The sequence below is a fragment of the Streptococcus sp. HMSC072G04 genome (genome assembly GCF_001813295.1).
Lineage (GTDB): Bacteria > Bacillota > Bacilli > Lactobacillales > Streptococcaceae > Streptococcus.
Genome location: NZ_KV812016.1, coordinates 148,661 through 236,368, shown reverse-complemented (window position 1 = coordinate 236,368; position 87,708 = coordinate 148,661). Strand labels below are relative to the sequence as shown.

75 protein-coding genes and 2 pseudogenes are annotated in these 87,708 nt (G+C 42.1%); 11 read left to right on the top strand and 66 right to left on the bottom strand.

Going from position 1 to position 87,708, the window contains the following annotated elements; translation table 11 throughout:
• The 24 genes and pseudogenes from HMPREF2904_RS03785 to HMPREF2904_RS03670 form a co-directional block, all read right to left on the bottom strand.
• Nucleotides 1-236: pseudogene (locus tag HMPREF2904_RS03785) on the bottom strand (MFS transporter); the annotation flags it as partial.
• 109 nt (nucleotides 237-345) lie between these two features.
• Nucleotides 346-1,524, bottom strand: a complete 1,179-nt coding sequence (locus HMPREF2904_RS03780; protein WP_070660203.1) for an MFS transporter — start codon at nucleotides 1,522-1,524, stop codon at nucleotides 346-348.
• 21 nt (nucleotides 1,525-1,545) lie between these two features.
• A complete protein-coding gene (locus HMPREF2904_RS03775) occupies nucleotides 1,546-2,421 on the bottom strand; it encodes an XRE/MutR family transcriptional regulator (protein WP_070660200.1) in 876 nt (291 codons plus the stop codon).
• Nucleotides 2,422-4,329, bottom strand: a complete 1,908-nt coding sequence (locus HMPREF2904_RS03770) for an ABC-F family ATP-binding cassette domain-containing protein (protein WP_070660196.1) — start codon at nucleotides 4,327-4,329, stop codon at nucleotides 2,422-2,424.
• Between the two features lie 103 nt (nucleotides 4,330-4,432).
• Complete coding sequence (locus HMPREF2904_RS03765; RefSeq protein ID WP_070660193.1) at nucleotides 4,433-5,155, bottom strand: M57 family metalloprotease; 723 nt, start codon at nucleotides 5,153-5,155, stop codon at nucleotides 4,433-4,435.
• A gap of 81 nt (nucleotides 5,156-5,236) precedes the next feature.
• Complete coding sequence (locus tag HMPREF2904_RS03760) at nucleotides 5,237-6,076, bottom strand: DNA/RNA non-specific endonuclease (RefSeq protein WP_070660190.1); 840 nt, start codon at nucleotides 6,074-6,076, stop codon at nucleotides 5,237-5,239.
• 83 nt (nucleotides 6,077-6,159) lie between these two features.
• Nucleotides 6,160-6,348 (bottom strand): DNA-directed RNA polymerase subunit beta, encoded by a 189-nt coding sequence (locus tag HMPREF2904_RS03755; protein ID WP_003006464.1) that lies wholly within the window; start codon nucleotides 6,346-6,348, stop codon nucleotides 6,160-6,162.
• A complete protein-coding gene (gene murA / locus HMPREF2904_RS03750) occupies nucleotides 6,338-7,621 on the bottom strand; it encodes a UDP-N-acetylglucosamine 1-carboxyvinyltransferase (protein ID WP_049474821.1) in 1,284 nt (427 codons plus the stop codon). Before murA ends, HMPREF2904_RS03755 begins: the two co-directional genes overlap by 11 nt.
• A 66-nt stretch (nucleotides 7,622-7,687) precedes the next feature.
• On the bottom strand, nucleotides 7,688-7,918 hold the full coding sequence (locus HMPREF2904_RS03745) for a DUF1146 family protein (protein WP_009732557.1): 231 nt from the start codon (nucleotides 7,916-7,918) through the stop codon (nucleotides 7,688-7,690).
• A 96-nt stretch (nucleotides 7,919-8,014) separates the two neighbouring features.
• Nucleotides 8,015-8,434 (bottom strand): F0F1 ATP synthase subunit epsilon, encoded by a 420-nt coding sequence (locus HMPREF2904_RS03740; protein WP_003002471.1) that lies wholly within the window; start codon nucleotides 8,432-8,434, stop codon nucleotides 8,015-8,017.
• Nucleotides 8,435-8,447: 13 nt separating this feature from the next.
• Complete coding sequence (gene atpD / locus HMPREF2904_RS03735) at nucleotides 8,448-9,854, bottom strand: F0F1 ATP synthase subunit beta (RefSeq protein ID WP_003011794.1); 1,407 nt, start codon at nucleotides 9,852-9,854, stop codon at nucleotides 8,448-8,450.
• A gap of 85 nt (nucleotides 9,855-9,939) precedes the next feature.
• Nucleotides 9,940-10,821: a F0F1 ATP synthase subunit gamma gene (locus HMPREF2904_RS03730; protein ID WP_009732556.1), complete on the bottom strand. Its 882-nt coding sequence runs from the start codon at nucleotides 10,819-10,821 to the stop codon at nucleotides 9,940-9,942.
• Nucleotides 10,822-10,836: 15 nt separating this feature from the next.
• Entirely contained in the window at nucleotides 10,837-12,342 is a 1,506-nt protein-coding gene (atpA, locus tag HMPREF2904_RS03725; RefSeq protein ID WP_009732555.1) for a F0F1 ATP synthase subunit alpha, read from the bottom strand.
• A gap of 15 nt (nucleotides 12,343-12,357) precedes the next feature.
• Nucleotides 12,358-12,894 (bottom strand): F0F1 ATP synthase subunit delta, encoded by a 537-nt coding sequence (locus HMPREF2904_RS03720; RefSeq protein ID WP_024055549.1) that lies wholly within the window; start codon nucleotides 12,892-12,894, stop codon nucleotides 12,358-12,360.
• Nucleotides 12,894-13,388, bottom strand: a complete 495-nt coding sequence (atpF, locus tag HMPREF2904_RS03715; protein ID WP_070660188.1) for a F0F1 ATP synthase subunit B — start codon at nucleotides 13,386-13,388, stop codon at nucleotides 12,894-12,896. Before atpF ends, HMPREF2904_RS03720 begins: the two co-directional genes overlap by 1 nt.
• Nucleotides 13,389-13,407: 19 nt before the next feature.
• Entirely contained in the window at nucleotides 13,408-14,121 is a 714-nt protein-coding gene (gene atpB / locus HMPREF2904_RS03710; RefSeq protein ID WP_024055550.1) for a F0F1 ATP synthase subunit A, read from the bottom strand.
• A 33-nt stretch (nucleotides 14,122-14,154) separates the two neighbouring features.
• Nucleotides 14,155-14,355 carry a F0F1 ATP synthase subunit C gene (locus HMPREF2904_RS03705; RefSeq protein ID WP_003006433.1) on the bottom strand — a complete coding sequence of 67 codons (201 nt, stop codon included), beginning with the start codon at nucleotides 14,353-14,355 and terminating at the stop codon, nucleotides 14,155-14,157.
• 228 nt (nucleotides 14,356-14,583) lie between these two features.
• Nucleotides 14,584-20,538 carry a ZmpA/ZmpB/ZmpC family metallo-endopeptidase gene (locus HMPREF2904_RS03700; protein ID WP_070660186.1) on the bottom strand — a complete coding sequence of 1,985 codons (5,955 nt, stop codon included), beginning with the start codon at nucleotides 20,536-20,538 and terminating at the stop codon, nucleotides 14,584-14,586.
• A 233-nt stretch (nucleotides 20,539-20,771) separates the two neighbouring features.
• Nucleotides 20,772-22,199, bottom strand: coding sequence for a glycogen synthase GlgA (glgA, locus tag HMPREF2904_RS03695; RefSeq protein ID WP_049472154.1), 1,428 nt, complete (start codon nucleotides 22,197-22,199; stop codon nucleotides 20,772-20,774).
• A complete protein-coding gene (glgD, locus tag HMPREF2904_RS03690; RefSeq protein WP_049472153.1) occupies nucleotides 22,199-23,335 on the bottom strand; it encodes a glucose-1-phosphate adenylyltransferase subunit GlgD in 1,137 nt (378 codons plus the stop codon). Before glgD ends, glgA begins: the two co-directional genes overlap by 1 nt.
• On the bottom strand, nucleotides 23,325-24,467 hold the full coding sequence (locus tag HMPREF2904_RS03685) for a glucose-1-phosphate adenylyltransferase (protein WP_003002477.1): 1,143 nt from the start codon (nucleotides 24,465-24,467) through the stop codon (nucleotides 23,325-23,327). Before HMPREF2904_RS03685 ends, glgD begins: the two co-directional genes overlap by 11 nt.
• A gap of 50 nt (nucleotides 24,468-24,517) precedes the next feature.
• Complete coding sequence (gene glgB, locus HMPREF2904_RS03680) at nucleotides 24,518-26,425, bottom strand: 1,4-alpha-glucan branching protein GlgB (protein WP_070660183.1); 1,908 nt, start codon at nucleotides 26,423-26,425, stop codon at nucleotides 24,518-24,520.
• A 328-nt stretch (nucleotides 26,426-26,753) separates the two neighbouring features.
• Nucleotides 26,754-28,487: a phosphoenolpyruvate--protein phosphotransferase gene (ptsP, locus tag HMPREF2904_RS03675; RefSeq protein ID WP_003006414.1), complete on the bottom strand. Its 1,734-nt coding sequence runs from the start codon at nucleotides 28,485-28,487 to the stop codon at nucleotides 26,754-26,756.
• A gap of 3 nt (nucleotides 28,488-28,490) precedes the next feature.
• A complete protein-coding gene (locus HMPREF2904_RS03670) occupies nucleotides 28,491-28,754 on the bottom strand; it encodes a phosphocarrier protein HPr (protein WP_003006411.1) in 264 nt (87 codons plus the stop codon).
• Nucleotides 28,755-29,229: 475 nt separating this feature from the next.
• Here HMPREF2904_RS03670 and nrdH point away from each other — a divergent pair, with 475 nt between their 5' ends.
• The 3 genes from nrdH (at nucleotide 29,230) to nrdF (ending at nucleotide 32,795) form a co-directional block, all read left to right on the top strand.
• Nucleotides 29,230-29,448 (top strand): glutaredoxin-like protein NrdH, encoded by a 219-nt coding sequence (gene nrdH, locus HMPREF2904_RS03665; RefSeq protein ID WP_003006408.1) that lies wholly within the window; start codon nucleotides 29,230-29,232, stop codon nucleotides 29,446-29,448.
• Between the two features lie 114 nt (nucleotides 29,449-29,562).
• On the top strand, nucleotides 29,563-31,722 hold the full coding sequence (gene nrdE, locus HMPREF2904_RS03660; RefSeq protein WP_049472150.1) for a class 1b ribonucleoside-diphosphate reductase subunit alpha: 2,160 nt from the start codon (nucleotides 29,563-29,565) through the stop codon (nucleotides 31,720-31,722).
• Between the two features lie 113 nt (nucleotides 31,723-31,835).
• Complete coding sequence (gene nrdF, locus HMPREF2904_RS03655) at nucleotides 31,836-32,795, top strand: class 1b ribonucleoside-diphosphate reductase subunit beta (protein ID WP_003011591.1); 960 nt, start codon at nucleotides 31,836-31,838, stop codon at nucleotides 32,793-32,795.
• A 373-nt stretch (nucleotides 32,796-33,168) separates the two neighbouring features.
• Here the strand turns inward: nrdF and alaS are convergent, their stop codons facing one another.
• From alaS to HMPREF2904_RS03600, 11 genes are all read right to left on the bottom strand, one after another.
• Nucleotides 33,169-35,787 carry an alanine--tRNA ligase gene (alaS, locus tag HMPREF2904_RS03645; RefSeq protein WP_070660177.1) on the bottom strand — a complete coding sequence of 873 codons (2,619 nt, stop codon included), beginning with the start codon at nucleotides 35,785-35,787 and terminating at the stop codon, nucleotides 33,169-33,171.
• 24 nt (nucleotides 35,788-35,811) lie between these two features.
• Nucleotides 35,812-36,297: an LURP-one-related/scramblase family protein gene (locus tag HMPREF2904_RS03640; RefSeq protein WP_003012021.1), complete on the bottom strand. Its 486-nt coding sequence runs from the start codon at nucleotides 36,295-36,297 to the stop codon at nucleotides 35,812-35,814.
• Between the two features lie 253 nt (nucleotides 36,298-36,550).
• Nucleotides 36,551-37,495 (bottom strand): peptidylprolyl isomerase PrsA, encoded by a 945-nt coding sequence (prsA, locus tag HMPREF2904_RS03635; RefSeq protein ID WP_070660173.1) that lies wholly within the window; start codon nucleotides 37,493-37,495, stop codon nucleotides 36,551-36,553.
• Nucleotides 37,496-37,567: 72 nt separating this feature from the next.
• The gene (locus HMPREF2904_RS03630) at nucleotides 37,568-38,287 is read right to left on the bottom strand and encodes an O-methyltransferase (RefSeq protein WP_070660170.1); all 720 of its coding nucleotides are present in this window, start codon (nucleotides 38,285-38,287) and stop codon (nucleotides 37,568-37,570) included.
• A gap of 1 nt (nucleotide 38,288) precedes the next feature.
• A complete protein-coding gene (gene pepF, locus HMPREF2904_RS03625) occupies nucleotides 38,289-40,091 on the bottom strand; it encodes an oligoendopeptidase F (protein WP_070660167.1) in 1,803 nt (600 codons plus the stop codon).
• A gap of 72 nt (nucleotides 40,092-40,163) precedes the next feature.
• Nucleotides 40,164-41,114 (bottom strand): competence protein CoiA family protein, encoded by a 951-nt coding sequence (locus HMPREF2904_RS03620; RefSeq protein ID WP_070660164.1) that lies wholly within the window; start codon nucleotides 41,112-41,114, stop codon nucleotides 40,164-40,166.
• A gap of 74 nt (nucleotides 41,115-41,188) precedes the next feature.
• On the bottom strand, nucleotides 41,189-41,527 hold the full coding sequence (locus HMPREF2904_RS11890) for a hypothetical protein (protein ID WP_256263229.1): 339 nt from the start codon (nucleotides 41,525-41,527) through the stop codon (nucleotides 41,189-41,191).
• A gap of 93 nt (nucleotides 41,528-41,620) precedes the next feature.
• Entirely contained in the window at nucleotides 41,621-41,770 is a 150-nt protein-coding gene (locus tag HMPREF2904_RS11885) for a hypothetical protein (RefSeq protein ID WP_256263228.1), read from the bottom strand.
• A gap of 167 nt (nucleotides 41,771-41,937) precedes the next feature.
• Nucleotides 41,938-43,110, bottom strand: a complete 1,173-nt coding sequence (locus HMPREF2904_RS03610) for an MFS transporter (protein WP_070660161.1) — start codon at nucleotides 43,108-43,110, stop codon at nucleotides 41,938-41,940.
• A 70-nt stretch (nucleotides 43,111-43,180) separates the two neighbouring features.
• On the bottom strand, nucleotides 43,181-44,527 hold the full coding sequence (locus tag HMPREF2904_RS03605; RefSeq protein ID WP_049472142.1) for a DUF1958 domain-containing protein: 1,347 nt from the start codon (nucleotides 44,525-44,527) through the stop codon (nucleotides 43,181-43,183).
• A 188-nt stretch (nucleotides 44,528-44,715) separates the two neighbouring features.
• Entirely contained in the window at nucleotides 44,716-45,423 is a 708-nt protein-coding gene (locus HMPREF2904_RS03600; RefSeq protein WP_070660158.1) for a glucosamine-6-phosphate deaminase, read from the bottom strand.
• Nucleotides 45,424-45,730: 307 nt separating this feature from the next.
• Between HMPREF2904_RS03600 and queA the strand changes: the two genes are divergently transcribed.
• Together queA and HMPREF2904_RS03585 are read left to right on the top strand one after the other, a co-directional pair.
• On the top strand, nucleotides 45,731-46,759 hold the full coding sequence (gene queA, locus HMPREF2904_RS03590; RefSeq protein WP_031573475.1) for a tRNA preQ1(34) S-adenosylmethionine ribosyltransferase-isomerase QueA: 1,029 nt from the start codon (nucleotides 45,731-45,733) through the stop codon (nucleotides 46,757-46,759).
• An 11-nt stretch (nucleotides 46,760-46,770) separates the two neighbouring features.
• Complete coding sequence (locus HMPREF2904_RS03585; RefSeq protein WP_003006364.1) at nucleotides 46,771-47,241, top strand: arginine repressor; 471 nt, start codon at nucleotides 46,771-46,773, stop codon at nucleotides 47,239-47,241.
• Nucleotides 47,242-47,270: 29 nt separating this feature from the next.
• Here the strand turns inward: HMPREF2904_RS03585 and HMPREF2904_RS03580 are convergent, their stop codons facing one another.
• From HMPREF2904_RS03580 to HMPREF2904_RS03515, 14 genes are all read right to left on the bottom strand, one after another.
• A complete protein-coding gene (locus tag HMPREF2904_RS03580) occupies nucleotides 47,271-48,605 on the bottom strand; it encodes a dipeptidase (RefSeq protein WP_070660151.1) in 1,335 nt (444 codons plus the stop codon).
• Nucleotides 48,606-48,622: 17 nt separating this feature from the next.
• Complete coding sequence (locus HMPREF2904_RS03575; RefSeq protein ID WP_070660148.1) at nucleotides 48,623-50,134, bottom strand: YfcC family protein; 1,512 nt, start codon at nucleotides 50,132-50,134, stop codon at nucleotides 48,623-48,625.
• A gap of 124 nt (nucleotides 50,135-50,258) precedes the next feature.
• The gene (gene arcC, locus HMPREF2904_RS03570) at nucleotides 50,259-51,203 is read right to left on the bottom strand and encodes a carbamate kinase (protein ID WP_070595140.1); all 945 of its coding nucleotides are present in this window, start codon (nucleotides 51,201-51,203) and stop codon (nucleotides 50,259-50,261) included.
• An 84-nt stretch (nucleotides 51,204-51,287) separates the two neighbouring features.
• On the bottom strand, nucleotides 51,288-52,304 hold the full coding sequence (gene argF / locus HMPREF2904_RS03565; protein ID WP_070660144.1) for an ornithine carbamoyltransferase: 1,017 nt from the start codon (nucleotides 52,302-52,304) through the stop codon (nucleotides 51,288-51,290).
• Between the two features lie 84 nt (nucleotides 52,305-52,388).
• Entirely contained in the window at nucleotides 52,389-53,618 is a 1,230-nt protein-coding gene (gene arcA, locus HMPREF2904_RS03560; protein ID WP_003002445.1) for an arginine deiminase, read from the bottom strand.
• A 236-nt stretch (nucleotides 53,619-53,854) separates the two neighbouring features.
• A complete protein-coding gene (locus tag HMPREF2904_RS03555) occupies nucleotides 53,855-54,544 on the bottom strand; it encodes a Crp/Fnr family transcriptional regulator (protein ID WP_070660142.1) in 690 nt (229 codons plus the stop codon).
• 159 nt (nucleotides 54,545-54,703) lie between these two features.
• Entirely contained in the window at nucleotides 54,704-55,771 is a 1,068-nt protein-coding gene (locus HMPREF2904_RS03550) for a serine hydrolase (RefSeq protein WP_070660139.1), read from the bottom strand.
• Between the two features lie 98 nt (nucleotides 55,772-55,869).
• Nucleotides 55,870-57,342, bottom strand: a complete 1,473-nt coding sequence (locus HMPREF2904_RS03545; protein ID WP_070660135.1) for a helicase HerA-like domain-containing protein — start codon at nucleotides 57,340-57,342, stop codon at nucleotides 55,870-55,872.
• Between the two features lie 210 nt (nucleotides 57,343-57,552).
• Nucleotides 57,553-58,158: a superoxide dismutase SodA gene (gene sodA / locus HMPREF2904_RS03540; RefSeq protein WP_003006336.1), complete on the bottom strand. Its 606-nt coding sequence runs from the start codon at nucleotides 58,156-58,158 to the stop codon at nucleotides 57,553-57,555.
• A gap of 88 nt (nucleotides 58,159-58,246) precedes the next feature.
• Nucleotides 58,247-59,281: a DNA polymerase III subunit delta gene (holA, locus tag HMPREF2904_RS03535; RefSeq protein WP_070660132.1), complete on the bottom strand. Its 1,035-nt coding sequence runs from the start codon at nucleotides 59,279-59,281 to the stop codon at nucleotides 58,247-58,249.
• 23 nt (nucleotides 59,282-59,304) lie between these two features.
• Nucleotides 59,305-59,907, bottom strand: coding sequence for a DUF805 domain-containing protein (locus HMPREF2904_RS03530; RefSeq protein ID WP_070660129.1), 603 nt, complete (start codon nucleotides 59,905-59,907; stop codon nucleotides 59,305-59,307).
• A gap of 75 nt (nucleotides 59,908-59,982) precedes the next feature.
• Nucleotides 59,983-62,229: a DNA internalization-related competence protein ComEC/Rec2 gene (locus tag HMPREF2904_RS03525; protein ID WP_070660126.1), complete on the bottom strand. Its 2,247-nt coding sequence runs from the start codon at nucleotides 62,227-62,229 to the stop codon at nucleotides 59,983-59,985.
• Nucleotides 62,210-62,878, bottom strand: a complete 669-nt coding sequence (locus HMPREF2904_RS03520) for a helix-hairpin-helix domain-containing protein (RefSeq protein WP_070660123.1) — start codon at nucleotides 62,876-62,878, stop codon at nucleotides 62,210-62,212. Before HMPREF2904_RS03520 ends, HMPREF2904_RS03525 begins: the two co-directional genes overlap by 20 nt.
• A 65-nt stretch (nucleotides 62,879-62,943) precedes the next feature.
• Entirely contained in the window at nucleotides 62,944-63,690 is a 747-nt protein-coding gene (locus HMPREF2904_RS03515) for a lysophospholipid acyltransferase family protein (RefSeq protein WP_070660119.1), read from the bottom strand.
• Between the two features lie 173 nt (nucleotides 63,691-63,863).
• Here HMPREF2904_RS03515 and HMPREF2904_RS03510 point away from each other — a divergent pair, with 173 nt between their 5' ends.
• From HMPREF2904_RS03510 to HMPREF2904_RS03500, 3 genes are all read left to right on the top strand, one after another.
• Complete coding sequence (locus HMPREF2904_RS03510; RefSeq protein WP_070660117.1) at nucleotides 63,864-66,203, top strand: cation-translocating P-type ATPase; 2,340 nt, start codon at nucleotides 63,864-63,866, stop codon at nucleotides 66,201-66,203.
• 80 nt (nucleotides 66,204-66,283) lie between these two features.
• Entirely contained in the window at nucleotides 66,284-67,030 is a 747-nt protein-coding gene (locus HMPREF2904_RS03505; protein ID WP_021152863.1) for a tRNA1(Val) (adenine(37)-N6)-methyltransferase, read from the top strand.
• Nucleotides 67,020-67,283 carry a GIY-YIG nuclease family protein gene (locus tag HMPREF2904_RS03500; RefSeq protein WP_004219743.1) on the top strand — a complete coding sequence of 88 codons (264 nt, stop codon included), beginning with the start codon at nucleotides 67,020-67,022 and terminating at the stop codon, nucleotides 67,281-67,283. The genes HMPREF2904_RS03505 and HMPREF2904_RS03500 overlap by 11 nt, the downstream gene beginning before the upstream one ends.
• Before the next feature lie 16 nt (nucleotides 67,284-67,299).
• Here HMPREF2904_RS03500 and HMPREF2904_RS03495 read toward each other — a convergent pair whose 3' ends face one another.
• The 16 genes from HMPREF2904_RS03495 to HMPREF2904_RS03420 all read right to left on the bottom strand — a co-directional run bounded on the left by HMPREF2904_RS03495 (nucleotide 67,300) and on the right by HMPREF2904_RS03420 (nucleotide 85,366).
• Nucleotides 67,300-68,193, bottom strand: a complete 894-nt coding sequence (locus HMPREF2904_RS03495; protein WP_004219944.1) for an aldose 1-epimerase family protein — start codon at nucleotides 68,191-68,193, stop codon at nucleotides 67,300-67,302.
• 351 nt (nucleotides 68,194-68,544) lie between these two features.
• Nucleotides 68,545-70,116 (bottom strand): degradosome RNA helicase CshA, encoded by a 1,572-nt coding sequence (locus HMPREF2904_RS03490; RefSeq protein ID WP_031577125.1) that lies wholly within the window; start codon nucleotides 70,114-70,116, stop codon nucleotides 68,545-68,547.
• A gap of 794 nt (nucleotides 70,117-70,910) precedes the next feature.
• Complete coding sequence (locus HMPREF2904_RS03485) at nucleotides 70,911-71,819, bottom strand: magnesium transporter CorA family protein (RefSeq protein WP_003006305.1); 909 nt, start codon at nucleotides 71,817-71,819, stop codon at nucleotides 70,911-70,913.
• Nucleotides 71,820-71,860: 41 nt separating this feature from the next.
• Entirely contained in the window at nucleotides 71,861-72,241 is a 381-nt protein-coding gene (locus tag HMPREF2904_RS03480; protein WP_004219989.1) for a PH domain-containing protein, read from the bottom strand.
• Nucleotides 72,242-72,318: 77 nt separating this feature from the next.
• Nucleotides 72,319-73,866 (bottom strand): peptide chain release factor 3, encoded by a 1,548-nt coding sequence (locus HMPREF2904_RS03475; protein ID WP_023917622.1) that lies wholly within the window; start codon nucleotides 73,864-73,866, stop codon nucleotides 72,319-72,321.
• Between the two features lie 185 nt (nucleotides 73,867-74,051).
• Nucleotides 74,052-75,977 carry a DUF2207 domain-containing protein gene (locus HMPREF2904_RS03470; RefSeq protein ID WP_070660114.1) on the bottom strand — a complete coding sequence of 642 codons (1,926 nt, stop codon included), beginning with the start codon at nucleotides 75,975-75,977 and terminating at the stop codon, nucleotides 74,052-74,054.
• 58 nt (nucleotides 75,978-76,035) lie between these two features.
• On the bottom strand, nucleotides 76,036-76,716 hold the full coding sequence (locus tag HMPREF2904_RS03465; protein ID WP_003006294.1) for a YwaF family protein: 681 nt from the start codon (nucleotides 76,714-76,716) through the stop codon (nucleotides 76,036-76,038).
• Nucleotides 76,717-76,729: 13 nt separating this feature from the next.
• Complete coding sequence (locus tag HMPREF2904_RS03460) at nucleotides 76,730-77,416, bottom strand: YwaF family protein (protein ID WP_070660111.1); 687 nt, start codon at nucleotides 77,414-77,416, stop codon at nucleotides 76,730-76,732.
• A 28-nt stretch (nucleotides 77,417-77,444) separates the two neighbouring features.
• Complete coding sequence (locus HMPREF2904_RS03455; RefSeq protein WP_049497233.1) at nucleotides 77,445-78,140, bottom strand: YwaF family protein; 696 nt, start codon at nucleotides 78,138-78,140, stop codon at nucleotides 77,445-77,447.
• Nucleotides 78,141-78,170: 30 nt separating this feature from the next.
• Nucleotides 78,171-78,782, bottom strand: a complete 612-nt coding sequence (locus HMPREF2904_RS03450) for an NUDIX hydrolase (RefSeq protein WP_049483657.1) — start codon at nucleotides 78,780-78,782, stop codon at nucleotides 78,171-78,173.
• The gene (gene murF / locus HMPREF2904_RS03445) at nucleotides 78,772-80,142 is read right to left on the bottom strand and encodes a UDP-N-acetylmuramoyl-tripeptide--D-alanyl-D-alanine ligase (protein ID WP_070660109.1); all 1,371 of its coding nucleotides are present in this window, start codon (nucleotides 80,140-80,142) and stop codon (nucleotides 78,772-78,774) included. Before murF ends, HMPREF2904_RS03450 begins: the two co-directional genes overlap by 11 nt.
• Nucleotides 80,143-80,416: 274 nt before the next feature.
• Entirely contained in the window at nucleotides 80,417-81,463 is a 1,047-nt protein-coding gene (locus HMPREF2904_RS03440; RefSeq protein WP_070660107.1) for a D-alanine--D-alanine ligase, read from the bottom strand.
• Between the two features lie 76 nt (nucleotides 81,464-81,539).
• Nucleotides 81,540-82,136, bottom strand: coding sequence for a recombination mediator RecR (gene recR / locus HMPREF2904_RS03435; protein WP_003006276.1), 597 nt, complete (start codon nucleotides 82,134-82,136; stop codon nucleotides 81,540-81,542).
• Nucleotides 82,137-82,146: 10 nt separating this feature from the next.
• On the bottom strand, nucleotides 82,147-84,198 hold the full coding sequence (gene pbp2b, locus HMPREF2904_RS03430) for a penicillin-binding protein PBP2B (protein ID WP_070660104.1): 2,052 nt from the start codon (nucleotides 84,196-84,198) through the stop codon (nucleotides 82,147-82,149).
• 140 nt (nucleotides 84,199-84,338) lie between these two features.
• Nucleotides 84,339-84,971 (bottom strand): DUF421 domain-containing protein, encoded by a 633-nt coding sequence (locus tag HMPREF2904_RS03425; protein WP_023917601.1) that lies wholly within the window; start codon nucleotides 84,969-84,971, stop codon nucleotides 84,339-84,341.
• Nucleotides 84,968-85,366 carry a DUF3290 family protein gene (locus HMPREF2904_RS03420; protein WP_256263227.1) on the bottom strand — a complete coding sequence of 133 codons (399 nt, stop codon included), beginning with the start codon at nucleotides 85,364-85,366 and terminating at the stop codon, nucleotides 84,968-84,970. Before HMPREF2904_RS03420 ends, HMPREF2904_RS03425 begins: the two co-directional genes overlap by 4 nt.
• A 189-nt stretch (nucleotides 85,367-85,555) precedes the next feature.
• Here HMPREF2904_RS03420 and HMPREF2904_RS03415 point away from each other — a divergent pair, with 189 nt between their 5' ends.
• Both HMPREF2904_RS03415 and HMPREF2904_RS03410 read left to right on the top strand, forming a co-directional pair.
• Nucleotides 85,556-86,383: an exodeoxyribonuclease III gene (locus HMPREF2904_RS03415; protein ID WP_045759219.1), complete on the top strand. Its 828-nt coding sequence runs from the start codon at nucleotides 85,556-85,558 to the stop codon at nucleotides 86,381-86,383.
• Between the two features lie 11 nt (nucleotides 86,384-86,394).
• On the top strand, nucleotides 86,395-86,781 hold the full coding sequence (locus tag HMPREF2904_RS03410; protein ID WP_021152848.1) for a bleomycin resistance protein: 387 nt from the start codon (nucleotides 86,395-86,397) through the stop codon (nucleotides 86,779-86,781).
• An 84-nt stretch (nucleotides 86,782-86,865) separates the two neighbouring features.
• On the opposite strand, the gene HMPREF2904_RS03405 is transcribed toward HMPREF2904_RS03410, so the two are convergent.
• Nucleotides 86,866-87,519, bottom strand: coding sequence for a hypothetical protein (locus HMPREF2904_RS03405; RefSeq protein WP_049491623.1), 654 nt, complete (start codon nucleotides 87,517-87,519; stop codon nucleotides 86,866-86,868).
• A gap of 100 nt (nucleotides 87,520-87,619) precedes the next feature.
• Here HMPREF2904_RS03405 and HMPREF2904_RS11035 point away from each other — a divergent pair.
• Nucleotides 87,620-87,708 (top strand): annotated as a pseudogene (locus HMPREF2904_RS11035) (VOC family protein); the annotation flags it as partial.

Sequence of the window (87,708 nt, the reverse complement as noted above, 5' to 3'; positions counted from 1 at the left end):
CAAACCAAGTCGGTCGTCATCAAAATCTTGCGTCGGGAAAAACGGTCTGAGATCACGCCACCAAATGGATTGACTAGAATGGAGGTGACAAGTTCAGAAATTTGATAAATCCCCAACACTGTCTTTCCTACCGTCCCCATCGAGGCCAGCCAGACACTGTTCCCATAGTCATAGAGCATATTTCCCATTCTATTGATCGCCCCGCGAGCAATTAATTGGACTGCATGTCGATTCATAAAAAAACCTCCTTCATTTTCTGAAACTATTGTATCAGTTCATGAAAGAGGTTTTCATTTTGTCCCCTATTTGGGAAAATTAATATTTTGAAAATTTATCAAAGGATCCCTACTGTTCTTTTGATTGAAGCTGCTTAGCTACTAGCTGAGCCAAGAGTGAAAAGAGAATAACTCCAGCTCCAATCAAGAGAAATGATTCCATGCGGACACTTGGCAACCAAGTCATCAACCCTTTGGCGATGGGCATAAAGAGAACAGCCAAAGTATAAATTGTGCTCAAGACTCTACCTAGATAATCATCTTCAACCTTGGTTTGTACTTCGGTAAAAACGTGGATGTCGAAAATGGTCACAAAAAATTCACAGACCAGATTACCCGAAAAAGAAAGATAAGGTGGAAGAGGCAAACCCATCATAAACACTCCTATCCCTGCCATGATCAGTAAAAACAGGAGAATTTTCATACTTGATTTCATTTTATTGGCAACAAGCGCTCCTAGAATAGATCCAATAGCTCCCAGCGTTAAAATGGTCGCATAAGCTCCTTTAACCCCGTATAGACGATTCGAGAAGGGAAGTAAAAACTCAAAAGCTGCAAAAAAGAAATTGACGCTAGAAGCCACCAACAAGAGAAAGAAAATCTCTTTCTGATGCCAGATATAGTCTAACCCATCCTTGATATCAGAAAAAATATCTTTCCCGGTAAACTCTTTCCTTTCTTGAACCTTAGCTTCTTCTTTCGGAAGGAAAGCCACTAGGACGAAAGCAATGAAAAAGGTCAGTGCATCTAATAAGAGGGTCATATGAAGACTGGCAAATTGTAGAACTAGGAAAGAAAAAACAGGTGAACAGACACTAACAACCTGTAAGACTAACTCCAAGTGAGCGTTATAGGTCACAATCTCTTCTTTCTCTACCACCTCGGTAATAATGGCCTTATTGGCAGGTCGAGAAAAACCAAAAGCAATGGCCTGAACAATATTGGCAAAAATAAGAGCCGCAATCATCAAGCTATCATTTGTGATAAAAGAAATCGCCAAACAAAGGAGCCCACAAACCAAGTCGGTCGTCATCAAAATCTTGCGACGAGAAAAACGGTCTGAAACCACTCCTCCAAAAGGATTCACGAGAATCCCTGTCACTAACTCAGAAATCTGATAGATCCCTAATACCGTCTTTCCTATAGTCCCCATCGAGGCCAGCCAGACACTATTCCCATAATCATAGAGCATATTTCCAATTTTGTTAATAGCTCCACGACTAATTAATTGGACCGCATGTCGGTTCATAAAATCTCCTTTATCACTGTCCTATTTAGAACATTCATTTTTTACAAATTTATCAAAGTGTTCTTGATAATAGGCCACCTGCTCTGGCAGTCCCAGTACATCAAAAATATGCATGGCTTCCTGCATTTGCTGCCGCCCTTTTTCTGTTTGCCCCTTCTGATAGAGGGCAAATCCCTTGAGATAATGAAAGACATTGCGTTCGTAGAGCTTGATACCCTTGCCGATAATCTTTTCTACATAAGCTTCAAAATAGCTAGCATTTTCAAAAGAACGGTGTTCTAAACAATGCTGGTAGCAATTCAGAGCCAGAATCAAGACCAGTTTGCGATGGCGACCAATTTCTTTGTAGAAATCTTCACGCTCCATCACTTCTCTACCAAGCCGTGTGACATAGTCCACCTCATAAAAGCTGTAGAGATTGCCAAAGAGGATCAACTCATACATGGTCCACTCTTCCGTTTGAAAGAGATAATCCGCCACCTTATCCAGATCACGCTGCTTCATCGTGAAGCTGGCATCTCTCTGGCAAATCAGGCCTTGTAGCAGGATCCAGTTCAGCTCAAAATAGAGGGGATTGGTCGAACTCTTTGCTTTTTCAAGTTCCTCTTCTTGAAGCTTTTGAAAACCTGCAATATCATTTGAATAGTAAAGTGGAATAATCTGAGCCATTAAGGCGACATGCTCATGGTGTTGAAAATTCCTGGCCTTATCCATAAAATTCTCAATTGTCACATGGATATTGTCCAAAATGTCAAAGAAGCGCGAAGCAGCCAGATCCGACTCCCCCAATTCAAAACGGGATAACTGGGAGGTCGAGCAAGCTTCTCCTGCAGCTTCTTTCAATGAATAATTTTTACTAATTCGAAATTCACGAAAAACTTTTCCAAGATCTTCCATCTATTCCACCTGCTCTGACAGTTCTGCCCACTCTTCCATGACCGCTTCCTGCTGGACAGTTAGTTGATCCAGCTCGCTTTGGAGTTGAACCAAGTCAGCTGCATCGTTGGTGCTATGCATAGTTTCGGTGATGTCTTGGATTTTTTGATCCAGCTCTTCCATCTCTGCTTCCAATTGCTCAATGCGACGGGTGATTTTACGGAGTTCCTTCTGGTTTTGTTTCTGCAAGTGATAATCATTGCTGGTGCCTTCTTCGGTCGAAGAAACAGGCACAGCTTCTGCTTGTGCTGCAGCAAGGGCCTCTAACTCTGCTTTCTTCTCCAGATAATAATCGTAGTCTCCCAGATAAAGAGTTGAGCCCTCTTCTGAGAGTTCCAAGACTTGTGTAGCCACCCGATTGATAAAGTAACGGTCGTGGCTGACAAAGAGCAGGGTCCCGTCAAAGTCAATCAAGGCATTTTCTAGCACTTCCTTGCTATCGATATCCAAGTGGTTGGTCGGCTCGTCGAGAATCAAAAAATTGTTATTTTCCATGGACAGCTTGGCTAGAAGCAAGCGGGCCCGCTCTCCACCCGACAGCATGCCGACGGTTTTCTTGACATCATCCCCAGAGAAAAGAAAGGCTCCTAGGCGATTGCGAATTTCTACTTCTGGCGTCAGTTTAAAGTCATTCCAGAGCTCATCCAAGACACTGTTGTGAGGCGTTAGTTTACTTTGGGTCTGGTCATAGTAGCCCACCTCGACATTTGCCCCAAAACGGGCTTCACCCTTGATAAAAGGAATTTGTCCGACAATAGACTTGATTAAGGTCGATTTCCCGATCCCATTTGGTCCCACAATAGCGACTGCATTCATCTTGCGGATATCCAAATTAATAGGCTCTGAGAGGATTTGATCGTCATAGCCGACGGCTGCCTCTTCTACTGTCAGGACGACATTTCCCGAAGTCTTATCAGCATGGAAGGTCATATGGGCAGACTTGGTCCCAGCTTCAGGCTTGTCTAGGCGCTCCATTTTTTCCAACTGCTTGCGCCGAGACTGAGCCCGCTTGGTAGTCGAAGCCCGCACCAAATTGCGATTAACAAAGTCTTCCAGCGCCGCGATTTCTTTTTGTTGCTTCTCGTAGTTCTTGGCTTCGGTCAGCAGTTTTTGCTCCTTTTGCTCCACAAAACTCGAGTAATTACCGACATAGCGGTCCAAGGAATGCTTGGTCAAATCCAAGGTAATGGTTGCGACCTTATCTAGGAAATACCGGTCGTGGCTGACAATAAGAAGGGCTCCACTATAGTTGACCAGATAGTTTTCCAACCAGGCGATGGTCTCAATATCCAAGTGGTTGGTCGGCTCGTCCAGTACCAAGAGATTTGGTTTTTCCAAGAGCATCTTGGCCAGAGCTAGACGGGTATTTTGCCCTCCTGATAACTCTTCAATCTTCATCTGCCACATGGACTCATCGAACTTAAAGCCGTTGAGAATCGCGCGGATATCTGCTTCATAGGTGAAGCCACCTGCCTGACGGAATTCTTCCGAGAGACGGTCATAGTCCTGCATGAGTTTTTCTAAGTCAGCCCCAGTTTTTTCCCCCATCTCAAGCTCCATCTGCCGCAAAGTTTTCTCCGTTTTACGGAGGTCGTCAAAGACATGGAGCATCTCATCGTAGATGGTATTGGACGACTCAAAGCGGCTATCCTGGGCCAGATAGGAGAGGGAAAGGTCGCGCTTTTTATTGATTTCCCCAGAAGTTGGTTCTTCTTCTCCCACCAAGATTTTTAAGAGCGTAGACTTGCCGGCTCCGTTCTTTCCAACCAGGGCAATCCGGTCTCGTTCATCCACTTGCAGGCTGATATTATCAAAAAGAACCTCCCCTGCAAAAGAGCGTTCAATTTTGTTGGCTTGTAAAATAATCATGTCCCTATTTTACTATCTTTTTACGGATTAAACAAGGAAAGACGAGCCATCAAAAAATCCTGAGCCCCTTGAGGCTCAGAACTTTTAGAAAGTATTTTAAAACTTATTCTTCCTTGTATAATTGTCGGACTGCTTCCACATCTGTATCCTGAATACTGTAGAAGGAGCCAGCTGGTTGCATGACCGATTCTCCATCAGTGTGGTCCAGCCCAATGGCATGGCCTAGCTCATGCTCAGCTGTATTGACAATCCGATCATAACTATAGTTATAGACATAATTTAAAAGATAATGGCGATTGAGACGCACTGTGATGTGGGTGAAGCGGTTGGTTAATAGGTTGGTCTGAGAGGCAGTCTCTCCTGCTGCAGAAACCGATGCGTTATCCATTTCCGTCAAGACCACATTAGCCTCTTTTTCATTTGTAACCAGCTTGAAGGTAAAGGTGCCTGTTTGGTTCCAAGCCTCAATAGCATCCCGATAAGCTTTTACAAAAGTTTGACTGATATTAGGATCCAGGTAGACCGTGGCCTCCGCTTTTTCCCAGCGAGCACCGCTATGCTCATGATTGTCCGTCTGCGTGGTCTGTGAGCTAGACGTCATCCCAAAGCGCGATGCAAAACCCTGATCTCCAAATAAATTGCCGACTTGATAGACAACCTTTTGGGCAGCTCGTCCAAACCCATCCATACCAGAACTAGGAGAATCTGTGAAATAGATGATCCCCACTAGGACGAGAAAACTGATGGCAATGGTCCAGAAAAATCCCCAAAAGAGACTCCAAGCCATGCGAAGGATTCCTCTGAAAAATCGAAAGATGGTTCTCATACATTCTCCTTTCTCTTAAAGAAGGTATGCAATTGTAACACCCCATTCTTAAAAATAACTTAAATAGCCATGCTTTCCAGCTTATTGATGAACGGTTACTTTGCCTGTCCGATAATCCAGGCTAATCCCACTTTGAACATTAGGAACAAAAACATTGAACTCAAGGGTCCCATCACTTGATTTGGCTTCGATCTGAGAACCTAATGGAATCAAATCTTTCGGCTGGTTGTAGATCAAGGTCACCCGATAGCGGATCCGCTTGTTCTTATCCAGTGCTTTTCGAACCAGGGTCTCGTAGTAGTTTTGACCGGTGGAATGAGGGTCATTGGCTTGATTGGACCAAGCCGTTTGCACAGCGATATTTTTGGGATTGCTCGTCGAAGCATCAAAACCTTTGAGATTACCGATCAAGGCGTAGCCCAATAGGTGGCCCCGATCCACAGCATGGTCATACTCACCGGATAGATTGTGGACCTGATTCCAACCTGCTGGTTTCCAATCGGTTAGGCCACTACCTGTTGCATCTCGATCTCTGTACTGGCGAGTCGCTTTGGTCATGATGGCATTGGCAACCGTAGGCACAGTCTTTCCATTGACTTCTTTTGTCTTGTTATCCGCATAGGGTTGACTAGCCACACTGGCATCCAGATCTGTTCGATTTCCCTTAACTACAAAGGCTCCAGCACCATTCCATTCCAAGTCATTTCCTAATTGTGAACGAGCAGATTTCGTTAGTACAGAGCTAGCTAACTCTTTACTAGGTGTTTCTTGTTGGCTACTAGTCACCACCGAAACAACCTGATCTGTCGCTTCTTTTACCGTCGGTTGATTGAAATAATAGCCCCCAATAGCTAGGGCCGTTGCCACCACAAAACCTGCTAGGGTTTGTTTGGTTCGTTTGCTTACTGTTTGTTTTGCCATACATCTCTCCAAAAAAGAGCAGCGCTAGATGGGTCACTGACTCGATTCGCTGCTCTCCTTTTTACTCAATTTTAGTTAAAAGCTTATTTGCCTGTTAGTTTTCCAATGATCTCTGACCAAGTGTCCGGAGAGAGAATGGACCATGGATTTTTTCCATCTCCAATCACTCCATAACCAATGACCAAACCAACTGCAAAAATGATGATTCCAATCACAGCCAACAGGAGGACAATTCCTAGCTGTTTTCCAACATAGCGAAGATTAGTTTTCATCGTCTTCTTCCTCTACACGTTTCACGTCTGCACCTAGTGCCACCAATTTCTCATGGAATTGATAATAACCACGATCTAAGTGACTTAATTTGCTGACTTTCGTCTCTCCTTCTGCTACCAAGCCCATCAAGACCAAGGTTGCACTTGCTCGTAAATCTGTCGACATGACCTCTGCACCTTGGAAGCTTTCCCCTCCAACGATACGAGCTGTATCCCGCATAATATCCGAGTGAACGCCCATCCGACGCATTTCTTCCAAATGCTGGAAGCGATTCTCAAAGACCGTTTCAATCATGGTAGACTCACCTTTAGCCATGGCCATCAAGGCTGTGAATTGAGCCTGCATATCGGTTGGGAATCCTGGGTAGGGAAGAGTTTTAACGGTCACTGGACGGAGCTTACTGATATCCGACTGAATCCGAATGCCATTTTCTTCTTCGGTTACCGTTACACCCATCTCCTGCATCTTAGATAGAAGCGGACGGTTGTGTTCCCAAATGGCATCTTCGATCAAGACATCTCCACCAGTCATGGCTGCCCCAATCATAAAGGTTCCGGCCTCGATGCGGTCTTGCACAACATTGTGGTTTGCCCCATGCAAGCTCTCCACACCAACAATGGTCAAGGTCTCAGTTCCTGCCCCCTTAACATTAGCCCCCATTTTATTCAGCAAGAGTGCTAGGTCAACAATTTCAGGTTCCCGAGCTGCATTTTCAATCACAGTAACTCCATCTGCCAAGGTTGCCGCCATCATAATATTTTGTGTCGCCCCTACTGATGGAAAGTCCATATAGATGTGTGCTCCCTTGAGACGATCTGCTTTTGCTTCAATATAGCCGGCTGTTTGGGTAATTTCAGCTCCCATAGCTTCCAGACCTTTCAGGTGGAGGTCAATCGGACGACTACCGATCGTACAGCCTCCAGGCATGGAAACTTTGGCATGGCCATTGCGTGCCAAGACAGGACCTAGGACAACGATAGAAGCACGCATCTTGCTCACATACTTATAAGGTGCTTCCTCTGATAATTTTGCTTGCGCATCTACGACAACCGTATTGTCTTCTTCATTGAAGGTTACTTGTGCATTCAACCCACGAACAACATTGTTCATTGTAAAGACATCTGATAAAACAGGTACATTTTTCAAGGTTGTCACGCCCTCGCTTGCTAGAACGGTTGCAGCAAGAAGAGGAAGGACAGCATTTTTTGCTCCTTCGATTTTGACGGTTCCAACCAGTCGATTATGACCACCATTAACGATTATTTTTTCCATACGGGATTGTTCTCCAATTTCTTAAAGTCACGCTTTCTATCATACCATATTTTTTATAAAATGTGGCTAGAATTGGCCAATAAAAATCTGCCGACTCATCTCATAGACACTGATAAAAAATGAGCTGGCTAGATAGCCTATTCCGACGCTGATCATCAAGATCAAAAAACGGATTTTAACCGCATTTTCAGCACTTACTTTTAAAAACTTTTCCCATTGAACCAGGTTCAACAATAGGTAATAGGCAAAAAAGATAAACAATAGATGGCTTGAAAGATTAAAAATCATTTGAATCATACAGCTATTATACCATATTTGTTCCTTACTTTCTTCTTTTGCTTCTCGCCCAACAAAAATAAGGTGAGGACAAAACCTCCACCTTATTTGAATATCTTATAAACGATTTCCGACATTAATCCGGTTAATGGCGCGTTGAAGAGCAATTTTAGCACGACGTTCCATATCAACCGAATGCTGATCTTTGGCTTCTTCAATCGCTTTTTCAGCTCGCAGTTTGGCACGTTCTGCACGACTAATGTCGATATCTCGAGCACGTTCGGCAGAATCGGCAACAATGGTAATGACATTATCAGCTACTTCGATAATCCCACCATTGACTGCAATCCAATCAATATGTTTGTCATCGTCGACACGACGAACCTTTACTTGGTCTACAGCCAAAACCGCAATGGTATTGATATGATGAGGTAAAATCCCTAATTCACCATCAATTGTCTTGACAGATACAAATGCGGCATGATGATCATAAACCAGTCCATCCGGTGTAACGATTTGGACGTTCATTTGACTCATCTTTCACCTCTTCTTAGAATCCCATTTTTTCAGCTTTGGCGATCACATCTTCGATCGATCCAACACCACGGAAGGCATCTTCAGGAAGATGGTCATATTTCCCATCCAAAATTTCTTTAAAGCCACGAACAGTTTCTCCAACTGGGACATAAGAACCAGGTTGACCTGTAAATTGTTCCGCAACGTTGAAGTTTTGTGACAAGAAGAATTGGATCCGGCGAGCACGAGCAACCAAGGTCTTTTCTTCGTCAGACAATTCATCCATCCCCAAGATAGCAATGATATCTTGCAATTCATGGTAACGTTGAAGGACGCGTTTGACTTCAGAAGCGACTGCATAGTGTTCTTCTCCTACAATTTCTGGAGAAAGGGCACGTGAGCTTGATGCCAATGGATCCACCGCAGGGTAGATCCCCAATTGTACCAATTTACGTTCCAAGTTGGTGGTTGAATCCAAGTGAGCAAAAGCGGTTGCTGGCGCTGGGTCTGTATAGTCATCGGCTGGCACATAGATGGCTTGGATGGATGTAACAGAACCTTTCTTCGTTGACGTAATCCGTTCTTGCAATTGACCCATTTCAGTTGCCAAAGTAGGTTGGTAACCAACGGCTGATGGCATCCGTCCCAAAAGGGCTGATACTTCAGATCCGGCTTGGGTGAAACGGAAGATATTGTCGATAAACAAGAGAACGTCCTGACCTTCGACATCACGGAAGTATTCCGCAATGGTTAAACCAGTCAAGGCAACACGCATCCGTGCTCCAGGTGGCTCATTCATTTGTCCAAAGACCATGGCTGTTTTTTCAATAACGCCAGATTCTTTCATTTCCCAGTAAAGGTCATTCCCTTCACGTGTCCGTTCCCCAACACCGGTAAATACAGAAATACCACCGTGTTCTTGGGCAATATTATGGATTAATTCTTGAATCAAGACGGTCTTCCCAACTCCGGCACCACCGAAGAGTCCGACCTTCCCACCTTTCAAATAAGGGGCTAAGAGGTCAATAACCTTGATCCCTGTTTCAAGAATTTCTTCTGAAGTAGAGAGCTCGTCAAAGGATGGAGCTTTTTTGTGGATGGAGTCACGAGGAGCATCCTCAGGAAAAGGTTGATCCAAGTCAATGGTATCTCCAAGAACATTGAAGACACGTCCCAAGGTTTCTTTTCCGACAGGAACAGAGATTGGACGACCAGTGTCCAAGACTTCCATTCCACGTGTTAAACCATCAGTTGATTCCATGGCAATGGTCCGTACGACCCCATCACCAAGTTCCAAAGCTACTTCAAGAACGACTTTTGATTTTTGTTGGTCATTTTTATAGACTACAAGCGCATTATTGATCTCAGGAAGTTTATCTCCAACGGAAAAGGCAACGTCTACGACGGGACCTACGACCTGAGAAATTTTGCCTAAACTCATGTCATTCTCCTATTCTAAGTAATTTCTACTGCTCAAAAGTTCTCTTTCGAGCATCTGTTTTTGTATATAAAATTGTATCCGACAACTATTCAAGGGCGCTAGCACCAGCAACGATTTCAGTAATTTCTTGTGTAATCGCTGCTTGACGAGCACGGTTGTATTGAATCGTTAATTCATCAATGACTTTCTTGGCATTGTCTGTTGCAGTTTGCATGGCCATCATCCCAGCAGCATTTTCAGCTGTTTTAGCATCAATAATGGCACCATAGATCATGCTTTCAGCAAATTGAGGAAGCAATTGATCCAAAATGGCATCTCGACTAGATTCCAATTCTAGATTCAATACATAGTCCTCATCCGCTTCATTTGGGTCCAAATCAATAATTGGAAGCATTTGTTCCACCCGCATTTGACTCGTCAAACTGTTGACGTGGTGGTTGTAACAGACGTACAACTCATCAAACAAGCCTTCCTGATACATTTGGACTGTTTTCGAAATGATCTTGCGAACTTCCTTAAAGCTAGGATGATCAGGCAAACCACGCAATTCATAAACCGGCTGAATCCCACGGGCACGGAAGAAATCCGCACCGACGCTTCCAATACAGATCACTTCAAAGTCATCTCCAGTTGGATGGTATTCTGCCTTCATTTCCATCATGGTTTTAAGGATGGAGGCATTGTAACCTCCAACCAAACCACGATCGGATGTAATCACGATATAAGCTGTCTTTTTTACCGGGCGACTCACCAACATCGGATGGGACTTGGTATTTTCTGTTTCATGTCCATGGAGCAAGTCTGTTAAGAGCTTACGAACCTTAGCAGCATAAACCTGAAAATCCTTGGCTGCCTGCTCAGATTTACCAAGTTTGGCAGCGGACACCATCTGCATGGCATTGGTGATTTGACTGGTGTTTTTTGTGGATGCAATTTTATTTTTAATATCATTTAATGAAACTGCCATCTTCCACTCCTATTTCTATTTGAAATTTGACTGGTTGACAAATTCAGTAAGGGCTGCATCCAGTTCTTCTTCTGCTGGAAGATCATGTGTCGAACGAATCGTCTCAAAGATTTGATGATAATGTGCTTCAAAGTAATCAAACAACTCTTCTTGGAAACGAAGAATGTCGTCTACTGGAACACTATCTAAGAAACCATGAGTCAAGGCATACAAGATCACGACTTGTTTTTCAACTGTCAATGGTTCATGAACAGGTTGTTTCAAGACTTCCACTGTCCGACGACCACGGTTCAATTTCGCTTGAGTGGCCGCATCCAAATCACTACCAAATTTCGTGAAGGCTTCCAACTCACGGTAGGAAGCGAGGTCGATACGAAGGGTACCAGCAACCTTCTTCATAGCCTTGATTTGAGCAGATCCACCAACCCGGGAAACAGAAGATCCGGCATCAATGGCTGGACGAATACCGGCATTAAACAAACTATCTTGCAAGAAGATTTGTCCGTCTGTGATCGAAATCACATTGGTTGCGATATAAGCGGAGATGTCCCCTGCTTGGGTTTCAATGATTGGAAGAGCTGTAATAGAACCCCCACCCAATTCATCCGAAACTTTCGCAGAACGTTCCAACAAACGGCTGTGGAGATAGAAGACATCCCCTGGGAAGGCTTCACGTCCTGGTGGACGACGAAGAAGAAGGGACAATTCACGGTAAGCTACGGCTTGTTTTGACAAATCATCATAGACGATCAAAACATGTTTACCGTTATACATGAACTCTTCTGCCATGGCAACCCCAGCATAAGGTGCCAAATAAAGCAATGGAGACGGTTGAGAAGCCGAAGCGGTTACCACAATCGTATAATCCATAGCTCCGTATTTACGGAGAGTTTCTACTTGCGTACGAACTGTTGATTCTTTTTGACCAATCGCCACATAGATACAGATCATGTCTTGACCCTTTTGGTTCAAAATGGTATCGATGGCAATCGAAGTTTTCCCTGTTTGACGGTCCCCGATAATCAATTCCCGTTGACCACGTCCGATTGGAACAAGGGCATCAATGGCTTTCAAACCAGTTTGTAGGGGTTCTGAGACAGATTTCCGTTGCATAACACCAGGAGCTGGTGTTTCGACTGGACGGAATTTATCTGTCACAATCTCACCCAAACCATCTACTGGTTGGCCAAGTGGGTTGACAACCCGACCAATCAAGGCATCCCCTGCAGGGACTTCCATGATTTTACCTGTACGACGGACAGAGTCTCCTTCACGAATATCCGTAAAATCACCCAAGATGATGATCCCGACATCCGTTGTCTCTAAGTTTTGGGCCATCCCGTATGAGCCATTTTCAAAGATCAACAACTCACCACTCATGGCATTTTCAAGACCATGAGCACGGGCAATCCCGTCACCAATGTAGGTTACAACACCTGTCTCAGTGACGTCAAAGTTTGGCTTGAAATTTTCAATTTGTTGCTTAATTAAAGCGCTGATTTCTTGTGCGTTAATCGCCAAAATTCACACCACTTTCTATTTCAATTTAGATTTTATAACTTGCAATTGGTGTTTGAGACTGGTATCCAACGTTTTATGATTGGCTGTCACGACAAAGCCACCAATTAAATCTGGATCGATCTTTTGTTGGATCGAGCGAACTTGAATCCCAAATTTTCTTTCGATAATGGGGATTAGCTTTTGCTCTTGAACAGGATCCAAACCAGCAACCGTCGTAACAGTGACGACAAAAGCGTTGCTCAACAGTTGAATCTGATCCAAACAAATCGTTACAATGTCATAAAATAAGGCTTCACGATGATTGAGAATAACCACTTCAATCAAATGGTCGAGTAATTGTGAATCCGAGGGTTGAAAAAGTCTGAGACTTTTTGCTTTCTCTTCATCCTCTACACCGATATGAGCTAAGAAGTTAGCAAGTCCAGTCTCTTCAAAAATACCCTTGATTTGGGTCAATTTTTCAAAGACTAGGTCTTGTTCTCCTTTTTCAAAGACCAATTGAACAAAAGGCTGGGTATATTTCTCAATCACCATCAGTTGCTTTTTGTCCATTAGGCTTCTCCTAATTCATCAAGATAGCGATCGATCAGTTGGCGTTGACCTTCAGCATCCAGCTGTTGGCTCAACAATTTGCTGGCAAGATTGACAGTGAGATCTGCCACATCACCTTTGATACTGTTCAATGCTTCTTCTTTGTTATGCGCAATTTCTTGTTGCACTTTTTCTTTCAAACGTACTGCTTCTTGAGTGGCTTCTGAAAGGATCTGAGATTTATTCTTTTCTGCAGTTTCCTTTGCATTTTCGACGATAGACGCAGCTTCTTTGCGGCTACCTGCCAACTCTTCTTCACGTTTACTTGCTAGTTCCTCAGCTTTTTGACGAGCTGATTCTGCTCCATCAATATCATCTGTAATCTTTTTGGCACGCGCTTCTAAAATTCCATTGATATTGTTCCATGCAAATTTCTTTATTAAAAAGATTAATAATAGGAAGGAACCAGCAATGAGAATAAAGTTACCAATAATTTCACTCATTGATACATGCATTCTTCTACTCCTCCTCTACTTACTCTTCACCATTAATTTTCTTACCAATATAAATTGATGACAACATGGTAAACACATAGGCTTGGATACATGAAATGAAAATCGAAAACGCTGTCCACGCCATGCTTCCAATAAAGGCAAATGGATACCAATAAACAGCTTGATGCGACAAAGTCACAAGCAAGCTTGCTAGTACCTCACCCGCAAAGATATTTCCGAAGATCCGAAGTGCCAAGGAGGCAAAGTTCGTTAATTCTTCCAAAATATTCATGGGGGTCATAAATCCGGGTGTCACAAAAGCCTTTAAATATTCCTTCACACCACGTCTGCGAATTCCTTCTACATGGGCGATTAAGGTGATCAAAAATGAAAAGGCAAAGTCATAACCCAGGTTAGCGGTTGGTGATGTCCACAAATTGTAACCATTGGTCGTTTCGATTTTAGCCATCAATCCAATGTTATTGGCTACTAAAAGAAAGAGGAAAAGAACAAACAAGAACAAGGAATAGTCCTTTATGTAATGTTCCCCAATATTTCCTTTTGTAAAGCCTACGACAAAGTCATATGCGTATTCCAGCACATTTTGTTTGCCTTTTGGTCGGATCGACATTTTTCGACTGGCCCAATAAATGAAGCCAAAAACGGCGAAAACAGAAATCAGGGTCATAGCAAGTAGGGTCAAATTAAAAGATACAGGTCCAAGAGTAATCGTTGGATTGATACTTTCTTCCAAGGTTTGACACCTCCTTTTCTAAAATAGAAGCGTCTATTTGATAATAAAGGCCATAACCAAGGTTACGAAGAAAGTACCTTCGACAAAGGCAACACCAAGAATCAAGAGGCTACGCAATTGACCGATAATTTCTGGTTGACGAGACGCAGATTTCAATAAGCTACTCATCATCAAACCTTCTGCCAGTGATACACCAAAACAGGCTAAACAAAGACCTAAAAATGTTAAATTCATGATGAATTCTCCTTTTATAAATTTTACCTCCTTAGTTTACTCCTAAAAGATATAATAGTCAAATATTTCCTATAAAAGTAAGCGTTTTAGTGAAATTACGTTATTTTTTTAATATGATAATTTTTCCTATCTACGATTGATTTCTTTTAATTTTTAGACGCTTTGTCCACCTCTATTCATTTTTTCTTCTAAAAAACTCTCACCTGCTCAGCAGATGAGAGAATTCGATTATTTAAAGATAGACGTTTTGAAACTGTCTGTTTGTTGCAGTAATTTCTTAAAGATTTTTTCTTTCAAGGCAAGGGTATTGTCAAATTTGACAGAACCATTCTTCAAACTGGCCTGATCTTTTTCAACCGCAGTTGCAAAGGCTTGTTTTAAGTCCTCATAAGAGCTATAAGTAGTCCCATCCACTTCAATAGCCTGAAGTCCATTTTTGGCACTGGTTACCACTTCATTGAAGTAGGATTTCTTCCAGTCTTCAAGGGTACTGAATTTCCCATCAGAAATCTTTTGAATGATGTAATCATCCCCTAGAGTCGCATGACCTGCTTGTTTGGATTCTTGTTTATACTTGTTTGAAGCATAGCCTAAGAAGCCTTTTTCATAGCCATAGTAACCCCAGAGTCTGAAGGTATTGTGTTTGAAGGACATGGCTCCAGGAGCCCCTTCACTGGTGTTTCCACCATAGATCCCTGTCATCATCGGTACCGTCACATAGGCGGAGCCAAAGTCAGATGGATTATAGACTCCATTTCCAGGACTACGATTGGTCATGAAGTTGTTGGTGATGAGATCATCTACTGAATGTAAGGTGATCGCTTTTTCCTCATCGCTCAAAGGACGTACCTTATCAAATTGATTCTTGGTGTTAGCCCCTCGGTATTGTTTATCAACCTTCTTGAACCATGCATTGTTCAAGTCTTGACTGCCTTTGTTGAGGACAGCTTCTCCTTCTAGGTAATCCAGAAGCATGAGGGTGTCGTTATAGCCTTTCATATACCGATCAATTTCGTCACGTGACTTCAAATCATTTGGATTGGTATTGTACCATTGGTTTCCATCATTTGGACGTTCATAGGCCATGTTGATACCTAAGGCCTTGTATTCCCCATTTGGATTGGATACGGATGGCGTTTGTAACATGCCTTGGGCAAAGGCTTCGATATCAGTTCCTTCGCGATGTCTCCAACCACCTAAATAAACCATACGGTCATTGACGTGCGTCGTTTCATGCGTGAAGGCAGAGACCCCAAAGTCACTGATCATATCGGTCACCATGAAGAAGACAGAATCGTCTTTATATGGATTTCCGTAAATTCGCGCCACTGCTCCCATCCGCCAATCTGTCGCATGGTAACGATCGGTTGGACCATACAATTCACGGATTGGAGCCACATCTTTACCACTGTTGGTGTGGCCATAACGGTCTGTACTAATACCCTTGTAGTTTTGGTTATCAAGGACAGGGGTCGGCACCATATTATTGCTCTTCAAGAGTTGATTGCGAACCTTATCTGTTGCTAGACGTGACCAGAAATCGAGATAATTTTGTTGTCCTTTCGCCACCTTATCAATTTCGGCTTTGAAGGCATTGCGTTCCGCTTCGGTGTTCTTACCATATTTCTCGAAGGAACTATAGGCCATGGTGTTGTAAGTTGAAATCAAGAACATATGGGCATCTTTTAAGTTCAAGAGTGGCAAAATCATTTTACCGTGAACATCATTGTTTAAGCCCTCATAGGCTCTATGCTTAGCAGATGCGAAAGCTGGATTGGTCGTCTCAGGCTCCACAATATAGACATTGTCTTTGGTTGCTTTGATGAACCAATCATTCAAGTCTGTATCAGTTGTAAAGAGGTCCATATTGTACTTCAGGAAGTTATTTAGGTTGCTAGAAAGAGTAGACTTCGCAACGACTTCTCGGAAGGCATCATGGGTACGAGTTCCTTTGATGTAGTCTTCTTTTGAACCAATTTCAATCAAACGGTCTAAGACATCAACATTCTTCCCATAGAAGTCTGGCTTGAACAACATGAGCTGCTTAAGATTGACATCATCGAACTTCACTCCGTAATAGCGATTGAGGTAAGAAAGCCCTAAAAGAACGGCCGCCTTGTTGTCATCAACTTTCTTGATAAGGGCACGTTTAGCAGCCTCATCTGTGTTTAATTGATGGTCTTGGTTTTCAACCAGTTGTTTGACAAAGTGAGTCAGATTATCCTTGACTTCTTGGAAACTTTCTTCGAGGTAAAGGTTCTTAATGGCATTGACTTTGTTAGGTCCTGTTCGACCTAAGTGAGTGTAGATTGGATCTGATTGCAATTCTACAGGACTTAATTTCTCTACGATGGCACTGATGAGATCGCTACGGTCCTTGTCCACCATATTTGGCGTGTAGACCACTTCACCGAGCTCCGCCACACTGTACTCTTTGACTTGTTTGACTTTAGAATCTTTCGGCGTCATGCTAAAGATATCTTTTGTCTTATCCGCATAATGGATCAGGATGTGATCAGCATCAGCTAGTTCAGTGACAAAATCATTGCCCTTCATAGCGGTCACAGATAAAACTTCCTTGGCCAAGAGAGGACTCGTTGCAGCCAGTTTATTCCCTTGGTCGACAATCCATTCTTTGTTGTAGAAAGGTTGCAATTTAGCAATATTGCGGTAAGCTAGCTCACGAGTCGCATCGTAACCAGTGATGGCCTTGTATTGATCGTCCTTGTTAACAAGGTGATTGAGCGTATCTTCAATCGGTTTGCTGCTGGTGAATTTATCAGCAGTGATTCCCATTGCTTCGATTTTCTGCTCAGCTTCTGCCAGCGAGATGCTTGGGATTTTACGGGAGTTGTTAAAGGATTTCTTCCCTTCACTCACGCCTTCCATGCTGTAATTGCGCTTGGTTCTTGAATAGGTGAAGTAATCATCAGCGTCAATATCTGAGTGTCCAAAGACCATCTCACCTGTTTTAACTTTCATCATGGTGATGTTGTCTTCAATAACACCCAAGGCCCAGTTGGTCCCCAGTAACCCACCAGATTGAACCGCTTCTTTCAGTTCAATTGAACCTTTAGCAACTGAATTTCTGAGAACCCCTTCTTTACCGACCGTGTGGTTATTTCCACCATTTTGAGAGGAATAAACGAGACCTGCCGCTTTGGCTTTGTTCCCAGTGATTTCAGCGTCAACGTAAGCTTTTTCAACGACACCTTTCCAGTTCTCACCAACAACACCCGCTAGATAGCCACCTTTGTTCCCAGCAGCGTGCAGTTTCCCGATAAAGGCGACATTACTTACTTTCCCACTGCCATCAATTTTATTGACGATCCCTGCTACGTCATTGTTCCCAACAACACTTCCTGTTACTTTAACGTTCTCAACAGTTGCATTGTTTTTGATGACACCTGCGATTGGGGCTACTCGATCTGTCCCAGGTAGGTCAATATTGACATTTTCAAGCAAGAGATTCTTAACCGAGCCACCTTCGATGTTCCCAAACAATGGTCTTGTAATGTTATGGATGGCAAATGTATTCCCATCCGTACTTTCCAAAATTCCCTTGAAAGCATTGGTCACATAGGATTTCCCTGCTGGCTGGACATTAGCCGCATTCATATTGCTACCCAGTTTAAAGGTTCCAGTCGGATTGGCTTGCATGGCTTTTACAAGTTCGTTGAAATTGTAGTAGACATCACCTTCATGAGCTTTTGGTTTCGCAATATAGTGGACATAGTTCTCATTGAACTGGTTGTCCCCAGTCCGTTGGACCAAATCTGGAGCTTTGGCTGTTACTTTGTAGAGGGTCGCGCCATCTACCGTCACTTCTTCGATTTTATCAACGGCTAGTTTCGTGACCTTATTATCATGGGTGGTAACTTTTAAGTAGTATGGCTTCACATCAGACGGTGTTTCAGACAAGAGGCTGCTATCGGTCTCAAGACCTTGGTCATCCACGCTAATCAGACTGGTTTCCTTGATGTTTTTGATTTCAACTTTTTTAAGATCAATTCTCAGTGGTTCTTCCTTGAGAACTTCTTCTTCATCCCCATTTCCACGGTCATACACCATGGTCGTTGCGAGCGTATAATCCTTGTAGTAGTCCAAGTCCGCTAAAGCAGCTGCCAAGTCTGTCTCTGAAAGGGTCAGGGTTTTCACCACTTGATCACCCTTCTTCAATACAGCCTGGATGGACTTGATGGTCACACCGTCTGGTTTGTCCAAACGATAGGTAGCTTTAGCACTGCGCTTCAACACTTCCTGATCAAGATTGGTCAAGGTCAAGGTTGGCTTGTCTAATTCCTTTGTCCCTTGTTGAATGATCTGATCTTGCGCTTGTTCTACCACTTCTTCGGAAATTGTAGGAGCATCCGTTGTTTTGACACCTTTAATGGTCTTGTAGACCTTGGTGATTTTCTTCTTCCCATTTTTACCGGCTTGAGAAACCCTTTCAGTTCCTTTTAGCAAGGTGGCATCTTGTTCGGTTACCGTCTTAAATGGAATTTCTTCAAAAGCAACTTCCTCTTTTTGGCCTTCAATCGCCTTAGTCCCACGACTAATTTTTTCTGTCACAGGAGCTTTGACCGTTTCAGTGGTCGTACTGAGAGGCTCTCCAATCTTCTCACCATTGACCGTCTTATAAACACGACGAATCTCCTGGCTACCAGCCTCTCCTTTTTGAAGGAGGCTTTCTTCATCGGTGTAACGATTGGCGTCCGTTACATACTCTGTTTCATATGGAAGGATTACCGTTTCTGTCTCGGTTACCGTCCCTTCCGTAACTTGATAGGTTGGATTCTCCGGTTGAACGGGGGCTTCGCCAACATGGCCTTCTTCCTGTGTCCCTTTGGCTTCCACCATACCTGTATAGGTTGGGTTCTCCGGTTGAATAGAGGCTTCGCCGACATGGCCTTCTTCCTGTGTTCCCTTGGATTCTACTACACCTGTATAGGTTGGTTTCTCCGGTTGAACAGGAGCTTCGCCGACATGGCCTTCTTCCTGTGTTCCCTTAGCTTCCACCACACCTGTATAGGCTGGGTTCTCTGGTTGAACAGGAGCTTCGCCGATATGGCCTTCTTCCTGTGTTCCTTTATCTTCCACCACACCTGTATAGGTTGGCTTCTCCGGTTGAACAGGAGCTTCACCGACATGACCTTCTTCTTGTGTCCCCTTAGCCGTTACAACTGGAGAAGGATTGGGTTGAGGGGTTGGTTGGGCATCTTCTTTTGTCCCAACAGCAAGAATTTGTGAAACTGGTTCTTTAGTGACCTTGCTTTCAACGACTCTGCGAACTTCTTGTCCATCTACCACACTCACTTCTGTCAATAGGGTCCACTCCCCATTTTGACCAGCAGTCAGCACCTTGGTTTGCCCTTTAGGTAATGTAGGATCAGCTTGTTTGACAGTTTCAAATGGCACAGGCTCAGTAGAGACTTCCAGGCTTGGTTTTTCAACTTGAGGAAAGGCTGGAGAGACTTCTGGGGTCACACGAGCTTGTGCTTCCACTTGTGGAATCCCTGTGCTTGTTTTGATCGTCCCTTCTACAGAAGATTTCGTTTCCTGCATAGCTTTTGGCTCTTGTAAGCTCGTCTTTTGGATTAACGGATAGCGCAGATAGCCAACATAGTCATAGCCGTCAATTTGAATCACTCCATTTGCAAGATCTTTGCTCGATACGATCGCAAGATCCTGATTATAAGCGCGCAAGACTTGATTTTGTAGGGCTACGACTTCAACTGGAAGTAGAAGACTTTGCCCCATAGCTCCAATCAAAAGGACACCCATAACCTTCTTCCGGTGCTTTTTAGAGAGTAAGAGGACCGCAAAGGAAGCTGTGGCTAGACTTAGGCCAAATAGGGCGACTTCCTGACTTCCTGTTTGAGGAAGAACCGACTGAGTTGCTTCCTTCTTCTTATAGACGAGATAGAAAGTATCTTCATTTTGATATGCTTCAGGGATTGCATGAATCACCTGTGCCTTTTCTTCAGCAGTCAGCTCTTCTTCTGTCACATAACCTAAGTGCACATGAGCAGGTAGAGTCACCTGATCTGCTTGAACAGGACGAGCTCCTAACAGGCTTCCTCCTAATAAAAAGGCTCCAATGGCAACCGGACCAACACCGACAGATAATTTTCGAATCGAATATTTGGTCATTTTTTCAAACGTTTGTTTCGCTTTTTTCATCCTAAAATTCCTATATAGTAATATTTAACCCTCGAGCAGGGATCTGATTGTTTCTAGAGAGGCTGAGACCCTTTCCAGAAATAAGAACCTTCCCGAGATTTTTTACCTTCACCTATCTTATCTTTTTTCTTCTATTTTAGCAAGCACAAAAACTCAAAAAAATAAACCGTTTTCTTTATTGGAAGAAAGCAAACCAAAAAACGCCTCGAAAGGCGTTTGTATCATAGATCTATTTATAAGGATTGGTACAAATCATCGTATCGTTGACTAGCCGTATCCCATGAGAAGTCACGCGTCATAGCTTGCTCTTGGAGACCATACCAAGCCTGTTTGTTATTGTAGTAGACAGCCAAGGCTTCATCAACTGCCCAGTTAAACCAATAGCCAGACAAATTATTGAAGCTAAAGCCTGTTCCACTTCCATCAACAACATTAAACGGTTGAACCGTATCACGAAGTCCGCCGACTTCATGTACTAAAGGAAGGGTTCCATAGCGCATGGCCATCATTTGAGAAAGGCCACATGGTTCAAAGCGGCTTGGCATCAAGAAGACATCCGACGCGGCATAGATTTCTTGGGCCAATTGAACATCAAAGGTGATGTTGGCTGAAAGTTTGTCTGGGTAGGCTTGACCAAACCAAGCAAAGGCATTTTCAAATCCAGGATCTCCTGTACCGAGCAAGACAATCTGAATATCCTTTTGCAATAGTTGATGCAACTCTTCTACCACAACATCAAAACCTTTTTGACGTGTCAAACGAGAGACGATTCCAAACAAAGGTACATCATCGCGAACAGGCAGACCGACACGTTCTTGAAGAGCACGTTTGCTAGCTGCTTTACCTGAAAGATCTGAGAGACTGAAGTGATACGTCAAGAGTGGATCCGTTTCAGGATTATACAGATCCGCATCAATCCCGTTTACAATTCCGGTCACCTTGCCAGACTCCATCCGAAGGATCTGATCCAAACCACAACCATATTCAGCAGTCATAATCTCATGCGCATAGCTTGGAGATACAGTTGTCACACGGTCAGCATATAGAATGCCGGCTTTCATCCAGTTCAGGCAATCATTCCACCGAAGCGTTCCATCTGCATAGCGCTCAAATCCAACTCCGAAAAGATCCCACAACATTCCTGGGTCAAACTGACCTTGAAATTCCAAATTATGGATGGTCAATACTGTTTTAATTCCATGATAAGCTTGAATCCAACGGTATTTTTCCTTCAGCAAGAAAGGAATCATAGCCGTATGATAATCATGGGCATGAAGAACATCTGGAATGAAGTCAACCCGTTCCATCGTTTCTAAAGCCGCGAGCTGGAAGAAGGCAAAACGTTCCCCATCATCGAAGTCACCATAGACATGACCTCTAAAGAAATAGTGTTGGTTATCAATAAAGTAAAAGGTGACTCCATCACGTACAATCCGTTTCACACCAACATATTGACTTCTCCAGCCAACCTTGGTCTCAAAATGCAAAACATCTTCGATTTGATCTCCAAACTTGGCCTCTACCATATCATAGTAAGGGAGGATCACGCGCACGTCATGACCACTTTTCGCTAAGGATTTAGGAAGAGCGCCAATAACGTCTCCCAATCCACCTGTTTTAGAAAATGGTGCACCTTCAGCTGCAACAAATAATAGTTTCATTAGACAATATCCTCTGTAACAATCGTTCCTTTTTTAACCACGACAGGTGCTTCTTCTGTCCCACGAATCGTCACACCAGCAGCCACTTCGACACCCTTATCCAGGATAGCATGTTCAACGATTGCATTTTCACGAACCACCACACCAGGGAAGAGAAGACTACTGCGGACTTCTGAACCTTCATGGAGATATACCCGACGAGAAACAACAGAGCGTTCAACGGTTCCTTCTACAATACTACCCGAAGCAAATTGAGAGGTTTTAATATTTGAAGTCTTGGAATAATAAGTTGGTTCTTCATTCTTCACTTTCGTATACACCTTTTGATTTGGTGAAAAGAGCTTCATGAATTTTTGATTTTCCAACATATCCAAGTTTGCATGGTAGTAGGATTCCACTGAATGAATATTGGCAAGGTAGCCTGTATATTCAAAGGCAAAAGCATTGTATTCCACTGCCAAATCACGCAAGATATAGCGCAATTTTTGTGGGTATTCTTTCTTGGCTTCTTCTTCAATTTTTTCAATCAACCAAGGAGTGTCCACAATAAAGACATCTGTTGACATGTTGTAGACTTCGTCAGGATCCTTGCCATCAAAAAGTCTTTGCTCTGTAACATGGTCTGTTTCATCAATTTTCAAGACAGCATTGACTTCAGAGATATTTTGAAGATGCAACTTTTTGTAAACAACTGTAATCGGACGGTCAACGCTATTATGCAAGTGGAAAACTTGATTGAGGTCAATATTCATCAAAACATCACAGTTTAAAGCAACTGTTTGGTTGGAACCAGACCGTTTCAAATAGGTCAATAATTGTTGGTAGTATTCTGGCCCTACCGTTGTATTTTCAACTGGAGTATTATAGATTCCGAGGTAATAGTGGCTCAATAAAGTAGACAAGCCCCACTCACGACCTGAACGAATATGGTCAAAGACCGAACTAATATTTTCTTGTTGGAAAATCCCAAAAACACTACGAATACCAGCATTCGCAAGACTAGACAACGGGAAGTCAATCAAGCGGTATTTCCCATCAAACGGTAGGGAGGCTACCGGACGATGGCTGGTCAAAGTGGACATATCATGATACCCAACTGTATTTCCTAAAATGGCTGAATATTTATCAATCTTCATCTGTTGCTACCCCCACTTTTTCATTGTAACCGACAACTTGTACTTCCTCTGTTCCATCAATCACGACACCTTCTGCAATGATTGCACCTTCTCCGATAATCGCGCGTTTCACGACAGCTCCTTTACCGATAATGGCATTGCTCATCACGACAGCATCTTCAACAACTGCTCCTTCACGAACTTGAGCTTCTGTTGATAAGATGGAGTGTTTGACTGTACCGTCTACCGAACAACCGTCGACGACAAGAGAATCTTCGATGTGACCATGTTCTCCAAAGAAGTTTGGTGGTGAAATAAGGTTGCGTGAATAGATTTTCCAGTGACGATCGCGACTATCCAAGGCATTATTTGGATCGATATATTCCATATTGGCTTCCCAAAGAGACTCAATCGTACCAACGTCTTTCCAATAACCATTGAATTCATAAGCATAAACACTTTCGCCTGATTCTAGATACGTTGGAATGACATTTTTACCGAAGTCTGACATATCGATATCACTCTTTTCAGCAGCAACCAACATATTGCGCAGACGAGCCCAGTCAAAGATGTAAATCCCCATTGAAGCCTTAGTTGATTTTGGTTCAGCTGGTTTTTCTTCAAATTCGACAATCCGATTATTGGCATCTGTATTCATGATTCCAAAACGGCTTGCTTCCTTCAAAGGTACATCTAGGACTGCAACGGTCAAACTTGCGTTATTATCCTTGTGCGCTTGAAGCATGTCATCGTAATCCATCTTGTAAATGTGGTCCCCAGATAGAATCAAGACATATTCCGGATTGATGCTATCGATATAGTCGATGTTTTGAAGAATAGCATGGCTAGTTCCTTCAAACCAACGATTTCCTTCACTAGCTGAATAAGGTTGGAGAATAGACACACCCGTATTGATTCCATCTAAACCCCAGCTGGAACCATTCCCAATATGGCTGTTAAGGGCAAGTGGTTGATACTGTGTAATCACACCAACATTGTGAATTCCTGAGTTGGCACAGTTTGAGAGAGCAAAATCGATAATCCGATAGCGCCCACCAAATTGAACCGCAGGTTTCGCGATGTTTTTGGTTAATTTTCCAAGACGTGTTCCTTGCCCACCGGCAAGAATTAAAGCGAGCATTTCATTCTTCATTGACTACTTCCTCTTTTTAAAGCTTGGACTCCCTTAGAGTCAACCGATCATCATTTTTTATCTGATGTTTTAGATTTCGTTTTGCGAACCTTCCGTTTCACCTTCCAAATGCTAGCTCCTAAAGCCGGCAAAGTAAAGGTCAAAGTTTGTTCATAATCCTTCCACAGTCCATCTTGAGACTGAACTGTCGGATTGTGCTCTTTCCAGACACCTCCCCATTCTTCTAATTCTGTATTCCAAATTTCTTCATAGACCGCTGATATAGGCACACCAATCGTAAAGTCCTTGCGTTCTACTGGTGCCATATTAAAGACGCACACCAAAAGATCACCCTTACGATTTTTCCGGATCATAGACAAGACGCTCTGATCCCGGTTATCTGCATCAATAATCTCTAAGCCATCAAAGCTATCATCAATCTCCCACAATTCCTTGTGTTCTTTGTAGAAATGATTGAGCTGAGAAGTGAAACGACGCATCTTAGCATTCATTTCATCCTCTAGATTGCCCCATTCCAATTGCTCTTCTGACTTCCATTCCAAAAATTGACCAAATTCTGAACCCATAAAGAGTAATTTCTTACCTGGATGGCAAATCTGATAGGTCAAGAGGTTACGGAGTCCAGCAAATTGATTGTAACGATCTCCCCACATCTTATGCATCAAACTCTTCTTACCATGCACCACTTCATCATGTGAAAATGGTAGTAAGAAGTTTTCAGAAAATGCATACATGAAACTAAAGGTTACCAGGTTAAAGTCAAATTTCCGGTAGATGGGATCTTCTTCGTAGAATCGAAGGATATCATTCATCCACCCCATATTCCATTTATAGTCAAAGCCAAGTCCACCTTCTTCTTCAGGACCCGTGATCTTTTGACCAGCAGAACTTTCTTCTGCAATCATCATGACATCTGGGTGTTCGTTCTTGATAATCGCATTCAAACGTCTAAGGAAATGAACGCCTTCGTAGTTGAGGTTTCCACCATCAATATTTGGTGTCCATGGACCACTATCGTAGTCAAGATAGAGCATATTGCTCACAGCATCGACCCGAATCCCATCTAAATGATAGGTATCAATCCAAAACTTCAAACTAGAAATCAAGAATGACTGGACTTGATTCTTCCCTAAATCGAAGTTCAAGGCTCCCCATCCGTAGTTATGGGCACGATGTTCATCCTGGTATTCAAAGGTTGGTGTTCCATCATAATAAGCCAAGGCATCATCATTGATAATGAAATGTCCTGGTACCCAATCCACGATCACTCCGATATTGTTGAGGTGGCATTCTTCCACGAAGTCTTGAAACTCTTCTGGGCTACCATAAGTCTGCTCGAGTGCAAAATATCCCATGAGCTGATAGCCCCAACTCAAGCCCAATGGATGGGCCATCACTGGCATAAATTCCACGTGGGTGTAGTTCATCTCTACCAGATACGGAATGAGTTCATCTTTTAGTTGTTTGAAGGTGTAGGAACTGTGATCCTCATTTCGTTTCCAAGATCCTGCATGAACCTCGTAAATATTAACAGGTCGTTCCTTAAAACCAAGTTTTTTACGGCGTGCTCTCCAGAGACCATCTTTCCAGTTTTTCTCTGGAATGGTCTTAATAATAGATCCTGTATTGGGTCTCTTTTCCATCCATAACGCTAGAGGATCGATTTTTTGCACCTGATGACCATTTTGTCGAGTCACCAAATACTTGTATATATCTCCCTCTTTTGCATCGGAACAGAAGACTTCCCAGACGCCTCCTTCATTACGAACCATTGGAATTTTACGAGCTTCCCAATCAGTGAAATCACCAATCAGATCCACCGCCTGAGCATTGGGAGCCCAAACACGGAAGGTAAAGCCTTCTTGTTCTCCCCTTGTTTCCTTGTGAGCTCCTAAGTACTCTTGAAGATGGAAATTATCCCCTCTTCCAAATGTCCATAAGTCTGTGCTTCTATCCATATACTCACCTCTTTATTTTTTGAAAGCGTTTTCTAGTTGTTTTTATTTTACTATAAAATCACTTAATTTTCAAGTTGATTCCTGTAAAATCATGTAAATTTATCAGGAAAAGTTTTTCCATTTTCTTTCCCGAACCTTTTACTTCATTCCTTCGCTTTCCTCCTAATCTTACTTACGATTATACTATATATACGAGGAAAATTAAACAAAAACCGAACATTTAAATCACTATTTTTATTACTAACTAGTTTATTACGAATAAAATGAACATTTTTATGTACAATGTAAAAAAAGACTAAGACAAATTTGTCTTAGTCTTGATCGACTCTTAGTCTACGTTCACGTATTCTTTTGAAAGTTCAAGAACTTCTTCCATTGTTGAACATTCAGTCAGAGCACGGTTAGCGTATTCTTGCATTTTAGCTGTGTCGAGTTTCTTCATCAAGCTACGTGTACGAAGGACAGATGTCGCTGACATAGAGAACTCATCCAAGCCCATTCCGACAAGAAGTGGAACAGCAGTTTGGTCACCGGCCATTTCACCACACATACCTGCCCATTTGCCTTCAGCGTGAGCTGCTTTGATCACGTTATTGATCAAACGAAGGATTGATGGGTTATATGGTTGGTAAAGGTATGAAACTTGTTCGTTCATACGGTCAGCAGCCATTGTGTATTGGATCAAGTCATTTGTACCGATTGAGAAGAAATCAACTTCTTTAGCAAATTGGTCCGCAAGCATTGCTGCAGCTGGGATTTCAATCATGATACCTACTTGGATATCATCTGCCACAGCAACACCTTCAGCAAGCAATTTAGCTTTTTCTTCTTCAAGAATACCTTTAGCAGTACGGAACTCCGTCAACAAAGCAACCATTGGGAACATGATCCGCAATTTACCGTGAACAGATGCACGAAGCAAGGCACGCAATTGGGTACGGAACATTTGATTACCAGTTTCAGAGATAGAAATACGCAAAGCACGGAAACCTAAGAATGGGTTCATTTCTTTAGGAAGGTCGAAGTAAGGAAGTTCTTTATCCCCACCGATATCCATTGTACGAACAACCACAGGTTTACCATTCATACCTTCAAGAACTGCTTTGTAGGCTTCGTATTGGTCATCTTCCGTTGGGAAGTCTTGAGAATCCATGTACAAGAATTCTGTACGGTAAAGACCAACAGCTTCTGCACCATTATCGTTTACACCTTCAACGTCTTTAGGTGTACCGATGTTGGCAGCCAACTCGAAGTGTTTTCCATCAGCAGTCACTGTTTTCGCATCTTTAAGGAGAGCCCATTCAGCTTTTTGTTTAGCATAAGCTTCACCAGCTGCTTTGAACTCTGCAATTTGTTCTTCAGTAGGGTTGATCACCACTTCACCAGTGATCCCTGAAACAGCCAAAACATCACCATCTTTGACAAGTTCTGTGATGTTATTTGTACCAAGAACAGCTGCGATTTCAAGTGTACGAGCCATGATAGCTGAGTGACTGGTACGTCCACCGATATTCGTAACAAAAGCTTTTACATACTTTTTGTTCAACTGCGCTGTATCAGATGGAGTCAAGTCATGCGCAACCACGATTGCTTCTTCATTGATAGAAGCAGGGTTTGGCAATTTCTTACCAAGCAAGTTGGCAAGGACACGTTTGGTAACGTCACGAATATCTGCCGCACGTTCTTGCATGTAAGGATTGTCTTCCATTCCTTCAAAGATCGCAATGAACATGTCAGTGACTTCTTTCAAGCCTGCTTCTGCATTGATTTTTTTCGTACGAATTGTTTCTTTGATCTGACCAATCATTTCAGGGTCAGCAAGAACCATCATATGCGCATCAAAAACTTGCGCTGCTTCTTCACCAAGGCTTGCTACTGCATTCTCCCGGATAAGAGAAAGCTCGTTTTGTGAAGCTTCAAGAGCTGCATCCAAACGAGCTTCTTCTGCACTTGTATCTTCGACTGAAACAGTCTCAAATGATAAGTCTGGTTGAATGAGCAAATATGCCTTAGCAACGGCAACACCGTCAGATGCTGCAATTCCTTTTAGCATTTTTGTCATATTTTAAGCCAATCCTTCTTTAGTCATTGTTTCTGAGATAGCTGCGATAGCATCATCAGCGTCAGCACCTTCTGCAGAGATTACAACGTCTGCTCCTTGACCAACACCAAGGCTCATAACACCCATGATTGATTTCAAGTTAACTGATTTACCTTTGTATTCAAGAGTAATATCTGAAGCAAATTTGCTAGCAGTTTGAACCAACAAAGTTGCTGGACGTGCGTGGATACCTGTTTCTGCCACGATGTGGAAATCTTTAGAAGCCATAGTTTGACTCTCCTTTTTAAAAATAGTTTTTGAGTTACCTTTTGATAACCCTTACAATTTGGTATTATATCATCTTTTGAAATTTTTTTCAAGATTTTTATCACTGACTTACAGAAAAAGACTGCGAAAAATCCCAATTTAGATACATTTTAAGAAGCACCTGAAGAACAGCGAAAATATCTTTTCAATTTTCTACTATATTATAAGTAACATTTTCCTCCGCTTTCAATGAAAAAAAGCTCTTGAACCACAGGATATTGATTCACCAAAAAATTATAACTAATTAAAGATGCTTTAAAGCCTATTCCTATCCCATTTCTTCGATTTTCACACTTTTCACTCACCACAATATATTGTGCTTTGAAAACTCCATTTCATCTCTTTGCACAATATTTAGTTTTATTTTGTTGACAAGTTGCTGGATTTTGTTTATACTGTTTACAGATTTATATTTCGATAGGAGAACGGAAAAGAAATGGTAACCATTTATTCAAAAAATAATTGTGTTCAATGCAAAATGACCAAGCGATTCCTCGATAGCAATCATGTGGAATACCGCGAAATTAACTTAGATGAACAGCCAGAATTTGTAGAGCATGTTAAGAACCTTGGCTTCAATGCTGCTCCAGTTATTCAAACACCGGATGAAGTATTTTCTGGTTTTCAACCAGCTAAGTTGAAGAAACTTTCTTAATAAACACAGTATTTTGCTTAAATAGGGTCTAGCGTTAGCAACCTAACACTAGACTTTTTACTTGTAAAGAGAGGACTTCTCCTCTTCATTTTTTTGAACTAGAAAAGGATTATTATGGGATTAAAATCTCTTGAAGATGTGACGTATTTTCGTCTTAACAATGAAATCAACCGTCCAGTAAACGGCCAAATCATGCTTCATAAGGATAAAGAAGCTTTGGATGCATTCTTTAAAGAAAATGTTGTACCAAATACTAAAGCCTTTGACTCGATTACAGACAAGATTCAGTACCTTCTCGAGCACAATTACATTGAGAGAGCTTTTATCGAGAAATACCGTCCTGAATTTTTAGAGGAATTGGCCCAATTTATCAAAGACCAAAACTTCCAATTCAAGTCCTTCATGGCGGCCTACAAATTCTATAACCAATACGCTTTGAAAACAAATGATGGAGAATACTATCTTGAAAGCATGGAAGACCGTGTCTTCTTCAATGCTCTCTATTTTGCAGATGGAAATGAAGCTATCGCGCGAGACATCGCAAACGAAATTATCCACCAACGCTACCAACCAGCGACTCCTTCTTTCTTAAATGCTGGTCGTGCCCGCCGTGGAGAATTGGTTTCATGTTTCTTGATCCAAGTAACCGATGATATGAATGCAATCGGACGTTCCATCAACTCTGCCCTTCAACTTTCACGTATCGGTGGTGGGGTTGGGATTTCCCTCAGCAATCTTCGTGAAGCTGGAGCACCAATCAAAGGATATGAAGGAGCCGCTTCTGGGGTCGTACCTGTTATGAAACTCTTTGAAGATAGCTTCTCTTACTCTAACCAATTGGGACAACGACAAGGGGCTGGGGTTGTTTACCTCAACGTCTTCCACCCAGACATCATCGCCTTCCTTTCTACTAAGAAAGAAAATGCTGATGAAAAAGTTCGGGTGAAGACTCTCTCACTTGGGGTAGTCGTACCAGACAAATTCTATGAATTGGCTCGTAAGAATGAGGAAATGTACCTCTTCAGCCCATACTCTGTGGAACGTGAATACGGAGTACCATTTAACTACATCGACATCACTGAAAAATACGATGAGTTGGTTGCTAATCCAAATATCCGCAAGACTAAAATTAAGGCACGTGATTTGGAAACTGAAATTTCTAAATTGCAACAAGAATCTGGCTATCCATATGTAGTCAACATCGATACTGCTAACCGGGCCAACCCTGTTGATGGGAAAATCATCATGAGTAACTTGTGTTCAGAGATCCTCCAAGTTCAAGAACCAAGCTTGATCAACGATGCCCAAGAATTTGTCCAAATGGGAACAGACGTCTCATGTAACCTTGGTTCAACCAACGTGGTTAACATGATGACTTCACCTGATTTTGGACGTTCGATTCGTGCCATGGTTCGTGCTTTGACCTTCGTTACAGATAGCTCTCATATCGTGGCCGTTCCAACTATTGACCACGGAAATAAACTGGCGCATTCGTTCGGACTTGGAGCTATGGGACTTCACAGCTACCTTGCGCAACAATTGATTGAATACGGATCACCTGAGTCTGTTGAGTTCACAAGTATCTACTTCATGCTCATGAACTACTGGACCCTCGTAGAATCAAATAACATTGCGCGTGAACGTGGTGTTACCTTCCACAACTTCGAAAAATCAGACTATGCCAACGGTACTTACTTTGATAAGTACACGACTGGAGAATTTGTACCAAAATCTGATCGCGTCAAAGAACTCTTTAAAGACATCTTTATCCCAAGTGCTGAGGATTGGGCAGAACTGCGTGCTAAAGTTCAAGCAGATGGTCTTTACCACCAAAACCGCCTAGCTGTCGCACCAAATGGATCTATCAGCTACATCAATGACGTATCTGCTTCTATCCACCCAATTACACAACGGATTGAAGAACGCCAAGAGAAAAAAATCGGTAAGATCTACTACCCTGCAGCAGGATTGTCAACGGAAACGATTCCTTACTACACTTCTGCCTACGACATGGATATGCGTAAGGTGATTGATGTTTATGCGGCTGCAACTGAACACGTAGACCAAGGTCTTTCACTGACTCTCTTTATGCGTAGCGATATTCCAAAGGGTCTTTACGAATGGAAAACTGAAAACAAACAAACCACTCGTGACTTGTCTATCCTTCGGAACTACGCCTTTAACAAGGGTATCAAGTCTATCTACTACGTCCGTACCTTTACAGATGATGGTGGAGAAGTTGGCGCCAACCAATGTGAAAGCTGTGTCATCTAATCCGCTATCCTAGATAGCTATCAAAAGTCGGTTCGCCGACTTTTTGTGCGGTATTCTATCAATTTATGGTAGAATAGTAACGATTGAATGAATAGAAAAAGAAAGTGATGCAAATGGAAACATACTACAAAGCCATTAACTGGAATGCGATCGAAGATGTCATCGATAAATCGACCTGGGAAAAACTGACAGAGCAATTCTGGTTGGATACACGTATCCCTTTGTCAAACGACTTGGATGACTGGAGAAAGTTGTCTAATAAAGAAAAAGACCTAGTTGGTAAAGTCTTTGGGGGATTGACCCTTCTAGATACCATGCAATCTGAAACAGGTGTTCAAGCTCTTCGTGCGGACATTCGTACTCCCCATGAAGAAGCTGTCTTTAACAACATCCAATTTATGGAATCTGTCCATGCTAAGTCTTACTCTTCTATCTTTTCTACTTTGAATACCAAGTCAGAAATCGAAGAGATTTTCGAATGGACCAACACCAATCCTTTCCTTCAAAAGAAGGCAGAAATCATCAACGAAATCTATCTCAATGGGACCCCTCTTGAAAAGAAAGTCGCCAGCGTTTTCCTTGAAACCTTCCTCTTCTACTCTGGTTTCTTCACACCTCTCTACTATCTTGGAAACAACAAGTTGGCCAACGTAGCTGAGATCATCAAGTTGATCATTCGGGACGAATCTGTTCACGGAACCTATATCGGCTACAAGTTCCAACTTGGATTTAACGAATTACCAGAAGAAGAACAAGAGAAACTCAAAGAGTGGATGTATGATCTTCTCTACACCCTCTATGAGAATGAAGAAGGCTACACAGAGAGCCTCTATGACGGTGTGGGCTGGACAGAGGAAGTCAAGACCTTCCTTCGCTACAACGCCAATAAAGCCCTCATGAACTTGGGACAAGACCCGCTCTTCCCAGACTCAGCAGATGACGTTAACCCAATCGTCATGAACGGAATTTCAACCGGTACCTCTAACCACGACTTCTTCTCTCAAGTCGGAAATGGTTACCTTCTCGGTGAAGTAGAAGCCATGCAGGATGACGATTACAATTACGGACTATGAGACAAAAACCTTTCCAGATGGAAAGGTTTTTAAATATAGACAACCTATTGTTTTACATAAAACAGATAGATGATTTTCAAAAAATGACTTTTATTTTTTGAAGATTAAAAACTTTCCGCCGTGAGAAAAGTGCTAGAAACACGATTGTTTCTAGCACTCGGGAGTTTTGAAACCTTAGGTCCAAAACTAAGTCATGGAACTTCTTTGAAGTTCGCTGACGTCCGTACTCACCTAAGAAAAGTTTTTTAGAAGACTTTATCTTCAATCTGAAACCTTTCCAGACGGAAAGGTTTTTTTGTTGCAATCTTTTTCTAATTGGATCTTCTTCTTTTTTGAAAAAAGAGGTTGGACAAAGATCCAACCTCTCCGATTATTACAATTTACCTGCTACAGCATCCAATAATTCTTGGATTTTCGCTTGGTTGCTTCCTCCTGCCATGGCCATGTCTGGTTTACCACCACCACGTCCATCGACGATTGGAGCTAATTCTTTGATCACATTTCCTGCATGGACCTCTTTTGTCTTGCTGGCTACAAGGACATTGACCTTATCACCGATAGCTGCGACAAGAACAAGGACGTCAGAGTAATCTTTTTGTTTCCAGTTATCCGCAAAGGTACGAAGAGCACCTGCATCTGATACAGAAACTTGGCTGGCAATGTAACGGTGTCCGTTTGCTTCTTGAACATTCTTGAAGACATCGCCTGCTGCCGCTGCCGCCGCTTTTTCCTTCAATTCTGCATTTTCTTTTTGCAATTGACGGAGTTGCTCTTGAAGTCCTTCCACCTTGTGAGGAACTTCTTTGAGTTGAGGTGCTTTCAAGGTTGCTGCGACTGCTTTCAGAGCATCTTCTTGTTCACGATAAGCTTCGAAGGCTTCCTTACCAGTCACTGCCAAGATACGACGAGTTCCTGATCCGATCCCTTCTTCTTTGACAATCTTGAAGAGTCCAATTTCAGAAGTATTGCCTACGTGGGTACCACCACAGAGCTCAACAGAGTAGTCCCCGATAGTGACTACGCGAACTTCCTTACCGTATTTCTCACCAAAGAGGGCCATAGCTCCCATTTCTTTAGCAGTATCGATATCTGTTTCAATCGTTTCGACTGCGATCGCTTCCCAAATCTTTTCATTGACTTGTTGCTCAATAGCACGCAATTCTTCTGGAGTCACGGCTTGGAAGTGGGTAAAGTCAAAGCGAAGGAATTCTACTTCATTGAGAGATCCTGCTTGGGTTGCGTGGTTACCAAGGATATTGTGAAGAGCCGCATGGAGCAAGTGAGTTGCAGTGTGGTTCTTCATGACACGATGACGACGATTGGTATCGATCGCCAAAGTGTATTCTTGGTTCAAGGCAAGAGGAGCAAGAACTTCAACAGTATGAAGTGGTTGTCCATTTGGTGCTTTTTGAACGTCTGTCACAGTCGCTACGACGTTTCCTGCAGCATCCAAAATTTGACCATGGTCCGCAACTTGTCCACCCATTTCAGCATAGAATGGAGTTTCTGCAAAGATCAATGATGCAGTCCCTTCTGATACAGCCTCTACTTCTGCATTGTCCGCTACGATAGCCACCAACTTAGAAGGCAATTGGCTGGCATTGTAGTTGAAGCTACTTTCAACTGTAATGTTTTGAAGGGTTTCATTTTGCATCCCCATGGATCCGCCTTTAACAGCTGATGCACGCGCACGTTCTTGTTGTTCCTTCATGGCTGCTTCAAAACCTTCACGGTCGACTGTCATACCTGCTTCTTCAGCGATTTCTTCTGTCAATTCTACTGGGAATCCGTATGTATCATAAAGTTTAAAGACATCTTGGCCAGCAATCACTGTTTGACCTTTGACTTTCAAGTCTTCAACGATGGTTTGGGCAAAGTGTTGACCAGAATTCAAAGTACGAGCAAATGACTCTTCTTCACTCTTGATAATTTTTTCGATAAAGTCTTGTTTTTCAAGTACTTCTGGGTAGTAACTTTCCATGATCTTCCCAACGGTTGGAACCAATTTATACAAGAAGGTTCCTTCAATCCCCAATTTTTGACCATGCATGGAAGCACGACGGAGGAGACGACGAAGAACGTAACCGCGTCCTTCATTACCTGGAAGAGCCCCATCACCAATCGCAAATGAAAGCGAACGGATGTGGTCAGCAATCACCTTGAAGCTCATGTTATCGCCATCTGGATCATAGGTCTTACCAGACATCTTTTCCACTTCACGGATGATTGGCATGAAGAGGTCTGTTTCAAAGTTGGTCTTCGCTCCTTGGATAACGGCTACCAAACGTTCCAAACCAGCGCCCGTATCAATGTTCTTGTGTGGCAATTCCTTGTATTCGCTACGAGGAACAGCAGGGTCTGCGTTAAATTGTGACAAGACAATGTTCCAGATTTCGATGTAACGGTCGTTTTCGATATCTTCCGCAAGCAGACGAAGACCGATATTTTCAGGGTCAAAGGCTTCTCCACGGTCAAAGAAGATTTCTGTATCTGGTCCAGAAGGCCCTGCACCGATTTCCCAGAAGTTGTCTTCGATTGGGATCAAGTGACTTGGATCTACCCCAACAGCGATCCAACGGTTGTATGAATCCTTGTCGTCAGGATAATAGGTCATGTAAAGTTTGTCTTTGGGGAAGTCAAACCATTCCGGACTTGTCAAAAGCTCATAAGCCCACGTAATGGCTTCATCACGGAAGTAATCTCCGATAGAGAAGTTCCCCAACATTTCAAACATGGTATGGTGACGGGCAGTCTTCCCTACGTTTTCGATATCGTTGGTCCGAATAGCCTTTTGAGCATTAGTAATCCGTGGATTTTCAGGTTTGATGGTCCCATCAAAGTATTTCTTAAGAGTGGCAACCCCTGAGTTAATCCACAAAAGCGTTGGGTCGTTTACTGGAACCAAGCTAACAGATGGTTCTACAGAGTGGCCTTTGCTTGCCCAGAAATCAAGCCACATTTGGCGGACTTGTGCACTAGATAATTGTTTCATATTTTTCTCCTAATTTTTTTAAGATTAATTTGCGCCAGCTTCTAACATTTCGACATAATCGATGGCGACACAAAGTGAGATGACTAAATCAGCGTATTCATCCTCATACACCGATACTTGGTAGGTAGAGGTTAGATGAAAGAGTTCCTTGCTAATCTCAGCGACGATTTGATCCCGATCATCAAACAATTTGAATTCTAGGTCCCAGATATTTCCCTGTACCCGCAGTCCCAAATCTTCGATATCGTATTTATCCCTGAAGAGCGTCAGCTTTTTATGGATAAAAAAGCGATCCCCATCCTTCAACTCAACCACAAACTTGGGAAGAAAGCTGATTGTTTTTTTGGTGATATGGCTCACTTCTTGTCCATTCTTATCGTAGATGGTAAAAGTCTTGGGAATCTTAAGAAAAGATCCCTCAACCTGGTACTCAACATTTCCCAACTCATCTTTGATATCGAACCGCTCGCCACCCAATCGAAATTTTTGTTTCACTTGATAGGTTCGCATCTTTTGATCTCCTTTAAAAAGCTCCAGACAACTGCCCATAAACAAAAGACAAGCCACTAAACGAAGGGCGAAAAACCGCGGTACCACCTTCATTCAATGAACTTGTCATTCTTCATTTTATATGCAATTGTCTCAGCCGAGTAGCAAAATCATTTCTCTTCCATGGCTCACACCCCCGCCACTTCTCTGATTCCGAGTAACAATGATTTATTCTCAACTATTTCATTATACAAGTTCCAAAAGGAACCGTCAACTATTTTTTAGATGATGATTTGCTATCACTTGTTTGAACACCGATATTTTGCAAATATTGGTTAAATGTTGATTTGAAGGCATCATCTTTGACCTTGATATTGGCATTGGTCATCGCTTTTGCAATAATGCTACGGATGTAGTTGGTATCTTGCTTACGACCATCAACAATGATCTCTTTCAAACGTTTTTCGTATTTCTTCCAGTCAGAGCCTTTTTCTGTCTTCTTATTCAATTTGACAATATAGTAGCTAGCAGAATAGTTTTGACCTGCTGAAACTGTGATCACATCTGAAATCCCATTTTCATCCAACTTAAAGGCAGCTTCTTTGACTTGAGATGGAATATCTGCTGTTCCTGAATCAAACTTGACTTCGCCACCTTTGTCTTTTGTAGCAGTATCTGTTGAATTGTCTTTGGCGATTTGGGCAAAGTCTGCACCTTCCGCTTTAGCTGCTTCCAACACTTCTTTTGCTTTATCTTCTGAATCTAACTTGATAATTTGTGCTGTTACTTCTGGTGTGTAAGATTCAAAAGCCGCCTTGTAGTCAGACTCTTTGATATCTTTCTTAGCAGCTTGGTTGACTGCATATTCCAACAACATATTGCTACGGATTTGTTTCTTCGCTGTTTCTTCCGTCAAGCCTTGTTGCGCCAAGTAAGCATCGAATCGGTTCCCCAATTGTTTCTTTTGTTTAGCCAATTCTTTATCGACTTCTTTATCAGAAACCTTTGATCCATATTCTTTTTCAAAGACTTTATTGATGGTCATTTGGAAAAGAACTTGTTGAGCACCTTGGTTGGTTTTGATTTCATCATAGAAATCAGAAACTGTAATCGTGTCCCCTTTCATGGTCACGATATCTTTGTTTGTGCCATTGGTACACGCTGCTAGTGTTACGACTGATAGCAAGGTCACAGCACCTGCTACAAGTTTTTTCTTCATGAAAATTATTCTCCGTTCCTTTTTAAACTTCTTCTATTTTACCACAAATTAGAGAGAATACCTTAAATTTACCTAAAAAGAGCTAGGATCTGGCAAGGTTACCGTCTCTGCATTTTTCCGAATCATCAAAATACCATCTCCAAGTGGCACCAAACTAGCGGTCAAATCTGGATGATTGAGAGTCGCATTAAAGAGGTTCTGAAGCCCCCGGTAAATGGTTCGTTGCCCACGACGCACTTCCATGATGTCCTTGGCAACATCTCCTCCTTGGAAAATATCATCCAATACCACGACTCCCCCAACCTCTAAGAGTTCGAGAATTCGTGGCAAAAAGACGATGTACTTAGACTTAGCAGAGTCCATAAAGACAAAGTCATAGGTCTCTGTTAAATCCTGCAAGACATCTACTGCATCTCCTTCAAGCAAGGTGATTTGCTTTCTCTGATCGTATTTAGCCAGATTCTCCTTGGCAAAGCCGATCATTTCCTCATTCCGATCAATGGTCGTTATCTGTGCGTTGGGGGCATTTTCAGCCATTAAGAGGGCTGAAAACCCGATTGCTGTCCCAATTTCAAGGATTTTCTTTGGTTGTAGGGCTTGCAGGAGTAGTCTAAAGTAAGCTACCGTTTCATGCGGAATAATCGGAATATTTTCCTTGCGGGCGAATGCTTCTAACTCCTCCAAGGCACCTGCTACCGGTTTTTGACGCGTGCGCATAAAGTCAACGATCTCGTCTTTAACCACTGGCCGGCGCATATTGTGGTTGGCATTTTTACTATAAGACTCTACCATCTTATGCTAGTCCTAATTTTTCTACTAGGGCTTCAAATTCATTCAACCGACGTTCAAAGACCGCAAAGGCTGCGTCCAAGTAGTCTTCTTTTTCCATATCCACACCTGCTTTGCGGATGACATTGAGTGGATAATCAGAATTTCCAGCTTTCAAGTAGTCGATATATTTATCACGATCTTCTTGTGTTCCATGAACAATCTTTTCAGCTAAGGCTGAAGCTGCTGCAAAACCTGTTGAATATTGGAAGACATAGTAGTTATAGTAGAAGTGAGGAATCCGAGCCCATTCATATTGGATCTCAGGGTTGTCTTCTTTTGAAAGACCATAGTATTTTTCATTGAGCTCTGCATAAAGGTTGTTCAAGAACTCACTAGTCAAAACGGTACCTTCTTGGTCTGCTTTATGGATGGCATGCTCAAATTCAGCAAACTGCGTTTGACGGAAGACGGTTCCACGGAAGCCATCCAAGAAGTGATTCAAAATAGCAAAGCGAGTTGCATCGTCTTCTACTTCTCCTAACAGACGTTCGGTCAGGATATTTTCATTGGTTGTAGAGGCGATTTCAGCAAGGAAGATGGAATAGTCCCCATAGACATAAGGCTGGGTTTCACGGGTATAGCTAGAATGCATACTGTGACCAGTTTCATGGACCAAGGTGAAGAGATTATCCAATGTATCTTGCCAGTTCAACAACATGAAGGCATTGGTATCATAAGAACCACCTGAATAAGCACCTGAGCGTTTTCCTTGGTTGACATGCACATCAATCCACCGTTCGCTGAAGGCTCGTTTTACACGAGAAAGGTAGTCCTCACCCAAAACAGCCAAGACTTCTTCTGCTTTGGCCAATGATTCTTCATAGGTAAACTTGTAGTCTGTATCGGATAATGGCGTATACATATCGTACATCTTCAAGTCTGAAATTCCAAGAATTTTTGAACGCAATTGTACATAGCGTTGCAAGAGTGGCAAATGTTTGTTCACAGCTGCTACCAAGCTATCATAAACACTTTCTGGTACAAAGTTTTCAGAAAGGGCCGCTTCACGGGCAGATGAGAATTTGCGAACTTTGGCATTGAAGTTGTGAACTTTCACATTGGTTTGCAAGGTTTTAGCATAGGTATGTTGGTACTGTTCATAAACCTTGTAGAGGCCTTCGTAAGCTTCTTTACGAACGGCACGATCTTTTGATTCTACCAAAGAAATATAGTTTCCATGGGTTAATTGAACCTCTTCGCCCTTGTCATCATGCACAGTTGGGAAAACAATATCTGCATTGTCCAAGATTTCAAAGGTTTCACCCCCAGCCGCAAAGATCTCACCAGCTCCTGCAAGTAATTCCTCTTCTTTTTGAGACAAGACATGTTCTTTTTTCTCTAGCAAACGATCAAAATAATGACCATATTGTTCCAAGGCTGGAACTTCACTCACAAAGGTCTTGTATTGCTCATCCGTAATGGCCATGAATTCAGGCTCATAGAAGGCAAAGGTTTCACCTAACAAGCTATAAAGAGACATCCCTTTTGATTGGTACTCTTGGTATTTAGCCACTCGTGTGTCTTGGTCATTTTTCATATGGGCATAGACGTAGACCTTTTCTAAACGACGACTCAATTCCAAATATGCATTGGTTGTATCCAACAGTGTTTGCGCTGAATCCAACAAATGGCCAGCATAGTGGCTTGCTGCTTTAATATCTGTAGCTAAGCTTGCTGCTGCTTCTTCCCAAGCTTGATCTGTCGCAAAAATTGTCGACAAATCCCATTGGTATTTTTCATCAATTTCATTACGTTGTTTTACCATTTCGATTAATCCTCCAATGGTACTATTTTAGCATAAAAATGAACATTTCGGGAGGTTTTCTATCTTAGAAAGTTAGCTTTTCTGTTGAGCATAAAAACGTGGGGGATAAAGGATCTGAACGGGTTGGATCCCTTGCGACTGATAATAGGTCATAAATTGCTGGTAGTAACCTTCTACATCCTCTTTAATTTGGAGCAAGTTCTGTGAAAGGATCGGACGACAAAGAGGATAAAAGAAATCCAGCCCCAGTTCCATCAGATGGTGTCCCTGCATATAGAGTTCTTCCTGAAGCTTCAGCCACTTTGGATGACGATAAAAGAGTTGCTGCTGTATATACGTTAAAAATGTACGATCGAGCTCGACTGCCATTTGCTGCATGGGTTGCGAAAGATAAGGGGTCCGTAAGACTTCCAGTAAAGACCTTTGGCCAAAAGGGAAAATTTCTGTTTGATAATGCAATCGCCCTCGTAAATCCTCATGGATGAGGTATTGCAGACGTAGCTCTTTCTTTGTCAGATCCAATTCCCAAAGATGGAACCCTCGATTCTGACTAAAATAAAGAAAGCCAGCCTGCAGCTTTGTTAGTCTTTCCTTGAGCCACAACTTTTTACCAAGTAACCAATAGACATGGTAACCGTTGGATCGATAAGCATCGCTCCTCTCCTTCAAGCGTTCTAAAGATAAGGAGCTGCACTGCACTTCCAAAGCTAAGTTCTTGTCTACTACCAAAAGATCGGCAATTTGTTGAAAGTCTGCTAAATAACTTTCTACCTCTGTATGAGATTCCTTAGAGGCCCAATCATAAAGACAAGCTTTTAATTCCAGATGTTCAAAACTCTCAGCTTCGTGATGATAGGGACAATGCTGTAATTTTATATGAGCAAAATGAGCCCGTAGAACCGAGCCATTTTTTAGACGCACTGGACTATGACAAGCCAAGCAATAGAAGGGACCTTCTGTCACAGCTGGGATCTCTTCCATACAGTTCCACCGCTTTTGATTGTTATCCATGGCAATAAACATAGGCCCACCTCCTCATCTATATCATTCGAAAAAAAAATAGGAAAAAGGCTGGAAATTCCAACCTTTTCTTCTTTTTATTCTTCAGAATCTGAATCTGAATCATCACTAGAATCATCAGCAACAGGAGATTTACTCAATTCTTTCTGCATATCTTTCATTTCTTTACGAGTACTTTCCAACTCTTCACGAGCATCTTTCAAGATTTCGATCAACGCTTCACGGTCTTCTTTAGGAACGACTGTACTATCTGAACCGATGCTTTCCAAGCCTTCATTAAAGATATCTTTTTGGTTTTCTAATCCTTGCTTTAAGGTACTAATCATTGCATCGTATTGTTCTTTTGCAGAACCTGTCACAGAAGTGCCTGCTTCTTCAGTAATAGAAACAGATTGATCCATTAATTTTGCAAACAACTTTTTGAAGTCTCCAACTGTCTTAGCCTTGTTGATTTCAGCATCTGTTAAGAGGCTAGAAGATGACGTATCTTCTGAATCTGTTGAATTATCCTAACTTTTTGAAGTGTTGGCAGATTTGCTCGTCACTTTAGTCGTTGATTGACTGTTTGAAGTTTCCTTCTTTGTGTCTTGTTTGTTTGAACAAGCAGCTAGGGAAAAGATCGTCAAAAGAGCAGCTGTCGATAAGATCATTTTTTTCATAAAATGGTCTCCTTTATATTTATTTTACCTCATTCTACCATCGAATACTTTGATTGTCAAATTAATCACTAGTTCTTAATATTAGCAAAAAAGTTGGACAAAACACTGTGAAATCAGTGTTTCTGTCCAACTCCTCGATGATTAGTCATACAATTGTAACAATTTCATTAGTCTACTTTGCCACCAAAAAGGCCGTGAGCCTTCCCTTGGGGCATTTTTAAGGCAAAGCTCAGCAAAAAGACGATCCCTACAACCCCTTCTAAAAAGAAACTCATGACTTGGTAACCACCTCTTTCAATACAGAGGGCTGCGAGAGGTTGTAAAAGAATGGTTCCTAAATAACGAACTCCTTGGACAATAGCCATGGCAAGAACCAAGTCTTTGCCATTCACCTGTTGGGCAATAAACCGTAAGGAGACCATAATCAAAACCATCCCTGTTGTATGCTTGGCTAAAAGAGTCAAAAGCACTTTTAAGAAGACAGGACTTGGAAGAGCGTAGACAACATATTGAGCAAAAATAATCCCGATTGGAAGAGCGATCAAAACCCGTAAAGGCCAGTGGTCCATGAATCGATCAGAGAAAAAGATCAAGGGAGCTTCCACTACGACGGAGATAGCTACAACCGTAGAGGCAATATGGACTGGTAGACCACTATCCATGAGTAGCTCAGGAATATAGGTATGACCAATATTTCCAACCCCTGAAGCCAAGCCAATCAACACAATAAAGAAGAGATAAGGTCCATTGTGAAGAAGAGGACGAATAGAGACAGAGTGTTTTTCCTTTTCTACGACTGTCTCTTTTTTCTTCATTCGAACCGCACTTAGACAGAAAATGCTGAGTAAAATGGTGATCAAAACCGTATAATAAACAGCTTGGGGGCTAAACTGATGATAGACCCAGCCGGCTATTTGGACACCGACCGAGTAGCCAATGGTTCCCCAAACGCGAATCTTCCCAAAAGCGTATGGACTTTGCGTTGCAAATACTTCCATCATGGGAGCTGTCCCATTCAAACAGACTAGAACAATCCCATAAAAAACGGTCAGCCAAAAGAGATTGGGGGCCCAAAGACAACCGAAGACACCACCAATGATCACACTCAGACTGAGGGTCGTCATTTTTACGATTCCAAATCGCTCATTGATATAACCAAAGAAGGGTTGGGCTACCATGGATAAGAAAAAAGCAACCGATACCAAGGTCGACACTTGGGTTGCACTATAGTGCTTTCCCATCAAATAGACGGAAATGAGGGTCGTAAAGAGAGATGTGGACATAAAATAAAAACTATAGAGCAACATATAAGCCGCATAAGAATTTCGGAATTTTTTCATATGAATCCTTTCTAAAAATATCGGAATGAGACAATGACAAAACCCAACTGACAATCAGTTAGGTTTTATTTTACTCTTTATTATAGCGCTTTTGAGCCTCTTTTTTGCGTCTCTCACGACTTTGTTTTTCAATCGAGAGAATGATGACAAGAATGAGAATTGGAATCAAGATCAGGAAGTGATCCAGCGAAAGCCATTTACTGTGCTTAGCCGTTGTCTTTTTCCCACTTGCTGTTTCTTTGACAAGCTCTGGCTTGGCCCCTTCTTCTACCTTCATATCATCTCGGATACCTTCAGACAACGTGTAGAGATCATTATCTACTGTCAGATAGCCATCTTTTACCGCAAGGGTCGGTTCTTTAGCACCTTTTTTGACCGTTGCATAGAAGGGTTTTTCAAGTGTATAGGTCTTGCCGTCAATCTTCTGGACACCTGCATCTAGCAATTTTTTATAGCCAAAATCTTTATAGGCTTTTTCGATCAAGGCATTGCCAAACGGGTGACGGTAATATTCCCCATCTTGGTCTGCCCAATCTCCTACGCCCATAATGACAGCAATTAAGCGCTGATTGCCCCGTTTGATGGTCGCGATATAGTTGAAAGCTCCACGAGGGCTTGAACCAGTTTTCAAACCATCCACACCTTTCAAGGCATACTTGGCTCCTGGCAATGAATAATTGTAGGTATCAAAGGTTTCCTCATATGGAGTCCCTTTTTTGACCGTGACTTGTGCTTGATTGGTATAGTTTAAAATATCTGGGTATTGATTGATAAAATGATAAACCAGAATCCCTAAATCACGCGCAGTTGTCTGGTTGGCCGCATCATTTGGATAATTGTTGACCTGATAGTAGCCCTGCAAGGTGGAGATGGCCGCCCCACTCGGGTTATTCCAGACCGTATTGGTCATCCCTAATTCCTTAGCCTTGGCATTCATGCGCTCGATAAAGGCATCTGGATCATTGTTGGACATGAGATTGGCCAACATGAGGGTCGATACATTTGAGGATGGAACCACTGTCATGGTAATCAACTCAGGAATTGTGTAGTCTACCCCAGCAACAATATTATTGTTGGAGATCTCATAGATCTTTCCGATCGCTTGGTCTGAAGCGGTCGCCTTGATCACTGTATCCTTACTGATCTTGCCATTTGCCATATCTTCAAACAAGAGATAGAGCGTCATGAGCTTACTCATGCTGGCCGGATCTCTGGCTTCATCGATATTGTCTTTCCAAAGAACATTTCCCGTATTGCCGTCAATGATGAGCGAAGAATGTGGACGGTTTATAGCTTGGACATTGTCATTTGGATACATCTTTTGCGCCATATCTACCAATTCATCCGCACTCGCTAGAACTGGCTGGCATAAGAGACTCAGAAGGAGGCAAATATGGATCAAATATTTTTTTATCATAAACTTTTCCTTTATAACAGACTAATCAGCTGGAGGCTGAAACAAGCTTCTAGCCCTCATGCTCTTTTCTCCTGTCTCCCAGTAGATGAAAAGAGCCAATCCCAGCAGATAATTACTTGTATTGTACCATACTTTGAAGCAGAAAAAAACCTATCTGGCCCGAATAAATCGGCGATAGGTCCTGTTTTTTATCGACTTAACAAGCTCAAGGCTTCCTTATCCGCAATAATGGTCACATTTGGATGTCCTTGAAGGGCACTAGCTGGCACTATTTCTGTCCTTTCCCCCTCTACCGTTCCTTTAATTGCTTGGGCTTTTGATTCCCCATAAGCAAACAAGACGATTGATTTCGCTGCTAAGATATTGGCAATCCCCATCGAAATGGCTTGGGTTGGTACATCTTCGATCTTATCAAAGAAACGAGAATTAGCTTCAATGGTAGAGGCATCCAACTGGACTAAGTGGGTCTGACTATCAAAGGATGTCCCTGGCTCATTAAAACCGATATGCCCATTGCGCCCGATTCCCAAGATTTGAAGGTCCACTGGATGCTCTTCGAGTATTTTGTTATAACGGATCACTTCTTGATCGGCAGATTCTTCTACACCTGATGGGAGATAACTTTCTTTGAATGGTTTGGCATCAAAGAGGTTTTTCTCCATGAAATACCGATAAGATTGAGGATCATCTCCCGTCAACCCTACGTATTCATCTAAGTTCACACTGATTAGATTAGACAGATCCAAATCACTTTCACGAATTTGTTTATAAAACTCAAGGGGACTGCTTCCAGTCGCAAGTCCTAAGGTTTGAGCACCTTCCTTTAAAGTTTCTTTCAATATATCAAAGGCAACTTTTCCACCCTCAATTTGGTCCTTTACTTCAATAATTTTCATTGGATAGACCTCCTATTTCTCTATGCTCTTATTATATGGTATAGACCAATTTTTGTCAAGTGAAACCGCTATCTTTTTCTGGCATTTTTTTCATTTTCAAGTCGATTCGTGATATAATGAAAGGTATGATTGTATCACTATTATTCATCATTTTTTTGATCGGACTCCTTGTCTTTCTCTTATCTTTCTTGATTCATCAAAGAAAGATTCTCAAGGTCCTGATCTTTTTGATGGGAATCTGCCTGATGCTCATAGCGGTCGGGACTACCATCTATCTACTCACAAATTTATTATAAAAGGAGCGCAAATGAATACCAACGACTTTGACTTTGATTTGCCTGAAGAACTGATTGCTCAAACCCCTCTTGAAAAACGAGATGCCTCTAAACTCTTGATTCTCGATCGAAAAACAGGGCAATTCCAAGACCGTCATTTTGATGCAATTTTGGATGAATTGGAGCCAGGAGATGCTCTTGTCATGAACAATACGCGCGTGCTACCTGCCCGTCTTCATGGAGTCAAACCAGAAACAGGTGGTCACGTCGAATTCCTTCTCCTTAAAAATACTCAAGATGACTGTTGGGAAGTCTTGGCAAAACCTGCAAAACGCTTAAAGGTAGGGGCCACAGTCAGCTTCGGAGATGGTCGTTTGACCGCAACCGTTGAGGAAGAATTAGAGCACGGAGGCCGCATTGTTCGCTTCCACTATCAAGGGATCTTTTTAGAAGTTTTGGAAAGCCTTGGTGAAATGCCACTTCCTCCCTATATTCACGAAAAGCTTGCTGACCGCGAGCGCTACCAAACCGTTTACGCCAAAGAAAATGGTTCTGCTGCAGCTCCAACGGCAGGTCTTCATTTCACCCAAGAATTGCTCCAAAAGATTGAAGCAAAAGGGGTTCACCTGGTCTATTTGACCCTTCATGTGGGCCTAGGAACCTTCCGTCCAGTATCCGTGGACAATCTTGAAGACCATGAGATGCACTCTGAATTTTACCAACTTTCTGAAGAAGCTGCTGCGACCCTTCGTCAGGTAAAAGCTGCAGGAAAACGCATCGTGGCCGTCGGAACGACTTCTATTCGGACCCTTGAGACGATTGGCAACAAATTTGATGGAGACATCCAAGCTGATTCAGGCTGGACCAATATTTTTATCAAACCAGGTTATACATGGAAAGTCGTCGATGCCTTTTCAACCAACTTCCACCTTCCAAAATCAACTCTGGTCATGTTGGTTTCTGCCTTTGCCGGCCGTGAATTAACCCTCGAAGCATACCACCATGCGATTCAAGAACGCTACCGCTTCTTCAGTTTTGGGGATGCTATGTTCATCAAGTAAAGGAGTCTCTCATGAATAAAATTGAAAGCCGCCACCGCTTGATCCGCTCTATCATTTCTGAGCGTAGGATTCATACCCAACAAGAACTTCAAGAAGCCTTAGAAGCTAATGGCGTTCTCGTTACCCAGTCCACCCTTTCACGGGATGTCAAATCCTTGAATCTAGTAAAAATTAACGAGGGGGATAGTTCCTACTATGCCATGAACACCATCGCTCCTTCCCGTTGGGAAAAGCGTCTGCGGATGTATATGGAAGATGCCTTAGTCATGTTGCGGCCCGTTCAAAACCAGGTCGTTGTAAAAACTCTTCCAGGTCTTGCCCAATCCTTTGGAGCTATCTTAGATGCATTGGAACTCCAAGAAATTGTAGCCACCATCTGTGGAGACGATGTCTGTTTGGTCATCTGCGAAGACAACCAAGGAGCTTTGGATTGTTTTGAAAAATTAAAAGAATTCACCCCACCCTTCTTCTTTAGTAAATAAAAAGTTTGGAAACCAAGTTTCCAAACTTTTTATGTTGTAGCTAAGCGTTGAATGGCTTCTCGATAGATTTCCATCGCAGCATAGAGATCTTCAATTTTTGCACGTTCATTGGCTTGGTGCTCAGTCTGCTCTGCACCTGGGAAAAGAGCCCCAAAGGCGACACAATTTTCCATGGTCCGCGCAAATGTCGCACCACCAGAAGACATAGCTGGCGTCCTATCACCAGTTTCTTCCTGATAAACGGCCATCAAAGAGCTGACTAAAGGACTATCCAAAGGAACATATAAAGGAGCCAAATAATCAAACTCTTCATATTCCAACTGGTAACTAGCTGCAATTTCTTGCAAACGAGCTACTAAGGCCTCCTTGTCTGCTAAGACGGGGATCCGAATATCAATTCCGATTTCCGATTGTTCTTGATCGATCACAAGGGTCGCAAGATTGAAGGAAAGATCTCCACTTGGTTCATCTTTGATTTCACCGAAGAGAGCTGCTCCTGTCGCGTCTTCACCAACAGCATCTGCGATAAAGAGCAAGGCTGGATGGGGTTGAATGAGGGATAAACTTTCCGCTAAACCGACAATGGCATTCACTCCTTCAGCTGCATCTTTAGAGTGCTTGGAAACACCCAAAACCGTTACAGAATTTTCTGTTTGGCTATACTGAACCCCACTTTGATCCAAAACAGGAAGCAACTCTTCCAAACGATGACCAGCATAGGTCGCCTTGTCTGGAACAACATTGAGGGCCTGACCAGCCTGTAAGGGAAGATCATCCCAACCTGGGCCATGCAATTTCACTTGTAATAAGCCTTTTTCAGCATAGATTAATGGGAAAGAGGAATCCGGTGCAAATCCAAGATCTGCTTGTTCTTCGATTTGGTTGTAGCGGTTCATACAGCGCCACAAGGTTTCTTCATCCGTCCCAAAGATAAAGCGGATTCGTTTGGTAAACTGGATGCCATCATCCAGCAAACTCTTGACTGCATAGAGGGCAGCCAGAGACGGTCCCTTATCATCCTGCACACCACGACCTACTAGATAATCACCGACAATTGTCGCTTCAAAAGGTGGCGTTTGCCAATCTTGTAAATCACCGGCTGGAACAACATCCAAGTGACAAAGAACGGCCAGGAGTTCTTCCCCCTGACCGATCTCTGCATATCCATAGTATCCTTCAGGATCTATATATGTTTGAAAACCTAATTCTCGAGCAAGCTCTAAGGTTTTTTCTAGGACATCTTGGATAGCTTGTCCAAACGGTGTTCCATTTTCCCCTTCGTTTAATACTGAGGGGTAAGAAATGATGGTTTGAAGCGAGTTTAAAAACTGCTCTTTTACATCGTTCTTTATTCTATTTTTCATGAAACACCTACTTTATTCTATTGCAAGAATGGAACCACAGTTCCTAGTAGAAGAAGGGCAATGGTGATCACAACAATCGCTACGACCAATTTACCCATGAATTTCCACCATGCACTCAAGTCAATACGTCCAAGAGCAAGAGCTCCCATTACGATACCTGAAGTTGGTGCTATCAAGTTCAAGACACCAGATGCAGATTGGTAAGCTGTGACAATCAAGCTACCTGGTACATTGACGAATTTACCAAGAGGTGCCATGATACCCATTGTTGCGCTGGCAAGACCAGATGATGATGGGATCAAGAATGACATTGGCAAGTAGAAAATGTAAGTCAAGACAATGAACAATTGAGATGAAAGACCTTTCAGTCCTTCTTCACCCCAGTGAAGAATTGTCGCAGTGATCATACCGTCGTTCATGATGACTTGGATACCACGTGCTACTGCTACGATAAGAGCAACACTCAAGAGGTCAGCTGCACCATTCATGAAAGATGAAATAATTTTATCTTCTTTCAAGCCATAAATGATACCAACGAGGATTCCCATGAAGGCAAAGAGCATAGCTGTTTGAGGGAAGTACCATGTACCAAGAGCATCTGTGTTACCGATCAATTGACCAAGTACTGGAATTTTATGGAGAGATTCGTTGAAGGTTTCAAAGAATTTAATACCCAAATCTTTGAATGGGATAAATCCAGCAACCATGATAACGAATGTTGAGATGAAGACGACCAAGACACGTTTTTGTTTCTTGTTCATTTGTGAAGGAATTTCTTCGCCACTATCAACATTGAAGTGTTTCAAATCTTCTTCACGAGTTGCATAGGTGAGAGATTTGGTTGGGTCTTTTTGAACCTTATCTGCATAACGGTATACATAGTATGTGCTAAGTCCTGTCAATACGATCCAGAAGATCACACGAAGTAAGAGACCTGAAGCACTTGAGATACCTGCAGTATCAGATGCGATAACTGTCGCAAATGGGTTCAATGTTGACGCCAAACATCCGATTTGTGATCCTAAAAGGATAATGGCTACCCCTGTCAAGCTGTCAAAACCAACGGACATCATAACAGGTACAAGAAGTGGATAGAAGGCCATGGTTTCTTCACCCATACCATAAGTTGTACCACCAAGGGCAAACAATGGCATCAAGATCAAAATCAACATTTTTTCGCGGCCTTTGTATTTACGAACGATAGAAGCAATCCCTACATCAAGGGTACCTGTTTCATTCACAACACCAAGGAAACCACCGACCATCAAGATAAAGAAGGCTACGTCAATCGCTGCACTGGTTGGTGCTTTACCAAGCATGGCATTGATTGGGGCCATCAAAACATCCCAAATTCCTTGAGGATGTGCTTTTACAGATTCATAACTACCTGCAATGATAGCACCTGCATCGTCAACCTTGTATTGACCAGCTGGAATAATCCAAGTTAACACTGCCATAATAGCAATGATAATTAACAATACGGAAAAAGATGAAGGCATCTTAAATCCTTTTTTTGTTTTTTCACTCATTTGTCTTCCTCCTAACGCAACAAAGTGTGAGTGATGTTTTACAAGAGTCTCTTGTAAAACGCTTACCTATAAACTTATTCTATCACAATAAGCTTTAAAATACTAGTTTTTTCCTAATTTTTCATTAGTCTTTTTGGATGATTGTTCCACTTTCAGACTCAATTAAAGCGCCAAGGTTTTCAAGTGACGTAATAACTGCTTTTCCTTCTGGACGACCATTGACGAAGGCAATCGCAGCTTCTACTTTAGGAAGCATGCTTCCTGGTGCAAATTGGTCTTGTTTGATATATTCTTCCAATTGAGCCACATTAACATGTTCCAATTTTGCTTGGTCTGGTTTGTTGTAGTTCACAAAGACATAATCGACACCAGTCAAGACGATGAAGAGGTCTGCTTCTACTAATTCAGCCAAACGTTGAGAGGCAAAGTCTTTATCGATAACAGCTTCCACACCAGTTAAGCTACCATCTGCTTCTTTCACAACTGGGATACCACCACCACCGGCTGCCACAACGACTTGACCGTCGTTCAACAAAGTACGGATGGTATTGATTTCTTTGATATCCACTGGTTTTGGTGAAGCCACGACTTTACGCCAGCCACGACCAGCATCTTCTTTGAAAGTTGCTCCTGATTTTTCAGCTTCTGCTTTTGCTTCTTCTTCTGAGTAGAATGGACCGATTGGTTTGCTGAGGTTGACAAAAGCTGGGTCGTTCTTATCAACAACGACTTGTGTCACAACAGAAGCCACATCTTTTTCGATTCCTTCTTCAAGAAGAGCATTTTGAAGAGCATTTTGAAGCCAGTAGCCAATACTTCCTTCGGTCATAGCAACTAATGAATCAAGTGGGAAAGCAGGGTTTTTTTCAGAGTTTGCTGCCAAGTGTTGGAGCAAGAGGTTCCCTACTTGAGGACCATTTCCGTGAGTGATGATCAAGTCATCCCCGTTTTTGATTAATTTGACTAAGTGTTTTGCTGTTTCTACAAGTGCTTCTTGTTGAGCTTGAGCAGAAGGATCAGATGAGAGAATAGCATTTCCTCCCAAAGCAACGACGATTTTTCTTGACATAAGTTTTCCCTTTCTATAAAAATAGGGGCAGGACTAAAGCTAGCAGTCCAGCCCCTATAGCTGTTGGTATACGGTTATAAAGTCTTAAACTTTTGGAATGTACAAGTTACCAAGAGTAGCTGCCATAACCGCTTTGATGGTGTGCATACGGTTTTCAGCTTGGTCAAAGTGACGAGCATATTTGCTGCGGAACACTTCGTCAGTAACTTCCATTTCTTCTACGCCGAATTTTTCAGCAACATCTTTACCGTAAACAGTGTTTGTATCGTGGAAGGCTGGCAAGCAGTGCAAGAAGATCAAGTCTTCGTTATCAGCTTTCTTAATCAAATCCATGTTTACTTGGTAAGGTTTCAAAAGGGCAACACGTTCTGCAAATTTATCTTCTTCACCCATTGATACCCAAACGTCAGTGTAAAGTACGTCTGCACCTTTCACAGCTTCGTCAGCATCTTCAGTGATCAAGATATGAGCGCCACTTTCTTTTGCAAATCCTTCTGCCAATTCAACGATTTCTTTTTCTGGGAAGAGTTCTTTTGGTGAGAAGATGTGTACGTTCACACCAAGGATAGCACCTGTTACAAGAAGGCTGTTCGCAACGTTGTTACGTCCATCACCACAGTATACAAGTGTCAAACCTTCAAGGCGTCCAAAGTTTTCTTGAACTGTCAAGTAGTCTGCAAGCATTTGAGTTGGGTGCCATTCGTCAGTCAAACCATTCCATACTGGAACACCTGAGAATTCAGCCAATTCTTCAACCATACGTTGGCTGAAACCACGGAATTCAATACCGTCAAACATACGTCCAAGAACTTTAGCAGTATCTTCTGTAGATTCTTTTTTACCAAGTTGGATGTCGTTTGCACCTAGATATTCTGGGTGAGCACCAAGGTCGATAGCTGCTGTTGTGAAGGCAGCACGAGTACGAGTTGAAGTTTTTTCAAACAAAAGCGCAATGTTTTTACCAGCAAGATAGTGGTGTTGGATGTTGCGTTTTTTAAGGTCTTTCAAGTGAGCTGAAAGTCCGATAAGGTATTCTAACTCTGCACGTGTAAAGTCTTTTTCTGCCAAGAAGCTACGTCCTTGGAACACTGAATTTGTCATTCTATTTGTCTCCTATTTTCTTTCTAGTATTGATCAGTAAGAAGAAAGAGCTGATCCCCAAAGACCAGCTCTCGGTCTTCTCTATTAGATTTCTTCACGCTCGAATGGCATTGACATACAACGAGGTCCACCACGACCGCGAACCAATTCACTTCCGCGGATCTTAATCAAACGAAGTCCGTATTCTTCTAATTTCTTGTTTGTGACTGTGTTACGGTCGTATACAACAACCACACCAGGTGCGATTGTAAGAGTATTTGAACCGTCGTTCCATTGTTCACGAGCAGCTGCAACCACATTGCCATCACCACAAGGGATCAATGTAACTTTTTCAACACCAAGGTTTTCAGCAAGCAATTCAGCCAAATCACCTTTTTCTTCAACAATCTTCAATGCTTCATTTTCATATGTTACAGAGAAAACGCGAAGGTTGCCTTGGATTTCTGGGTGGATGGTGAATTTATCGTAGTCCACCATTGTGAATACTGTATCCAAGTGCATGAATTTACGGTTGTTCGCAAATTCGAAAGCCAATACTTTCTTGAAGCCAACGTTCTTCTTGAAGATGTTTACCAACAATTTTTCAATTGATGCAGCATCTGTACGTTGTGAGATACCAACTGCCAAGACATCTTTAGAAAGGACCAATTCGTCCCCACCTTCGATACGAGTGTCTTCTTCACGGTTGTATACCAATTCTACATTACCACCATATACTGGGTGATATTTGAAGATGTATTTACCATACAAAGTTTCACGGTTACGTGTATCAGCATACATGTGGTTCAATGATACTGCATTCCCAATTGTAGCAAATGGGTCACGTGTGAAGTACAAGTTTGGCATTGGATCAATCGCAAATGGGTAGTCAGATTCAACAAGGTCTGTCAAGCCTTTGTCAGCTTCTGGAATTTCTGGAAGCTCAGCTTTTTGGAAACCAGCCATTGTTTTTTCAACCAATTCTTGGTTGTCTTCAATACCACGAAGGATTTCGCGAATAGCGTTTTTAGTTTGGCGTCCACGAATGTTTGCTTCATCAAGATATTCTTCGATGAATTGTTCGCGAATTTCTGGAGTAGTCAATGACTCAGCTGCCAATTTTTCAAGATAAAGTACTTCGATTCCTTCGTTACGAAGCGCTTGAGCAAAATTGTCGTGTTCTTTTTGTGCATCTTCCAAGAATGGAATATCATCAAAAAGAAGACGCTCTAGATAGTCAGGCATCAAGTTTTCCAACTCTTTACCTGGACGGTGCAACATTACTTTTTTCAGTTTTCCAATTTCTGAGAAAACATGAATTGGTTTAGTTGACATCTGTCATCCTCCTTTTTTCTTTGAGCTTGTTCACAAGCTTATTACAATTGTTATTATATTCTTTATTGGTACCGCTTTCACAAAGGATTCTGCTTTTTGAATGCAAAGAATTTGGCGTTTTTTTGAATCCTTCCTATTTTTTAGTTAATATGAAGCGTTTTCTTTGCATATTTTGTCTTTTATATTATTTTTATGAATATATATTTTTTTGTAAAAAATAAAAAAAGATCAACGAATTAGTTGATCTCTTCAAAACTTTTTAAAAAGTAGGCTGTATCTAGAAAAGTTAGTTGTTTTCTCTCATACTGGATCTTATGAGAATCGATGAGTTTCTTTAAAACTTGATTGACGGTTTCTCTAGTTGTGGCTGCTAATTTGGCCATTTCCTTCATACTAATTGGAAATGGAAGCTGATTTCCTAGACCTTCATAGTCCATGCACAGAATGGCTAAGGATTGAATCACGCGCTCACTAGCACTAGCTGTCACAACATTGCGCAAGCGCAACTCTTGAAATTCTAGGATGGAGGAGAGCTTTCTCATAATAAAGAGCAACTGCTCCTTGCTCTCTTGGGCATATAATTCATAGAGATTGACTGGGATAACGAAACAACGCAAATCCGTGACTGCACTAGCTGTATAGTGGTATCGCTCATCCTGGAACATCCCACCATAAGGGAACAAAGCTCCCTTCTTTATATAATCCATATAGGAGAATTGGTCCGACGAATCAAATTGCTCAATACGAGCAAAGCCTTTTGCCAGAAGAAAAATGCGCTCCCGCTTATCTCCCGCATAAAATAAAATTTGTCCTTTAGGGATATCCCTGGCATGAATTTCAACAGCTAATTTATCAAATAGCTCCACTGGTAGCGCAGAAAAGGCTGGATGCGAGCGGAGCAACTGGTAATCTTCCTTTGTAATCATGTCTATACTTCCTCTTATTACTATTAGTAGTATAACATACTTTTTATAGAAAAGGGAAAGAAGTCTCTTTAGAACAGAAAAGTAATTCGAAACACCAAGTCATTTTCATGATACTTTGTTAGAAGAAAAGGTCTGAGCAAAACTCAGACCTTTTGTCGATTATTCATTCATATTGACACGATGCCATTCATTGATAACATAAGCCAATTGCCCCAATTGATAAAGACCAACGCCACTGATTTCAGAACTTTCTGGAGTCGTACCTCCAAGTCCTGCAGTGTAGATGGCAACTAAATAAGGAGTCGATTCATGGACAATCGCATCCACATTGAGCGCTTCCGCAACATACCCTGGTTTTTGTTGAATCACCAAATCTGGCAAGAATTTTTTATAGTACTCACCTGGGAAAGACTCCCCGATCAGTTCTAGTAAATCTGCATATTTTTCTTGATGATTCCAAAGGTATTCCAAGACATGGATGTAATAATCCGTTGTCGTTTTATTATCTTCGCTAAAGGTTTTAACCTCTGGTGAACGAGATTGACCATAGCGACTGAACAACTTACGCGCTTGCTCCATCCCCCCTAAACGATCTGCCAAAGCATAGGCTGGGGTATTTTCAGAGTAAACCAATGAATAGCGCTGCATATCAGGGATAGACATAGCTCCATCAAAGGCAGCAACATAATTGTCATGCTCCCCTACATATTCATAGTAGGTGTTGGTAATGTCAAACCGGTCTGTTAAATTCAGCTTGCCCTTTGCGACTTCATCCACCACCAACATGTTCAACGGTAGCTTATAGGTACTACCTGCCGTCATTGGTTGAAGATCATTCATGGCAAATTGCTCCCCAGTAATGGCATTGCGATACGTGAAGGCAACTTGTGACGGATCAATTCCACTTTCAGCTAGGAAATCCTGGACAACCTCTACCAAACCTTTATTAGCATAATCATAGACAAGGCCATAAGCGCTCATCGTTTCCATGTCTGCATCTACCACTGCTTGCTTAGCTTCAGGAGATTTGACATGTGGTTTTTTCGTCTCAGGGGTAGACTTTTCGATATCTTGTTCTTTTGCTTCTTTTGTTTTCTTTGCTTTTTTTTCAATTGCTGATGCTGTTGGTTGCGTAACATGCAAGTAGCCCAGTGCGCCTGTTCCCACTAAGCACAATAAAATACTGACCGCAATCATGATCGAGCGTAGATTAAAATATTTTTTCATACGAGATTAATTATAAAAGATTCTACTGAAAATAACAAGAATTATCAGAAAGAGAAAACGGTTTCTTTTTAAAAAGTATTTTTCTTTTCATAAAAGGCTTATTTCCGTTTAAAGGAGCCCATAATTAGCTTAGCGATCTCACGCGCAATCGTCCGGAATAAGGAACTCAAGAAGGAATCTTTTGCCTTTTCAAGACTAGATTTTCTTGGACGACCCGGACTACGTTTTTGAGCCGCCTTATCTGCTGCAGCCTCTTCCTTTTCTGCTTCTTTTTGCTCTTTTTCTTGTGCTTCCTTGCTTGCTTTAGCTGCTAATTTTTCATAGGCAGATTCCCGATCAATCGTCGTCGCATACTTTTGATGGAAAGGCGATGTTGTGATCAAGGCCAATTGTTCACTCTCATTTAAGAGGTCAAAACTCGATTGAGGAGAGAGAATATAAGCACGCTCAACCACACTAGGCTGTCCCTTTTCATTCAGGAAAGAAACTAAGGCTTCCCCTGTCCCTAATTCTGTGATCACTGTTTCTGTATCAAAAGCTGGATTCGGACGAAAACTTTGGGCAGCAACCTTGATCGCCTTCATTTCTTTGGGTGTATAAGCTCGAAGTGCATGCTGAACACGATTTCCAAGCTGTGCCAAAACAGATTCTGGAAGGTCTTGAGGATTTTGGGTAATAAAATAAATCCCTACACCCTTCGAACGAATCATGCGTACCACTTGCTCGACCTTCTCAAGAAAGAGCTTGCTTGCATCCTTAAAGAGGAGATGCGCTTCATCAAAGAAGAAGACCAATTTTGGCTTTTCAGGATCCCCAACCTCTGGAAGTGTTTCAAAGAGACGAGACAGCATCCAAATCAAAAAGGTTGAGTACAATTTTGGTGAATGAAAGAGCTTTGTAGCCGAAAGAATATTGATATAACCACGACCAGATGCATCAAGTTGCATGAAGTCATTTAAATCAAGTGCGGGCTCTCCGAAAAACTGGTCTGCTCCTTCTTCTTCGAGAACCAAGAGATTTCTTTGGATCGCTCCGACAGATTGTTTGGTGATATTGCCATATTGGGCCGAATAGTCTGAACTGTGTTCATAGACTTCCTTTAAAAGGCTTTGCAGGTCCTTCAAATCAATTAAAGGCCAATCTTTCTCTTGGGCTACTTTAAAGACAATTGCGAGAATTCCTGATTGGGTTTCATTCAAATCAAGCAGACGAGAAAGAAGCAATGACCCCATCCCTTCGACAGTCGCCCGAACAGGATGACCAGCTTGGCCGAAAACATCCCACAATCGAACTGGGAAGGCTTGTGGCTCAAACGGTTCTGTGATCCCAAGAAGCTTGTAGCGTTCTTCCAGTTTTGGCGTCCATTGCCCTGCTTTGGCTAAGCCAGATAAATCTCCCTTGATATCGGCTAGAAAGACCGGAATGCCTTCTTTGCTTAATTTTTCTGTTAGGACCTTGAGAGTAACCGTTTTTCCTGTTCCTGTTGCACCTGCAATCAAGCCATGACGATTCAACATCCGCAAATAGATAGGCGTCTCAACGGCTCCTTTGGTAATAGTAATACTAGTCATTTCATTTCTCCCTGAATGTTTCAGTTTTCATTTTAAGGTTTATCTTTTCCTTGCCTAGGCCCTTCAAACCAGGCTTCAGACAAGTAAGACACACTCCTACTAGTGTATCATTTTCCTGACCAAACGCAAGAAATTATACTCCGATTTTCCGGATGCACATAAAAAAATCTATAAGAGCCAATACTTGCTCTTATAGATTCCTTCATTTTATTATTTTGCTGCTGCAAACAATTCATTAACTTTATTCCAGTTAATCACTGAGAAGAAAGCTTTGATGTAGTCAGGACGTACGTTACGGTATTTCACGTAGTAGGCATGTTCCCAAACATCCAAACCAAGGATTGGTGTTTTACCTTCAGAGATTGGTGTATCTTGGTTTGCTGTTGAAGTCACTTCGAGTTTGCCTTCTTTGTTGACAACCAACCATGCCCAGCCAGAACCAAAACGTGTCGTTGCTGCTGCTGTGAAGGCTGCTTTGAAGTCTTCAAATGAACCAAATGTAGCATCAATCGCTGCAGCAAGTTCTGCTGAAGGAGCTGTTTGTTCTGGAGTCATCAATTCCCAGAAAAGAGCGTGGTTCAAATGACCACCACCATTGTTGATCACAGCTTGGCGAATGTCAGCTGGAATGGATTCAACATCAGCTAACAAGCTTTCAAGGTCTTCTCCAATTTCAGGATGTTTTTCAAGAGCTGCATTCACATTGTTTACATATGTTTGATGGTGTTTATCATGGTGCAAATGCATGGTTTCTTCATCGATATAAGGTTCCAATGCATCATAAGCATATGGTAATTCTGGTAAAATGATAGCCATTTTATGGTCCTCTTTTCTTTATTACTGACTTGATGATAACGTAAACAGCTAAATTATTCAACTAATCTGCTTGCGATTTCATTCATCGTTAGACGCTATTAGCTACTTTCAACAGGGCCAAATCAAATAAGTAGTCTTTTTCATATGTTCCACTTTTAATCGCATAATCCGTCTCGATGAAGGTCATCATAGCTTGCTTCAAAAAGGACAAGGAAAGCCTGCGGCTATCCCGTAAGGCAAACTTCACCTGATAAGGATTGACCTTGCGTCCTGACAACTCCGACAAGCTCGCTACAATTTGGCTTTCGGATTGGCCTTCTTCTGAGAAAATTTTAACTTGAGAAAACATTCGGAATTGTCCCAACAAAATAGCGATCAATTTTATTTCATCTTCTCCTTGTAAGCGGAGATCCTTAACCAAATTCCGGGCTTGATCGATTTGGCGTTTGAGAATCATCTGTGTCAGATCAAAAATATTATCTTGCAAGGACTTTGGAACAACCTCCTTGATATCTTGGAGGGTAATCTGACCATCTTCTTTATAAGCCTGCAACAGAGCGAGATTCTTCTGTAACTCTCCAAAATCATAGCCAGATTTTAAGAGTAGCTGGTCCAAGGAATCGCCCACAAACTGTATGCCCAATTCTTGTGCCTGACTTGCAAAATAACGCTTTAAATCTTGCTCTTTAGGTGTTGTTGCTTCAATGATCTGGGCATCCCGTTTTAGGAGTTTGACTAAGCGACGCTTACTATCTAATTTTCCTTCTGCAAATATCACCAAACGGGTTGATTCAGAAGGATTTTCCAGATAATTTTCAAATTGCTTCAGATCTTCATCGGTTAAATTTCGTTTTTTGGCAGTGGTCAAATCCAATAAGTGATCCAAAATCACGATTTTTTCATCTGCAAAAAAGGGAAGACTAACCAAATCCAGCTCGACTTCAGCATAGGAGGCTTCCTTCATATCAAAATAAGAATAATTCAAATCTGAGGGATCATAGCCTATTTTTTTAAAAATGTCTTTTTTTAACCATTCAAATTGACCTACATCCTCACCCGTCAATACAAGAATAGGAGGCAGAGTTTGAACCGTCAGATGTTTAGTGTCGGTAATTGCTTGCATGAAACTCTCTTATCTCTATCAGTCTAGTGTATTTCGTGTTCAGCAGCCATTTTTTGTTCCAATGGTGGTTTTTCATCAGACAAATCAGGTGCTGCTACAAAATTTGGAATTTGCTTAAACGAGTTGCCGCCAAAGCTCCCCCCTGTCGCTGTGACCTGTGGTTCAGAAGCCACTCCCATAGGAGTTTCTACTGGTTGTGGGAAGGTGTTTTTCCCTGGAAGCATCATGAGAATTAAGAGAGAAATAACTGTAATCCCCCAAAGAAATAGGAAAATATCTAGCCCTGACAATAAATAGAGGAAAACCGGACCAAGGTTCAAAAAGATCCAAGACCAATGGATTCCAGCATCTCGCAAGCGACGCACACAAATGGCTTGACTGGGTACCAAAATGAGGAAGTAAAAGAATGCTAAGACAGCGAGCGCCCATAAACCTGTCTTAGAATGAACAGTTGAAAAATTGAGCGTTTCTTGAGCATTTTGATGGGATAAAGAGGTCACGATGTAAAAAACCCAAAGAGGCAAAGAAATCAGGGAATTCCAGAAAAAAGCTAGCCAAAAATGGGCCCGACTGGTCTTACTTGAAAAATCTGCATACTGTATCCAAAATTGCTTAAATGCGTTCATACGATTCTACCTTTACATTGATTTCACTTTCTATAATAGCAATTTTCAGCATAGAAAGCAAACCTCTCCTCGTCTCTAGCGGACTGTTTCTACCCTCCAATGGTCCCACCCAATCAAGCGAATTGCTCCCCTTTCATCGGTACGAAGATAAGAAATAGAGCGTTCCTCTAGACGATCGAGCAATTCTTTATGGGGATGTTGGTAGCGATTTTTCTTTCCAACAGAGATCAAGGCCAACTGAGGATGTAACTGATCTAAAAACACATCACTAGAGGAACCTTTAGAACCGTGGTGGCCTACTTTCAAGACATCTACTTGTAATTGTGGATCCTTTTTCAATAGTTTTTTCTCTCCAGCTTCTTCCAAATCACCCGTGAACAAAAATCGTTTCTGATAGAACTGCCCATAGAGGACAATCGAATCATCATTTTTACCATCCCCCACTTCATCAGGGGATAAGACTTCTAGATGATGATCAAAAATAGGTAGTTGATCTCCTCTCTGGACTACTTTAATCGGACTATGAAGCTGTTTCAATTTCTCTCGAAATTGAGAATTAGTTAGACTACCTGGACTGACATACACTTTTTTTACTGGGATTTGTTTGGCAACCTCCACCATATCGCCCATATGGTCCTGGTCTGTATGAGTCAAGACCAAAGCATCGAGTTTTCCAACACCTCGACTCTTGAGATAGGGAATCAAGGTTTGATCCGCATTGGCAGATTGACTGCGCTCTTGCCACTTTTCTCCACTTTTAAAAGTGACACGTCCTCCGACATCAATCAATATGGTTCTTCCTTTCCAATCGCGTAAAAAGATACTGTCTCCTTGACCGATATCCACCATGGTAATCTCATTTTCTAAAGGATGCTTGGTCCAACAAAAGATGAGTAGAATCATGCCTATTAACAGGAAACGACGTTTTTTTTGCTTTCGAAGATCATACAAGATTCCTAAAAGAAAGAAGAGAGCAATCAGAGCTGGTCCCGTCGGCTGACCAAATACCAAAGGTAGCGACGTGAGCTTTGAAATCCAACGAATACACTCCTCTATGAGAAGAAAGAAACTGTTAAAAATTGTAAGGGGCTTTAGAATCGATAAGATAAATAGCACCGTTAAACCTGGAAGAAGGACAAGGTCAAATAAGAAAGAAAAGAGGAAGGTTAAAGGGAGTGACCACGGTTGAAAGACACTAAAGTAATAGGTCAAAAGGGGCAAAATTCCCAGGCTAATCCAGAAACTTTCCACTAGTAGCTTTTTAAGTCCTGAATAAGAACTGGTATCTACCAAGGTCAAAATAAAGGCGTAGGCACAACTCAAGACCCCTCCAGCTGTCAGAAGAAACTTGGGCATGAGCAACATTAAGATCATCAAGGTCATCGCCATATTCTCCATCCCTCGGATCCCCTTTTGAGAGAGGATCTTCTGCAAGAGACTACGAACCACTGAAACTGAAAAACCTGTCAAGCCAGCATACACCAAAGAAATTGGAAGCATCCAGATATCGACTGTCTCTTGTAAGATTCCTAGACGTAAGAGAGCTTTCCGGATCCCATTGATGAAAAAGCCGACCTGCATCCCAGATAAGGCGAACAAATGGATGATGCCTAAACTCGTGTAAAGCTGGTCCATATCTTCAAAATCCGTATCTAAATAGCCAAAAAGAAGGCCGGTCATATACTGGTTCATTGGCTGCGGAAAGTGCTCCTTGCTCCAAACAATGGCTTGGCGCCTCCATTGAGATAGCCAGTCAAAAACATTCCAAGTCTGTATAGGAAGCGCGGATTGGATCGCTTCGATTTTTATTTGATAGTGAATGCCCTGTGTTTCCAAATAAGACCGATAGTCAAATCCTCTAAAATTTCGTTGTCCTTCTGGTTCTTCTATAACACCTTTATATGTCAACTCCATCAAGTGGGTTTGACTTTGCCACTGCTGTTTTTCTTTTTCTGATTTTAAAGTGTAGAAGACTTGGTAGGTCCTTCCCTGATTTTTAGCACGAAAAGACAGGGTATCCCCATTGATCTTGATAGTATCTGGAATCAGGCGTAAGTGGGGTGGGGGCTGACTTTCTACTTGTACTGGATGATCCTGTAGTCGCTGAAAAACAAAGAAGGCCGCAAAACAAAGGATTGCAAAACCAAGCCCTAGCAAACTTGAGCGTTCCCCTTTATAGTGATGAAGCGCTAAAACTCCCACTACTACTAGACCGCTGATCGAAAGCCAAGATGGTTGATAGATACTAAAATACAGCCATAGGAGCACAAAGGCGAGATGGACAAGCGAAAAAGGAAGGTCTTTAATCCACCGTGAAAGCATCTCTTAGTTTCTCCAGTGTTTTTTCTCCGATTCCTGAAACATTCTTCAGATCATCCACTGATCGAAAAGGACCATTTGCTTCGCGATAGGCGATAATGTCCTGGGCACGTTTCTGGCCAATGCCTGATACTGTCTGGAGATCTGATTCGGTTGCTCGATTTAAATGGACCTTGCCTGTTTTTTCTGCTGGCGCTGACGAAGTTGCAGGACTTTCTGAACTTCCAAGTGCTGGAACATCCTCTCCTTCTTTAGCAACATAGATCACTGCTTCATCGGTGAGTTTTTGCGCCAAGTTGACCGATTGGCTATTGGCATCTGCTGTCATCCCGCCTGCCTTATAAATAGCATCGTGGACTCTGCTATTGGAGCGCAACTCATAGACACCTGGTTGTTTGACGGCTCCTTTGACATCGACCGTAATGATCTCGGGTGCATCAGACACAGAAGTCGCCGTCTTTTCTTCTTTGGAACTAGTGGTCTGCACCTTTTCTTTGCTCGAAGTTGAACTAGAAGCCTGATAAAGATCCGGTATGGTGGATGCACTTGACTGAGGTCGATGAAAAAGAAAATACCCTCCAAGTAAGAGTCCGATAGCAGTAAGAGCTAAAAAGAGCTTATATTCTTTGATTTTTTCGATGATATCCTCCATAAGAAACCTCCTCTCACTTTTATTATTCGTAAAAATAAAAAAAACTGAGAAAAACTCTCAGTTTTTTACTTGTTTTTCCGATGTTTGTCTGGATCCCATACAAAGCTGGCTAGGTAACTAAAGAGCAAGGTCAAGATGGCCACGACTAAGACAAGAGGAATCAAAAGGATTTTTAACAAACGAATCAAGATAAACGGTTTTGTTGGGGTGTTGATCGCTTGCGCTTCCGCATCCAAACGGTCAAACTCCTCTTGAATACGACGGGCAACTTCTACCACTCCTTCGTCATTCATCTTTTTAATATCCGAAATATCAATCGGATGTCCAAAGTTCATATCAATGCGTTCACCCGTTGCCAACCCTTTCAAGTCTCTTGGACCAGTATATGTCACTGGCATGATACGGACCTTAGCCATTTTGGCAATGATGGCAACACCGCCTTTGACGTCTTGAGAATGACGGCTTCCACTTGGAAACATAATCAAGGAACGGTTGCTCTTTTTCAGCATATTGACAGGATACTTAATGGCTTCTGCTCCCGGATTTTCACGGTCGATCGGAAAAGCCCCACACATACGAATCCACCAGCCAAAAATACGATTGGTGAAGAGTTCTTTTTTCGCCATAAAGATAAACTGCTTTGGCTTGGTCGCAAAGGCCATATAGACTGGATCCCACCAGGTCCGGTGAGGCGATACCAATATGTAGTTCTCTTCCTGATCTGGAATATTGTCCTTATGATGGTAATGGGCATTCCCATTTAAAACCCAAAGAATAAAGGCAACAAGGCCACGTAAATAGGTATAAAACATAGTTGTTCCTCAAATCCATTTCATTAATCTCTACAAGATATTCCATCCTGTAAAACGTTCTTTCTTATTATACCGTATCCTGATTTTGACCGCAAACTTTTTTTAGATAAAAAATGTCTCAGCGGACCGATTCTAGATAGTCTTTTTCGCAAAAAAATGATATCATATTGTCTATGGAAACGAATGAATTAAAGGGGTTATCCCTCAGTGAAGTCCGCAAGAAAATGGATCGCGGACAAACCAATGATTTTACAACGAATACAAGTACCAGTACCTGGCAAATCATCAAGCGCAACGTCTTCACCTTGTTTAATACCTTAAACTTTGTGATTGCCGTAGCCTTGGCTGCTGTACAGGCCTGGAGCAATATGATCTTTTTCGCGGTTATTTGCTTCAATGCCATTACAGGAATCATGACCGAGATGCGCGCCAAGCGGATGATTGATAAGCTCAACCTCATGAGTCGTGAGCTAGTGACTGTCATTCGAGACGGGGAAAAAGATGCGATTCCACCAGAAAAGCTTGTTCTGGGTGATTTAATGCTCTTATCTTCGGGTGAGCAGATCCCTAGTGATGCCGAAGTCATGTCTGGTATCGCTGAAGCCAATGAGGCTATGCTGACTGGTGAGAGTGATCTGGTCTTAAAAGAAGTTGGCGATGAACTGCTTTCTGGTAGTTATATTGCCAGTGGTCAAGTCTATGCCCGTGTCAAGCGAGTTGGAGCAAACAACTATGCCAACAAACTGATGATGGAAGCTAAAACCTTGAAGCCTATCAATTCGCGTATTCTTTATAACTTAGCGAAAATTTCAAGCTTCACTGGTAAAATTATCATTCCATTTGGCCTTGCCCTCTTCTTTGAAGCATTGTTGATCAAGATGCTGCCAATCAAGGATTCTGTCGTGAATTCTTCCACAGCTCTCCTGGGAATGTTGCCAAAAGGAATCGCTTTACTGACAGTTACGTCTCTTTTGACAGCGGTTATTAAGCTCGGTATGCGCAAGGTTCTTGTCCAAGAAATGTACTCAGTAGAAACCCTGGCGCGTGTGGATACCTTGTGCCTTGATAAGACCGGTACCATCACCCAAGGGAAGATGACAGTTGAAACTCTCCATAGCTTATCTGATCATTTTTCTGAACAGACGATCCAGGTCATCCTCTCTGCTTACATGCAATATAGCGAGGACACCAATCCTACTGCTCAAGCTATTCGCAAGGCTTATGGGGAGTTGGAGCATGCTTATACTGCGGAAAACATTATTCCTTTCTCAAGTGATCGGAAATGGGGAGCCATGCACCTATCCAACCTTGGAACCGTCTTTCTCGGTGCTCCTGAAATGCTCCTTCAAGAAAATCCAGCTGCTGTCGTCGAAGCACAAGCTCGTGGATCACGCGTGCTCGTCTTGGCTCATAGTTCAGAACTGATCAGCATGCAGGAATTGAATCTGCCTGAAAATCTTGAAGGGATTGCGGTTATTGAGATTACAGACCCCATTCGTGAAGGGGCTTCAGATACTCTTGAGTATTTGCGCTCTCAAGGAGTGGATCTCAAAATCATCTCTGGTGACAACCCTGTGACGGTCTCTTATATCGCTCAACAAGCTGGCTTCGAAAATTATGAGAACTACATCGATTGTTCAAAAATTTCTGATGATCAATTAGTGGATCAAGCAGAAGAAACAGCTATCTTTGGGCGCGTGTCCCCTCACCAGAAAAAACTGCTTATCCAAACCTTGAAAGCAGCTGGTCGGACGACTGCTATGACAGGAGATGGGGTCAATGATATTCTTGCTCTTCGCGAAGCAGACTGCTCCATCGTGATGGCTGAAGGAGATCCCGCAACCCGTCAAATTGCCAATATTGTTCTTTTGAACTCTGACTTTAATGACGTTCCAGAAATTCTTTTTGAAGGCCGTCGTGTGGTGAATAACATTGGACGAATCGCTCCAATCTTCTTTATCAAAACGATCTATTCCTTCCTCTTGGCTATCATCTGTATCGCCAGTGCTCTCTTCTTTAACGTCAACTATTTGCTGATTTTCCCTTTCATTCCTATTCAAATCACCCTGATCGACCAATTCGTCGAAGGATTCCCACCATTTGTATTGACCTTTGAACGCAATATCAAACCGGTTGAAAAACACTTCTTGAGACGTTCCCTTCTGTTAGCCTTACCAAGCGCCTTGATGGTCGTCTTTAGTGTCTTGTTTATTCGCCTTTGGGGAGCAAGCCATGGTTGGTCTGCAGCCGATATGTCTACTGTATCCTACTACTTACTTGGATCCATCGGTTTCCTATCCGTTATCCGTGCTTGCCTGCCACTAAATATCTGGCGGGCCCTCCTCATTCTCTTCTCTGTAGTAGGATTCTACGCATCTGCGATCGTGTTGAAAAACTTGATCGAGATTTCCCTCCTTACAGCCACTACTTTCCCAGTTTATCTGGCATTGATGGCCATCTTTACAGGAGTCTTTATCCTCACTACAATTCTCCAAAAATATGAATTTGATTAAAAAAAGTTGAGAGTAAAACTCTCAACTTTTTATGTTTTATCGATCTTTCCCCAAGCCTCTTTTCATGCTATAATAGAGCCATGACAGATATCGAATTAAAAGACGGCGAGCGCGTCAATCAACTTTTTTCAAGTGATGTGAAAATTATACAAAATCGGGAAGTCTTTAGTTACTCCGTGGATAGCGTCCTGCTCTCGCGCTTTCCAAAATTGCCCAAGCGGGGCTTGATCGTAGATCTCTGCGCTGGAAATGGGGCTGTGGGACTCTTTGCAAGCACTCGGACAGAGGCCCAGATCATTGGTGTCGAAATTCAGGAACGTCTAGCGGATATGGCTACCCGCTCCATTGCTCTCAATGGCTTGAACCAGCAAATGTCCATGATCACCGATGACCTCAAGCATTTGCCTCAACACATCAAGGGGAGTAAGGTGGATATCATCCTCTGCAATCCTCCTTATTTCAAGGTAGATGAACATTCCAATCTCAATGAGAGTGAACACTACCTCTTAGCTCGGCATGAAATTACGACCAACTTAGATGAGATTTGCCATGTGGCCCAGCGGGTTCTCAAATCAAATGGCCGCTTAGCGATGGTCCATCGTCCAGATCGCTTTTTAGATATCATTGAAACCATGAAGCGTTACAATCTTGCACCTAAGCGGATCCAGTTTGTCTATCCCAAAGTGACCAAAGAGGCGAATATGTTGTTGATTGAGGCGATCAAGGATGGCTCACTGGATGGTTTAAAAATTCTGCCTCCCCTCTTTATTCACAATGAAGACGGCAGCTATACAGACGAGATTCATGAGATCTACTATGGAAACTAAGGCTTACATGTATGTCCTAGAGTGTGCGGATGGCTCCCTCTACACTGGCTACACCACGGATGTCGAAAAACGCCTAAAGACTCACAATGCTGGAAAAGGCGCCAAATACACACGGGCTCGCCTCCCCGTTAAACTTCTTTATCAAGAATCCTATCCAGATAAACCCTCTGCTATGTCTGCCGAGGCTCTCTTTAAAAAGAAATCCCGCCAAGCAAAGCTAAACTATATCAAAAAGAACCGTCGGACTCCATAGTCCAACGGTTTTTCATTTACAAAATGGTGATACGGTACTGGTGACTCCGTGTCTCTTGAGGAGCCAACTGGATCACACCCTTTTTATCTTCGAAGAAATCTCCCTCTTCTGCAGATGTGGAAATACCCGTCCAAGGCTCTAAGGCAATGAAAGGGCCCTTGTTATTGGTAGACCAAAGGACGAGATTCTCAAAATCTGCAAAGTCAAATTCCAAACCTTTACCGGATTTTTTCGAGAGGAGCTGCACAGATTTGGAGGCTAATTGATCTAAAATAATGGCGTCTTTTTCAAACAGTTCATGGCGCAAAGGTAGGCTACGACTATGGTCTAAAAATGGCGTCCGCTGCAGGCGATCAACCAAACCGGTTTCTGTGAACAAGAGAGGAACGCTACAGCTTTCTTCTTTTTCAAAAATCAACTCGTAGTCTTCATAGTCTTCATCTGCTAAAAGGGGACAACGAAAGGCTGGATGCCCTCCAATGAAATAAGGCATGACTTGATCTGACTCTAGATTTTGCACGCGATAGGTGATGGTGATTTCTTTCCCTTTCAATTCATAAGCGATTTCCACTCGAAAATGGTAAGGATAATTTTGTAAGCTTTCGTCGTTAGAGCTGATTTCAAAGACAAGACGATGGTCTGTTTGTTCTTTGAGTTCAAACTCTCTCTTGCGAATAAGGCCGTGTCTTGGAAGCTGGCCTGTCTTCACTCCATCTTTTAGATGATACTGCACTTGGCCATTACGAACGCTCCCACAAATTGGAAACAGAACGGGCGCTTGTCCTGACCAATACTCTGGATCCCCTTGCCAGAGATATTCTATGCCTTCTTTACTTCGAATAGAGCTCAATTCCCCTCCAAATGTCTTAAATTGTAGTTCTAGATCATCATTTTTTAATGCAATCACCATGGACGACACCTCTTTATAATTAGTATAGTTATTATATTCATTATAACCTTTTAGAAGAGATTGTCAATTTTTATTTTTCTAGTCAAAAATTTTAAAAAAATAAGAAAAAATTCTTGACAAAGCTTAGAAATAATTGTAGACTTAATATGTTAACAGAAATATTCCATTTTAGGAATTCATTCTTTCTGTTGTCTGACTTTTTTGGATGCTCCTTATCATGATACATTTTTCTAAAAGAGTCAGTTATCATTTAGGTCTCCTTATAAATATACAAGGGTTAACAGCTAGTTAACCCTTGTATTTTTGATTTTCATATAAAAAACGGCCTATTGCTAGACCGTTCCTTCGGACTTATTTATCCCCTTTATTGCGGATGACAAATCCATTTTTCTTTTCATTGGAAGTACGGTGAGGACGTTTGTTGCCTTTGCCTTCAAAGTCTCGGCTATTTTTATTGGACTTGCGTTTGAAATCACGGCGTCCACCTTCACGGTCATCTCTGCGATTTCGATCACGGCGTTGGTCTCCACGACGACCATTTCCACGGCCACCTTTGCCTTTTCCACCAAAGCCACCACCAGATGGTTTGAATGGCAATGGTTTTTCACGCGCAATTTCAACTTCTGGAAGACTGTCTGGATCTTGAACGGTCAAGCTCAAAATATACATAGCTAATTCTTCAGGAGTGAATTCTGCAGCCAATTTGCGAGCATCCTTGCCAAACTTCTCAAAGTTGGTCCGGATTTTTTCATCTTCAAAATCTCGCTCAATTTTCTTCAGTGCTACTTGTTTTTTCGCTTGGAAGGCTTCTTCTGCTGTTGCAGGTTTCATTCCCTTCATCCGCTTTTTGGTCAAGTTCTCAATGATTTGCAAATAGCCCATTTCATTTGGCGATACAAAGGTAATGGATTGCCCAGTTTTCCCAGCACGACCTGTCCGTCCAATCCGGTGAACATAGCTTTCTGGATCTTGTGGAATATCGTAGTTGTAGACATGGGTCACACCTGAAATATCCAAACCACGTGCCGCCACGTCTGTTGCTACCAAGACGTCCAAGTTCCCATTTTTAAAGTCACGAAGCACTCGGAGACGTTTGTTTTGATCCAAATCTCCGTGAATTCCTTCTGCCCGGAAGCCACGAATCTTCAAGCCACGAGTCAATTCATCGACCCGGCGTTTGGTACGACCAAAGACGATAGCAAGTTCAGGCTGCTCGACATCCATCAATCGAGTCATGGTATCAAATTTTTCGCCTTCTTTGACGCGAATATAGTATTGATCGACCAAGTCAGTTGTCAATTCTTTGGCCGCAATCTTAACGTGTTCTGGCTCTTTCATAAACTGAACACCGATGCGTTTGATAGCTTCTGGCATCGTTGCTGAAAAGAGCAAGGTTTGGCGTGTTTCTGGAACACGGCTAATGATTGCTTCGATATCTTCCAAGAAGCCCATATTGAGCATTTCATCTGCTTCATCCAGGATCAAGGTTTCAATATGATCGAGTTTCAAGGCCTTGCGCTTGATCAAATCTAGCAAACGTCCAGGTGTTCCCACAACGATGTGAGCGCCTGACTTCAAAGCTTTAATTTGCTTTTCAATGCTTGATCCACCGTAGACAGAGCGAACTTTAACACCCTTACTGCGTCCAAAGCGGAACAATTCTTCCTGACTTTGAACCGCCAACTCACGCGTTGGGGCAATGACAAGGGCTTGGATCACTGTGTTATCGACATCAATCTTCTCCAACGTTGGAAGACCGAAAGCAGCTGTTTTACCAGTCCCTGTTTGCGCTTGACCGATGACATCTTTTCCTTCAAGTGCCAAAGGAATAGTTTGTTCTTGGATCGGGCTTGCTTCTACAAAGCCAGCTTTTTCAATTTCTGCTAATAGTGCAGCAGACAAGTTAAATTCGTTAAATTTCAATTCTTTCTTCTTTCTAAAAAGTGGTGCGAAGCCACTTTATCAAACTTCTTTCAATGCGAAAACGCACTGATTGCATAGGAAGTCACCTTCCTTGTTACCTGTCGCAAGACTCATCTAAAGAAAAACTCAGTCCGTCTGTTATGGACTACATTTTCTTTAGAGAAAAATGTTTTGCGTCCTAACGGATGTTGTTGGCTAGTATCGTTTTTCAAACAAATAGGCCACAAGATCCTTCTTGCGGGAGTCTTCTTTCGAACAGAATCCTTCCATCTGCTCAGTCTCCCCAGCATTTCTCTCATACAAGTTTGCAACTTATCTAGTATAACACAATGAAGAGGTAAATGATAGTCACAGGAGACTAATTTTATTTTTTAGGAAAAAATCTTAGATAGCTTAAGATTATAAAAACGCCCCTAAACCTTGCCAGGACTGGTTTTCTTCTTGTAACCATTTCATATACTTCATCATAGGAGTATAAAAACTTCGGAAAAACTTTTTTTGGTAGTTCTTGCGTTTTTACAAATAAATATGTATAATACAGTTAGTATCTAAAATATTTCTGTATAAAGAAATAGGATCATTTTATCTGATTCAACGATTTATTCTAAGTTCTGATTTATTTAGAACCACTCAGTACTATTAAATCTACTCCTACTATTTCCAAGAAGATTTTGTACAGTCGATGAACTATTCACACTGCCCCTTCTTTGGAGAGGAGGGCAGGTGTCTAGATGGTTCCTATTTCTCAGATTATTCTAGATACGAAGAGGCTCGGATTTCTCCAAGCCTCTTTTTTATCTTTGTTTCACAATCCACCGCATAACCTTTCCCAAAATGAGCCATAATATAAAGCTACATACGGATACATAAATCCAAGCATTGGGATCCTTTGTCATAGGAAGAGGGATATTCATTCCAAAGAAACCGGTGATAACGGCTAAAACCGCCAACAAGGCTTCAAAGATGGTTAGGGTTGTCAAGTTGTCATTCAAGTTGTTGTTTAGGATATTGTTGTAAGATCCTGACAACTGTTGCAAGACATTGGAAATCAACTCAGTCATCGAAGCCAACTGACGCGCTTCGATCATGGCATCATCAAACTGCTCTTTTTCAACATCATTCATCCTGCGATAAATGGCATGCGCTTTAATATGTTCTAGCAACATCCGATTTTGCTTGGCTGCTGCGACCAGATAGACCATACCGGTCTCAAGGTCAGACAGGGCATAAAGATTCTTGGTCGTCGTTGTCTTTCGAAGCAAACGATTGAGTTCATCCTTGTGCTTATCTAAGCGATCAATAATCGGATAATAAGCATTACTGATCATTTCAAGACCTGCAAAAAGCAACTTATAGATCGACAACTCCCCATGGCTTTCCAAATAGCGAACCATTTGTTCAATGATATAGGCATTGTCCTGGTTACTGATGGTCACGAGTCGCGTATCTTGAACGATAAAGGTCATAGGGATGGTTTCGTAGTATTCCTTGTCCTTTTCTAAATCCAATACATTGTAGATAAATGTGATCGTACCGTTTTCTCGATTATAATCCATATGGGCACGTTCGTTCTTATCCATCGCGTACTCAATGGTTTCTTTGTCAATCTCGTATTTTTTATAAAGATATGAGTTTTCAGCAATCATATCCGAGTCGATATTGATCCATTTCCGATCTTGACCCAATTGTTTTTCGATAAACATTCCGTCTCCTTTCTCAACTGTTCTCTATCAAAATGATATTTTTATTTAAAAACTGCACTGGCTAATGCTTGCTGGATTTCAATGACGCTGCTGTCACTCTTGAATTGTAAAACTTCTGAAGGCTCGACTGCAGAAGAGACCCAGATTTTTAATTCGGCATCCAAATCAAAATGACCAGAAGTTTCCACTGAAAAACGAGAGATAGAGCGATAAGGTAAGGACTTATAGGACGTTTTCTTTCCTGTTACTCCTTGCTTATCCACCAAGATCAAACGAAACTCTGTAAAGACGATTAAATCACGAATCAAGCTAAAAGCAAGTGTCACTTGCTCTCCCGGCACCAAGATATCTTCCAGATCTCTTTCTACTTTATCGACATTTTTTTGAGAGGCATTGCCCATCAAACCACTTAATAATCCCATCATTTCTCCTTTAAAAGCGAAAACGGACCTTATCCGTTTTCTTATTCTATTGTTATGGATCGGTTTTGAATCGTTCCTTACCCCATCTTTTCTTCCAGCTCAACGTCTGGATACTTATCTGCAAACCAACGGAGGGCAAAGTCATTTTCAAAGAGGAAGACTGGTTGGTCAAAGCGGTCCTTCGCCAAGATGTTTCGGCTTGAAGACATGCGCTCATCTAAGTCTTCTGGTTTGATCCAGCGAACGGTCTTTTTACCCATTGGGCTCATGACCACTTCGGCATTGTATTCATTTTCCATCCGGTGCTTAAAGACTTCAAACTGAAGTTGACCAACAGCACCTAACATGTATTCACCTGTTTGGTAGTTGGTGTAGAGCTGAATAGCTCCTTCTTGCACCAATTGCTCAATCCCTTTGTGGAAGGATTTTTGCTTCATGACGTTCTTAGCTGACACTTTCATGAAGATTTCAGGCGTAAAGGTTGGCAGTGGTTCAAATTCAAACTTGTTTTTGCCCACTGTCAAAGTATCTCCAACCTGATAAGTACCGGTATCGTAAACTCCAATGATGTCTCCTGCTACAGCATTGCTGACATTTTCACGGCTTTCGGCCATAAATTGAGTCACGTTAGATAACTTAGCGCCCTTACCAGTACGAGGCAGGTTGACGCTCATCCCACGCTCAAATTCGCCAGATACGATCCGCACAAAGGCGATCCGGTCGCGGTGACGAGGATCCATGTTGGCCTGAATCTTAAAGACAAATCCTGAGAAATCCTTATCATAAGGATCGACAAGTTCCCCATCTGTCTTCTTGTGGCCGTGTGGCTCTGGAGCAAACTTGAGGAAGGTTTCCAAGAAAGTCTGCACCCCAAAGTTCGTCAAAGCGGATCCAAAGAAGACTGGTGTTAATTCACCCGCAAGGATGGCTTCTTCTGAGAATTCATTTCCAGCTTCTTGCAAGAGCTCGATATCGTCTTTCACTTGTTCATAGAATGGATTGTTGGCAAAGAGCTTGTCTCCATCTTCTAGACTCGCAAAGCGTTCATCCCCTTTGTAGAGTTCCAAACGTTGGTTATAAAGATCGTAAAGTCCCTCAAAGGCTTTTCCCATTCCGATCGGCCAGTTCATTGGGTAACTGGCGATTCCCAAGACTTCTTCCAATTCTTGTAAGAGATCCAGTGGCTCACGACCGTCACGGTCTAGCTTATTCATAAAGGTAAAGACTGGAATACCACGGTGTTTCACAACTTCAAACAATTTCTTGGTTTGGGCCTCGATACCCTTGGCAGAGTCCACCACCATAACAGCAGCATCCACCGCCATCAAGGTCCGGTAGGTATCTTCTGAGAAGTCCTCGTGCCCTGGGGTATCTAGGATATTGACCCGTTTTCCATCATAGTCAAACTGCATGACAGATGAAGTTACCGAAATCCCACGTTGTTTCTCGATATCCATCCAGTCAGATTTAGCAAAGTTTCCTGTTTTCTTTCCTTTTACCGTACCGGCTTCCCGAATCTCACCCCCAAAGTAGAGCAACTGCTCTGTAATCGTCGTTTTCCCCGCGTCCGGGTGGGAGATAATGGCAAAGGTACGGCGTTTTTTAATTTCTTCTTGTACGTTCATGTTCCTAATTCTTTCTCTTCTTATTTTTTGATAAATTTACAAATTCATCTCTACATCGGATTTCTCCTCAATTTCTCTATCTGTCCTATTATAGCGAAAATAGGCACTTTTTTCAACGATGATTCTTCTTTGAGAGCAAAAAGAAAGACCAAAATCCGTCGATTCTAGTCCTCTTATCATGACTGTTAGAAGGCTCCAAATCCTCCGCCACCGCCACCATCAGAAAAGCCACCGCCGTCAAAACCGCCACTGCCATCTGAGGAGTTAGTAGAGAAGCTTGAAACGCTATAGGAATCATCTGCATAACTCATCAAGGTAGAGCCGTCTAGGAAGGAATTTGAAGAGGTCGTTAGCCAAACAACAGCATCCCAATCCTCATATGGTAAGGAAATCTGATGATTTTTGAGTACCTGACTCACTTTTTTAGCTTGACCATACATAGTTGCATAGACTAGGATACGATTCCATAGGATGACACTCTCAAGTTCTGCTTGGTTGAAATTTGGAATACTTTCGATCATATTTCGAAAGGCCATCCATTGGAATTGTGAATCCAAGTTTTCTAAGGATTGGAGATGTTCTTCGCGAATTTTCACAAGAATATAAAATGGAATGAAGAGAACGACCAACAATACAATCATCCAAAAATAGAAGGAAGATAGGTGGGAACCAAATCCAAAAGATAAGAAACACATGCTCACAAATAAGATCAGTAAGAGCCAAAAATGTAAGGCACAGCCTGTTTTTGAAAAAGCTTCTTCTTTTTCAGATAAGTCTCTAAAATAAGAAGGCAATCCTAATTTCGCAATCTCCTTCTCTACCCCTTTTGACAATTGCTGGGCATCTTTTTTTAACAGTGATTGAACGTCATTTCCGACCTTTCGAATACGGTCTCGTTGGGTGTCTGATTTAGCAGCTCGAAAGTCTTTTTTTAGGGCTACTTTGTCGATTTTATACCTTGAAAATACTTCACTGATATTGATTTGAGATTCTTGATCAAAGATCATTTCAATAAACTTCAATTCAAAATCAGCCAAGCCTTCATAATGGAGACAGGTCAAGGTTTCCCCATTTTCATCCCTAGTCAACCGAAGATTTCCTCGATCAATAAGATCTAACATGGTTGCCTGGATGAGATGATTAAATTTTAGTTGCCCCTTCTCTCTAGACATCACCATCCGTTCAAAATCAAGTTGATACAGTGCCTTAGCTAGGACAAGAGGAGGTAAATTCTGTGGTGGTTCGTATAATCGTACTCCTTTTGCAATCCGACGAGTTCTGGTACTGATAAAATACCGGATCCATGGAATGAAAGCTAGGATAAATAAAAGAACCGATACAATTGGAACGACCTTGAGTAGAAGGGTCCGATAGAGGAACGTTTTTTGTTCAATGGATTTCTCTTTTTTGAGAAATTTCTCTTTTCCATTTCCCTTGTCAATCTCATTTGCTTGGTCTCGACGCAGGGCCTCTGTCATTGGCCAATAGGCATGCAGTTCGAGCTTACCATTTTTGGGAAAATCCTTTGTCCAAATATGATAACCAGTTGCAGTCCGTTCGACTTGGGCTGGTGGATTAAAGTAACCAGTATGGGCATACAGTTTTCCCTGCTTGGCATCCAAGCCATCTACATAAAAATCTAATTTCGCGACTTTCTCATCTCCATCTGAAATAGGAAACCAATTCAGTTCTGCAATATCCTTGTAGAAAGTCAAGAGATGATCAATCTTCCATTTTACTTTGATCTTGACCGTTCCTCCGACGATACGGGCATTGTATATTTTTAATTGCCGACCATCTTCCAGGTCTGTCTCCTCTACACGAATCTCACGTTTTTCCCCATCCACATAGGCTTCCACCTCAGGATGACGATGAATCTTAAACCCTTTTGGAAGAGGATCTGCGCTTCCTAGGGTCACATATTGACCATGATAGCCTGTCTGAAACTGATAGGTAATCTCTTGTGTAAATGTTGCTTGGCTATCTTCCTGCAATTGGAGGTGTCCTACATAGGATTCAATCGAATAGCGAACTTCATCATCTGCATGTGCGATCGTGATTGTACAAACCAAACTCCAAATGAGGGAAATCATTAGCAAGAAACGCTTCATATATTCTCCTTTAATATAAAACAGGGTTGAGACCGAGATATCCCAACCTTCCTACTTGTTATTTTCTCACTTTCACCCGCTCACTTCTGCGACTGAAGAACTGATTAAAGAGTAATAAAGCAAGAGCTAAAATACTGGATACAACCAGATAGTTGAGCCACACCTTATCCCCTCTCATAATCGGAGGGCGGGCCATCAAGCCATAATTTCCTCCCGTCAATTGATTGACTCCAACCAGGAATAAATCTAAGGCAAAGGTATAGAGAACAATCTGACTATTTTTTAAGAGGTTTCGATCATACCATCTCAAGAGATAAATCAAGGAATTGATTAAAAGACAGTAATGTCCGAGGAGGAAAGAAAAGCTTGTAATATGAGGGAAAGTATAGGGATCAAAGACTGGATAACCCAAGGCAAAGATGGCTCCACTCACTCCCATCAAGGCAAAGAACTGTTTACTTTTCCAGCGGTCTGGTAAAAACAAGACCGCAAACATGGCCAAACGGCAATGATAAAATGGTAAGCTATTGGACCAAGGAATGTGGTAGGCAAAATACCAAAGATACAAGCAAATTAACTGGAAGCCTTGTAAGTATTGAAAGCATTTGCGAAATTGCTCATTCTGATAATAGCGAAGTGACATCATAATCGCTGTCACAACGAACAAGACCATCACACTATACCAAAGTGCTGAAATTGCTGGTGGTGCTGTTGATTCTGTAGTGAAAAAATGATGCATAAAATCTCCTTATTTAAACAGATTTAGGTATTCTTCTTTTCTTACTGTACTGAACAATCGTATTGATGAAAATCAGTGTCCCCGTCATGAGAACTGTCACAATCAAATAGTTGAGCACAAGGCCATGGTCACCGATCACAGGAGGGCGACGCATAAAGCCGTAGTTTCCGCCCGTTGCGAGATTCGCAAGCTGAATAATGGCATTGACCCCAACAGTCATCTGACAGATTTTCCAAACAGCCCCTTCTTCCACCTGGTAGGATTGAACCAGATAGATCAAACAATTGGCCAAGAGGGCCCAGTGACCAAAGACATTGTTGATCGAGGAAACGTGAGGAAAAGGGTAGGGATAAAAAACAGGATGAACCAAGGCCATAATGGAGCCAAATACTCCCACGAGGGCAAAATATTGCTTGAAGCTTCCCTTGGGGGCCAAAAGAATAATCCACATGGCCATCCGGCTATGATAGAAGGGAAGACTCTCTGAAAAAGGCAAGCGAGCTGCTAGATACCAAGAGTTGATGATGAGCAACTGGATCAACTGTCCCCAATACCAAAAGGTTTGGTAGCTTTTGGAGTGAGCAAATCGAACGGACAGAACTCCCACCACTACCAAAGAAGTCGGCAATAAGAAATACCAGACCCCCAATTGAGGAGGGGATGTTGGTTGACTGGTGAAAAATAAGTTCCAAAGTGCCATGATTTCTTTCCCTCATCTACTCTTTTTTCTATTCCGAACGCGAAACAACAGTCTCTTCAGCCATCTTGTATTTGTAGCGCTGGTTGACCAAGCAAATACCAGCTACCATCACAATGCTGACCAAGAGGTAGTTCAAAAGAGCACCCTGGTCTCCAATGATTGGTGGACGTCGTAAGAAGCCGTAATCTCCTTTCGTCAAAAGGTTGACCAAGAAAATCAAGGCATTCATGCCAAAAGTAATCTTGAAAATTCTCAAGCTGTCTTGTTTTGCAGATTGATAATGATCCTGTAGGTAAATCAAACTATTGGCAAGCAAAGCCCAGTGACTAAAAATCAGATTGAGCACAGTAATATGAGGGAAAGGGAAGGGGTCAAAGGCCGGGTAAACCAAGGCCGCAATCGATCCTAGAACTCCCAACAAGGCAAAATATTGCTTGATATAGGTCCCTCTAGGTGCAAAGAGTATTGCAAGCATGGCCAAGCGACAATGATAAAAAGGCAAATTATCTGTCAAAGGCATGTGGGCTAGAATATACCAAGCATTGATGGTCAAGACTTGAATCAATTGTGCCCAGTACCAAAAGCGCTGGTAGCTTTTTGACTGCGCATACTTGATAGAAAAGTAGCCAACCACCAACAAGGAAACTGGTAGGAAAAAGTACCAGAGTCCAAACTCAGGCGGGGCTGATTTTTGGTTCGTAAACAATAAATCCCAAAGTGTCATTTTTATATCCCTTTAATTTATAGATCGTTTTTAATCACAATACAAATCTCGTTTCCCATCATAAACCTCCCAAAGGAAATTCAATTGTTCTTCTGTATTGCGCTTGGTAGAAAGAGCAGGCATCTTCTCTCTCTCAAAAAATGCAAGATCGGAAATTTCCTGATTCTGTTGAAAACTTCCATCCAGCAATTCACATTCAAATACCAATTTCACATATTGGCGGCTTTGCAATTGGTAGCGATTGGTATCAAATACTGCCAACAAGCGATTGACACGTGCTACATAGCCCGTTTCTTCTTGGATTTCCTTTAAAATATTTTCTTTAGGAGAATAGCCAACCTCACCAAAACCACCCGGCAAAGCCCAGGTCTCTTCTCCCTGACCTTTCACTAAACAAAGTTTGTCATCTTTGACAATCCAGGCCCTTACATCAATCAAGGGAGTGTCGTAATGGTCTGTCGGTCGAAACAAATCCGATAATTCTTGTGAATTCAGATCAGTCGTTTCTCTCACAAGATCCTGTAAAATTTCACGAATATCCTGGTAGCGCTCTTGATCAAATGGATCTTTTGAGAACGCTAAGCCTGTATTGGTGATTGAAATCAAGCGCTGAATATCCTTCAGTACATTATTACTTACCATTCTCCAATTCCTCTACCAATTTTGCCAAATTCATGGAATTGCTTCCCTTGATAAGGATTTGGTCTTGCTCTTTCAAGCTTTCCTTGACTTGTTTGACCAGGTCCTCAAACTGATCTTCCTCAGCTGTCTTCTTGAAATAATAGACATGTCCGAGTGGGAACATCTGACTCGCTAACTGAGCCAATCCTGCAATGTCTTGGCCGTAGAAAATAACCGTATCTAAAACATCCGGCGAGAGGCTAAGAATCATTTGGTTGTGCAGATCTACAGATTGCTCCCCTAGTTCTTTCATATCTGCCAGGACGGCTAATTTTCGACCATTTGGATTAGCAGGAATAGTCGAGAAAGTTTCTAAGATTAGGCGCATAGCCGTTGGATTGGCATTGTAGACATCGGATAGGATATCCGCTCCATTACTGGCCTTTTTCCATTCTGTGCGGTTGCGCGTCAATTGCAAGGTTTCAAAACTGTCTCGAATCGCAGCTTCACTCACCCCTTCTTGCAGGGCAACATAAGCTGCAATCATGGCATTGGTCGCATTGTATTTTCCTGTTACTGGAAGATCAATCGCTTCTTCTAAGAAATTCGCTCGGAAAGTTAAGCTGTCCTTTCGCTCGATTAACTCGGTAATAAAAATCTCCTCGTCTGGACCAAAGCGGACGACTGTTTGCTTTTCAGGAAGGTAGGCATTCACGATCGGATCAGCTGGAACTACCAGAAGACCACCTTCTGGCATCCCGTCCGCAATCTGGAGTTTTCCTTTTGCGATCTCACTTCGATCTTTGAAGAATTCCAAATGGGCTTCCCCAATTAAGGTGACAATAGCAGCCTTGGGATGCGCCAGTTCTGACAAGAGATGGATATCTCCTAGATGGTCTTGCCCCATTTCAAGGACCAGTTTGTCCGTCCCTTCTGGCATATGCAAAACCGTATAAGGAAGACCAATTTCGTTATTATAGTTTCCTTGTGTTTTATAGGTCAGGTAGGTGGTGGACAATAGCTGTGCCAACATATCTTTTGTGGTGGTTTTACCATTTGACCCCGTTACTGCAAAAACATCTACTTTTGTCTTTTGAAGATAGGCTGCAGCTAGTGTTTGAAAAGCGCTCAGCACATCTTCCACCAAAATATAAGGGTGGCCTTCGATCACTTTCTCTGAAAAAGTGGCTACGGCTCCATTTTCAAAAGCAGTCTCAATAAAGTCATGACCATCACGCGCTCCCTTTAAAGGAACAAACAGGTCTCCAGGCCCAATCAAACGACTGTCAAATTCCGGCTTGACGAGGGCCACATCTTCAAATTGGCTGATATCATTTTTTGCACGTACTAGATGAGCAACTTCATGTAATGTGAGATTCATATCCGACTCCTCAGTTCTCCGTAACGTCCTCAAAGATTTGGACGCTCCTATCAAATTCTTCTCATTATACCATATTCTAGACCACAAAAAAAGTGGCTGGGACAGAAGTCCTAGCCTCTTGATTATTTTTGGATTGTCGAGCAAGACGCAGTGGTTGAGTGGGCTCTACTACGCTGATTTCATCAGCTTTTACAGCCCTACTCAACTGTGCGGAGGTGGGACGACGAAATCGAATTCTAACGAATTACCGATTTCTGTCCCACTCTCTCTTTTCTTACAACAAATGCGCTTCGTGTTTTTGGAAGACTTCTTTTCCAAGCTCTACTAACTTGGTAATCAAATCTGTATAGTTGAGTCCCATATTGTCCCAAAGCAAGGGATACATAGACCATTGAGTAAATCCTGGCATGGTATTGAGTTCGTTTAAGAAGATCTCTCTTTTATCGGTATAGAAGAAATCACAACGCGCTAAACCTAGACCACCGATCGCACGAAAGGCTTTTTCTGCGTTGGTCCGCATGGTTTTCACAACCTCAGGGTCCAATTGAGCCGGAATCGCCATGGTAATTTTGTTGTCGATGTATTTGGCATCATAATCATAGAAGGCCACATCTTTCACAACTTCACCTGGCAAGGTACTCTTCACATCATAGTTTCCAAGCAGTCCAACTTCGATCTCACGCGCATTGACTCCTTGCTCTACCAAGACACGGCTATCGTATTTGAAGGCCAATTCGAGAGCAGCCCGAAGTTCTGTTTGGTTTTCAGATTTTGAAATCCCTACGCTTGAACCCATATTGGATGGTTTGGTAAAGACAGGATAAGGGAGATTAGCTTCAATTGCAGCAATTTTCTCATCCACGTCATCGCCTTCCACTACAGCTACATAAGGAACTTGTGGAATTCCTGCAGACTCCAAGACCCGTTTGGTCGTGATCTTGTCCATCGCAACACTGGAAGCTAGGATGCCACAGCCAACATAAGGCATCTTCAAGACTTCTAAGAAGCCTTGAATGGAACCATCTTCTCCCATTGGTCCATGAAGAACTGGAAAGACTACTGCTCCTTCCTTGTAAATCGCAGATGGGGCCACTTTTTTAGACCAGTCCACTGTCTCATTGGTCATCAATTTCTCATCATCCGCTGGTTTCTCTTCAAAAGCTTGCGTCTGGATGAAGTCTCCTGACTGCGTAATAAAGTAGGTTTGAACCGAAAATGCTTGGTAATCAATCGCGCGCATCACGCTTTCTGCTGAAAGAACAGATACTTCACGTTCTGCACTACGTCCACCATACAACAGGATTAAGTCTTGTTTACTCATAGTTTCTCCCTAATTGTTCCCTTGATTTCTTACTTGATAGTATACCACAATGATAGCCCTTTCGAAAGAACTTCTCTTATAATTCTGTCCGATTTTCAATCGCGCGAAGCAAGGTCACTTCGTCCGCATACTCGATATCGGCTCCAACTGCCAGTCCCCGTGCCAAACGTGTCACTTTGATCCCTGCTGGCTTGAGCACACGCGAGATATACATAGATGTCGCTTCCCCGTCTGCTGTCGCATTGGTCGCAACAATGACCTCTGTGACTGTTCCATCCATCAAGCGACTAATCAAAGTCTTGAGATTGATGTCATCGGGTCCCACGCCATTCATGGGCGAGATCAAGCCATGTAAGACATGATAGCGACCGTGGTATTCCTGGATATTTTCCATAGCAGATACATCCCTGCTATCTTCTACAACAAGAATGAGGGATGGATCCCGCGTTTCATCTCGACAAATCTCGCAGGTTTCTTCATCGGTTAAATTGCCACAAATACTGCAATACCCTAGCTCACGCTTGGCATTCAGTAAGTTTTTGGCAAATTCATTCACATCATCATCTGACATACCAATGGTGTAAAAAGCCAGACGAGTCGCTGTTTTGATCCCAATTCCTGGTAACTTCGAATAGCTGTCAATTAATTTTGCAATAGGTGCTGGATAAAGCATAGTTTCCTCTCTAATTCATGGGGTGTTTCTGATTGTATAAATTAATAATGTCACGCGTAATGGAATGACTGACCGTCGCTTGTAGATTGGTATTATGTGGAAAAACCACTGCTACTGCAATCTTTGGATTGTTTGACGGTGCATAAGCCACCACATTGGTATTAATGGCTTGTTTGCCTCCATCGACTGTGGTTTCGGCCGTACCGGTCTTGGCACTAATAGAGACACTAGCACCTTGACCGACGGTTTTCCCTGTCGTCAACCCACTCGTACCATTGGCAACCTGGTAGAATCCTTGCTTGATCAAAGCCATGTCCTCAGCAGAGATATGGACCTGATTGAGCTCCTTGGTTTCGATCGCTTTTTTCAACTGACCAAGCCCCCCTTGATCATTATTGTCATAGATACCTTCGACGACATGAGGACTCACCCTCTTCCCATCATTTGCAACGGTTGCCGCATACTGGGCCAATTGCATCGGTGTATAGTTGTCAAACTGGCCAAAGGCATTGGTCAAATAATTACCGACTGTGTAGTCTTTTGGAATAAAACCAGTCGATTCATTGGGAAGGTCAATCCCCGTTGATGTTCCAAGACCATACTCTGCAAAAGTAGAGCGCAGTTTTTTCATGGCAGGTTCAACCTGATCCACTTGCAAGGTCATGTTTGGGGTGTAAGGTTGCCCCATCATCTTAAGGGCAATTTGGACCATATAGGTATTAGAAGAGTATTCCAATGCTTCCACCGCATTGATGGAACGACTACCGTATTGGGTAAACCAAGAATTGATAGGAGCTGATCCTGCAAAAACAATCGGCTGATCGGTCAGAACCTGATTCCCAGAAATGGCTCCATTTTCCCATCCAGAAGTCAAGGTCGCTCCTTTGACCACAGATCCTGGGACGAAGACGTTGGTGACTGTTCCCAACGCATCTGCTGATAGATCTTGACTACCAGCCTGGTGTTTAATCCCTACCATAGCAAGGACCTTCCCTGTATCGGGTTCCAGAGCTACGGCATAGACACCTTCGGAGTAGGTCGCATTTCCAGCTTGCAACTCTGCGCTAAAGGCGGAGCGAAGGATATCTTCCACTCCTTTTTGGAAATCTAAATCAATCGAGAGCTTGAGGTTTTCTCCTTTGGCCCCTTTTGAAACATCGACCACTTTCTCCATGTTGCCATTTTTATCTAGGAGAATTTCTTTTTCACTGCGTTTGCCTTGAAGGACGTTTTCGTATTCCTTTTCGAGATAAGACGTACCAACCCGGTCATTGAGAGCATAACCTTTTTTGACATAGTCCTCAACCTCTTCTGCTGGAAGCCCCGCCTGCTCGGTCGATACGTTTCCAATAATAGAAGCTAAAGGAGTGTCCAAAACCTTGCGGTCCCAGCTAGTCGTGATGGCAATTCCCGGAAGGTCCTGACTGTCCGCAGCGATGGTCGCAATCTGTTCAGCTCCTAGTACTTGCGTCGAAATAATCCCCGTCGCAAAATTCTCTACCGCATTCATCTGGCTATAGAGATAAATAATCTTTTTCTCATCATCTGTATAGCCGAGTTTTGAAGGGTCGATACTATCCACTGCCGCTTGATAAATCTTGGCTTCCGGCAGGCGGTTGCCATCGGTATCAAATTTCTTTTTCTCAGGTAGGTGTTCCACGACCTCTTGGTAGACCTTGGTATTGGCTAGATAGTAATCCACTTCTTGCCGTTCGGTCACTTGAGGATTTTCTACATCGACATACTGCAAGAGTTTTCCAGCTGTCTCTCGCATTTCTTGGGCCGTCATTTTACGATCCCGCGTAAAGGTCAAGACTTGTTTTCCCACATTTTCCACCAAGGGCTTACCAGAAGCATCATAGATTTGCCCTCGCACACTCCCTTGTTTGACCGTCTTTTTCGTAGCTTTTGCCAATTTATCCGTATAGTAGGCTTGGTGAGTGATCTGCATATAGCCAAGTCGGGCAATCAGCACCAAAAAAAGAAGGCAAATCAAACTAAACAGCAGGTAGAGTCTGCGTGTAATCGAATGATTCTCAAACTTCCGTATTTTCTTCTTCATGAAATTTTCTATCCTTCTTTTCTAATGAACACTTACCTTCCATTTTACTATTTTTCCCAGAGTATCTCAAGAAAAGGAAGAGGCCTTTCCTGGAATTTTATAAAGAAAAAAGATTGGACAGGCTCGTCCAATCTCTTCTTTTAATAGGTCACAACATTGATTTTTCCTTTGTCATACTCCGCAATGAAAATATCCAAAACATTATCATAGCCTTCTTTTTCCAATTCAGCCAACAACCACTCTTCACTTTTTCCAATTGTTTCCAAAATTTCAAGCTGAATCACTCCATCCGTAATAATCGGGTATTTAGGATTCTCATCCCCCGCACGGACAACGATCAATTGACCATTTTGTTCAATAACAGCGCGCTTCACATCTTTTAATTGAAAAATCCCTTGTCCACGTAGTTTCAAAGCAACATCTGAAGCAAAAAGTCCTTTGGAACGACACGCTTCCGGATCCAGTTTCCCATTTTTAATGATGACAGTTGGTTTTCCATCAATCAAGTGCTTCATAAAACGAACATTGGTATTGAGCCATTTTAAGAGCAAGATCAAAATAGTCCACATTAAGAGAATCACAATGTATTGAAGAATGGTAATGGAGCTATTGTAGATGACCCCACCAATAATGCCCCCAAGAACAAAGTTCTGTATCTGGTCTACTGCAGAATTTGGTGCTAAGTTTCCTTTCCCGGTCACATTGATGACAAATACCAAGGAAATCAAGCCCAAAGCTAATTTAATCAAGATGTTTAAAAAATTTACTATCATTTGTTCACCTCCACAAGTTCCACGTCTGTTTTATACAGATCCATCTTTTCTAATAGGTAGCTATCTGGGTCAGATCCTGCGATAGCTCGGTAATAAACCTCTCCAACCTTCAGGATCGCCCCATCTGTGGCTGCTGAAGTATTGACATAGACGTCTTCTTTTTTGACATCCAACTCCTTTGAGATGACCTCAATAAAATGCAGAGACCGTTGAAATTGGTCATTATTACTTTGGCTATTTTGGAAACTGCTGATGCCGATCAAGACCACTGCAACCAGAGTCAAAATCGAGATAATGGATAATTCACGGAATTTGCTATCTTGCTTATCCCGATAGGCTTTCACCGCAAAAAAACCAGTCAGTAGAATGAGCAAACCAGAGATCCCAATGGTCACTCAATTTTGCTGACTGATCTGACTCAATACATAATCATAAGAGTAAAATTTCATAATGAACTCCCTTTCTCCAAATGAATTCAAGCTATTATAATGTATTTCAGGAGAGAATTCAAGGCATTGTGATCAGAAAATTATTAAAATTTTGTTATAATAAAACTATCAATTATGTCAAGAAAAGGAAACACAATGAAACTCATTTCATGGAATATCGACTCGCTTAATGCTGCATTGACCAGCGATTCAGCACGTGCTAAACTCTCTCAAGAAGTCCTTCAAACCTTGGTCGCTGAGGATGCAGATATCATTGCCATTCAAGAAACCAAGTTATCCGCCAAAGGACCTACTAAAAAACACCTCGAAATTCTTGAGGAACTCTTTCCGCAATATGAAAACACCTGGCGTTCTTCTCAAGAGCCGGCTCGTAAAGGCTACGCTGGGACTATGTTCCTCTACAAAAAAGAGCTCTCCCCTATTGTGACTTTCCCAGAGATCGGTGCTCCTTCGACCATGGACTTGGAAGGCCGGATCATTACTCTGGAATTTGATGGCTTCTTTGTAACACAAGTCTATACTCCTAATGCCGGTGATGGCCTCAAACGCCTAGCAGAACGCCAAGTATGGGATGTCAAATATGCTGAATATTTGGCTGACTTAGACAAAGAAAAACCTGTCCTTGCTACTGGAGACTACAACGTGGCCCACAAGGAAATCGACCTTGCCAACCCTGCCAGCAACCGTCGTTCACCAGGTTTCACAGACGAAGAACGTGCAGGCTTTACCAACCTTTTAGCAGCAGGCTTTACAGATACCTTCCGCCACCTCCACGGAGATGTACCGGAGCGTTACACTTGGTGGGCACAACGCAGCAAGACTTCAAAAATCAACAATACAGGCTGGAGAATCGACTATTGGTTAACCTCAAACCGCATTGCAGATAAGGTTACTAAATCAGACATGATTGACTCAGGCGCACGCCAAGACCACACACCGATTGTCTTGGAAATTGAATTATAAGGATTTTCTTTATGAACTACAATGCAGTAATTCCCGAGTTTATGGTTTCGAATATAGAACAGTCCCGTTCCTTCTACTGTGATTTGCTCGGTTTCACCATCGAATACGAGCGCCCAGAAGAAAAATTTCTCTTCCTGTCTCTTGAAGATTGCCAGCTCATGCTAGAGGAGGGGACAGTTGAAGAATTAGCTGAACTAACCTACCCATTTGGCCAAGGAATTAACATCTCCTTTGGTATAGAGGATGTCCCTAGGCTCTATCAGAAATTGTTAGAAGCCAACTATCCTATTCATCGCCCATTAATTAAAAGAAAATTTCGTGTTGACGACCATTATATCTATCCTCATGAATTTGCAATTCTGGATCCAGATGGCTATTTTTTAAGATTTAGTGAATAAGAAAATAGATCACTAGAGTAGAAAAAGAAACAAAAAAAGAAAGAGACTAATCACATTGATTAGTCTCTTTTAGTTTTTTAAGGATTATTTCCCCGGAGTATTCGGATCTAGGCCCCAAGATTGCTCGAGAACAGGTCTTAAGGATTTAATCATATCTTCTGAACCTTGGATTATGATTGTGTATACTTTATCTCCTTTTTGGAATACCCATACGTATAAAGTACTCCCATCTTTAACTGTTACTTTTATTAAGAAAGCGTCCCCACCGGCAAATATAGCTTTTACACCTTCTATACTAGTTCGATTTTTGTGTTTTCCGAATGAGCTATATAAACGGTTCGCAAGTAACTCTGCGTCAAAGGTTTCGTTGGGGCCAAGTTTAACAGTATCTTTAGTGTTTGAATCCATTATTAACGCATTGTTTTTGTCTGGTGATAAATATTCGAGCGCTTTGCTACTTCGAGTAGTGCGTACGACCCAATCTTTAGGGATATTGATATAACCAAATTTTTCATTTCCGATACGTTGAGTATCTGCAAGGGATATTTCTTTTGCCCCAGAAGAAGACCCAGGAGTTGTTGTTTGAGTTGTTGTCGTTGGTGCATCCGTAGTTTCTTTAGTGACTTCAGTTGTTGGTGCTGCTGTAGTTTCGTTTGTTTTCTTTTCTCTATTTCCGCATGCTGCTAGTATAAATGCAGATAGGAGCGTCATAGAACCTAATAAGATTTTGTTTTTCACAATGCTTAACCTCCTTAAGTGGTTGACTTACAAATATTTTATCATTTTTTAGAGTTTATTTAAATAGGAAACGTTTTCGCTAAAAAGCATAGGGTACAACAAAAGAGAATTTCTTGTTGGCGACCATTATATCTATCCTCATGAATTTGCAGTTTTAGATCCAGATGGCTATTTTTTAAGATTTAGTGA

Bases quoted from the DNA above. Each gene is read 5' to 3' on its own strand.
- HMPREF2904_RS03780 (WP_070660203.1), bottom strand. From the start codon at position 1,524: ATGAACCGACATGCGGTCCAATTAATTAGTCGTGGAGCTATTAACAAA.
- HMPREF2904_RS03775 (WP_070660200.1), bottom strand. From the start codon at position 2,421: ATGGAAGATCTTGGAAAAGTTTTTCGTGAATTTCGAATTAGTAAAAAT.
- HMPREF2904_RS03770 (WP_070660196.1), bottom strand. From the start codon at position 4,329: ATGATTATTTTACAAGCCAACAAAATTGAACGCTCTTTTGCAGGGGAG.
- HMPREF2904_RS03765 (WP_070660193.1), bottom strand. From the start codon at position 5,155: ATGAGAACCATCTTTCGATTTTTCAGAGGAATCCTTCGCATGGCTTGG.
- HMPREF2904_RS03760 (WP_070660190.1), bottom strand. From the start codon at position 6,076: ATGGCAAAACAAACAGTAAGCAAACGAACCAAACAAACCCTAGCAGGT.
- HMPREF2904_RS03755 (WP_003006464.1), bottom strand. From the start codon at position 6,348: ATGAAAACTAATCTTCGCTATGTTGGAAAACAGCTAGGAATTGTCCTC.
- murA (WP_049474821.1), bottom strand. From the start codon at position 7,621: ATGGAAAAAATAATCGTTAATGGTGGTCATAATCGACTGGTTGGAACC.
- HMPREF2904_RS03745 (WP_009732557.1), bottom strand. From the start codon at position 7,918: ATGATTCAAATGATTTTTAATCTTTCAAGCCATCTATTGTTTATCTTT.
- HMPREF2904_RS03740 (WP_003002471.1), bottom strand. From the start codon at position 8,434: ATGAGTCAAATGAACGTCCAAATCGTTACACCGGATGGACTGGTTTAT.
- atpD (WP_003011794.1), bottom strand. From the start codon at position 9,854: ATGAGTTTAGGCAAAATTTCTCAGGTCGTAGGTCCCGTCGTAGACGTT.
- HMPREF2904_RS03730 (WP_009732556.1), bottom strand. From the start codon at position 10,821: ATGGCAGTTTCATTAAATGATATTAAAAATAAAATTGCATCCACAAAA.
- HMPREF2904_RS03720 (WP_024055549.1), bottom strand. From the start codon at position 12,894: ATGGACAAAAAGCAACTGATGGTGATTGAGAAATATACCCAGCCTTTT.
- atpF (WP_070660188.1), bottom strand. From the start codon at position 13,388: ATGCATGTATCAATGAGTGAAATTATTGGTAACTTTATTCTCATTGCT.
- HMPREF2904_RS03705 (WP_003006433.1), bottom strand. From the start codon at position 14,355: ATGAATTTAACATTTTTAGGTCTTTGTTTAGCCTGTTTTGGTGTATCA.
- HMPREF2904_RS03700 (WP_070660186.1), bottom strand. From the start codon at position 20,538: ATGAAAAAAGCGAAACAAACGTTTGAAAAAATGACCAAATATTCGATT.
- glgA (WP_049472154.1), bottom strand. From the start codon at position 22,199: ATGAAACTATTATTTGTTGCAGCTGAAGGTGCACCATTTTCTAAAACA.
- glgD (WP_049472153.1), bottom strand. From the start codon at position 23,335: ATGAAGATTGATAAATATTCAGCCATTTTAGGAAATACAGTTGGGTAT.
- HMPREF2904_RS03685 (WP_003002477.1), bottom strand. From the start codon at position 24,467: ATGAAGAATGAAATGCTCGCTTTAATTCTTGCCGGTGGGCAAGGAACA.
- glgB (WP_070660183.1), bottom strand. From the start codon at position 26,425: ATGGATAGAAGCACAGACTTATGGACATTTGGAAGAGGGGATAATTTC.
- ptsP (WP_003006414.1), bottom strand. From the start codon at position 28,487: ATGACAAAAATGCTAAAAGGAATTGCAGCATCTGACGGTGTTGCCGTT.
- HMPREF2904_RS03670 (WP_003006411.1), bottom strand. From the start codon at position 28,754: ATGGCTTCTAAAGATTTCCACATCGTGGCAGAAACAGGTATCCACGCA.
- nrdH (WP_003006408.1), top strand. From the start codon at position 29,230: ATGGTAACCATTTATTCAAAAAATAATTGTGTTCAATGCAAAATGACC.
- nrdE (WP_049472150.1), top strand. From the start codon at position 29,563: ATGGGATTAAAATCTCTTGAAGATGTGACGTATTTTCGTCTTAACAAT.
- nrdF (WP_003011591.1), top strand. From the start codon at position 31,836: ATGGAAACATACTACAAAGCCATTAACTGGAATGCGATCGAAGATGTC.
- alaS (WP_070660177.1), bottom strand. From the start codon at position 35,787: ATGAAACAATTATCTAGTGCACAAGTCCGCCAAATGTGGCTTGATTTC.
- HMPREF2904_RS03640 (WP_003012021.1), bottom strand. From the start codon at position 36,297: ATGCGAACCTATCAAGTGAAACAAAAATTTCGATTGGGTGGCGAGCGG.
- prsA (WP_070660173.1), bottom strand. From the start codon at position 37,495: ATGAAGAAAAAACTTGTAGCAGGTGCTGTGACCTTGCTATCAGTCGTA.
- HMPREF2904_RS03630 (WP_070660170.1), bottom strand. From the start codon at position 38,287: ATGGTAGAGTCTTATAGTAAAAATGCCAACCACAATATGCGCCGGCCA.
- pepF (WP_070660167.1), bottom strand. From the start codon at position 40,091: ATGGTAAAACAACGTAATGAAATTGATGAAAAATACCAATGGGATTTG.
- HMPREF2904_RS03620 (WP_070660164.1), bottom strand. From the start codon at position 41,114: ATGTTTATTGCCATGGATAACAATCAAAAGCGGTGGAACTGTATGGAA.
- HMPREF2904_RS11885 (WP_256263228.1), bottom strand. From the start codon at position 41,770: ATGAAAAAAATGATCTTATCGACAGCTGCTCTTTTGACGATCTTTTCC.
- HMPREF2904_RS03610 (WP_070660161.1), bottom strand. From the start codon at position 43,110: ATGAAAAAATTCCGAAATTCTTATGCGGCTTATATGTTGCTCTATAGT.
- HMPREF2904_RS03605 (WP_049472142.1), bottom strand. From the start codon at position 44,527: ATGATAAAAAAATATTTGATCCATATTTGCCTCCTTCTGAGTCTCTTA.
- HMPREF2904_RS03600 (WP_070660158.1), bottom strand. From the start codon at position 45,423: ATGAAAATTATTGAAGTAAAGGACCAAATTGAGGGTGGAAAAGTTGCC.
- queA (WP_031573475.1), top strand. From the start codon at position 45,731: ATGAATACCAACGACTTTGACTTTGATTTGCCTGAAGAACTGATTGCT.
- HMPREF2904_RS03585 (WP_003006364.1), top strand. From the start codon at position 46,771: ATGAATAAAATTGAAAGCCGCCACCGCTTGATCCGCTCTATCATTTCT.
- HMPREF2904_RS03580 (WP_070660151.1), bottom strand. From the start codon at position 48,605: ATGAAAAATAGAATAAAGAACGATGTAAAAGAGCAGTTTTTAAACTCG.
- HMPREF2904_RS03575 (WP_070660148.1), bottom strand. From the start codon at position 50,134: ATGAGTGAAAAAACAAAAAAAGGATTTAAGATGCCTTCATCTTTTTCC.
- arcC (WP_070595140.1), bottom strand. From the start codon at position 51,203: ATGTCAAGAAAAATCGTCGTTGCTTTGGGAGGAAATGCTATTCTCTCA.
- argF (WP_070660144.1), bottom strand. From the start codon at position 52,304: ATGACAAATTCAGTGTTCCAAGGACGTAGCTTCTTGGCAGAAAAAGAC.
- arcA (WP_003002445.1), bottom strand. From the start codon at position 53,618: ATGTCAACTAAACCAATTCATGTTTTCTCAGAAATTGGAAAACTGAAA.
- HMPREF2904_RS03555 (WP_070660142.1), bottom strand. From the start codon at position 54,544: ATGATTACAAAGGAAGATTACCAGTTGCTCCGCTCGCATCCAGCCTTT.
- HMPREF2904_RS03550 (WP_070660139.1), bottom strand. From the start codon at position 55,771: ATGAAAAAATATTTTAATCTACGCTCGATCATGATTGCGGTCAGTATT.
- HMPREF2904_RS03545 (WP_070660135.1), bottom strand. From the start codon at position 57,342: ATGACTAGTATTACTATTACCAAAGGAGCCGTTGAGACGCCTATCTAT.
- sodA (WP_003006336.1), bottom strand. From the start codon at position 58,158: ATGGCTATCATTTTACCAGAATTACCATATGCTTATGATGCATTGGAA.
- holA (WP_070660132.1), bottom strand. From the start codon at position 59,281: ATGCAAGCAATTACCGACACTAAACATCTGACGGTTCAAACTCTGCCT.
- HMPREF2904_RS03530 (WP_070660129.1), bottom strand. From the start codon at position 59,907: ATGAACGCATTTAAGCAATTTTGGATACAGTATGCAGATTTTTCAAGT.
- HMPREF2904_RS03525 (WP_070660126.1), bottom strand. From the start codon at position 62,229: ATGCTTTCACGGTGGATTAAAGACCTTCCTTTTTCGCTTGTCCATCTC.
- HMPREF2904_RS03520 (WP_070660123.1), bottom strand. From the start codon at position 62,878: ATGGAGGATATCATCGAAAAAATCAAAGAATATAAGCTCTTTTTAGCT.
- HMPREF2904_RS03515 (WP_070660119.1), bottom strand. From the start codon at position 63,690: ATGTTTTATACCTATTTACGTGGCCTTGTTGCCTTTATTCTTTGGGTT.
- HMPREF2904_RS03510 (WP_070660117.1), top strand. From the start codon at position 63,864: ATGGAAACGAATGAATTAAAGGGGTTATCCCTCAGTGAAGTCCGCAAG.
- HMPREF2904_RS03505 (WP_021152863.1), top strand. From the start codon at position 66,284: ATGACAGATATCGAATTAAAAGACGGCGAGCGCGTCAATCAACTTTTT.
- HMPREF2904_RS03500 (WP_004219743.1), top strand. From the start codon at position 67,020: ATGGAAACTAAGGCTTACATGTATGTCCTAGAGTGTGCGGATGGCTCC.
- HMPREF2904_RS03495 (WP_004219944.1), bottom strand. From the start codon at position 68,193: ATGGTGATTGCATTAAAAAATGATGATCTAGAACTACAATTTAAGACA.
- HMPREF2904_RS03485 (WP_003006305.1), bottom strand. From the start codon at position 71,819: ATGTTTATCGAAAAACAATTGGGTCAAGATCGGAAATGGATCAATATC.
- HMPREF2904_RS03480 (WP_004219989.1), bottom strand. From the start codon at position 72,241: ATGGGATTATTAAGTGGTTTGATGGGCAATGCCTCTCAAAAAAATGTC.
- HMPREF2904_RS03475 (WP_023917622.1), bottom strand. From the start codon at position 73,866: ATGAACGTACAAGAAGAAATTAAAAAACGCCGTACCTTTGCCATTATC.
- HMPREF2904_RS03470 (WP_070660114.1), bottom strand. From the start codon at position 75,977: ATGAAGCGTTTCTTGCTAATGATTTCCCTCATTTGGAGTTTGGTTTGT.
- HMPREF2904_RS03465 (WP_003006294.1), bottom strand. From the start codon at position 76,716: ATGCATCATTTTTTCACTACAGAATCAACAGCACCACCAGCAATTTCA.
- HMPREF2904_RS03460 (WP_070660111.1), bottom strand. From the start codon at position 77,416: ATGGCACTTTGGAACTTATTTTTCACCAGTCAACCAACATCCCCTCCT.
- HMPREF2904_RS03455 (WP_049497233.1), bottom strand. From the start codon at position 78,140: ATGACACTTTGGGATTTATTGTTTACGAACCAAAAATCAGCCCCGCCT.
- HMPREF2904_RS03450 (WP_049483657.1), bottom strand. From the start codon at position 78,782: ATGGTAAGTAATAATGTACTGAAGGATATTCAGCGCTTGATTTCAATC.
- murF (WP_070660109.1), bottom strand. From the start codon at position 80,142: ATGAATCTCACATTACATGAAGTTGCTCATCTAGTACGTGCAAAAAAT.
- HMPREF2904_RS03440 (WP_070660107.1), bottom strand. From the start codon at position 81,463: ATGAGTAAACAAGACTTAATCCTGTTGTATGGTGGACGTAGTGCAGAA.
- recR (WP_003006276.1), bottom strand. From the start codon at position 82,136: ATGCTTTATCCAGCACCTATTGCAAAATTAATTGACAGCTATTCGAAG.
- pbp2b (WP_070660104.1), bottom strand. From the start codon at position 84,198: ATGAAGAAGAAAATACGGAAGTTTGAGAATCATTCGATTACACGCAGA.
- HMPREF2904_RS03425 (WP_023917601.1), bottom strand. From the start codon at position 84,971: ATGATAGTAAATTTTTTAAACATCTTGATTAAATTAGCTTTGGGCTTG.
- HMPREF2904_RS03415 (WP_045759219.1), top strand. From the start codon at position 85,556: ATGAAACTCATTTCATGGAATATCGACTCGCTTAATGCTGCATTGACC.
- HMPREF2904_RS03410 (WP_021152848.1), top strand. From the start codon at position 86,395: ATGAACTACAATGCAGTAATTCCCGAGTTTATGGTTTCGAATATAGAA.